General features: G+C 47.0%; 96 protein-coding genes, 1 tRNA gene and 1 pseudogene (1 of these 98 running past the window's edge). 43 read left to right on the plus strand and 55 right to left on the minus strand.

Annotated features, from left to right (window positions below; translation table 11 throughout):
- Window positions 1-183: 183 nt before the first annotated feature.
- Window positions 184-669, minus strand: a complete 486-nt coding sequence (locus tag Q4Q52_RS13610; protein WP_220592855.1) for a DUF2938 domain-containing protein — start codon at window positions 667-669, stop codon at window positions 184-186.
- An 89-nt stretch (window positions 670-758) separates the two neighbouring features.
- On the opposite strand from Q4Q52_RS13610, the gene Q4Q52_RS13615 reads away from it, so the two are divergent.
- Window positions 759-1,139: a helix-turn-helix domain-containing protein gene (locus Q4Q52_RS13615; RefSeq protein ID WP_220592854.1), complete on the plus strand. Its 381-nt coding sequence runs from the start codon at window positions 759-761 to the stop codon at window positions 1,137-1,139.
- 295 nt (window positions 1,140-1,434) lie between these two features.
- Here Q4Q52_RS13615 and Q4Q52_RS13620 read toward each other — a convergent pair.
- The 3 genes from Q4Q52_RS13620 to Q4Q52_RS13630 form a co-directional block, all read right to left on the minus strand.
- Window positions 1,435-1,522, minus strand: a tRNA-Ser gene (locus tag Q4Q52_RS13620).
- Window positions 1,523-1,735: 213 nt separating this feature from the next.
- On the minus strand, window positions 1,736-3,730 hold the full coding sequence (locus Q4Q52_RS13625) for a nitrate- and nitrite sensing domain-containing protein (protein ID WP_311990853.1): 1,995 nt from the start codon (window positions 3,728-3,730) through the stop codon (window positions 1,736-1,738).
- 288 nt (window positions 3,731-4,018) lie between these two features.
- Window positions 4,019-4,651, minus strand: coding sequence for a YchE family NAAT transporter (locus Q4Q52_RS13630; protein ID WP_006081420.1), 633 nt, complete (start codon window positions 4,649-4,651; stop codon window positions 4,019-4,021).
- A gap of 318 nt (window positions 4,652-4,969) precedes the next feature.
- On the opposite strand from Q4Q52_RS13630, the gene adhE reads away from it, so the two are divergent.
- Entirely contained in the window at window positions 4,970-7,573 is a 2,604-nt protein-coding gene (gene adhE / locus Q4Q52_RS13635; RefSeq protein WP_006081419.1) for a bifunctional acetaldehyde-CoA/alcohol dehydrogenase, read from the plus strand.
- A gap of 237 nt (window positions 7,574-7,810) precedes the next feature.
- Here adhE and Q4Q52_RS13640 read toward each other — a convergent pair whose 3' ends face one another.
- From Q4Q52_RS13640 to Q4Q52_RS13655, 4 genes are all read right to left on the minus strand, one after another.
- Entirely contained in the window at window positions 7,811-8,746 is a 936-nt protein-coding gene (locus Q4Q52_RS13640) for a M14 family metallocarboxypeptidase (protein WP_311990854.1), read from the minus strand.
- Window positions 8,747-8,908: 162 nt separating this feature from the next.
- Window positions 8,909-9,367 (minus strand): GNAT family N-acetyltransferase, encoded by a 459-nt coding sequence (locus tag Q4Q52_RS13645; protein WP_311990855.1) that lies wholly within the window; start codon window positions 9,365-9,367, stop codon window positions 8,909-8,911.
- 274 nt (window positions 9,368-9,641) lie between these two features.
- Window positions 9,642-11,693 carry a S9 family peptidase gene (locus Q4Q52_RS13650; RefSeq protein WP_311990856.1) on the minus strand — a complete coding sequence of 684 codons (2,052 nt, stop codon included), beginning with the start codon at window positions 11,691-11,693 and terminating at the stop codon, window positions 9,642-9,644.
- A 322-nt stretch (window positions 11,694-12,015) separates the two neighbouring features.
- Window positions 12,016-13,560: a fumarate hydratase gene (locus tag Q4Q52_RS13655; RefSeq protein WP_311990857.1), complete on the minus strand. Its 1,545-nt coding sequence runs from the start codon at window positions 13,558-13,560 to the stop codon at window positions 12,016-12,018.
- Between the two features lie 119 nt (window positions 13,561-13,679).
- Between Q4Q52_RS13655 and pabB the strand changes: the two genes are divergently transcribed.
- Complete coding sequence (pabB, locus tag Q4Q52_RS13660) at window positions 13,680-15,092, plus strand: aminodeoxychorismate synthase component I (protein WP_311990858.1); 1,413 nt, start codon at window positions 13,680-13,682, stop codon at window positions 15,090-15,092.
- A 31-nt stretch (window positions 15,093-15,123) separates the two neighbouring features.
- On the plus strand, window positions 15,124-15,711 hold the full coding sequence (locus Q4Q52_RS13665; protein WP_311990859.1) for a CoA pyrophosphatase: 588 nt from the start codon (window positions 15,124-15,126) through the stop codon (window positions 15,709-15,711).
- 43 nt (window positions 15,712-15,754) lie between these two features.
- Here the strand turns inward: Q4Q52_RS13665 and Q4Q52_RS13670 are convergent, their stop codons facing one another.
- Window positions 15,755-16,090, minus strand: a complete 336-nt coding sequence (locus Q4Q52_RS13670) for a hypothetical protein (protein ID WP_311990860.1) — start codon at window positions 16,088-16,090, stop codon at window positions 15,755-15,757.
- 150 nt (window positions 16,091-16,240) lie between these two features.
- Between Q4Q52_RS13670 and asnS the strand changes: the two genes are divergently transcribed.
- The gene (asnS, locus tag Q4Q52_RS13675) at window positions 16,241-17,641 is read left to right on the plus strand and encodes an asparagine--tRNA ligase (protein ID WP_006086433.1); all 1,401 of its coding nucleotides are present in this window, start codon (window positions 16,241-16,243) and stop codon (window positions 17,639-17,641) included.
- 195 nt (window positions 17,642-17,836) lie between these two features.
- On the opposite strand, the gene Q4Q52_RS13680 is transcribed toward asnS, so the two are convergent.
- From Q4Q52_RS13680 to Q4Q52_RS13725, 10 genes are all read right to left on the minus strand, one after another.
- Entirely contained in the window at window positions 17,837-18,202 is a 366-nt protein-coding gene (locus Q4Q52_RS13680) for a DUF1801 domain-containing protein (protein WP_311905746.1), read from the minus strand.
- Between the two features lie 391 nt (window positions 18,203-18,593).
- On the minus strand, window positions 18,594-19,181 hold the full coding sequence (locus Q4Q52_RS13685) for a cytochrome c3 family protein (RefSeq protein WP_063882789.1): 588 nt from the start codon (window positions 19,179-19,181) through the stop codon (window positions 18,594-18,596).
- 8 nt (window positions 19,182-19,189) lie between these two features.
- Entirely contained in the window at window positions 19,190-19,675 is a 486-nt protein-coding gene (locus Q4Q52_RS13690) for a nitrate reductase cytochrome c-type subunit (RefSeq protein WP_311990861.1), read from the minus strand.
- Between the two features lie 10 nt (window positions 19,676-19,685).
- Window positions 19,686-22,175, minus strand: coding sequence for a nitrate reductase catalytic subunit NapA (gene napA, locus Q4Q52_RS13695; RefSeq protein ID WP_311990894.1), 2,490 nt, complete (start codon window positions 22,173-22,175; stop codon window positions 19,686-19,688).
- Between the two features lie 2 nt (window positions 22,176-22,177).
- The gene (locus Q4Q52_RS13700) at window positions 22,178-22,435 is read right to left on the minus strand and encodes a chaperone NapD (protein ID WP_006086429.1); all 258 of its coding nucleotides are present in this window, start codon (window positions 22,433-22,435) and stop codon (window positions 22,178-22,180) included.
- 41 nt (window positions 22,436-22,476) lie between these two features.
- Window positions 22,477-22,635 carry a nitrate reductase gene (locus tag Q4Q52_RS13705; protein ID WP_028760147.1) on the minus strand — a complete coding sequence of 53 codons (159 nt, stop codon included), beginning with the start codon at window positions 22,633-22,635 and terminating at the stop codon, window positions 22,477-22,479.
- 532 nt (window positions 22,636-23,167) lie between these two features.
- Window positions 23,168-27,043: an ATP-dependent RNA helicase HrpA gene (hrpA, locus tag Q4Q52_RS13710; protein ID WP_409373430.1), complete on the minus strand. Its 3,876-nt coding sequence runs from the start codon at window positions 27,041-27,043 to the stop codon at window positions 23,168-23,170.
- Between the two features lie 122 nt (window positions 27,044-27,165).
- On the minus strand, window positions 27,166-27,582 hold the full coding sequence (locus tag Q4Q52_RS13715) for a CBS domain-containing protein (protein WP_311905734.1): 417 nt from the start codon (window positions 27,580-27,582) through the stop codon (window positions 27,166-27,168).
- Between the two features lie 173 nt (window positions 27,583-27,755).
- Window positions 27,756-29,045, minus strand: a complete 1,290-nt coding sequence (locus tag Q4Q52_RS13720) for a DUF2254 domain-containing protein (protein WP_311990863.1) — start codon at window positions 29,043-29,045, stop codon at window positions 27,756-27,758.
- Window positions 29,046-29,412: 367 nt separating this feature from the next.
- A complete protein-coding gene (locus Q4Q52_RS13725; RefSeq protein ID WP_311990864.1) occupies window positions 29,413-30,444 on the minus strand; it encodes an isoaspartyl peptidase/L-asparaginase in 1,032 nt (343 codons plus the stop codon).
- A 120-nt stretch (window positions 30,445-30,564) separates the two neighbouring features.
- Here Q4Q52_RS13725 and Q4Q52_RS13730 point away from each other — a divergent pair, with 120 nt between their 5' ends.
- Window positions 30,565-32,418, plus strand: coding sequence for an autotransporter assembly complex family protein (locus Q4Q52_RS13730; RefSeq protein ID WP_311990865.1), 1,854 nt, complete (start codon window positions 30,565-30,567; stop codon window positions 32,416-32,418).
- On the plus strand, window positions 32,415-36,440 hold the full coding sequence (locus tag Q4Q52_RS13735) for a translocation/assembly module TamB domain-containing protein (protein WP_311990866.1): 4,026 nt from the start codon (window positions 32,415-32,417) through the stop codon (window positions 36,438-36,440). Before Q4Q52_RS13730 ends, Q4Q52_RS13735 begins: the two co-directional genes overlap by 4 nt.
- Before the next feature lie 149 nt (window positions 36,441-36,589).
- Here the strand turns inward: Q4Q52_RS13735 and rplY are convergent, their stop codons facing one another.
- Window positions 36,590-36,877, minus strand: coding sequence for a 50S ribosomal protein L25 (rplY, locus tag Q4Q52_RS13740; protein WP_028760163.1), 288 nt, complete (start codon window positions 36,875-36,877; stop codon window positions 36,590-36,592).
- Between the two features lie 303 nt (window positions 36,878-37,180).
- Here rplY and Q4Q52_RS13745 point away from each other — a divergent pair, with 303 nt between their 5' ends.
- The gene (locus tag Q4Q52_RS13745; protein WP_311990867.1) at window positions 37,181-37,615 is read left to right on the plus strand and encodes a hypothetical protein; all 435 of its coding nucleotides are present in this window, start codon (window positions 37,181-37,183) and stop codon (window positions 37,613-37,615) included.
- Here Q4Q52_RS13745 and Q4Q52_RS13750 read toward each other — a convergent pair.
- From Q4Q52_RS13750 to Q4Q52_RS13795, 10 genes are all read right to left on the minus strand, one after another.
- Window positions 37,566-38,114: a DUF882 domain-containing protein gene (locus Q4Q52_RS13750; RefSeq protein WP_311990868.1), complete on the minus strand. Its 549-nt coding sequence runs from the start codon at window positions 38,112-38,114 to the stop codon at window positions 37,566-37,568. The genes Q4Q52_RS13745 and Q4Q52_RS13750 overlap by 50 nt on opposite strands.
- A 153-nt stretch (window positions 38,115-38,267) precedes the next feature.
- The gene (locus tag Q4Q52_RS13755; protein ID WP_311990869.1) at window positions 38,268-39,830 is read right to left on the minus strand and encodes a L,D-transpeptidase family protein; all 1,563 of its coding nucleotides are present in this window, start codon (window positions 39,828-39,830) and stop codon (window positions 38,268-38,270) included.
- 218 nt (window positions 39,831-40,048) lie between these two features.
- A complete protein-coding gene (gene mdoH, locus Q4Q52_RS13760; RefSeq protein ID WP_311990870.1) occupies window positions 40,049-42,232 on the minus strand; it encodes a glucans biosynthesis glucosyltransferase MdoH in 2,184 nt (727 codons plus the stop codon).
- Between the two features lie 23 nt (window positions 42,233-42,255).
- Window positions 42,256-43,884, minus strand: coding sequence for a glucan biosynthesis protein G (locus tag Q4Q52_RS13765; RefSeq protein WP_011846652.1), 1,629 nt, complete (start codon window positions 43,882-43,884; stop codon window positions 42,256-42,258).
- 494 nt (window positions 43,885-44,378) lie between these two features.
- Window positions 44,379-45,773 (minus strand): ATP-binding protein, encoded by a 1,395-nt coding sequence (locus Q4Q52_RS13770; RefSeq protein WP_311906598.1) that lies wholly within the window; start codon window positions 45,771-45,773, stop codon window positions 44,379-44,381.
- Between the two features lie 84 nt (window positions 45,774-45,857).
- A complete protein-coding gene (locus Q4Q52_RS13775; RefSeq protein WP_006081389.1) occupies window positions 45,858-46,517 on the minus strand; it encodes a response regulator transcription factor in 660 nt (219 codons plus the stop codon).
- Window positions 46,518-46,551: 34 nt separating this feature from the next.
- Window positions 46,552-47,460 (minus strand): FAD:protein FMN transferase, encoded by a 909-nt coding sequence (locus Q4Q52_RS13780; protein WP_126492094.1) that lies wholly within the window; start codon window positions 47,458-47,460, stop codon window positions 46,552-46,554.
- Window positions 47,461-47,590: 130 nt separating this feature from the next.
- The gene (locus Q4Q52_RS13785; RefSeq protein ID WP_311990871.1) at window positions 47,591-48,910 is read right to left on the minus strand and encodes a DUF3570 domain-containing protein; all 1,320 of its coding nucleotides are present in this window, start codon (window positions 48,908-48,910) and stop codon (window positions 47,591-47,593) included.
- 111 nt (window positions 48,911-49,021) lie between these two features.
- Window positions 49,022-49,240: a DUF4266 domain-containing protein gene (locus Q4Q52_RS13790; RefSeq protein ID WP_107947232.1), complete on the minus strand. Its 219-nt coding sequence runs from the start codon at window positions 49,238-49,240 to the stop codon at window positions 49,022-49,024.
- Between the two features lie 3 nt (window positions 49,241-49,243).
- Window positions 49,244-49,711, minus strand: coding sequence for a TlpA disulfide reductase family protein (locus Q4Q52_RS13795; RefSeq protein ID WP_107947230.1), 468 nt, complete (start codon window positions 49,709-49,711; stop codon window positions 49,244-49,246).
- 385 nt (window positions 49,712-50,096) lie between these two features.
- Here Q4Q52_RS13795 and hyaA point away from each other — a divergent pair, with 385 nt between their 5' ends.
- The 11 genes from hyaA to hypA all read left to right on the plus strand — a co-directional run bounded on the left by hyaA (window position 50,097) and on the right by hypA (window position 62,399).
- Window positions 50,097-51,233 (plus strand): nickel-dependent hydrogenase small subunit, encoded by a 1,137-nt coding sequence (gene hyaA / locus Q4Q52_RS13800; protein ID WP_006081384.1) that lies wholly within the window; start codon window positions 50,097-50,099, stop codon window positions 51,231-51,233.
- 3 nt (window positions 51,234-51,236) lie between these two features.
- The gene (gene hyaB / locus Q4Q52_RS13805) at window positions 51,237-52,940 is read left to right on the plus strand and encodes a nickel-dependent hydrogenase large subunit (RefSeq protein WP_311990872.1); all 1,704 of its coding nucleotides are present in this window, start codon (window positions 51,237-51,239) and stop codon (window positions 52,938-52,940) included.
- Window positions 52,941-52,959: 19 nt separating this feature from the next.
- Window positions 52,960-53,634 carry a Ni/Fe-hydrogenase, b-type cytochrome subunit gene (gene cybH, locus Q4Q52_RS13810; protein WP_006081382.1) on the plus strand — a complete coding sequence of 225 codons (675 nt, stop codon included), beginning with the start codon at window positions 52,960-52,962 and terminating at the stop codon, window positions 53,632-53,634.
- A 7-nt stretch (window positions 53,635-53,641) separates the two neighbouring features.
- Entirely contained in the window at window positions 53,642-54,199 is a 558-nt protein-coding gene (locus Q4Q52_RS13815) for a HyaD/HybD family hydrogenase maturation endopeptidase (protein WP_311906603.1), read from the plus strand.
- A 3-nt stretch (window positions 54,200-54,202) separates the two neighbouring features.
- Window positions 54,203-56,089, plus strand: a complete 1,887-nt coding sequence (locus Q4Q52_RS13820) for a NiFe hydrogenase (protein WP_311906605.1) — start codon at window positions 54,203-54,205, stop codon at window positions 56,087-56,089.
- Window positions 56,082-58,601: a carbamoyltransferase HypF gene (hypF, locus tag Q4Q52_RS13825; protein ID WP_409373431.1), complete on the plus strand. Its 2,520-nt coding sequence runs from the start codon at window positions 56,082-56,084 to the stop codon at window positions 58,599-58,601. Before Q4Q52_RS13820 ends, hypF begins: the two co-directional genes overlap by 8 nt.
- Window positions 58,602-58,791: 190 nt before the next feature.
- The gene (gene hypB, locus Q4Q52_RS13830; RefSeq protein ID WP_311990873.1) at window positions 58,792-59,589 is read left to right on the plus strand and encodes a hydrogenase nickel incorporation protein HypB; all 798 of its coding nucleotides are present in this window, start codon (window positions 58,792-58,794) and stop codon (window positions 59,587-59,589) included.
- Window positions 59,589-59,834, plus strand: a complete 246-nt coding sequence (locus Q4Q52_RS13835) for a HypC/HybG/HupF family hydrogenase formation chaperone (protein WP_011846641.1) — start codon at window positions 59,589-59,591, stop codon at window positions 59,832-59,834. The genes hypB and Q4Q52_RS13835 overlap by 1 nt, the downstream gene beginning before the upstream one ends.
- 63 nt (window positions 59,835-59,897) lie before the next feature.
- Window positions 59,898-61,037, plus strand: a complete 1,140-nt coding sequence (gene hypD / locus Q4Q52_RS13840) for a hydrogenase formation protein HypD (RefSeq protein ID WP_311990874.1) — start codon at window positions 59,898-59,900, stop codon at window positions 61,035-61,037.
- The gene (gene hypE, locus Q4Q52_RS13845; RefSeq protein WP_311990875.1) at window positions 61,030-62,046 is read left to right on the plus strand and encodes a hydrogenase expression/formation protein HypE; all 1,017 of its coding nucleotides are present in this window, start codon (window positions 61,030-61,032) and stop codon (window positions 62,044-62,046) included. Before hypD ends, hypE begins: the two co-directional genes overlap by 8 nt.
- The gene (hypA, locus tag Q4Q52_RS13850; RefSeq protein WP_220592787.1) at window positions 62,046-62,399 is read left to right on the plus strand and encodes a hydrogenase maturation nickel metallochaperone HypA; all 354 of its coding nucleotides are present in this window, start codon (window positions 62,046-62,048) and stop codon (window positions 62,397-62,399) included. Before hypE ends, hypA begins: the two co-directional genes overlap by 1 nt.
- Before the next feature lie 156 nt (window positions 62,400-62,555).
- Here hypA and lpxM read toward each other — a convergent pair whose 3' ends face one another.
- The 4 genes from lpxM to pheS all read right to left on the minus strand — a co-directional run bounded on the left by lpxM (window position 62,556) and on the right by pheS (window position 67,285).
- Window positions 62,556-63,494, minus strand: coding sequence for a lauroyl-Kdo(2)-lipid IV(A) myristoyltransferase (gene lpxM, locus Q4Q52_RS13855; protein ID WP_311990876.1), 939 nt, complete (start codon window positions 63,492-63,494; stop codon window positions 62,556-62,558).
- A 104-nt stretch (window positions 63,495-63,598) separates the two neighbouring features.
- Entirely contained in the window at window positions 63,599-63,895 is a 297-nt protein-coding gene (gene ihfA / locus Q4Q52_RS13860) for an integration host factor subunit alpha (protein WP_006081370.1), read from the minus strand.
- Between the two features lie 3 nt (window positions 63,896-63,898).
- Window positions 63,899-66,286, minus strand: coding sequence for a phenylalanine--tRNA ligase subunit beta (gene pheT, locus Q4Q52_RS13865; RefSeq protein WP_311906625.1), 2,388 nt, complete (start codon window positions 66,284-66,286; stop codon window positions 63,899-63,901).
- A 15-nt stretch (window positions 66,287-66,301) separates the two neighbouring features.
- Window positions 66,302-67,285 carry a phenylalanine--tRNA ligase subunit alpha gene (pheS, locus tag Q4Q52_RS13870; RefSeq protein ID WP_006081368.1) on the minus strand — a complete coding sequence of 328 codons (984 nt, stop codon included), beginning with the start codon at window positions 67,283-67,285 and terminating at the stop codon, window positions 66,302-66,304.
- 469 nt (window positions 67,286-67,754) lie between these two features.
- Here pheS and Q4Q52_RS13875 point away from each other — a divergent pair, with 469 nt between their 5' ends.
- A complete protein-coding gene (locus Q4Q52_RS13875) occupies window positions 67,755-69,275 on the plus strand; it encodes a methyl-accepting chemotaxis protein (protein ID WP_311906626.1) in 1,521 nt (506 codons plus the stop codon).
- A gap of 233 nt (window positions 69,276-69,508) precedes the next feature.
- Here Q4Q52_RS13875 and Q4Q52_RS13880 read toward each other — a convergent pair whose 3' ends face one another.
- From Q4Q52_RS13880 to Q4Q52_RS13890, 3 genes are read right to left on the minus strand one after another with little or no spacing between them, the layout of a single operon-like run.
- A complete protein-coding gene (locus tag Q4Q52_RS13880) occupies window positions 69,509-69,949 on the minus strand; it encodes a YcgN family cysteine cluster protein (RefSeq protein ID WP_006081366.1) in 441 nt (146 codons plus the stop codon).
- Between the two features lie 52 nt (window positions 69,950-70,001).
- On the minus strand, window positions 70,002-71,114 hold the full coding sequence (locus Q4Q52_RS13885) for a lytic murein transglycosylase (protein WP_311990877.1): 1,113 nt from the start codon (window positions 71,112-71,114) through the stop codon (window positions 70,002-70,004).
- Window positions 71,115-71,144: 30 nt separating this feature from the next.
- Window positions 71,145-71,423, minus strand: a complete 279-nt coding sequence (locus Q4Q52_RS13890; protein ID WP_006081364.1) for a YcgL domain-containing protein — start codon at window positions 71,421-71,423, stop codon at window positions 71,145-71,147.
- A 123-nt stretch (window positions 71,424-71,546) separates the two neighbouring features.
- Here Q4Q52_RS13890 and minC point away from each other — a divergent pair, with 123 nt between their 5' ends.
- From minC to minE, 3 genes are read left to right on the plus strand one after another with little or no spacing between them, the layout of a single operon-like run.
- Window positions 71,547-72,212 (plus strand): septum site-determining protein MinC, encoded by a 666-nt coding sequence (gene minC, locus Q4Q52_RS13895; protein ID WP_106650327.1) that lies wholly within the window; start codon window positions 71,547-71,549, stop codon window positions 72,210-72,212.
- Between the two features lie 27 nt (window positions 72,213-72,239).
- Window positions 72,240-73,049 (plus strand): septum site-determining protein MinD, encoded by an 810-nt coding sequence (gene minD, locus Q4Q52_RS13900; protein WP_006086391.1) that lies wholly within the window; start codon window positions 72,240-72,242, stop codon window positions 73,047-73,049.
- A gap of 2 nt (window positions 73,050-73,051) precedes the next feature.
- Window positions 73,052-73,309 (plus strand): cell division topological specificity factor MinE, encoded by a 258-nt coding sequence (gene minE / locus Q4Q52_RS13905; RefSeq protein ID WP_028760193.1) that lies wholly within the window; start codon window positions 73,052-73,054, stop codon window positions 73,307-73,309.
- 138 nt (window positions 73,310-73,447) lie between these two features.
- Here the strand turns inward: minE and rnd are convergent, their stop codons facing one another.
- The 7 genes from rnd to tsaB form a co-directional block, all read right to left on the minus strand.
- Complete coding sequence (gene rnd, locus Q4Q52_RS13910; protein ID WP_063882836.1) at window positions 73,448-74,557, minus strand: ribonuclease D; 1,110 nt, start codon at window positions 74,555-74,557, stop codon at window positions 73,448-73,450.
- A 70-nt stretch (window positions 74,558-74,627) separates the two neighbouring features.
- Complete coding sequence (gene fadD / locus Q4Q52_RS13915) at window positions 74,628-76,301, minus strand: long-chain-fatty-acid--CoA ligase FadD (protein ID WP_261273369.1); 1,674 nt, start codon at window positions 76,299-76,301, stop codon at window positions 74,628-74,630.
- Between the two features lie 201 nt (window positions 76,302-76,502).
- On the minus strand, window positions 76,503-77,369 hold the full coding sequence (locus tag Q4Q52_RS13920; protein ID WP_006086388.1) for an alpha/beta fold hydrolase: 867 nt from the start codon (window positions 77,367-77,369) through the stop codon (window positions 76,503-76,505).
- Window positions 77,370-77,390: 21 nt separating this feature from the next.
- A complete protein-coding gene (locus tag Q4Q52_RS13925; RefSeq protein WP_311990878.1) occupies window positions 77,391-78,203 on the minus strand; it encodes a methyltransferase in 813 nt (270 codons plus the stop codon).
- A gap of 210 nt (window positions 78,204-78,413) precedes the next feature.
- Window positions 78,414-79,142, minus strand: a complete 729-nt coding sequence (locus tag Q4Q52_RS13930; protein ID WP_006086386.1) for a M50 family metallopeptidase — start codon at window positions 79,140-79,142, stop codon at window positions 78,414-78,416.
- Complete coding sequence (locus tag Q4Q52_RS13935) at window positions 79,135-79,449, minus strand: hypothetical protein (RefSeq protein ID WP_063882846.1); 315 nt, start codon at window positions 79,447-79,449, stop codon at window positions 79,135-79,137. The genes Q4Q52_RS13930 and Q4Q52_RS13935 overlap by 8 nt, the downstream gene beginning before the upstream one ends.
- A gap of 106 nt (window positions 79,450-79,555) precedes the next feature.
- Window positions 79,556-80,269: a tRNA (adenosine(37)-N6)-threonylcarbamoyltransferase complex dimerization subunit type 1 TsaB gene (gene tsaB, locus Q4Q52_RS13940; RefSeq protein WP_311990879.1), complete on the minus strand. Its 714-nt coding sequence runs from the start codon at window positions 80,267-80,269 to the stop codon at window positions 79,556-79,558.
- A 351-nt stretch (window positions 80,270-80,620) separates the two neighbouring features.
- Here tsaB and hemB point away from each other — a divergent pair, with 351 nt between their 5' ends.
- Entirely contained in the window at window positions 80,621-81,604 is a 984-nt protein-coding gene (hemB, locus tag Q4Q52_RS13945; protein WP_259514457.1) for a porphobilinogen synthase, read from the plus strand.
- A 97-nt stretch (window positions 81,605-81,701) separates the two neighbouring features.
- On the opposite strand, the gene Q4Q52_RS13950 is transcribed toward hemB, so the two are convergent.
- Complete coding sequence (locus Q4Q52_RS13950; protein ID WP_311990880.1) at window positions 81,702-82,607, minus strand: bifunctional methionine sulfoxide reductase B/A protein; 906 nt, start codon at window positions 82,605-82,607, stop codon at window positions 81,702-81,704.
- 372 nt (window positions 82,608-82,979) lie between these two features.
- Here Q4Q52_RS13950 and Q4Q52_RS13955 point away from each other — a divergent pair, with 372 nt between their 5' ends.
- Both Q4Q52_RS13955 and ylqF read left to right on the plus strand, forming a co-directional pair.
- Window positions 82,980-83,819, plus strand: a complete 840-nt coding sequence (locus tag Q4Q52_RS13955; RefSeq protein ID WP_006081351.1) for an isopenicillin N synthase family oxygenase — start codon at window positions 82,980-82,982, stop codon at window positions 83,817-83,819.
- A gap of 151 nt (window positions 83,820-83,970) precedes the next feature.
- On the plus strand, window positions 83,971-84,912 hold the full coding sequence (ylqF, locus tag Q4Q52_RS13960) for a ribosome biogenesis GTPase YlqF (RefSeq protein ID WP_311990881.1): 942 nt from the start codon (window positions 83,971-83,973) through the stop codon (window positions 84,910-84,912).
- 230 nt (window positions 84,913-85,142) lie between these two features.
- On the opposite strand, the gene Q4Q52_RS13965 is transcribed toward ylqF, so the two are convergent.
- Both Q4Q52_RS13965 and Q4Q52_RS13970 read right to left on the minus strand, forming a co-directional pair.
- A complete protein-coding gene (locus Q4Q52_RS13965; RefSeq protein WP_311990882.1) occupies window positions 85,143-85,625 on the minus strand; it encodes a low molecular weight protein-tyrosine-phosphatase in 483 nt (160 codons plus the stop codon).
- 145 nt (window positions 85,626-85,770) lie between these two features.
- The gene (locus tag Q4Q52_RS13970) at window positions 85,771-86,700 is read right to left on the minus strand and encodes a DNA ligase (RefSeq protein WP_311990883.1); all 930 of its coding nucleotides are present in this window, start codon (window positions 86,698-86,700) and stop codon (window positions 85,771-85,773) included.
- Between the two features lie 279 nt (window positions 86,701-86,979).
- On the opposite strand from Q4Q52_RS13970, the gene Q4Q52_RS13975 reads away from it, so the two are divergent.
- The gene (locus Q4Q52_RS13975; RefSeq protein WP_300482009.1) at window positions 86,980-87,351 is read left to right on the plus strand and encodes a diacylglycerol kinase; all 372 of its coding nucleotides are present in this window, start codon (window positions 86,980-86,982) and stop codon (window positions 87,349-87,351) included.
- A gap of 10 nt (window positions 87,352-87,361) precedes the next feature.
- Here the strand turns inward: Q4Q52_RS13975 and hdfR are convergent, their stop codons facing one another.
- Entirely contained in the window at window positions 87,362-88,231 is an 870-nt protein-coding gene (gene hdfR, locus Q4Q52_RS13980) for an HTH-type transcriptional regulator HdfR (protein WP_006086379.1), read from the minus strand.
- Between the two features lie 108 nt (window positions 88,232-88,339).
- Here hdfR and Q4Q52_RS13985 point away from each other — a divergent pair, with 108 nt between their 5' ends.
- From Q4Q52_RS13985 to Q4Q52_RS13995, 3 genes are all read left to right on the plus strand, one after another.
- On the plus strand, window positions 88,340-88,789 hold the full coding sequence (locus Q4Q52_RS13985) for a DUF413 domain-containing protein (protein WP_011846617.1): 450 nt from the start codon (window positions 88,340-88,342) through the stop codon (window positions 88,787-88,789).
- Window positions 88,790-88,809: 20 nt separating this feature from the next.
- Window positions 88,810-89,796, plus strand: a complete 987-nt coding sequence (locus tag Q4Q52_RS13990; RefSeq protein WP_311990884.1) for a RimK family alpha-L-glutamate ligase — start codon at window positions 88,810-88,812, stop codon at window positions 89,794-89,796.
- A gap of 386 nt (window positions 89,797-90,182) precedes the next feature.
- Window positions 90,183-91,046, plus strand: coding sequence for a DUF481 domain-containing protein (locus Q4Q52_RS13995; RefSeq protein ID WP_311906584.1), 864 nt, complete (start codon window positions 90,183-90,185; stop codon window positions 91,044-91,046).
- A gap of 138 nt (window positions 91,047-91,184) precedes the next feature.
- Here the strand turns inward: Q4Q52_RS13995 and Q4Q52_RS14000 are convergent, their stop codons facing one another.
- A complete protein-coding gene (locus Q4Q52_RS14000; protein ID WP_311990885.1) occupies window positions 91,185-92,807 on the minus strand; it encodes a M28 family metallopeptidase in 1,623 nt (540 codons plus the stop codon).
- A 209-nt stretch (window positions 92,808-93,016) separates the two neighbouring features.
- Between Q4Q52_RS14000 and Q4Q52_RS14005 the strand changes: the two genes are divergently transcribed.
- A complete protein-coding gene (locus tag Q4Q52_RS14005) occupies window positions 93,017-94,042 on the plus strand; it encodes a GGDEF domain-containing protein (RefSeq protein WP_311990886.1) in 1,026 nt (341 codons plus the stop codon).
- Window positions 94,043-94,264: 222 nt separating this feature from the next.
- Here the strand turns inward: Q4Q52_RS14005 and Q4Q52_RS14010 are convergent, their stop codons facing one another.
- The 3 genes from Q4Q52_RS14010 to pdsO all read right to left on the minus strand — a co-directional run bounded on the left by Q4Q52_RS14010 (window position 94,265) and on the right by pdsO (window position 98,240).
- Window positions 94,265-94,969: a class GN sortase gene (locus Q4Q52_RS14010; RefSeq protein WP_311906582.1), complete on the minus strand. Its 705-nt coding sequence runs from the start codon at window positions 94,967-94,969 to the stop codon at window positions 94,265-94,267.
- 31 nt (window positions 94,970-95,000) lie between these two features.
- Window positions 95,001-97,310: a marine proteobacterial sortase target protein gene (locus Q4Q52_RS14015; RefSeq protein WP_311990887.1), complete on the minus strand. Its 2,310-nt coding sequence runs from the start codon at window positions 97,308-97,310 to the stop codon at window positions 95,001-95,003.
- Between the two features lie 105 nt (window positions 97,311-97,415).
- Window positions 97,416-98,240 (minus strand): sortase-associated OmpA-like protein PdsO, encoded by an 825-nt coding sequence (gene pdsO, locus Q4Q52_RS14020; RefSeq protein WP_311906581.1) that lies wholly within the window; start codon window positions 98,238-98,240, stop codon window positions 97,416-97,418.
- A 258-nt stretch (window positions 98,241-98,498) separates the two neighbouring features.
- On the opposite strand from pdsO, the gene pdsR reads away from it, so the two are divergent.
- From pdsR to Q4Q52_RS14035, 3 genes are all read left to right on the plus strand, one after another.
- Complete coding sequence (pdsR, locus tag Q4Q52_RS14025) at window positions 98,499-99,191, plus strand: proteobacterial dedicated sortase system response regulator (protein ID WP_006081337.1); 693 nt, start codon at window positions 98,499-98,501, stop codon at window positions 99,189-99,191.
- 74 nt (window positions 99,192-99,265) lie between these two features.
- Complete coding sequence (gene pdsS / locus Q4Q52_RS14030; protein ID WP_311906580.1) at window positions 99,266-101,425, plus strand: proteobacterial dedicated sortase system histidine kinase; 2,160 nt, start codon at window positions 99,266-99,268, stop codon at window positions 101,423-101,425.
- Between the two features lie 256 nt (window positions 101,426-101,681).
- On the plus strand, window positions 101,682-102,881 hold the full coding sequence (locus Q4Q52_RS14035) for a cystathionine beta-lyase (RefSeq protein ID WP_311990888.1): 1,200 nt from the start codon (window positions 101,682-101,684) through the stop codon (window positions 102,879-102,881).
- A gap of 186 nt (window positions 102,882-103,067) precedes the next feature.
- Here Q4Q52_RS14035 and Q4Q52_RS14040 read toward each other — a convergent pair whose 3' ends face one another.
- Both Q4Q52_RS14040 and yegD read right to left on the minus strand, forming a co-directional pair.
- Window positions 103,068-103,556 carry a CreA family protein gene (locus tag Q4Q52_RS14040; RefSeq protein WP_063883950.1) on the minus strand — a complete coding sequence of 163 codons (489 nt, stop codon included), beginning with the start codon at window positions 103,554-103,556 and terminating at the stop codon, window positions 103,068-103,070.
- Between the two features lie 71 nt (window positions 103,557-103,627).
- Window positions 103,628-105,100 (minus strand): molecular chaperone, encoded by a 1,473-nt coding sequence (yegD, locus tag Q4Q52_RS14045; RefSeq protein ID WP_311990889.1) that lies wholly within the window; start codon window positions 105,098-105,100, stop codon window positions 103,628-103,630.
- A gap of 375 nt (window positions 105,101-105,475) precedes the next feature.
- Between yegD and ppk1 the strand changes: the two genes are divergently transcribed.
- Together ppk1 and ppx are read left to right on the plus strand one after the other, a co-directional pair.
- Window positions 105,476-107,647, plus strand: coding sequence for a polyphosphate kinase 1 (ppk1, locus tag Q4Q52_RS14050; protein ID WP_006081332.1), 2,172 nt, complete (start codon window positions 105,476-105,478; stop codon window positions 107,645-107,647).
- Window positions 107,648-107,688: 41 nt separating this feature from the next.
- Entirely contained in the window at window positions 107,689-109,251 is a 1,563-nt protein-coding gene (gene ppx / locus Q4Q52_RS14055; protein WP_259559761.1) for an exopolyphosphatase, read from the plus strand.
- Between the two features lie 10 nt (window positions 109,252-109,261).
- On the opposite strand, the gene Q4Q52_RS14060 is transcribed toward ppx, so the two are convergent.
- On the minus strand, window positions 109,262-109,429 hold the full coding sequence (locus Q4Q52_RS14060; RefSeq protein ID WP_311906577.1) for a hypothetical protein: 168 nt from the start codon (window positions 109,427-109,429) through the stop codon (window positions 109,262-109,264).
- Between the two features lie 215 nt (window positions 109,430-109,644).
- On the opposite strand from Q4Q52_RS14060, the gene Q4Q52_RS14065 reads away from it, so the two are divergent.
- From Q4Q52_RS14065 to Q4Q52_RS14095, 7 genes and pseudogenes are all read left to right on the plus strand, one after another.
- Window positions 109,645-109,929 carry a J domain-containing protein gene (locus Q4Q52_RS14065; protein WP_006081330.1) on the plus strand — a complete coding sequence of 95 codons (285 nt, stop codon included), beginning with the start codon at window positions 109,645-109,647 and terminating at the stop codon, window positions 109,927-109,929.
- A gap of 23 nt (window positions 109,930-109,952) precedes the next feature.
- Complete coding sequence (locus Q4Q52_RS14070; protein WP_126492121.1) at window positions 109,953-110,477, plus strand: hypothetical protein; 525 nt, start codon at window positions 109,953-109,955, stop codon at window positions 110,475-110,477.
- Window positions 110,477-111,235, plus strand: a complete 759-nt coding sequence (locus tag Q4Q52_RS14075; protein ID WP_006086363.1) for a hypothetical protein — start codon at window positions 110,477-110,479, stop codon at window positions 111,233-111,235. The genes Q4Q52_RS14070 and Q4Q52_RS14075 overlap by 1 nt, the downstream gene beginning before the upstream one ends.
- Before the next feature lie 11 nt (window positions 111,236-111,246).
- A complete protein-coding gene (locus Q4Q52_RS14080; RefSeq protein ID WP_006081327.1) occupies window positions 111,247-112,143 on the plus strand; it encodes a hypothetical protein in 897 nt (298 codons plus the stop codon).
- Window positions 112,144-112,965: 822 nt separating this feature from the next.
- Window positions 112,966-114,116: pseudogene (locus Q4Q52_RS14085) on the plus strand (IS3 family transposase).
- A 62-nt stretch (window positions 114,117-114,178) separates the two neighbouring features.
- The gene (locus Q4Q52_RS14090) at window positions 114,179-114,445 is read left to right on the plus strand and encodes a hypothetical protein (RefSeq protein WP_311990890.1); all 267 of its coding nucleotides are present in this window, start codon (window positions 114,179-114,181) and stop codon (window positions 114,443-114,445) included.
- A 5-nt stretch (window positions 114,446-114,450) separates the two neighbouring features.
- Window positions 114,451-115,343 carry the 5' portion of a phage/plasmid primase, P4 family gene (locus Q4Q52_RS14095; RefSeq protein ID WP_311990891.1) on the plus strand. The gene runs 271 nt beyond the window's last position, so 893 of the gene's 1,164 nt are visible here — the first part of the coding sequence; its start codon is at window positions 114,451-114,453; its stop codon lies beyond the right edge, outside the window.

The raw sequence follows: 115,343 nt of genomic DNA on the forward strand, positions 1-115,343 counted from the left end.
CCAAAGTTATCACTCACATTGATGCAATAACTCTGTGAACACGCATTATGGTGGTATCAAGCAGCATTAAACTTACTCAACTGACAATGCACTCCGCTTTGAGCACTACAAGATCACTGAAATCAATCGGCACAGGCAAAGTAATAAAGCTTAAGGATTGGCGTTTTGCACAACCTTGAGTAATTAGAGTAAATATTTAAGGCTTAAGGCTGTAGTAAATAAGCCGACACCATAGACGCTATGGGTCAACAAACTTAACCCACGTGCTTTCCATGGAGAAGGCGTTTTACTTGCAGCAACCCCGAATCCAAGACAAGGTTGAATGAGACAAAAAGGGAACACTAGGGTCACAACACCAGTAACTAGCGCAGGAATTAACGTTGGCTCAGATAACCACATATCCCCGAAAATCATTACATGAACCAAAGCGAAAATAATACCGCTCAAATAATGCAGCAACCAACCTATAAAAGCTTCTCCTCTCACTGATGGAGTCACCATAATAGGTCGATGAACCAGCTGGCCTCTGTAAATGAACATAAACCAACGTCCCACAAATGCATAGTTAAGCGTTGGAATACGAAGTACATTTCTTTGCCACCATGACCATACATCCATCACTAATGTGGCACCAGTGCCCACTAACATCGCCTGTAGCCAAATTGCCATTGAGTACTCCACTTTGTATTTGTTCCTGAGATTGATATAGTTCAGGCATGGTACAACTTGAAGTCGACTTTAAGTCAAGAGTGCATTTTATGGATATTGCAGATGTTTCACACGAATCGGGATTAGCTCCTTCAACACTGAGATATTATGAAAAAATTGGACTTATTCAATCCATTGGCAGAAAAGGACTTAGACGCCAATATGCCCCTAAGATCATTAATAAATTGAATATCATCACACTTGGTCGTATTGCAGGCTTATCATTAAACGAAATAACGACGATGTTTAATGAATCCGATGAATTGGCCATTGACCGCACTTTACTGGCGCAAAAAGCCTCTGATATTGATGTAAAAATTAAGCAACTGAAAGCAATACGAGATAGTCTTAACCATGTCGCGAATTGCCCACAGTCTGATCATTTAGCCTGCCTCTCATTTCAAAAACTCATGAAGTCGGCAAAGCCTTAATAGCTTTGATTAAGTAGAGAAATCAATCACTTGCTCTATTTAAAAGCAGTAGTATCTTTAAACTAGATAACACTTAGATGGCTTACAAGACCATTAGGCCATAGCGATATCACAATGATTAAAAAACATTATTGCAAATGGATACCTAAGGACTCACAAAGAATGGCTAATCGAGTGTCAGAAATGCTTGGTTTTACTAAGGACACAGAAGGAGAACAAAACGGCGATTTTGCCCAGCTTTTGCCCAGATGCAACAAAGGGAACCAGTAAGATACTGATTCCCTTTGCTTTAATTTGGCGGTGAGAGAGGGAGTCGAACCCTCGATACGTTACCGTATACACACTTTCCAGGCGTGCTCCTTCGGCCACTCGGACACCTCACCATATGTCGATTTATGTTAGCGTGGTTAATCTTTCACGTTTAATAATCGCTAGCGATTTCATATAGCCTTGCCAAAAGGCTTTCATCGTTAACGGAGCGGTACTGTACGCAAAAGCCTAAAGGGGGTCAAGTAAAAAAGACTCAGTTTCAGGCGGTTGCGCAATTGCTAAACAAACCGCAGTCATTTCCTGAATCTTTTCACCGTTTTATGCCGTTAATTGACGGTAAATTTGTGTACTTCTTTTGACATTAAATTCGCGTCAAACGTCAGGGCTTTGGTCAGTTCCCTAAGCTCATCGGAGATCCTTTGGGTATTGAGGTAAATCTCACTGATCTTCAATGCATTACGGTTTACGTCTTCGGATACGGCCGATTGCTCGTGGGTTGCGGTGGCAATTTGCTCGTTCATGCGGTCAATAATGTCGACTTGCTCCACAATCCGTTTCAGTTCAACGCCCGCTTGCTCGGCTTCATGAACACTGTTATTCGCCTGTGCCAAGCCTCTGTCCATGGCTTTTACCGCAATGCTCGCCCCAGCCTTCAATCTATCTGTCATGTTTTTAATATCAGAGGTCGAGGTTTGTGAGCGCTGTGCCAAACTGCGGACTTCATCGGCAACAACAGCAAAGCCGCGGCCCATTTCCCCTGCTCGCGCGGCTTCAATCGCGGCATTGAGTGCGAGTAGATTGGTTTGCTCTGCAATACTGCTGATCACCTCAAGCACAACCACTATGCCATGAATTTCACGGTCTAAGTCGTTGATGGCTTTAGAGGCTCCACTGATATCATCGGCTAAGGCTTTGATCGCTTTACTGGTTCGGCCGACTTCGAGGTTACCTTCTTTAGCCTCTATATTGGCGGCGGAGGACGCTTCGGATGCCTGCACTGCATTGCTGGCAATCTCGGCCACTGTCGCACTCATTTCAGTCATCGCCGAGGCCACTTGCTCTGCCTCGCTGTGACCCGCCATCACATCTTGCTCCATGGCGTGGGTACAAAGGTCCATTTGGGCAACCGCTTGCTGTAGTTTCGCGCCGCTAGCACGCACATGTAGAATAACCTTTTCAAAATCACTCATCATGTCGTTAAAGGCGATGGCAAGTTCACCAAACTCATCCGAGCTTGTTTGAGTCAAACGCACACTCAAATCATAATGTCTACGGGCTTGTGTAATAGTCGAATACAAATGATGCACACTGTCGTGCAAGTAGCGGATCACAGATAAACTCAGTATCAAGACTATCGCTAATACTGAGATTAAGGTCGTGAGCACTAAGAACATTTTCTCATTTGCTGAGGATAATCTCTCATGGGTGATCTTGAGTAAATCAGCTGAGACCTGCTGCTCATACTCACGTAATAACTCAATCCGCGCGGTTGATTTACTAAACCAATCTTCTGGGCTTTGTTGTTGAATTTTTTGATTATCTTGCTCAAATGCGATTTGACGTAACAGTTCAACGTCATGCATTGCAGCTGAACTCTGTAAACGGTTAAATGCAGCGGATAAATCCATTGAGGCTAAGGCTAAAAACCTTTCTTGGTAAGTATTTTGCTCCGAGACTAAAGTGATAAATTTTGCATAAACCTTAGGCTTAAATCCGGCTTGGCCGAAGGTTGAACTGAGCACAGCCCTTTCAATCCCCGCCCTCTCCTTCAATTGCAAAAAGGCACTAAAGGCTGCGGCTTTGATAGCGATTTCTTGGTTAGCGCCAGTTTTAGCGGTTTCATCGACTATCGCCAATAGTAACTTATTTAATTCTGTGTAATAGGCGACTTCGTCGGCGACGCTGATAGTTAAATTGTCCACCTGCGAGCGAATTGAATTTAATCGCCCTAACTGTGAATTAAGTTCCTTAAGTTTTGGAGCAAATATCGCTGGCAGCTGATTTTGAGTGATAAATTGCTGATAGAGACTAAGCTGCGTATCCGTTAACTGTCTTTGGCTTGGTATTTTACCAGCGAAGGCTTTTCCTGCTGAGCCGATAAATCCTGCACTCATTCCGCGCTCTTTTTGTAATTCGTGCACTAAGTTACTGTTTGTTACAGCCAACTCACTCAGTTGCACCACTAAGGTTAAATCTTGTTTATATTCATACTTTTCAATGAGGTAAAGGGTTCCGCAGAGGAAACAAGCTAATAAGGGAGGTAAGACAACCATTAATAATTTTTGTTTTAGACTGAGATTACCAATCCATTGCCATTTCATAGAAATATCCTTTTAAACTTAGTATTAGACCAAATAACCAAACACTAGGTATAGCATAAGATTAACCATATAACGACTAAGGTTTCTGGGAAAACTCAGGTTAATCCTCTAATAAACGAGGATTTACTTCATGTCTCATCAATAGCGTTAGATTTGGCTTTTCGGGTAAGGTGAACCGCGGGATAAACATCAAAACGAGTCACTGATAAAAACAAAAAACGCATAGGATAAACTCCAATGCGTTTCGTAAAAAGAAGGAAAAACTCAATTCTGCGGGGTAATACGACTCTAGCTAAAGAGCTGCGGGAATAATCCCTTTACACCTGCCGCAATCACTTCAATACCTATAGATAGCATCAACAGCCCCATAAGACGAGTAATGACGTTAATCCCCGTCTTACCCAAAATCTTATAGATGATGGATGCCATTCTAAACAGGCCAAAACTCACTAAACCAAACACAATCACAGTAATAAACATCGCAATGATGTTCGACAATGAATTATGCTCGGCGGCAAAGACAATCACCGAACTGATCGCACCTGGTCCCGCCATCAGTGGCAAAGCCAAAGGCACAACCGCCACCGACTCCATCGCCGAGGATTCGCGGTCTTCCTCTTGGTTACGCTTCACTTCGCCTAACTTACCTTGCAACATCGACATCGCAATAATGGCGATCAAGCTACCACCCGCGATCCTAAAGGCTGATAAAGAAATGCTGAACATATTCAGAATGTGCTGCCCCGCCACAATCGTGACTAAGAGGATCACCACAACCGCAAAGTTAGCCACTTTACCCGTGTGATTCCGCTCAGCTTCAGTTTGATGGCTGGTTAAGCTCACAAACACAGGCAACAACCCGACTGGGTTGATGATGGCAACGAGGCCAAGAAAAAATTTAACGTAAAGAGTTAACTCCAAGTTGCTATCCTTATGTGCGTGTCACGCCGTCTTCATCAAAATTTGCTTGAGGGCAAGTATAGTATCTCAAGCGCTATTGACTGAAAAATGAGATTTTTGAGGTTAAATCACAACTTCGAATAATATTTAGTTATCGAAGTCGATGCATTTTCAACGCAATTTTAAACAAACAAGTTACCCTAAGTGTAGTTTTATTACATAAAAGCCCGATATTGTCGGTGGTGTCACACTTTCAATGCGGCTTTAGGTGTAATTTTCTACCATAAAGAAGATTTAGTGAATGCCTTGATTCACTAAATCTTTTTAGGAGTATTAATCATGACAGTGACCAATGCACAAGAACTGGATCTCATGGTCGAGCGTGTAGCGAAAGCACAAGCCGAATATGCGACATTCAGCCAAGCGCAAGTCGATAAAATTTTCCGCGCAGCGGCCCTTGCCGCTGCCGATGCGCGTATCTCGCTGGCGAAAATGGCCGCCGCAGAAACCCGCATGGGTGTCGTTGAAGACAAAGTGATCAAAAACCACTTTGCCTCTGAGTACATTTATAACAAATATAAAGATGAAAAAACCTGCGGGATTTTATCTGAAGACGTCACCTTCGGCACTATCACCATTGCCGAACCTGTGGGTATCATTTGTGGCATAGTACCGACCACGAACCCCACATCGACCGCGATATTTAAGGCCTTAATCAGCCTTAAAACCCGTAACGCAATTATCTTCTCGCCCCATCCTAGGGCCAAAGTTTCAACCACAACTGCGGCAAAGTTAGTGCTGGATGCTGCCATAGCTGCGGGTGCGCCTAAAGACATTATTGGCTGGATTGATGAGCCCAGCGTTGCACTGTCGAATCAATTAATGACTCACCCTAAAGTCAACTTGATCCTCGCAACCGGTGGCCCAGGCATGGTGAAAGCCGCATACTCTTCCGGTAAACCCGCGATTGGCGTAGGTGCGGGTAACACGCCTATTGTTATCGATGAAACTGCCGACATCAAACGCGCGGTCAGTTCGATATTAATGTCGAAAACCTTCGATAATGGCGTCGTTTGTGCGTCAGAACAAGCTGTGATTGTGGTTGACAGTATTTATGAGCAAGTAAAAGAGCGCTTTATCTCTCACGGTGGCTACATGCTATCGAAGGATGAAACCGCGGCGATGCAGCAGGTCATTTTAAAAAATGGCGGTTTGAATGCCGATATCGTTGGCCAAAGCGCCGCCAGTATCGCGCAAATGGCCGGCTTTGAAGTGCCGCACTGGACTAAGGTTCTGATTGGTGAAGTCACCGACATTTGCGACAGCGAAGCCTTCGCCCATGAAAAATTATCGCCACTGCTTGGCATGTATCGTGCCATCGACTTTAACGATGCCATGGATAAAGCTGAAGCTTTAGTCGCACTTGGCGGCATTGGCCACACTTCAGGGCTTTATACCGACCAAGATACCCAAACTGAACGTGTGCATGCCTTTGGTTTTAGAATGAAAACAGCACGTATTTTGATCAACACCCCAGCTTCACAGGGCGGCATTGGCGATCTGTACAACTTCAAACTAGCGCCTTCACTCACTTTGGGTTGTGGTTCTTGGGGCGGCAACTCGATTTCAGAAAACGTTGGCCCGAGTCATCTGATCAACAAAAAAACCGTCGCTAAGAGGGCCGAAAACATGTTGTGGCACAAGCTTCCTGCATCTATCTATTTCCGCCGCGGCAGTTTACCCATCGCACTTGAAGAACTGAGCGATAAAAAACGCGCGCTGATCATCACCGACAGATTTTTGTTTAACCACGGTTATTGCGACGAAACCATGCGGATTTTAAAGGCCCAAGGCCTTGAAACCGAAATCTTTTACGATGTTGAAGCCGACCCCACTCTAGCCATAGTCCGTCAAGGCGCTAAGGTGGCCCAAAGCTTTAAACCCGATGTGATTATTGCGCTCGGCGGCGGCTCGCCAATGGATGCGGCGAAGATTATTTGGGTGATGTACGAGCATCCCGATGTGGATTTTGCAGATTTGGCGCTGCGTTTTATGGACATTCGTAAACGTATCTACAAATTCCCTAAAATGGGCACCAAAGCCATGATGGTGGCTATTCCAACTACCTCAGGCACGGGCTCAGAAGTCACCCCTTTTGCGGTAGTGACAGACGAAATTACCGGTAAAAAATACCCGATTGCCGATTATCAACTCACGCCCAACATGGCGATTGTTGATCCTAACCTAGTGATGGACATGCCCAAATCTCTCACCGCCTTTGGTGGCATAGATGCGGTGACCCATGCTCTTGAAGCCTATGTCAGCGTGATGGCAAACGAATATAGCGACGGCCAAGCACTGCAAGCCCTCGACTTACTGTGCAAATATTTACCCGATGCGTACAACTTGGGCTCACAGTCACCTGTCGCCCGTGAAAAAGTCCACAATGGCGCCACCATCGCAGGTATCGCCTTTGCTAACGCTTTCCTCGGGATTTGCCACTCAATGGCGCACAAACTGGGCGCCGAGTTCCATCTCGCCCACGGCTTAGCCAATGCGCTACTGATCAATAACGTAATACGCTTTAACGCAACGGATCTGCCCACTAAGCAAGCGGCCTTTAGCCAATACGACAGGCCAAAAGCCCTGTGCCGTTATGCTGCCATCGCAGATCACTTGAAACTAGGCGGAAAAACGGATGAAGAAAAAGTCGAAAAATTGCTTGAGAAAATCACACACCTCAAGAAGACGATTGGCATTCCTGCTTCTATCCAAGAAGCCGGCGTCAACGAAGCCGACTTCCTCGCCAAGTTAGATGAATTAGCCGAAGATGCTTTCGATGATCAATGTACCGGTGCCAATCCACGTTACCCATTGATTAACGAGCTGAAACAACTGTTCCTCGATAGCTATTATGGCCGTGACTATAGCGATAACAACTAGGCAATCGCCTAACTATGCTAAGCGCGTGCTAAATAAACGTAGCGCGACATAAATGAAAAAGCCCTCGAATGAGGGCTTTTTACTGCGTGATGTTCAGTGAATGATCTAATTAAGGAGTCGATGCATTAATCGATCGCACGTAAAATCACTTCACTAGCCGCTAACTCAACTGGGCATCACTCAACTTACGATCACTAAGCTAATCACCACTTAGCTGAGCATTACAACAAACTGCGACTAACGCTGCGCCAGTACATAATCGATGGCGCTGGTTATGGCCGCAACCTGCGCCAGATTACATTCGGCAGGCGTGGCTGTTGGGCTATCTGGGTACACTTCTGTCGTGGTGTTATAGATACAACCCGTGACACTGCTGCAAAGCCCTAATGACTTAAGCGGGTAGTTAATCACTCCGTGCTGCACCACAGTCGAGCCTATGATCTCGCCTTTCTCGTCGGCTGGAGCAATGTGCGTCACTTTGCTCACGCCATCGATAATGGCTTTTTGGAAAGCATCCATTGAATGTTCGGTATCACCCACAGCATAAAAGCCATCTGGGATAGTGCCTTTGTCATATTCAATGCCATCACGGGCGCACAGCGCTGGGCGAAACTCTAATTCATCTGAATCTGTGGTTTCATGTAAATCCACATGCACTTCAAAACCTTGCTCAACTGAAGCAACTAAAGCCATCAAGGCCGCCGATTCTTCTGCAGGGCTATTGGCATAGAACGAACGGTTTGGATCGATAGCCTTTGGATTCCAGCGATTAATCGTCTCATAACCCCAAGGACTCACACATACGGCAACCACTAAATTCACCCGTTGCACGTAATTCGCCACTTCATTCGTTAAAAAGGCCAATGCGCCATGCACACCGCTGGTCTCGTAACCATGCACGCCGCCAGTCACCAGCACGGTTGGCTTTTGTGGATCAAATTGTTGGCTTTTTACCGCAAATAATGGGTAACGCTCGGCGTTAATCGACAAAGCGCCATATTGCACAATGGCAAGCCCAAGCGTAGACAGCTCTTCTTCCATCGCCTTGAGTGGCGTCACGACATCGTCTTGATATGAACGCTTGATTTGGGTGCTCGCAAGCCATGCGGCTTTTTCAGCCTCGCCCCATTTCTCGCCAGCGGTGCCGATGGGATAAAATGTTAAATTTGCCATAATTCCTCTATTTTTAGTTCTATTCGGTAAAATTCTTTTTATTCAAGCTCTTTTTATTCAAGTTCTGTTCGTTCAAGTTCTTTTCGCTCAAGCTTTTTCGTTGAAGTGCTATTCAGTCGAATGATAGTGCTCGTGTTTGGATGATAAATAAGTGCAGTCAACCTAAAGCGTCAGCTGCATGGGAATATCACGGATGCCACCGCGTTCTCGCTCGGGTCCAAGGGGCACAAAGCCAAAGCCTAAGTACACAGCCTGCGCATTCAGCGCGGAGTTCACGGTAAATACGCCCGGATTGCCTTGAGCTACACACTGAGCTTTGGCATGTTCCCACAACATTCGCGCCACGCCTTGCCCCTGCGCATGGGAGGCGACAAAAAGATGGTATAAGTGGCTATTCGCCTTCATTCCCACTACGCCTGCGAGTTGGCCCGGGTCCATTATGGCGACATGGTACTGATAACCCATAGCAAAGTAGCTACCAATCGCTTCTATCGACATGGCATTAACTAAAATTGTAGCGCCCTCTGCTGTGCAAGTTGGGGCAATAAAATCTTGGGTTAATTGAGTGAGCAATACGCTTATTTCAGGGATATCAGTTAAGGTTGCGGCTCGAATATTCATCTCAACTCCTTGATTAAAAATTAAAACCATTACATGGCGCAATAAAAAGCCAGAACAGAGTTCTGGCTTTGTTAAAACGCTGAACAAGAGTGCTTAATTGCAAACGCTTAGCTTCTTTAAAGCGCTCTGCTTAAAACACTTCAATAATCAATCGCATCCAACGACTCGCCGATGATAACCCTATCAGGGCGAGCCTTACGTCTTTTATTACACTGTCATTCACTGTTTGTTATTAAACAGTCTGTCATTCAACAGTCTGTTATTGTGCTGGCAGTTACTGCTTAGTCCAGCGGTCCATCCAACGGAATACATTGGCGTACCATTGCTCTAGGTTTTCAGGTTTTAGGATCCAATGGTTTTCATCTGGGAAAATCAACAACTCAGATGGAATACCTTTACGCTGCATAAAGCTAAATGCCGCTAAACCTTGATCATAAGGAACACGGAAGTCTTTCTCGCCGTGGATCACTAACATGGGCGTTTTCCAGTTTTCAACATAATTCACTGGGTTAAACTTCTCATATAAGGCTTTGTTATCTGAGTAAGTACCGCCAAATTCATACTCAGGGAACCATAACTCTTCGGTCACATGGTACATAGAACGCATATCGAACAGACCTGCGTGATCAACAAGACACTTGAAACCATCGTTCCAGTTACCTTGGATCCAGTTCATCATGTAGCCGCCGTAAGAACCACCGAGCGCACAGGCGTTTTGCGGATCGAGCCATTTTTGTTGTTGGCTTACTGCCGCTAGGCCTTTTTGCAGATCTTCTAATGGCTTACCGCCCCAATCTTGGCTGATAGAATCCGTAAAGGCTTGGCCGTAACCGGTAGAGCCGTGGAAATCCACCATAACAACACCATAGCCTGCACCCGCCCATAACTGCGCGTTCCAACGACCGCTGAAGGCATTACCAAATGAACCCTGCGGTCCGCCATGCACTAAGTAGGCAATCGGGTATTTTTTACCTTCTTGGAAGTTAGCCGGTTTGATCCAGTAACCGTAGACGTCTTCGTTATTCCAACCCTTGAAGCTGAACTGTTCAAACTTACCGAACTTGATCTCGGCCAGCTTGTCTTTGTTCACTTCGGTCAGACGCTTAAGCCCTTGACCATCTGTGGTGATACTGTAGAGATCGCCCGGCTCAACTAAGGTTTTGCTGTCGAAAATCAGTTCATCATTAGTGACCGCAATTAAGCTGTTCGTGCCATCGCTGTAGATAGAACGCACATCGCCAAATTGTGTATTCACTTGGAAAATAGACACTTGGCCTATGTCTTGCGCCGTGACATATAAGGTACGATTGTCAGGGGCAAACATCAGTGAACTTGGGCTACGATCCCACAATGGCGCCACTTCTTTAGTTTGGCCTGTGGTAGTATCGCGCAGCATGATGCCGTAACGATCCGCTTCAAAACCCGGCTTCTTCATCGCTAAATAGGCCATGTAACGACCATCGCTCGAAAACGTTGGCAGTGCATCCCATGCGAGATTGTCTTTGGTTAAGTTGGTTGCAGTGCCGCCCGTGACTGGCACTTGCCACAAATCATAGTTAGTGGTCCAAGCTTGATCTTTGCTCGGCGCTTTAGCGCTATAAACGACGAACTTACCGTCTGGGGTGAAGGTCACTTCTTCCATACCCGAGAATGGTTTTGGCGGCGTTTCAGTGTCTAAACCTTGGGTGACATCAACCACTTTAGTCAGTTTCTCACCGTTGACTGCGCCAACAAATAAGTGGCTACGGGCATGATCTTCCCACGTATCCCAATGGCGAACCATTAACTGCTTGTATTCGCGACCCGTCGATTTACGCTCAGATTCAGCGGTAAATTTATCCTTTGAACAGGCTAAATCCTTACACTCTGGGAATACACGCATGCTGAGTACAACTTGTTTACCGTCGTTTGATAGTTTGTAACCATCTATATCCAAAGGCAAATCAGAAACTTGAACCGCTTCACCGCCCGTTAATGGCAGTTGGAATAGCTGGCTTGAACCGCTACGACCGGCAAGGAAATAAATCGATTTGTCGTCAGTGGCGAAACTCACATCGTGCTCAGTGCCCGCAGCAGAGGTCAGTTGTAACGGTTTCGCTTTCGTGTCAGTCAGATCCAATAGATACAGATCAGAGCTTCCCTCTCCCTTATCGTTTACCGTTTTAAGACCATAAACTAATTTAGTGCCATCGTGAGACACAGTCGCAGAATGCATCTTATTGAGTTTAATGAGTTGTTGCACAGTAAAAGGCGTTGGATCGGCCGCTTGGGCTGATAACGCCAACCCTGCGGCGCCGAGCGCCAATAGGAGAGGAGCTATTTTCATTGTTATGTCCGTCTTTTGTTGAACAGGTTCGAGGCTTGCAAATATTCGATAATCATCATTGCTGCAAACACGAATGTTAAAAACGATCTGAGATCGTATCTTTTGAAGATAAGCTTGCCACACTATCGAAACAAAAACGCTCAGGCAAGCCAAATGGCGAACCTGAGCGTATTTTTTTGTGACAAAATGTCAGTGGCGCAATGATTTGTCTAAGGAACTGATATCAGATTACCGAAGCAATCGATATCAGAGCGTAAATTTAAACGGCTTTGCTTAAAAAGCCATCAAGTTCAATCCGCTAAGACCTTAGCTTCACTCCAACTTAGGCTTTCGCGTTGGCGATATTCACTTTCCAAATTGCTGGGCCAGTTTCATGGGCGTTCACGCCATTTGAATCCACAGCCACAGTCACTGGCATATCTTGCACGTCAAACTCGTAAATCGCTTCCATGCCTAAATCAGCAAAGGCCACGACGCGAGAATGTTTAATCGCTTTAGACACTAGATACGCTGCGCCGCCAACGGCCATCAGATATACCGCTTTGTGCTTTTTGATTGATTCAACTGTCGCAGGGCCGCGCTCAGCTTTACCTATCATGCCCATCAAGCCAGTTTTCTCTAACATTAAGTCAGTGAATTTATCCATACGGGTTGCCGTGGTTGGGCCCGCAGGACCGACAACTTCAGCACCGACTGGATCAACGGGGCCAACGTAGTAAATAAATTTACCCGTAAAGTCCACGCCTTCTGGCAGACCTTCACCACTTTCAATCAGGCTTTGAATGCGCTTATGGGCAGCATCACGACCTGTGAGCATTTTACCGCTCAGCAGAATGGTTTCACCGCTCTGCCACTGCTCGATATCCGCTTGGGTCACAGTATCTAAGTTAACACGGCGCACATCATCACCCACTTCACGGGTGATTTCTGGCCAATCTGACAATGATGGTGGCGTCAATTCAGCAGGACCTGAGCCATCTAAATGGAAATGTACGTGGCGAGTCGCTGCACAATTAGGGATCATCACCACAGGCTTTGAAGCCGCGTGGGTTGGCGCCGATTTGATTTTAACGTCTAACACTGTGGTTAAACCGCCAAGACCTTGGGCACCTATGCCTAAGTTGTTCGCGCGCTCAAAAATGTCTAAACGCAGCTTTTCTTCGGTCGTTTGCGCGCCACGGGCCATCAACTCATGGATATCCACGCTTTCCATCAGCGCTTCTTTGGCTAATACGGCGGCTTTTTCTGCCGTACCGCCAATACCTATACCCAGCATACCCGGTGGACACCAGCCCGCCCCCATAGTCGGTAGCGTTTTTTCTACCCAAGCGGCGATATCATCAGATGGGTTTAACATCACCATCTTAGCTTTGTTTTCACTGCCGCCGCCTTTGGCCGCAATCGCTACTTCGATGTGGTTGCCTGGCACCATGTCGATATGCACCACAGATGGCGTGTTATCTTTGGTATTTTTACGGCTGCCCGCAGGATCTGACACGATTGATGCACGCAGTGGGTTATCGGGATTGGTATAAGCACGACGAACACCTTCGTCGATCATTTCCTGAATTGTCATATCGGTTTTGTCCCATTGGACACCCATACCCACTTTAACGAAGGTGGTGACAATCCCAGTGTCTTGACACAGAGGACGCTTGCCTTCGGCCGACATACGGGAGTTAATTAAGATCTGGGCAATGGCATCCTTCGCCGCCGCACTTTGTTCACGCTCATAAGCTTGGCTCATGGCATCCACAAAATCCTTCGGGTGGTAATAGGAGATGTATTGCAAAGCATCCGCCACACTTTCAATAAAGTCGGCTTGCTTAATCACAGAATTGACAGACATTTCATGGTTAGATGACATAGTAGGAGCGCTCCAGCAGCCTTTGCGGCCTAACTTATTTTTGTTTAATTCTTTCTGGGCCAATATGATACTCTTTCCCATCTTTTTGGGCTACATCACATTTTGAATAGGGTTAATCGATGGCAATTAGGGCGTCAAAACAGCTTGCATCACGCCAACTTGACTGGACATTAAGCACCGCAGCACTCTTCGAACACTTTGCCAATGACCCATGGGCAATCCTGTTAGATTCGGCGAACGCGCCACATCAGGACGCCAGATTCGACGTCATTTGCGCCAATCCCATCGCAACAATAGTGACTCAGGGTGAGCGTAGCGATATAAACCTCATCGATACGAGCTTGAGCTTACCCGAGGCGATGGACCCAAACCGTGATCCCTTCGACCTGCTCAACACTTTATTAAATCATTGGTATTCAAAATCTTTTGATTGCAATCTGCCCTTCAGTGGCGGCGCCATGGGCAGCTTTAGTTACGACTTAGGCCGTCGCATCGAATCCCTGCCAACAAGCGCTCAGCAAGATATTCAACTGCCAGAGATGAACATCGGCTTTTACGACTGGGCGTTAGTTTATGATTACCAAGCCCAGTGTTGGTATTTATTGCATTATTTAGGTGAAGCGGCCCTCGATATCGAATTGAATAAAATTCAAGCTAAAATAGCTAAAAAGCCCAATACAGCTACATTCATGCTCACTATCCCATGGGCGGCACAGATGGACAAAAGCCAATACACCGCCAAATTTGAGGCAGTACAAGCCTATTTGCACAGCGGCGATTGCTATCAAATAAATTTAACCCAAAGATTTGAAGCTGGCTATCAAGGCGATGAATGGTCGGCTTACTGCCAACTGCGCAATGCCAATAAAGCGCCCTTCTCGGCCTTTATGCGGTTACCGCAAAACGCGATTTTATCGATTTCACCTGAGCGCTTTATTCAGCTTCGCGGTGATGATATTCAGACTAAACCCATCAAAGGCACGCTGCCGCGTCACGCAGATCCCGCGCTCGACGCCAAAGCCGCGAGCACCCTTGCCAGCTCGCCAAAGGATCGCGCCGAAAACGTCATGATTGTCGATTTGCTGCGTAATGATATCGGCAAGGTAGCAGCGGCAGGCTCGGTACGTGTACCGCATCTGTTTGAAATTGAAAGCTTTCCCGCCGTGCATCACCTTGTCAGTACAGTGACGGCTAAGCTTGATGCTAAGTACAGCGCCAGCGATTTGCTGCGCGCGGCGTTCCCCGGCGGCTCAATTACTGGCGCACCGAAAATCCGCGCCATGGAAATTATCGAAGAACTCGAACCTTCACGGCGCAGTCTGTACTGTGGCTCTATGGGCTATATCAGCCAAGATGGCCAAATGGATACCAGTATCACCATTCGCACTATTGTGGCTGAGCAGGGGAAACTCTATTGCTGGGCGGGCGGCGGCATAGTGGCGGATTCTGAAGTGAATGCCGAGTACCAAGAAACCTTTGATAAGATCAGTCGAATTTTGCCTTTACTTGGCGCAGAGCCGCAAAAGCCGTAAGCTCTCATACAAAACAGTCACGGAAACCTCGATGGATCAAGCGGAATTTAGACTCAGATTTAATCTGCACCCTTTAGCGCTGCAAGATCCGGCGGCCTTCCCACACCTTGGACTGCGCAAAGCTGCGGTGTTGATCCCACTGCAGGATATCAACGGTGAACTGAATCTGATTTTAACCCAAAGACCCATGCACCTTCGCGCCCATCCGGGGCAGATCAGTTTCCCCGGTGGTAAAATTGAGCCCCATGATGTCGATGCAATTGCGGCGGCGTTAAGGGAAGCAGAAGAGGAAATAGGATTATCGCGGCATAACGTCGATGTGGTGGGCACATTTCCGGCCCACAATACTTTTACCGGATTTGAAATCACCCCCGTGGTCGGCATTATCAAGCAGGCATTTGATTGGAAACTCGATCCTGGTGAAGTTGCAGATTGCTTTACTGTGCCATTAAGCTTTTTTATTGAGCCGAATAATCGCCACCAAAAACGCTTTTTACGCCAAGGACGCTACTACAGCGTGCATTTTATTCCCTATCAACAACGTTTTATTTGGGGCGCGACCGCCGCCATTATCGACCATTTGTGCCGCCAGTTAAGCATTCCTGCCGATATTCTCTGACTTCATTTGCCATAGCGAAACCGCTACGAGCCAACTGGCTTGCTTAAACCACCAAGTGGATATACAAACCGGCGACAATCGAGGTTAACAGCAACATGGGAATGTTAAACCAATAGCCCATGCGACTGTGTTGGGCGACATAAAAATTAAACGCTAAACTGACCAAACTAATGCAGCCACAGGCCCAAATCAAATACTGCAATAACTGGGTTTCATGTGGATCCCAATGAACTCTAAATGTCGCACCGCGGCTTAAATAATCGCCAACTTCGCGATCGGGTCTCGCGTCACCAAACACTAATAGCGCATAGACGGCAATTGCCCAGCCTAAAATGGATAAGGCCGCAAGGATAATTTGAAATATTCTAGTCTTGCTCATACCGCCTCCCGCCGTTTAACTCACTATATCGCCCAATATCGATATTATTAACCTCAGGATACCTTTTTCAGCTTGAGAAAAGCCACCAGCAAGGTAATATAAACCTCCAAAATTTTCATATAAAACGTTTCGTTGGAGAATTAAGCAACAATGAGCATCGCATCTGTCGCATCTGTATTTAAAGGTGAGCACGCCGTCGGTTCTAAAGTCACAGTGCGTGGCTGGGTCAGAACCCGTCGTGACTCTAAAGCCGGCATCTCTTTTTTAGCTGTTTATGACGGCTCTTGCTTTAATCCTATCCAAGGCGTCGTGCCCAATAGCTTAGATAATTACGACAACGAAGTGTTAAAGCTAACTGCGGGTTGTTCTGTTGTGATGACAGGCGACGTGGTGGAATCTCCAGGCGCAGGTCAAGCATTTGAACTGCAAGTGACTGAACTTGAAGTCGCGGGCTGGGTTGATGATCCAGACACTTACCCAATGGCCGCTAAGCGTCACTCAATTGAACATTTACGCGAATTAGCACATTTACGCCCACGCACTAACATTATTGGTGCCGTTGCCCGCGTGCGTAACTGTTTATCCCAAGCGATTCACCGCTTCTACCACGAAGAAGGCTTTATTTGGGTATCTACCCCACTTATCACCGCCTCTGACTGTGAAGGCGCAGGTGAAATGTTCCGCGTATCGACCTTAGATATGGAAAACCTGCCACGTACTGATGCAGGGAAAGTCGATTACGATAAAGATTTCTTCGGTAAAGAAGCTTTCCTAACCGTATCTGGCCAGTTGAACGCTGAAACCTACGCCTGTGCACTGTCAAAAGTGTATACCTTTGGCCCGACTTTCCGTGCTGAAAACTCAAACACCAGCCGCCACTTAGCGGAATTTTGGATGGTTGAGCCTGAAGTCGCCTTCGCTAACTTAAACGACATCGCAGGCCTTGCCGAAGCTATGTTGAAATACGCGTTCAATGCCGTATTGACTGAGCGTATGGACGATTTAACTTTCTTCGCCCAACACGTTGATAAGACAGTGATCGACCGTCTGCAATCTTTCGTTTCAAGCGATTTTGCTCAAGTGGATTACACGGATGCGGTTGAAATTCTGCAAAACTGTGGCAGAACCTTCGAGTTCCCTGTGTCTTGGGGCATCGATTTATCTTCTGAGCATGAGCGTTACTTAGCCGAAGAACACTTCAAAGCCCCTGTGGTAGTGAAGAACTACCCGAAAGATATCAAGGCCTTCTACATGCGCTTAAACGATGACGGTAAAACCGTTGCCGCGATGGACGTGTTAGCCCCAGGTATTGGTGAGATCATCGGTGGCTCTCAACGTGAAGAGCGTTTAGACGTGCTAGATATGCGTCTAGCCGAAATGGATCTGAACCAAGAAGATTACTGGTGGTACCGTGATATGCGCCGTTATGGCACAGTGCCACATGCAGGTTTTGGTCTAGGGTTTGAGCGTTTAGTGTCTTACGTGACGGGCGTTAACAACATTCGTGATGTTATCCCATTCCCACGTGCGCCGCGCACTGCGAACTTCTAATATCCCTTAACTAGGGACTGCATTGCTAAGACATCTCTATTAAACCTTAGCAAAACGAAAGGAGCTGACTATTCAGCTCCTTTTTTGTTTCTGCGTTTTTGCTAACATGCTGGACTCATGCTATGAGCAGTTATCATGACCTTACTAACATCATGCGGCGAAACAGCCACTCATTCGCAGATACTAATCCACTTGTTACTTATCCGCTTGATACAGCGCCTGCGTGATATATTCCGCCACGTGTTTGGCTGCGATTTCATCCATTGAGGTTAACTTGATATGGCGGCGAAATTTGCCACTGCCTTCGAGCACCTTGTGTGGATCGCTAAAGTTTGCGCCCAAACTAAACTCCAATGACACATGCTGCTTATAGGCAAACACCCCACCAAAAGCGCTCTTTGCGCTAAAGAGTATTCCGCCGTACTTCACCGTTTCAGTGATATCGAGCGAGGATGCGTCTGCAGTGGCGTTAACGGTTTGGCGCACGCCCTGCACAATTTCAAGCAAGCTCGGGCTCATAAAACCAATGTCTTCTAAGAGTTTTTCAAGTTGTCCATTCATCATCGCCTCCTGCGTAATAGCATTTTCCATAGCGGCCTTCTATCACGACCTCTTTATCATCCAATAACGATTCTTTGCTGATTGTATCCTGAGCCGTGAAGTGAATAAAACGCCATTAGCTGCTCGGTAACACAATTAATTGATTAAACCTTAATTCAGCATACCAAGTACGGCTTTAGGTCACTATGCCACGGTGCCATTACAATCAATAAAAAGGCCAAGCATCACTATGCTTGGCCTTTGGCTGGAGATGGCTAATAAACATTTAGCCGCACTAAGTCACACTTACTAACACTAACCAACGCTAAGTTAAACGAGACTAAACTACACAAAACTAAGTCACGATTACACAAAACAAAGTCACGCTAAGCAACACGGGGAACGATTCAGCTTAAAATCCCTTCACACCTTCCATATCAGGGAGATGGTGAGCAATCCCCTTGTGGCAGTCGATACAGGTCTTTTCTCCGCTCGCCAGTGACGTTGAGTGCATCTGTGACGCTCTAGGTGACTGGCGGGTAAAATCCATATAAGTGAAGTTATGGCAGTTACGGCACTCGAGCGAGTCATTGGCTTTTAATCTTTCCCATTCATGTTCAGCTAACTCACGTCGTTTACTTTCAAACTTTTCTCGGGTGTTAATCGTGCCGAAAACCTTACCCCACACTTCCTTAGATGCCTGCATCTTACGGGCGATCTTATCTGTCCAGTTATGTGGTACATGGCAATCTGGGCAGGTTGCCCGCACACCACTGCGGTTAGTGAAATGAATCGTTGTCTGTAACTCTTGATAGACGTTATTTTCCATCTCATGGCAACCGATACAGAAGGCTTCCTTGTTGGTAGCTTCAAGGGCAGTGTTAAAGCCGCCCCAGAAAATCACCCCAGCCACAAAGCCACCTAAGGTCAAAAAACCTAAACTGTAATGCACACTCGGACGATTGAGTACCTGCCAGATTTTTTTCAGTTTATCTAACATGCTAACTCCTAGTGTTTTTTCTGCTCAGCGTTGGTTTTGATCAGATGTTCCATGTCTACAAAGTCGTTTTCGACCAGTAATTTGGCATCTAACTGCGGCACATGACACTGAGTACAGAAATATCGACGCGGCGATAATTCGGCTAAGAAGTTATTATCCCTGTCCATATAGTGCGTGATACTGACCATAGGTGCTTGGGAATCCCCGATGCGACTGCGAGCATGACAGGCCATACACTTATTCACTTTAAGATCGAGCTGATAGCCGTCAATTTTGTGCGGGATCACGGGCGGCTGCATGGGATAGTTACGCACTTCCTTCACATCGGTATTACGCACGTTTTGCATCGCTGGCGGCGTCGGCTCGACATTGATAGGCGCTTGGCGCAGGGTATCAATTTTATCTTCGGGAATACTGGCGGCAGATACACTTGTCATCATTAATGCGCCAAAGGCCAGTAAACCGATCGCTGAAACTAATTTTAGGGTTTTCATCGTGTTCTCCTTAAACCTTGACGATCTTCACCGCACATTTTTTAAAGTCAGTTTGTTTTGACAAGGGATCTGTCGCATCTAATGTGACTTTATTAATGAGCTGGCTAGCATCAAACCAAGGCACAAACACTAAGCCCACAGGCGGTTTATTACGGCCACGGGTTTCAACTCGGGTCTTAATTTCACCCCGTCGTGACACCACACGAATTTCGTCACCACGGCGCAAACCGCGTTTCTTGGCATCTTCTGGATGCATAAAACACACAGCATCAGGGAAAGCACGATAAAGCTCAGGCACACGTTGGGTCATAGAACCCGAATGCCAATGTTCCAGTACTCGGCCCGTCGATAACCAAATATCATATTCTTCGTCTGGCGACTCAGCGGCGGGTTCATAGGGCAGCGCAAATATCACCGCACGGCCATCTGGTTTACCGTAAAACTCAAAACCCTTACCTGCTTTAACATAAGGATCGCTACCCTCACGGAAACGCCACTTGGTTTCCTTGCCATCCACCACAGGCCAACGCAGACCATGGGCCTCGTGATAGGCATCAAACGGCGCTAAGTCATGACCATGACCACGGCCAAAGGAGGCGTACTCTTCAAACAGACCTTTTTGCACATAGAAGCCAAAATGTTTCGCTTCATCGTTCAGATACTTAGGATCGGCATCGGCCAACGGAAACTTATCGACCTGGCCATTTTGATACAGGACTTCGAAAAGCGTTTTGCCTTTGAACTCAGGGTTCGCCGCTAATACATCCTTGGGCCACACTTCATCTGTAGTGAAACGTTTCGCAAACTCCATCAGCTGCCACAGATCCGAATGCGACTCGCCCGGCGCTTGCACCATTTGATGCCAGAACTGAGTACGGCGCTCGGCATTACCGTAAGCCCCCTCTTTCTCAACCCACATAGCAGTGGGCAAGATCAAATCGGCAGCTTGAGTAGTGACTGTAGGATAAGCATCTGATACCACGATAAAGTTGGCAGGGTTACGGTAACCCGGTAGCCCTTCTTCGTTAATGTTCGGCCCCGCCTGCATATTGTTGTTCACTTGCACCCAATAGCAGTTCAAGTCACCGTCTTTCAGGCGGCGATTTTGCTCGACAGCATGATAACCGGGTTTAGGTGGAATGATACCGCTTGGAATTTTCCACGTTTCTTCGGCACGTTTTCTGTGTTCGGGATTGGTCACCACCATGTCCGCAGGTAAACGGTGAGAGAAAGTCCCGACTTCACGGGCCGTGCCACAGGCCGATGGCTGACCTGTCAGCGAGAACGGACTGTTGCCAGGGGTAGAAATCTTACCTGTTAATAAATGGATGTTGTAAATCAGGTTGTTACACCACACACCACGGGTATGTTGGTTAAAGCCCATGGTCCAGAATGACGTCACTTTCGTATTAGGATCAGCATACAGCTTCGCCAGTTCGATCAGTTTATCTTCTGGCACGCCAGACAGTTTACTGACTTTCTCGACTGTGTATTCGGCAACAAAGGCTTTGAAGGCTTCAAAATCGATTGGCGTTGAATCACCCGCCGTTTTGACGTTTTTGGCTTTCTGTTCAAGCGGATGAGTCGGACGTAAACCGTAGCCGATATCAGTCGTGCCTTGGCGGAAATTTACGTGTTTCTTCACGAAATCCCAGTTCACTTTATCGTTTTGAATAATATAGTTAGCAATAAAGTTCAACATGGCTAAATCGGTTTGCGGGGTGAACACTATCGGTAAATCTGCCAGATCGAAGGAGCGATGCTGGAAAGTCGATAACACGGCCACTCTGACATGAGGTTCACTCAAGCGTCTGTCGGTCACTCGGCTCCACAGGATCGGGTGCATTTCGGCCATGTTCGAGCCCCAAAGCACAAACGCATCGGCGGCTTCCATATCGTCATAGCAGCCCATTGGCTCATCGATACCGAAAGTGCGCATAAAACCGACCACGGCCGACGCCATACAATGACGCGCATTAGGGTCGATATTGTTAGAGCCAAAGCCCGCCTTCATCAACTTAACGGCGGCGTAACCTTCCCACACTGTCCATTGGCCCGAACCAAACATGCCCACAGCGGTTGGGCCCTTGGCTTTAATGGTCTCTTTCCATTTTTGCGCCATGATGTCGAAGGCGCTGTCCCAGCTTATCGGCGAAAACTCGCCGTGCTTGTCGTATTTGCCATCGGTCATTCGTAGCATGGGCGTGGTTAAGCGATCGCTGCCATACATGATTTTCGACAGGAAATAACCCTTGATACAGTTAAGGCCACGGTTCACTTCACTGTTGGCATCGCCGTGGGTGGCCACCACTTTGCCGTCGCGAGTGGCGACAATCACAGAGCAGCCCGTACCACAGAAACGGCATGGAGCCTTGTTCCACTCTAATTTGGTTTGTTCTGAGCTGGTTATCAGGTTACTTGCGCCAGCGGGCAAAGCTAAACCTGCGGCCCCTGCAGCGGCGATCACCGCGTTGGCCTTAATAAAGTCACGTCTGTTCATATTCATTCTTCACCCTCTTCGAGCGTTTCACTCTGGTGGTAAACCATAGTGGCGGATAACACACCCGGAATGGCATTGATCGCTTCTATGCAGTCCATCAAGGCGCGCTGAGTCTCACCTTCGATAACCACGACCAATTTCACTTCGTTGTTGACGGAAAGTTCGGCATTTTCAATGGTCATGATCTCTTGTCTAACATCTGCCATTTTCTGCGGTAAGACCTGCACCACTAAACTGGTGATATGGAGTTCTTTGCTCATCCGACATTCCACTCTTTGTCTAATATTTGATAATAAAGCGATTAACCCGCTCCCGGCGGTCCAGTCAGGATCTGACTAAACCAAATTGCAAAGCCCAAGCCACTGACCAGCAGCACGGACAATAACGGTGCGAGAAATACGGTTAAAAAGATAAAAATTTTCAGTTCTAAGGATTTTTCTTCTGCGGTGCTAGCACTCATGCATCCTCCAAGAGGTGTGTTCCTGCCATTTTTTCGCGCTGGAACAAGCGTCAGCGGCAGGTTTTATGTATATCCGTTGCATCTTTAACTCACTCAAACATCATACCTTTTAGTTGTTAACAAACTGTATACCTCCAAATTGGTAAAGCTGAGGATGCTTGATCCAGATCATCAATTTGGCGATAGATTTAACTAGCTCATGGTTTGTAAACGATTTACTAGATTGTAATGAGGTGAATTCGGACAAAGAAGTTATTAAGGTGTGGCTAAAACATGGTCAAAGATCAGTTTTTTAGCAAGGTGAATGTTTAAAATTAGCGCTAAATATCTCCAAAGGAGTAAAGCAAACTGATTAGGGCGTGTTGACGTTTCGAGATTAAATGTTGTTTGCTCAGGTAAGTTAGTGACCGCAAAACGAGAACGACTAAAACCACAAAGTAAAAACGCCGCTAAGTAAGCTTAGCGGCGTAATGAGATAACCAAGAATAACAACTATTGAGTCGTAAATAATAAATTCACTGACCTCATATTTTTATACTTGTTGGATATGATTCAAAATGCGTTTTTCAGATATCGGATAAGCCGTGCCTAACACCTGCGCAAAACAGGAAACACGATACTCTTCAATCATCCAGCGCGCTTCAATTAACGCGGGCGGTGTCGGCTGCGATCGTGGCACTTTCGCCAATTGTGCATTCAATGCTTCCTGCACCTTGTTAATACTCTGCATATGCAAACGGTCACGAGTTGGATCGACAGGTAACTTCTCGACACGGATTTCAATCGCTTTTAAGTAACGCGCCACATCGGCTAAACGATTCCAACCGCAGGATTCAACAAACCCTTTAAACACTAATTTGTCTAATTGGCTTTGAATATCACTCATAGCAAAAGCGATATCTAAGCTAATTTTGCCCTTGAGACGCTTTTTAATGCTCTGGTATAAGGTCAAAATCTGCTCAACCTTCAGGGCAATTTGCTCTGCTGTCGGGTTGAGCTCTTGGCGAACCCAATCCTTTGCCTGCTCAAATTGGGCTTGATTACGCACATCGAGGGCTTTTTCATCCAATAATTGCTGCACAGCGGCGGCAATTATGTCATCAATCAAGATCTGCACTTGGCCAAAAGGATTGAAATACATCGCCAATTTCGCTTTATTTGGCAAAGCTTGCTGCAAATGTTTCACCGGTGATGGAATGTTTAACAGCAACAAGCGTCGCAGACCTTGGCGATGAGCATCTAAGGCTTCAAATTCATCATCAAATAATTTGATCGCAACACTGTCTTTTTTATCGATCAGCGCCGGAAACGCCCGTACTTGGTAATTGCCTTTTTGCTGCTGATATTGCTGCGGCAAATCACCAAAAGACCACTCAGTTAACGCTTCTTGCTCTATACCTTTATCCGCCACCTGACGAATGGCCTTCGCCACCACGCCCTGCAACTCGGCTTTTAAGGTATCGAGCACGCGCCCTTCGGCCACTAAGTTGTTTTTATCGTCTTCGATTTTAAAGTTCATCTGCAAATGCGCAGGGATCTGCGTTAAATCAAAATCTTCCGGCGTTATGCGCGTGCCACTCATGCGCAGCAATTGCTTGCACATGGCTTCAAGCAAACTGGCACTAAAAGGCACCATGGCCTGCACACAAGCGCGGGCATAGTCAGGCGCTGGCACAAAGTTACGTCGTAAACTCTTAGGCAAAGATTTGATCAGCGCGATGCACTTTTCTTCCCTCAGCCCCGCCACTAACCAATCAAAATCGCTATCGTCGATTTGATTCAGCAGCGCCACCGGAATGTGCACCGACACGCCGTCATCCGCCGCGGCGGGTTCAAAGTGATAACTCAGCTGCAGGCGCAAATTGCCCTTGTGCCATGTATCGGGGAAATCCAAGGTCGAAATATGGTCAGCATTGCGTTGCATTAACAGCGCTTTGCTGAAATCGAGTAAATCCGGTTGCTCGCGCTTGGCTTTTTTCCACCAGCCAAAAAACAGCTGGGCGTTGTAAATCCCCTCGGGGATCCGCGGCTCGTAAAAATCCACCAACACTTGCTCGTCCACCAAAATATCGCGGCGACGGGATTTATGCTCAAGTGATTCAATGTCTTCGAGCAGCTTTTGGTTAGCGACAAAAAACGCTTCTTGGGTTTGCAACTGCCCTTCTGCCAAAGCGCTGCGGATAAAAATCTCACGCGCTTCAACAGGATCGATGGGGCCGTATTGCACTTTGCGGCGGTGCACGACCGTCAAACCATAAAGCACTTGATTCTCAAGGGCGATAACGCTGCCAGGTTTTGCCTCAAAATGGGGCTCTACATAGCTTTTCTTAATCAAATGCGCCGCTAAGTGCTCTAGCCATTCGGGTTCGATTTTAGCGCAGCAGCGAGCGAATAAGCGCGAAGTTTCGGTAAGCTCAGCGGCCATGATCCACTTAGGGCCTTTTTTGGCCAATGGCGAACCGGGAAACACAAAGAATTTACGATTACGCGCACCTAAATACTCGTTATTGTTATCTTTAAAACCAACATGGCTCAACAAACCCGACAACAGCGCACGATGCAAGGTATCGTAACTTGGCGGCGTATCGTTTAAGCGCCATTTTAAATCGTGTACGGCTTGTTTAAGCTGGGCGTATAAATCCTGCCACTCGCGAACGCGCAAATAAGCTAAATACTCATCGCGGCATTTTTTACGGAACTGACTAGCAGATAACTCTTTTTGCTGATCTTTTAAGTGCTGCCACAGGTTAATCCAACTGACGAAATCGGAACTGGGATCGGCAAAACGACGATGGGCTTCATCACTGGCTTGCTTCTTCTCCATCGGGCGTTCGCGGGGATCTTGAATCGATAAGCCCGCAGCAATCACTAGCACTTCGTTCAAACAACCTAACTGCTGACTCTCGACCACCATACGCGCCAAACGCGGATCCACAGGAATTTGCGCCAAGTTGCGCCCAAGTGGCGTCAATACTAGCTTGCCGTGTTTGCTCTCAACCGCTTGTAATTCTTCGAGCAGCAAGAAACCATCGCGGATATGGCGTGGATCGGGTGGCTCGATAAAGGGGAAACCGGCAATATCACCTAGGCCGATGGCGAGCATCTGCAAAATGACCGAAGCCAAGTTAGTACGCAGAATCTCAGGATCGGTAAACGCCGGACGATTATTAAAATCCGCCTCATCGTACAAACGAATACAGATACCCGGTCCCACACGGCCACAACGGCCTTGGCGCTGATTGGCGCTCGCCTGTGAGATAGGTTCAATCGGTAAGCGTTGCACCTTAGTGCGATAGCTGTAGCGGCTGATACGCGCCGTACCTGGGTCGATAACATAGCGAATGCCCGGCACTGTCAGCGAGGTTTCCGCTACGTTGGTCGCTAGTACAATCCGCCTGCCTCTGTGGCTACTGAAGACTTTAGATTGCTCGCCATAGGATAAACGCGCGTACAACGGCAAAATTTCGGTATCGCGATAATTACGTCGGCTCAATTGCTCGGCCGTATCGCGAATTTCCCGCTCGCCATTCATAAAGATCAGAATGTCTCCCAGCCCTTCGGCCACCAGTTCATCGACGGCGGCAAAAATGCCTTCGATTTGATCTAAATCGGCATCGCTATCTTGCACTAAGGGGCGATAACGGGTTTCGACCGGAAAGGTGCGGCCTGAGACTTCGATAATAGGCGCATTGTTGAAATGCTTAGAAAAACGCTCAACGTCTATGGTCGCCGACGTGATAATGACTTTGAGATCGGGGCGTCTTTTAAGGATCTGTTTAAGGTAGCCCAGAATAAAATCGATATTCAGGCTGCGCTCGTGGGCCTCATCTATGATGATGGTATCGTATTGATCGAGATTGCGATCTGAGGTCAATTCCGCCAGTAAAATACCGTCGGTCATCAACTTAATATACGAGTCACTCTTAAGCGCATCGGCAAACCGCACTTTAAAGCCAACCACTTCACCGAGCGGACTGTGTAATTCTTCAGCGACTCGGCTCGCCACGCTGCGCGCAGCCAATCGTCTTGGCTGGGTGTGGCCAATCATGCCGCGGCAGCCTAAGCCAAGTTCTAAACAAATTTTGGGAAGCTGCGTGGTTTTACCTGAGCCCGTTTCACCGGCAATGATCACCACTTGATTGCCCGCAATCGCACGCGCAATATCATCGCGCATCAAAGAAACGGGAAGGTTTTCAGGATAGTGGATTTTAGGGCGAGCATTACGACGCTGCTCAACCTTCTCAAACGCCGCCTGCGCTTGCTCACTCAGCTGGGCTAAGACTTGGGTCTTTTTATCTGAGTCGGCTTCTTTATTGAGCTTAAATAAACGACGACGGATCCTAGACGCATCAGCCTGATAACAAAGATTAAGAAAGGCGTTCGATAGCGGATGTTTGTCTGAGTTCAAATCCAAATTCCATTGCTAGCATCAAAAACGGCGATCCTAGCAAGGAAAGTGGCGCAATGGTATTGCTAATTTACTCTGCACTCAGGATAAAGGCTGTCAGATTATCTCCACTGCGGCTCAGATTAAACTGGTGACAGATAACATTGTTGCATATAGATATTCATCGCTTTGAGCACATTAGTGCGATTTATCGTGCCAATCACTTTACCGTGTTCAACTACAGGATAAACCTTAGGTTTAGGCCCGAGCATTTGTTCAGCGAGTTGCAAAATACTGTCATCAGGCCCGACAAACAGTACTTCAGTACGCATACAATCCTTCACCACTGAGGTCATATCGCAGTGATAGCTACTTTTGATCATCACAGCCAGACAATCCTGCTGGGATAAAAAGCCCACCAAATCGCCCACCTCATCAACCACAGCGGCGCCCATTTTATTATTATCTAACAGCTTTTCGACCGCGGTCGCCAGCGACATATTCGCGCGCAGTAACACGGGCTGACGATCCATATGGTCACGAATCTTAATTAAGTCCATAGTCTTCCCCTCGAATTAACCCTACGTTTGAAGTCTAGTCAAAATATCGGCAAGGATGTGCGATTTATATCGATTGCGCTTATCGAGTGTGTAAACCGAATGTCAAAAAGTGCTGACAGAATAGAAAGAAACAACAAACGGATACACAGCACGACGAAATAATTAATGTCTCGTTAAGTGCTAGACGAAGCTGCTGATCCGGCGAACTTGGCGGCGTCTTGTACGGCTTGCAAGTCCTCTTCGATATCAAGCACTTTTTGTGAACGCTTCAGCGCCAGCCGCCCGTGGTACTCGGCCGCCGCGCGTATTTCCCCGTCACCACTGGATGCTAACGATTCAAGCGCTTTCTGTAGCCGTACAGCGACTTCCACCACTCCCGCGCCGTCTCTGGCTATGGCGGTAAACGCATCATCAAACATGTCCTGCACACAAACGTGAGGGACTTCAATGCGATCGCACTCTGGCGCGGGTTTGTCATCAACTGCCGCGGGTTCACCCCATAGCGTAAACAGCCATACCAGTGTGCCTATGATGCAAATGGCCGTACCTGGGTCATTGACCGCGGGTGATAAGGCGCGGCCAGCGATTTCCGACAGTACCACCAACCCAAATCTCGGATCGTCGTCAAAAAGACGGGTATCACCAATCTGGAATGACTCGGCAACACAGGTGCAATCAATCTCAGTCTGCTCCGCACCATCGGCGCTAATGTATGCCAATGGTCGATTGGGCGTGGCGAACGTGCCCGGCAAGGCTGCAATCACGACTCGCACCTCGTTTTTCTCTGCCCAGCGCTGTATCGCGGCAATATTAATGTACTGAACATAACCGACGTTAGCCGCGTACACGGCTCGTCCACGCGCTTGGGGACGCACTGAAACGCCGCCAAGATGTGGTTTTTGGTGTCGCCGTCTAAGTGCATCGGCAGTCGCCTTTTCAACTTTCTCGATTGTGGTTGCCATGCGGCCAAGACGAGCGATGCGATCCACCCAACGTACAAAGGTAAAGATCACCATGCCGAAGATAAACGCGGTCAACAGTAAGAGGATAAACAGACCTGCCGTTTGAAAGTAATCATTTTTGACCGCAGTGAGTGCCACAATACTGAAGATAAATGCCCCAACAAAGGTCGATAGCGCATTTTGAGAGGCATCATCGGCGACAACTAAAATAAATGAACGTGGTGTTGCCGTGTTAGCCGCCGAAGCATAGGCCGAGACCATAGAACCCACGGAAAAAGTGGCGATAACCAGCATGCTGGAAGCCATGACGGATAACAGCGCCTCGATGGAGGCCGATGACACCTTAGGTGCAATCTCAACAAGCTCAGTGCCATCAGCCAATTTTGCGACAAAGGCGACTGCAATCGATAATAGGCAAACAAGCAGTGGTTTAACCCAAAGTCGATGACGAAACCGATTGAGGAAAACCCTGACGCGGTCGGTTAACACGGTAGAAATCATGTAAATATCCTTTACGCTGAGTGCAACCTCATGCAGACGCGATGAGTTCGCTGGACACAAACTGCAGCTTTTTGACTGTGAGTTAAGTACGGCTTTGCGTTTGATGATTGTACGTCTAATGAAATCAAACAAAGCTATGATACGCACATGGCATTGATTAATTGTAATAGCTCAAACCTATCAGCTTCTTATTCACTCTTAAAGCAAAAAACCGTTAGCAAAAAGCGAGTGCCACTTTCGCAGCACTCGCTTTTTAAGGTTTCTGAGTCATGTTTCTGTGAGATATTTCTAAGCTATTTTTTACATCAACTTGTAAACAATCTTGTAAGCAATAGCAGTCACGAACCAACGGCTTCTACAATTCAAGTTATTGGTCTTGCCAAATCAGCACTTGGGCGGGTTCGCCATTGCTACGGGTAGCGCGGTACATGCCTTCGGTATTAAATGGCGTAGCGATATTACCGCGCTGATCGACGGCAATCACGCCGCCCGAACCACCAGCAGTAATAAGACGTTGATTGATCACTTCATCGGCGGCTTGAATAATGGATTTCTGCTGGTATTTCACTTTGGCACAAATATCCCCCGCCACTTGATAGCGAATAAAGAACTCACCGTGTCCGGTTGCCGATACGGCGCACACCCCATTTTCAGCATAGGTGCCGGCACCTATCACAGGGGAATCTCCAATGCGGCCGAAGCGTTTTGCCGTCATGCCGCCGGTTGAGGTACCAGCAGCTAAGTTGCCATTTTTGTCTAAGGCGACGGCGCCTACGGTACCAAATTTGTAATCGAGATCTTTCATCTCAACACTCGCGACTTGCTCTGATTTAGCCGCAGCTTGCAGCTTTTGCCGAGCGTCGAGTAATTGCTGATAACGCTCGTCAGTATCAAAATGACTGTTTGGCACTAAGCTAAAGCCTTGAGTCAGGGCAAATTCTTCTGCACCTGCGCCCGATAGCATCACATGTTCAGACTTATTCATCACGGCTAAAGCGAGATCAATGGGATTGGCGATATGGCGCACTCCAGCAATTGCGCCAGCATTCATGGTTTTGCCATCCATAATAGAGGCATCTAATTCATGTCCGCCGTCATAGGTGTAAACCGCGCCGATACCTGCATTGAACAGAGCACTATTTTCGAGAATATTAATGGCGGTTTGCACCGCGACTAAACTATCACCGCCCTCTTCTAACACTTTTGAGCCTTTATCGACCGCTTCCTTTAACTTATCTTTGTAGACTTGGCGTTGTTCAGGGGTGAGATTAGCCTTAGAAATCGTGCCAGCGCCGCCGTGGATCGCAATGGCGAACGGTTTGTCAGTGGCCAAGGTGTTGTGTGACATAAAAAGTAGACCCGAAATAATTAAACTAAAGGTGGCTAATTTTGTTTTCATTCTTTACATCCCCTTAAAAAGTAGCGTCCTTTGTACCCATTTCATCGTGTAATTTCAATCATCTCCTTGCCTGTTGGTTTTATTCTGGCGACAATGATGCCACATCACAGGGACTATAAAGTGCAGCCATTTTTGCAAATCACCTCACATTACTTTCGTTTTTGCTTATTTCTGAGTCTGATTTCAGTCACATCCGTCGCTGCGGCGGCAGATGAATTTATTAAATTATCTGTCACAGGCGTGAATGAAGCTCTGCAACGTAACATAGTTGCGCACTTAGGCACCTTACCCGAGTCCGAGGTGCAGCGCCGTGCCTTTCTGTTTAATGTCGAAGACAATGTCAGCACAGCCTTAGAATCCATGGGTTACTACCATGGTGAAGTGGAAGAAAAACTGACGGAACATGATAAGGGCCCTTGGGAGCTGAAACTGGAGATCACTGCTGGTGAGCCGACCATAGTGCAATGGGTCGATATTAACTTCAGTGGTGAAATGCTTGATGATCGCGCCTTCGATCAATGGCTGGCTAAGGTCAACCTAAAGCCTGGCGATGTGCTAAACCACGGTGTATATAGCGACGTCAAATCGCAGCTGGTCACCTTAGCTTTAGCCCGAGGTTACTTCGATGGTGAATTTACGGAATCACAGATTAAAGTTAACCGCGACATCAACACCGCGCAGGTAAGTTTGCATTTTGACTCTGGCAAACGTTATAAATTTGGCCAAGTCAGCTTCGAAGGCCATACTTTAGAACCTGAAATTTTAGAAAAACTTATTCCCTTTAAAGAAGGCGCTTCCTACTCGACTCGCCGTGTGGGCGCGCTGAATCGCCAGTTATTAGACACGGGCTATTTCGCCAATATTAAAGTGATCCCGCAAATCGACGGTGTCGAAGATAGTCATATTCCGGTGCTGGTCGAATTAACCCCTAAGGCAAGCCACGCCATTGAGCTCGGTTTTGGTGGTGATATTGGTAAGACAGACCAAGCTTTCGACCCAAGGGTGCGCGTCACTTGGCGCACGCCACAAATCAATAAATACGGCCATTCACAGGAAACCAGCCTCGAATGGTCACCGGATAGACCTAAGTTATTAACCACTTATACTATCCCCTTGACACATCCCTTAGATGATCAATTAAAAATCCGCGTCGGTTTACTGCGGGATAAATACGGTGTGACCCAAGTGTATGACGCCGAGAATCGCGATTTTAGTAACACTGGTCAGCTTGAATCGACTAAATACCTTATTGGACTATTGCGCCAACAAAGACTCGAAAATCAGTGGCTAATGAATTATTCACTTGAGGCTATTCGCGAAGAATACACCCAGTCTGATGTCGATTATATGCCGTCGTTTTATCTGGCTGGGATCAACTTTTCGCGAACGACGCGGGGTGATAATTCACTCGATCCTAAGTCTGGTTTCAGACAGATTTACAGCCTAGATTATGCCGATCCCAATTTAGGCTCAGAAACCCGCTTAGCGCGCCTTCAAGCCAAATTTAAATGGATTGATACCTTCTTCGACAATCACAGGATTGTTGCGCGTATCGATTTAGCCGCCAACTTAGCCAACGAGAATGATCTGGCTTCTATCCCGCCTTCGCTGCGCTATTTTGCCGGTGGTGATCAAAGTGTACGGGGTTATGGTTATCAAGAATTGGGGCCCTATTTAGATTATGTCGCAGATGATGGCAAAACCAATCGCGAGGTCATAGGTGGCCGCTATTTAATGGTCGGCAGTTTAGAATATCAATATTATGTAACCCCCACTTGGCGGGTCGGTACCTTTATCGATGCGGGTAACGCCTTCGATAATAATCAATTTGAACCTGTTGTCTCTGTCGGTGGCGGTATCCATTGGATCTCCCCCATCGGCCCAATCAAACTGGATTTAGGGGTTGGATTGAAAGAAACCGATACCATTGAAAGATCATGGCGTATTCACCTGACCATGGGGACCGATCTATGAGCCAGCCCCCAGAGCATAATAAGCCAACAGAGCAAGACGTAATAGACAGCCCTATCACCGAAGTCACTGAAGCTATTGCGAATTCTGTCAACCAATCTGTGTCATTCATCCAAAAACTGTGGCGGCAGTTCAAACTCTGGACTCGAATTATCATCTATGTGCCATTAGGGCTTTTAGTATTAATCGCCCTATTACTCGGCACTGAGTTTGGCTCGCGCATCACAGTAGGCTTAGCCGATCAATTTGTGCCCGATCTTGATCTCACTTACACCTCAGGTTCCATTAATAAAGACTTAGCCCTGTCCCATGCGTCTTGGTCTATGGCGGGCATCAAGGTGCAACTTGAGGATCTGCATTTACTGTGGCAACCCGCCTGTTTACTACAAAAACGTTTATGTGTTAATGGCTTATCTGCGGCCAAAGTCGATGTGACTATTGATACCTTAGCCCTGTCTGCCGACACAAACGAAACCCCGATAGTGCCGCTCGATGAAGCGCCCAGCGAGCTGCAATTACCCTTTGATATCGTATTAGATTCTGCTGAACTCAACGCTGTGAATATCCAAGTGGATGAGATGCAATTTGCGGCGAGTCGCCTTAACGCTGAAGCGCAGTGGTTTGCCGAAGGCTTATCGGTTAAGCAGCTTTCCAGTGAAGGATTGTTTGTGCTGATCCCCACAGCAACCGATACCGCACAAACGAACCAAGCTGCGACAACGACGGCTTCTAACGCCGACACAGCCGCGAGTACGACACCCAACACAGCGGCCAGCACAACAGCCAATGCAACACCTGATCCATCGGCCAACTCGCCGGCAAAAGACAAGCCCGTAAAAGACAATAATGCTGAATGGGCCCTAGCGCATTTGCCACAAGTGTTTATGCCTTTTCCTGTGACGGTCAATGCCCTCACGCTTGATAACACCACGCTGCAAATCGGCGATCGTAAAGATGTCTTTAGCCATGCCGAGCTGCAAGGTCATTTCCGCGAATATCAATTGACCTTAGATCATCTTGCCATCAGCCATACAGATGGCAGCGCGGATATCACAGGCAGTTTAACGCTCGATAACGATTATCCACTCGATTTAGAAGCCAACCTCACCCTTAACCAATTAGCCGAATTACCTGAGCTGACTCACCAAGCGCTAGATATAAAGCTGAGCCAAAGCTTAGGGCAATTGCAGGTAAACGCTGTCGCCAAGGGCGATGCCGACTTCAAGCTAGATGGGCAGATAACGCTTCGCGATCCTAACCTGCCCTACAAGGTAAAACTTGAACAGACACGGCTGCAGTGGCCGCTAAAAAGCCCTCAGTACTCAGTCAGTGATGTGGCACTGGAAAGTCAAGGTGATCTCAATCGTCAAGAGGCAAGCCTTAAAGGCCAGCTGACAACGCCGTTTCACAAAGTACTCACCATAGACACTAGCCTTCAGCATCAAGATGCGAAGTTAACCATTAATAATCTTGATGCAACGGGCGCGATTGGTCAGGTCAAGCTCACGGGCGAACTCGATTGTCAAAAAGCCATTCGCTGGAACGCCAATCTCTGGCTCAATGACGTAAAACTGCAGGAAGTACAACTACCACAAACGGATACGGCGCAAATAGCAACCAGTCTACCGGACAGTTTGATTTCAGGAAAATTACGCACTCAAGGCTCATTTGCTGATCCTCACTGGCAAGTCTCCCTGAACGACACTGAGCTCACGGGCACTCTGCAAGGTTATCCCTTCGATATCACAGGGGATATCAATGTGAATGATTCCCTGTATGTCAGTGCTAAGGGGCTGAACGCCAAAGTACTGGGCTCGACTCTGGCACTCAAAGGCGAAGCCAACGCCAACTGGGATCTACAGGGTGAGCTGCAAGTACCCGACTTCGGTCTGTGGTTGCCTAAGGCCAGCGGCCAATTGCAGGCGCAAATTAATGTCACAGGGGATGAGAAGCACCCTCAAGTTGAACTCACCGCCCAACTCGCTGAACTGTTTTATCAAAACATTAAACTGCGAGAATCCAACTTAAAGGCCTATTACAAGCCGCTAGAACAACATGAATTTGCTATCTCGCTGAAATCAAAAGCCTTACAGATTGCGGATCAGAATGTAGATACAGTGACGCTTGGGGCGAAAGGCACGATTGACGCTCAAAAGCTGACCCTGAATGCCACGGGCGATCTCGGTCTCGATACCACAGTGAGTAGCCAATACGATGTGAAAAAATCGCGACTACGGCTCGATGTCGAACGTCTAAATCTCAATACCCCCGTTGGCCTATGGCAGCTCGATAACGCCATTAATCTCGCTTGGGATCAAAACAAAAATCAGGGCAGCATCACGCCGTTTTGCCTCATGAACCCGAACAGCCGCATCTGCCTAAATAGCGAGACGACAATCGGCAAAAAAGGCAGCGCGCAGGTGAGCTATTCGGGTAATCCGGGGCAATTACTCGTACCGATATTACCAACGAATATGCGCTGGGATGGTCCTGCCTCATTGTTAGCTAATTTTGCTTGGGCTGCGGGTCGTAAACCCACTGCCGATGTGAACTTTGATTTTGCCCCTGGCAGTATCATGCTCAAACGGGATAAGAATCGTGAAGTCACCATTAATTACCAACATCTGTCATTGCTGGCGACCTTAGATGCTAAACGGCTTGCAACAGTATTAAATTTTGAATCTGAAGGCGTGGCCAGTTGGCAGAGTGAGATCAACGTTAATGTCACCCCAGATCGTGCGCTCTCAGGTTTTGCCAATATCAAGCAAATCAACTTACAACCACTGGGAGAATTTTTCCCGCAACTCAATACGGTACAAGGCTTGCTGACCAGTCAGCTTAACTTTGCGGGCAGTCTAGAGGCCCCAGAAGTATCGGGAAGCATGGCCTTAACGGAGGGCGCCTTAGCCCTGACGGCAAACCCGACGCTAATCGACAAAATTGACCTGTCTATGTCGTTCGCGGGTCAACAAGCCCAGCTCAAAGGCCGCTGGATGATGGGTAATGGCTTGGGCAGGGTAAATGGTCAACTGCAATGGCCCCAAGGTCAATTTAGTGGCGAATTAGCCCTCGAAGGCGATAAGCTCGCCGTGATCCAACCGCCACTGGCTATCCTCGATGTTTCACCCGATATCAATTTAAGCTTCAATAGTAAGCAACTGGCAGTAAAAGGAAAAATTGCCGTCCCTTCTGGCAATATTAAAATTGTGCCATTAGCAGAAGGCGGTATCGCCACCTCAGAGGACGTGGTCTTTGACGATTCCATTGCCGCTATGCAACCTAAAACCAGCCCCTATGCCGTCGTGGCCGATCTGAATATCAGTGTAGGCAACGAGCTCAGAATTGATGGCATGGGTCTCAAAGGTAAGCTGCAAGGAACCTTAAAGCTGCAACAACAAGCGTTCCGTCCGCCTTTGCTCTTCGGTAATATCAAGGTCAATCAGGGCAGTTACAAATTTATGGGCCAAACCCTGAAGATCCGTACCGGCGAAGTGCAGTTTGTGGGGCCAACGTCAGTGCCAAACTTAAATATTGAGGCAATACGCGAGATTAAGAGTGAAGACTTAGTCGCAGGTGTGCGCGTTACTGGCACTCCCGCCCGCCCTGTGGTGACCCTGTTCTCTAACCCCGCTAAAGAGCAGGCTGAAATCTTGTCTTACATTATTAAAGGCAGTGGTTTTAACAGTGCCAACAATGAGCAAAATAACTCGTTGATGATGGGCGCGGCCTTAGGTTTAGGCTCGCAGGTGGGCGGCGGCGCAATAAATAATATAGGTAATACTGCGACCGGATTAATAGAAGAGTTTGGTTTCTCTAACGTGCAACTCGACACCAACGATGAAGGCCGTGTGGCGATCAGTGGCTTTATCGGCGAGAACTTGATGGTGAAATACGGGGTAGGCGTGTTTAACCCTGGCTATGAGATGACGGTCAGATATTACCTGCTCTCACAGCTTTATCTCGAAACCGTATCGGGTACTTTAGGGCAATCTCTTGATATCTATTACAACTTTAATATCAAGTAGCAAGATTAAGACTCGGGTGGAGTGTCGATACACTCTGCCTATCTATGATAAGTCTTTGGCAACAATAAAATGAGTCACGCCGATCCATCAGATGAAAATCAGCCACAAAAAAAGCGCCCTTAGGCGCTTTTTTGCTTCAGTTACGACAATTAAGCGTAAACGAAGTCAACATGTTCAATGATTGGCTTGAACACGTGGCGTTGCATAGCTTGTGCGCGTACACCCACTTCTTTACCATCAACAACGATAGTTAGAGTTGAAGTGTAGAAATCAGCGTTAGCTTGAATGTTGATGATATCTTTGTGATCAAAAACAATAGAAACTGGCTCTTTGCCTTGGCCATAAATAACAGCAGGAACTTTACCAGCATGGCGTAGGCGGCGGCTCGAACCTTTCCCTATTTCAGTGCGGGTTTGTGCTTGGATAGTGTAAGACATGTGTTTCTCACTTAAATTTAGAGTAAAAAGTTGCCGACATTTTCGACCAATGACGGCTCATATAAAGCGCGCGAATACTAACATAGATACCCAAGGCACACAAGAATCCTGCACCCCACCAATTTTTAAGCCGCTGCGTTAGTAAAAAAGGTAGCTATTTATCAAATTGAAGAACTTGTATCTTGACTGTTACAGCTGAGAAAAGGCTTTGATCTCAAACAAAAAACACGCGATCTAGATCACACTGGGAAATTAAGAAGCCTGATAAGCTCGGGCAAATTTCGATAACTGCTGTGTCAAAAAATGCGTCATGCACTATACCAGTTACAACAAGAAAACAGACTTTCATGCCAACTGGCCCGTGAACTTATCTCACTTATCGAAACCGTTCCTTACCAGCAAAATACCCTCGAATTAAAATTCTTAGAATTGCTCGCTTGTGCGCAACAGAAAAACCGCAGCTTAATATTACTCATGCAGGTTGTTGAGTCGGTCGATATTGAATTACAAAGACAAAGACAGTATCAATTCTCACAACATTTAAGTTTATTGATTTGTGATTGGCAACAACACAGAGAAATGAACAAACTTAACCAGCAATTTATCCCGCTGCTGAGGCATTACCTGACAGAGTCTCAAACCCTAGAGCAAAGATTCTATCAACGAGTCCAACAACAAATCATTCAAGCTACCAATGTCGTACTGGCCCACAATCGACATGCACAAAGCCAGAGCTAGGATAGTAACCCACGCCTCCCAGTTTTAAGGATAAAGCCGCGTCTCTGAGGGTTTTAAGCTTAACGTTTGGGATCGCAATATCCATAGCCATACCGCGCATGTGATAACTCTTTTTTGCCACGCCGCCACTGTTGCTCGCTAGCATGGCATTGGTTTTGGGTGAACGGTAACCAGAAATCACATGGATTTCATCGTCGACATTCAACGTCGTTTTAAGTGAATAGAGTAAATCGAATAAACGTTTATCCATGGGCGCTGCCACATTCTGACGGTGATCGCGCAATAAATGGCTGAAATCGTCTAATACCTTACTTTGATAATGACCATCAACCCAGTAACTGCCATCGTCGCGTTCACCGGTATGGCGATTAAACAAACTTAACTCACGGCTCCCTTTGGTTGAACGACTGGCTACTGCTTTTGAGGGAATAAAAGAACATAATGCCACACCACTTAGGCCTAACAATAACTGCCTACGGGCAGGACATATCAAAGTCACATGATCACCTTTTGCATGCTTTTTGGTCACTAATCAAGCAAATTATACTGAATAGGCCCTAAGATCAAGTTTTGCCAACCCTATTCTGTCCACGATTTTAAAATGCTCTGCGAGTTCAATTTGTTATCTTACTCTGCTTTATCGTGCAAAATCTTAATTGAGATCTAAAACCGTGGCAGGCACGGCATTCGTCAACTCAGCTTCTAAATGGTAAATGTCATTACGGTATTGCTCTTGCCCACTGTCATCTAGCCACGCAGTCCAATACACCAGATGCACTGGCAGCTTTTGAGAAAGTGAAAACCACTGGGGCTGCGTTACATCTGGGGCTAATTTGTCCCATAAACGCTTATCTTTGACTAAATGTTCCTTAAACCATTGAGCTAATTCAGTGACTTTTTCAATCCGAATACAGCCTGATGATAGTGCCCTATCATCCTTATTAAAGAGACTTGGCTCAGAAGTGCCATGCAAATAAACACTAAAACTGTTATCAAAGTGGAACTTATATTTGCCTAATGCATTCTTCACCCCTGGGCGTTGCACTAGCTGATAGGGAAACGAAGTGCTAGCTAAAGCCTGCCATTCTTCTGGCATGTGTTGCACCAATTGACCGTTATAGTCATACACATCAAATTGGCGTTCATTAAGATAATGACCATTTCGCCGAATTTGCGGCAGGATATCTCGGCGTAAAATGCTGCTTGGCACTCGCCAACTGGGATTGAGGACCACGCTGGAAATCTGGCTATCCAGCAGCGGGGTTTGCCGTGAAGACTTGCCCACTATTACTTTGGAATTAAGCACTGAGGTGCCATTATCGACTAAGGTCATTTCAAAGGCGGGCACGTTAATCAGCAAGTAGCTTGGCTCCAACTTACGTTCAAACACTCGTTGCCGAATGGTATTTTTAGCCAGTAAGACAGCCCTCGCCTTTGGCGATTGATTCAGCCAATACATGGTCTGCTTACCAATCACTCCGTCTTGTTTTAACCCATGCCTGTGTTGAAAACGTTTAACACCAACCACCAATTCTTCGCTATAGACAAGGTTCGTTGTTGCTTCTGTTTCTAAATCACCCAAAAGCCACAAACGTTTAGCTATGATATCAAGGAGTGGATGGCTCATTCCGGCCGTTAACTTTTCATCCAACACTAAGGTTTCCCAAGGCTCAGTCGCATCCAATTGCACTAAATGGGCGACTTGTTTTAACACCCTCTGATATTGAGCATCCGTTGGAATAACGGTTAATACTGTGTCTACAAGTGCGCCGTTATTACATTGCGCAAAGGTCTTGATATAACGCCAGTAGCCCGTCACATCAGCTTTAACCCGCGCCACATCAGCCGCTGATAAGGTATTTGGTGATAGCGTTAATTCACGATAATGCAGACCAAAAACAGGATTAACGCCTGCAAGATCCAGCAACAACACCTGTTGTACGAGTGCCGTAAGTGGCAAGACTGCATCGGGCTCAGCCGCTTTACCCTCTGTACTTGGCTGCACATGCTGCATGCTTGGCTGTACGCTAATACTGAGAGCAGATGAAATGGCTTGAGTCTCATCGGCGGCCATCGCCAATGTCGTTAACATAATAGGAAACCAGGCAATAACACTCAGCACTATCAGCCCAAAACGGCAATTCTTGGGTATTTGCTTAGTGTGCGATGCGCGTACAAAGCGGGGGAAATACTGGATTATCTTGTGCAATACCATAAATACTCCCTTCGCTATTTAAGGTCAGCTGAAAACCAGCGATCATGTCAGTCATGTAATACGACTATTCCATGGGGATCAGTTAATTACTAGGGGAAAACTGCAGATTATGAAAAGAAAAAATGCCACTGAGGTCGTCAGTGGCATTTTCATTACTACCAAACCCATTTACGAGCAAACGCTGCGCTAGTGTTGGTTCGCTGTGCGTTAGATATTCGTTAGCAAAAAGACACCAGATCTTCTTCAACAAATTGCTCGGGTAATTTCTGCAGGCTACGTAACATCAAAGGATTCGCTAATACCATCGCCATTTCTTGGCGATTCAATACAGCTAATGCGCTCTGTTGGCAACGAGCCTCATGCACTTTTACATGCACTATGGCTTCCATCGCTTCAATCGGAGTCCCCGCAGCGCGCAAAGGCTGTTTATCTACCATAGCCAAATGCAATTCCATCAACTCAGGGTCTTTAAGCACCTGTGCTAATGTCCAAGGCTCAGCAATGTGTTCTTGGTAAGCGGCACGGGCTTCCTGTGCTTGCAAGCAAATCTTTGCAGGATTACGCTCTTCAGGTGTCGCAAGAATACCCGCATGCTTGAACACTTCGCCGATTTTAACAGAACCCGTCCAAGCTGAAATAGGCACGGCAATCCAGAGTCCAATCAACGCCGGACTCATCCAAGCTAACAAAGTCAAAGAATCCAAAATCGCCGCATAACCTAACATCACACCCGCCAGCATATGCCAGCGGTGACGATAGATTAGCGTCATCCAAGGCATACTGCCATCATCACGACGTTGCGGCGACCAACCACTGTCACGGCCCATCAGAATAGACATCACGGCACCACAATGGATAAACATCATGATAGGTGCAATCAGCGCTGAGAGTATGACCTCAAAAATAACACTGAATATTGCTTTAATCCGGCCACCCACACTGCGAGCAAATTCGCCGTCTTTAAGCAGTAACAAGACGCCGAATATTTTAGGACCGAACAAGACACCCATAGTAATGTAGAACAATCTCAATGCCCTATCCGAGTCCATGATGGGCCAAGTGGGGAACAGTGAAAATTGATCGGTGAAATATTCAGGTCGAATAAAGTGTGCCTGCAGGGCTAACATTAAACCGGTCAAAATCAACATCAACCAGAAAGGTGATGATAAATAGGCCATGATGCCCGTCAGTAAATGCAAACGGCTCACCCAATGCAAACCTTTGGTCGGCAAAATACGTGAATGCTGCAAGTTACCTTGGCACCAGCGGCGATCACGCACGGCTAAGTCGATAATTGACGGTGGACATTCTTCGTATGAACCGGGTAAGTCATAGGCAATAACCACACTCCAGCCGGCACGGCGAATCAACGCCGCTTCAACAAAGTCATGGCTCATGATATGGCCACCAAAAGGCGGCTTACCCTTAAGGTTGGGTAATCCGGCCGCGGTCATAAAGGCTTCGGTACGGATAATGGCGTTATGGCCCCAGAAGTTACCTTCTTTTTGTACCCACCAGCCTAAACCGGTACCAATTACGGGGCCATAAATGCGCGCCGCAAATTGCTGTAAACGCGCCATTAAAGTGGTGCCGTTGATTAGCGACGGAATCGTTTGGATTAAGCCCGCATCAGGGTCGGCCTGCATACGCTGGGCTAAACCTGTGATGGTTGATGATTCCATCAAGCTGTCGGCATCAAGCACTAACAAGTGATCATAGCGCGAACCCCAACGGCGGCAGAAATCGGCAACGTTACCCGCTTTACGGGCGACGTTTTTACGACGACGACGGTAATACACCCGCGAATGCTTATGGGTTTCTTGACGTAACACCAAAAACGCCTGCTCTTCGAGCAAGGCGATATCGGGATCTGTGGTATCACTTAAGATAAACCAATCAAAAGCATGACCATGACCCGTTTGCGACAAGGTTTCTGCCATCACAGAGACCGCCGAAAATACCCTGTCTGGGGATTCGTTATAGGTCGGCATTAAGATCGCGGTGCGCGTATGCAGCTCAGTCACTTGCAGATCTTTTGCCCGCGGTTTGCGCAGCAAAATTAAAAAACCCGCAATACCACTACAAAACGCTAAGGCGATCCAACAAAAGTTAACCGCAAATAACGCCAACACGAGATATTCCAGTGGCGTAATTCCGCCAATACTAAATACCGCGCCCATTTCATAAATAGCGAATAAAGACAGTAATAAAGCACCGCCAACCACTAAGAAGCGGCGCGAAGCACGCGAACGTACTCCATTCGCCACTGTGCTACGGCGAGGGAATCCCTCTGGCATCTTACTTAAATTTTGGGGTTCCATAGCGCCAGGCCGTTCATTAGGCATAGCACTACCACCCACGAGGACTTCCGTCTCGAGTACCGAGTTTTCGGATACAGTCATATCATGTTGCTCCGTCATGAACCTTACAGCGTCCAGCGATAGAGCCAGGTTTCAACCTGACGAGGAGTTGGGAACTTGAGTTCAGCGCGCAGTTCGATAAGTTCTTTATCTTCTGGCTCTAATTCAAAAGCTAAGCGATAGCCATTTTTGGCTGCATTACGGGCAATCACCACATTTGTGACCACACCACCAGACGCTTCTACTTTAGCAACTGGCATTTCATCTGTCATCGGACCTTCAATTTGATAGTCGACCACAAATAAACGTCTTGGTGTTGCTTTAGCAATATCGGCACGGCCACTGGCAGAGCGAGACACATGTACAGCACCGACTTTAGCCGCGGGTTCATCACCCCAGCTCATGCGATAGGCAAAATGGAATTCACTGCCCGCAGGAATAGGCTGACGAGGTTTCCAGTAGCTAACGATGTTGTCATGAATTTCAGACTCAGTCGGAATTTCAGTCAACACCACTGAACCTTGGCCCCAGTTGCCCACAGGCTCAATCCACAGACTTGGGCGACGTTCATAATGTGCTTCTAAATCTTGGTAAGACGCATAATCACGCTCACGTTGGATCAAACCAAAACCCTGTGGCGAGTTGTCAGAAAACGCACTGACCTGTAATTGACGTGGGTTAGCCAATGGGCGCCATAAATGTTCACCACGGCCGTTTAACATCAATAAACCGTCAGAATCATGCACTTCAGGTCTAAAGTCATCGGTATCATGACGACCATTGAGTGAATGCAGGAACATGCTCGTGCTGGGTGCTAAACCAACTTTGCTCAGCTCAACTCGCGGAAACAGCGTCGCTTCAACGTCAATCAAAGTGTTATCACCAGGACGGACAGAGAAAGTATAAGCACCCGCCACACTTGGGCTATCTAGCAAGGCATGCACAACAATCAAGTTGCTGTCATTGTATGGACGTTCAACCCAAAAAGCGCGAAATATTGGGAATTCTTCCCCTTCGGCATCGGCGGTTTTTAACGCTAAACCACGTGAAGATAAACCATAGGCGTTACCTTTACCTAAAGCGCGGAAATAACTCGCACCTTGGAACACCATAAGTTCGTCAAACACACCGTTAGTATTCAGTTGGTTATGAATGCGAAAACCTGAGTAGCCAATGTCGTCATTGGGTAACGCTTGGGTAATCACTTCACCCGCGGTGAAATACTTAGGCTCGTAGGCCAAATGCGTTGCATTTTGTCCTTCCACAATCGCAATCTCAATCAGATCTTGGAAATAGAAGCCACGGTGGAACATTTGCATTTGAAAAGGCACGCCCTGATCACGCCAAATAGACGCAGTCGGGTTAAAACGAATATCACGGTATTCATCGTATGACAATTTAGCCAGGCCGGCCGGTAACGGGTCTTTAAGGGCCACATACGGTTTCGCTGCCAAACGTTTTGCAATCTTCACCACAGTATCGCTATCGAAAGCGCCTGTTTTAGTGAATCTCACTTGATTTTTTGTAGCGGGCTGAGAAATCACTTTCGGCGGAGTTACCACAGGAACTGTCTCGGCGGGTTTTGTCTCTTCAGCGTACGCGACACCAGACAGGGCGACAACAGCGCCTAGCGTCAGTGAACAAATGAGTGACGAATAAGGTTTGGACGATGGGCAACGCAACAAGCTAACCATAGATAGGTAACCTAAAAAATAAACTAAGAAATCAATGTTTTTTATGTATACAGTGAATTTTTTTCATCCTCGCTTAGGGGCGAAAAAAAACAGTTGCTTACATATCGCGAAAGATATCAGAAGGAGAAAAAAACTCATAAATAAAGATGCAGTTAACCCCTTCTACACAATACTATTTGAGAATAAGTTTATACCTAAAAGGAATATAAAAATAACATTATCATGCATATTTTTGCTTTCACAGTTACAAAAGCAGGTTAAGTGATCCAAATGCTACATTTTTGAAAGTAAAATGAGACTTTTTAAAGTCTCAACTTAGTGTGGATGATCTTAGATGAAAAAACGCAATTAGCGAACCAATCTGTTGGTAAACCTAAGAATTTTTTCTAAGATAGCAGACAAACTCACAATTACACTCACCCAAATGTATCAAAACCACTGAGGTGATGTCACTTAAACTGCGGATCTATTTTAAGATGTTAACTTCTGAACTATTACGGCAAAAAAAGAGTCACAGATAATCCGCCCTGCTCCCTTGGCGCGATCACTAAACGGCCTTGGTGCAATTCAATGATGTGATGGCAGATAGATAAACCTAAACCCGCACCTATGCCTTCATTTTCATTCACACGATAAAAACGCTCTGTGGCATTAGCAATCTGCTCCTCTGTCATGCCTTGGCCACGATCCGCAATACAGATACTAATCTCATCACCCAGTGAATGGGCCGACACTGAGATTTCTGATTCCTGCGGGCTGTATTTGCAGGCATTTTCAATAATATTTTTTAGCACCAGCAGCAGATAAAAACGATCGCAGGTCACGGTCAGCTGGGGCGCGATATTGATATTCCATTCATAATCGGTGATTTGTGGCATCAATTGATTAAGCGCATCTTCAACCATAGGCAAGATAGCGTGGGATGACACATTGAGCTCATTTATCGAATCCACCCTCGCTAACACGAGTAACTGTTCAACGGTATGACTCATGTGCACCACGCCGGCATCAATCGCAGCTAGATGAAATTTCTGCTGTGGATCATCGTCAATCAGGCTCTCTAAACCGTGTTGATGTAATTTAATCACAGATAAAGGTGTTTTCAGTTCATGGGCAGCATCGGCGCTAAAACGGCGCTCACGGGCAATGAATCTAGCTATGCTATTGATATATAGGTTTAATGCGCGTCGAACGGGTACGAGCTCTTTCGGTAGCGACATAGTCAGCGGCGTGAGATCGTTCGGCGCCCGCCCAATCAGCTCCCTTTCAAAGGTTTTTAACGGCCGGAACAATAGATAAAACAATAGGCTAACGATAAGTAGTGTCAAAGGCACCACAATCAAGGGCACGATAACCGCGTTGTGCATGATTTGTGATACGAGCTCTTGGCGCACTTCATCCTGCTGAGCGGTGACAATCCAAACATGATTTTTAACCGAGAAAAAACTGAACACATGCCAGAGTTCACCTTCGAACACTTTCTTGTGATAACCCTGCACGAATCGGGTGATAGGTTGATGGCCAATATTGTCCGACAGCACTAAGGCTTCGCCCGCCTCACTCCAAATTTGAAACGCCAATTTATGCTCATAGGCGAGTTTCAGGGCATCGGCTTTTTCGGCAAAGGAACTGATCTGGCTATCGGGAACGTGGAGCACTTGGGGTCTCGCGGTACTCTGGGGCGTCGCACCGGGCTCAGTGTGATAAAACAGCTCCAGCATTTTCGCGGTTTGCAGCATTTGCGCATCGAAGAGTTCTTCTATTTGATGCTTAGAATCCCGAGTACTCAACCAGCTAGAGACAGCAACGGACACTGAAATACCTGACAAAATCAATAATGTCAGTACCAAACGCAGTGAATACACATCCAGCCCCTTTAATCGAATCACTTCAGTTTCCTAACGTTTAACCCTCAGCTAATCACTGAGGTATCAATAGCCACAAACGTGAGTATTGTCACTTAATTCAGTGAATTAATTTATTTCAATCAAGGTATAGCCAATTCCGCGCACGGTTTTAATCAGCTCATTGGCGAGCTTTTTACGCAGATGATGGATATGCACTTCAATCGAGTTGCTGCCGACTTCATCCCAGCCATAGGTTAACTGTTCCAGTTGGCTGCGCGTCAATACGCGCCCTGCTGATTGTGCGAGTTCAAGCAATAATTGGAATTCACGCCGCGAAAGCAGCACATTTTGATCGCGAAAGGTCACTTCGCGGGTATTTAAATCAATGCACAGCGCACCAATAATCAAACTGTTGTGATCGAGCCCGTACTGGCGTCTGACGATGGCGCGAATGCGCGCGGCCAATTCACGCACATCGAAGGGTTTACCGAGATAATCATCGGCGCCCATGTCTAAGCATTCGAGCTTAGTGTCAAAATCAGTATTGGCGGTCAGGACTATTGTAGGAATTGACACTCCCTGCTGACGCCAAGCTTTAAGTAACTCTTTACCGTTACCGTCGGGTAAACCCAGATCGAGCACTATGGCACTGAAGCTTTCATTTTTAACACCCTGTAATGCTTGCTGATAACTATTAAGGTGATCAACCTGCATGCCCAGCTTTGCCAAACTCAAGCAAATCCCTTGGGCCAATAACTCATTGTCTTCAACCAACATAATACGCATTCAATGTCCTTAACAGAGCCTTTTAAAAGAACCCTTAACGGAAAATACTAAACTTAACATCTTGTTGCTGTAAAAATGCTTCCGCATCTTGGCCCTGTAACATGGCCATAGTCGCCAGCATTCCAGCGGTCACGCAGTTTGGCCCTAACACAGTCACGGAGCGCGGCGCATGGACGACGGGATAGCCAGTACGCGGATCGACAATATGGCCGTAACGCTTTCCATCTACTTCAAAAAAGCGCCGTGTATCGCCGCTGGTCGCTAATGCGCCCTGGCTAATAGCCAGTACACTGGCGGCGCGATCGAGATGGCGAGGATCTTCAATGCCCACCTGCCATGGGTTCACTTTGGGCACAGGACAGGCGATATCGCCACCAAAATTCACTAGCACAGGAATATCTGGATAACATTCAGCCAACTCATAGGCGACTCTATCGACTGCATATTCCTTAGCAATGCCGCCAAAATCCAATTTCATTCCCGATGGCATCTCAATATGGCGCGAATCAAACTCGATACGCTCAAACCCCACTAAGGCTTTCGCGGCAAGTATGCGGGCATGTTCAGGCAATTGGGCTTTGGGATCAAAGCGCCACAGCTCCATTAACGGCCCTGCAGAGATATCAAATAATCCATCACTAAGCTGAAAACATTGTTTGGCAAAAGCCAATAACTGCCAGGTTTCTTCATCAATAAGCTGCTTATGACCATAGGCATGGTTTAATTGCCACAGACAATTCTGCGCAATAAAGCGACTGTACTTATGTTCAATACGCAGCGCCTCAGTGACGGCCATATCCAACATATCGTCGGCAATATCGAGTTGATCGCATGCGATGAGTATTTCACAGGGACTCGCCATGGCTCTAAATTCGCCTACATAACCCCAATCACGGCGTTGCAGCGAATAAAGTGCGGTTTTTAGGGATGATGTTGACATCATAAATCACCTCTTTACATGGCACCCCACTGGGATTCAGCTTAAATAAGCTCAGGGGTAAATTGAGTATGGGTAGCTAAGCTACCCATACAGTTTAACGCCTTGCTATCTGAGTCAGTAGCATTATTTCGTATTAAAAAGAATAACTAAACTGTGCTGTTATCGCCTTCTGCGTCGGGAACAGATCAAAGTTTTGCAGCTCTCCTGGGATAGTAGTGCCGTTATTTTTCGGATCCTGTTGGTAATACTCTAAGCGATACGACATCTCATGACCGCCCGATAATCGATGGCCAAATTTAATCCCTATCGTATAAGCCGACATATCACCGATACGATAATCGGCACTGGCAAACTCGGGCAGTGGCGCATCTGCCATCAAGAAAGGTTGATAGAAGTTAGCCGCCGTTTGTTGGTAATAACGTAGATGCAATTGACCGTAAAAATTGCCCGTAAAGTAATAACGGTAATGGGTTTCTAAGGTGTGCGATGTGAGATCCCAATCATCGGTATTATAACGATAGGAAAAATCCACCACGCCCGCATCTAACGCGCCTTTAGTCATCACGTAAAAGCTATGCTTCAAGCGAGCATCGGGGCGGCTTTCATACAAGAGATCCTGAGTGATGCCATTGTTATCCACCACACTGAGTACTTTATAGGGATCGGTTAAATAGCCATTCACACTCGATAAACCATAATTGGCCTGCAACAACCAGCGCTGGCTCAGTACTTGGGTGATGCCTAGCATCACATCGGCGGTTTGCTTGTTATCGCTGCCACTTTGACGAGTCGCATCAAATGCGCTGCGGTATGCTTCTTCACTGGCGAAGTTATCGCGAACCGCCATTGAGGATAAATCTACCGGACGTCCACCGACAGGATCGACCACATCGAAGCTGTAAGCTGTGCCTAAAAATAACGTCGTGTTGTCTTTATTGAAGCCGCGTTCAATACTGGCATTGAGCCCCATTGACATATAATCAAACTCTTTCGAGCCATATGCGCCAACATTGAGTTTCCAATCTGGTGTTAGCACTTCACTCCAACCGACATTGGCTTGTACGCGAGTATCGTGAAACGTGTCATCGAGCGGTGTATCGCCCGCTGCCACACTGTATTGGCCATTGCCCGAAGGACGAGTAAAGGTTTGGCTGCTACTTTGGGCCACAGCGCCCGAAGCCGAGGCACCGGTTAAGCTATCGACCACCAATTTGAGATCCAGCACGCTATCATCGCCAAAGGCTTTTTGCGCTGTACCTATGGCTTCAACGGCCTGCACTCTATCCTGCTCACCGTAATACATTAGCGCAGCATCGACCTTCCAGTCGTCAGCTTTTTTAGATAATTCAGTCGCGTGGCCACTTGTGGCAAACAATCCACAACTGGCTAAGGCTAACGCACCCGCAATCTGTTTCGATTGTCTTGCATTTATTTGATTCTTTTTTTGGGTCATAGCTGACAACACCTGTAGGTCACTTTCATCTATTCAATACCGCGGGATTTCGCCCCTGAGCTCATCACATCTATTCGTTACATCTAAGGGCAACTAACACCAACGGAGAGTTTAGTTACAGCCACATCCACCACCGGCAAAGGTGCGACCGCCGCTACTGCCTTCTTTACTAAAATAAATATGATCATCGAGCGCCAGATCGAGCTTTTCACTGTCGAGCGCCATATCAGCGCGTGCCAACTGGCCTTTCTCCCACGGCTGCACCCCTAAATTTGAACAACCACTCAAACCTATAATGAGTGTGACTGCGACTAATGCGGGTTTAAGCATAAATTACTCCTTCAGTAAACTAACGAGCTCTTGCTCGTATTCAGCGGCTTTATCGGCATAAAAACCAACATGATGCTGCACTAACTGACCTTGGCGATTGAACATGAAACTGCTCGGCATACCCAGCAAATCGAAGCTGCGCGCGACATCACCTTCTGGATTGAAACGCACTGAAAAATTGGCAGGGACTTGTTTTAAGAATTCTTGGGCTAACTCGTTATCTGTATCTAGGTTGATTGCCACGACGGCCAAACCTTGATCTTGATACTTTTTTTGGATCTCATTCATCCACGGAAAGGATTTACGGCAAGGCCCACACCAAGAGGCCCAAAAATCGACATAAACGACTTTACCTTTAAACTCACTCAGAGAAACAGCTTGGTTTAGCGCATTAAACACTTGGTGATCCAACGACGGCGCGGCTTGTACGCCAGCGGCCATTAAACTAAGTAACAACAATATTTTCTTCATAGAATATTCCGCGTTAACGATTACCTTTGAATCTATTAACTGAATCTTAAGGTTTTCTTAAACAAGCTGATATAAGTCCAATTAAGCCGTATGCGCAGACTCCCCCACTTAAGGTCGGCATTTTCAACAGCGTAACCTTAATTACATGAGCGCCGATTAAGTGACCGATTTCATCCAAAATGGCAAATATGAGACATTTTGTCCCATTAGGAAAAGTGAAATTAGATCTGCGTCATGTTAATTAAATGTCAAATTCAGTTCTATCACATCTCTTGAAAATTCTTGATATACATCAAAAATCTTTACACTCCAACGGCCTAAACTGACCCTGTCAATTATGTAAACCCTTACCAATTTACATTTAAATAACAAAAAAGGTTGACCCATGGACACACATGCAGCCCTATATGAACAGGGAAAGGCGCGCTTAGATGCGTTACGCCAATTCGCTCCCCGTCAACAACAATCGCTGATTGAGAAAATGCAACAGCACGGCATTAGTCGCCGTGATTTTATGAAGTGGAGTGCCATGGTGACGAGCATGCTCGCATTACCGCTCCCCTTTAGTAACTTAGTAGCCGAAGCTGCCGAATTAGCCGACCGTGTACCCTTAATCTGGTTACACATGGCCGAATGTACTGGCTGCTCAGAATCCTTAATTCGTACCGATACCCCCAATCTAGATTCGCTGATTTTCGATCATATCTCCTTGGAATATCACGAAACCTTAATGGCTGCTGCGGGTTGGCAAGCCGAAGAAAACCTCGAAAATGCACTCGAAACCTACAAGGGCCGCTATTTACTGGCCGTTGAAGGGGCAATTCCGACCGCCAATAACGGCAGCTTCCTCACTGTGGGCTGTAAAGGCCACACAGGGTTAGAAATCATCAAACATGCTGCAGAAGGCGCCGCCGCGATTATCTCTGTCGGCACTTGTGCAGCGTTTGGTGGCGTGCAAGCTGCCTATCCAAACCCAACGGGGGCGAAAGGCGTGCACGAAGTGGTCAGTAAACCCGTCATTAACTTAGGCGGTTGCCCACCGAGCGAAAAGAACATAGTCGGCACTTTGATGTACTTCATCATGTTCGGCAAATTACCTGCGCTGGATATGTTTAACAGACCAAAATGGGCTTACGGCGCGCGGGTACACGATAACTGTGAACGTCGCGGGCGCTTTGATGCCGGTGAATTCGTTGAAGAATTTGGCGATCACGGCGCGAAAGAAGGCTACTGCCTGTATAAAGTCGGTTGTAAAGGTCCTTACACCTACAACAACTGCCCTACCGAGCGCTTTAACCATCACACCAGCTGGCCAGTACTTGCTGGACACGGTTGTATGGGCTGCTCAGAACCTAACTTCTGGGATGACATGGCCGACTTTGAAAAACCCCTTGGCCGTCAACTCCTCCATGGATTGGATGCGACCGCAGATACTATTGGTGCGGTGATTTTAGGCGCGACTGTGGTGGGCATTGGAGCCCATGCCGTTGCCAGTATTTTTGCCAAACCGCTGGAGGAATAACCCATGAGCAAGCGCGTTGTTATCGACCCTATCACACGTATCGAGGGTCACTTACGTATCGAAGTTGAAGTTGATGAAAATAACGTCATCAGCAAGGCTTGGTCATCCTCCACACTCTGGCGCGGTATTGAAGTCATTCTCAAGGGCCGTACACCTATGGATGTTGGCCTTATTGTGCAACGTATCTGTGGTGTCTGTACCTATTCCCACTACCGCTGCGGCACTGAAGCGGTTGAGCACGCTCTGGGAATTCAAATTCCGTTGAACGCGAGATACTTACGTTCATTGATGCAAACCTCTTTATACATGCATGACCATATTGTGCATTTCTACCATCTACACGGTCTTGATTGGGTGGATGTGGTGTCTGCACTGAGCGCCGATCCGGCCAAAGCTGCACAAGTTGCGCTGCAATACACAGACAAACCCATAGCCGCGGGTGAAGGTGATTTAAGAGCCGTGCAAGAAAGAGTCAAAGGCTTTGTCGAAACCGGTAAATTAGGCCCCTTTGCCAACGCTTATTGGGGCAATGGCACCTATAAATTTACTCCAGAGCAAAACCTTATCGCGCTGTCTCACTACCTTAAAGCACTTGAAGTACAACGTGTTGCGGCAGAAATGCTGGCCATCTTTGGCGGTAAATCTCCACATCCACAATCCGTTGTTGTTGGTGGTGTGACGTCGGTGCGCGACATGCTAAGCCCTGCTCGCCTGCAGGAATGGAAGCAAAAACATGCGACCGTGACTGACTTTATCCTGCGTGCTTATCAAGCGGATATCGTAATGGCGGCCGAAGCCTTTGGTACTGAGCCAAGCGTGCTGGGCGGCGTGAATGTGAAAAACTTCATGGCGACCGATGACTTTGTGTTAGCCAATGGCGAATACATGTTCAATCAAGGCGTGATCATGAATGGCGACCTTGCCGGTGTCAGCGATGTAAACCCAGATCTGATTGCTGAAGACGTTAGCCATGCTTGGTATAGCGCCGATGCGCCGCAGCATCCCTATGACGGTACAACGATTCCTAATTACACTGGTTTTGTTGAACGCGATACCGTCTACGGCAAATTGCCAACACTGGATGGTGATGGTAAATACTCTTGGGTGAAATCCCCCCGTTATCAAGGTGAACCCGTCGAAGTGGGCCCATTAGCCTGCCTATTAGTGAGTTATGCCCGTGGTAACAAAGTGGTTGTGGATTCAGTCAATGCCCTGCTTGCTCGCACAGGCTTACCCGTTGCCGCCCTATTTACCACTTTAGGCCGCACCGCTGCCCGTATGTTACAGACAGTTATCGTCGCCCAAGAAGGATTAAAAACCTTCGATGCGCTGCTGACAAATATCCAGTCTGATGAATCAACTTATGTAAAACCCAATATCGACCCGAGCAAAGAGTACATAGGTCACGCCATGATTGAGGCGCCACGCGGCATGTTAAGCCACTGGATCCGCATAAAAAATGGAGTGATTGAGAACTATCAAGCCGTAGTACCGACGACCTGGAACGCAGGACCTGTGGATGCCAACGGTAAAATGGGTCCCTATGAAGCCTCTTTAATTGGCTTGAAACTGGAAGATCCAACTAAGCCCCTTGAGGTGATACGTATTATTCACTCATTTGACCCTTGCATGGCGTGTTCTGTACACGTGATGGATTTTAAAGGTCAGGCATTGAGCGAGTTCCGTGTCAGTCCCAATGGTCAATAATCGAGGGAGGGAACGCAAAATGAACCATTCTGCAACCCGCATTCGGACACTGGTTTTTAGTCCGGCAATACGGATTTTCCACTGGCTCAGGGCACTGTCAATTTTAGTGCTAGTGATCACCGGATTCTATATTGCTTGGCCGTTTCTTGTGGCGCCTGAAAGTACGGATGTGCTCGTACAAGGCTGGATCCGCTTCGCTCATTTGATCTGCGGTTTTGTATTGACCGCGATCACCTTAGTCCGCTTCTACCTGTATTTTTTCAGTCGAAGTGACATTGAGCGACGCTCATTTCGCGATGTGATGAGTGTAAAAAGCTGGATCACTCAGCTGAAATCTTACTTATGGATGGGTCACTTACATAAAGCGGGTGTATATGGACCGCTGCAATTTGTGACTTATGTAGCAATCTCACTGGTCGCTCTCGTGATATGTATAACGGGTCTGGTGTTGTACGCCAATGTGTATCACCAAGGTTTAGGTGGGATGCTTTGGGGCAGCGCCGCTTGGATTACGGCACAAATGGGTGGGCTGGCACAAGTTAGGATTTTCCATCACTACTTAACTTGGGCATTTGTTATCTTTGTGGTTATCCACGTCTATATGGCGGTTTGGTCAGGGATACGCTTCAAACATAACTCAGTTGACTCGATTGTCTCTGGCTATGACTACCCAAAGCCAGACTCACACCACTAGGAGTCCAATGAAGATATTGCTACTCGGTATTGGCAATGTCCTGTACGCCGATGAAGGCATCGGCGTACATTTTGTCAATTATATAGCTGATAATTATCAGTTTACCCATGAGTCTCACCAGCTAACGCTGCTCGATGGCGGCACCTTGGCTCAGGGACTCATTCCCATAATTTGCCAATACGATTATTTAATCGTAGTCGATACTGTCAATGCCAATGGCGTAGAAGCGGGCGAAGTCTACTTCTTCGATTTTGATAAGGCACCGAAGGAAATCGACTGGCAAGGCAGCGCCCATGAAGTCGAAATGCTGCAAACCCTCAATATGATGGAGATGGTTGGCGACAGACCTAAGACCTTTGTGCTGGGCGTCACCCCAACCGTGCTCGAACCTATGGTGCTGGGCTTGACTCCTAAAGTCGCCGCCGCAGTGCCGTTAATGGAATCAAGATTGTTATCCCACTTAGCCTCCCTTGGGTTCACTGCGACACGTATTGCAGATCACAGTATCGACTCGCTGATCCCTGACTCTTATAAACGCGGCGTTACTACTGGTGAAAGTATATAGAAGATGAAAAACATCAGATTTGATTTTACCTGCTCACGTCAGGTGCCTTTGTACGCGCATTTATGTAATCAATACCTAAATTACGATGCGCTGAACATCAGCATAGGCTGTGATGGGCAACAGGACTTTGGTCAGCACAGTTACTTTATTGAAGCCCAGGGCGAGCAGACTCAACTCGAGCAACTGGCCGATGCCATTGCCGCGGACTTTTTGATTTCCGCTTGGTTGATTGACTCCGGCATTAAAGCCATCGACGAGCCCCAAGGCGGCAAAACCTTACTGCCCTTTCCACAGTCTGGATCGAGCCCTGCCATAGTGCCTTTTTGCCAGCATTGTTATCCGTTGATTGGCGATAATCAGTCGGCTAAGTTTGGCACACTCGATTTAATTTGCCCTTGCTGCAAGGGCGAAACACAATTAACGTCCGCACAAAAAGCGTTAACCTTGTCAGATATTAAAGCCATGGCACAGGGACTGCTGACACAAGGCCCGCTGATATTAGCGGCCGCCGATAATCTGCAACTTAGTCTCACACCGTTTGCTCAGCTCTTAGGCGAGCGGCCACAACTGTTAATTTGTAATCCCAATACGCTGAATGCCCATTTTTGTCTGAACGATGCGCAGGTACTCGCGCTTTCGAGTATTGAAAAGCCGCTTATCTGTGCGAGACCCACGCAAGAACACGACAAACTCAGTGCACCACTGTACGACATTTGCTTTGCCTACAGCCGAGTGATCTTAGTGCTCGGGGAAGTATTACGACAAAAAGGGGTCGATTGGGTTTACATTAAAGGGCCGCATAATAGGCCAAAGCTAGCTTGGGTCGATGGTGCTTGGGCACAAATCGCCAGTCACGATTTAGGCTCAACGCAGACTCAAACCAAACACTTTATCGCCCCAGAACCCTTAAGGGAAAAAGTCAGTTTTCACGGCTATCAAGCCCAATGGCAAGCGGCGAAACGTTCACGATCGCACCTAGGCGAACTGAGTGTGGCAGTATTAACTCAAGTACCGTCAAGTGAAGACAGTGATATTCATTGCACCAGTATGCTAAGCGATAATAATCAAAATACAGTCAACACAGAAAATCACACCCTTGCAGACGCTGCGCTATTTAGTGCGCTGCTCAACGGTAAGTTTACCAGTCATAAACAGGCAAAAAATGCTGCGGTCATTTACTTAAGCCATACCCACGCCAGTCAAATTGTCACCAGCGATAATAAGGGCGATACTGAACTTTTCTTCGCCCTGCCCGAGCTGCCCGATAACGGTTACGAAATCTTCCATCAACTGGACAGCAGTCCGCAAAAAGCCGTAGCGCAAAAATTTAAGAGCCTATTCCCCGAAGATTACCTAAAACTTTTAAGCCTAAAGCTTCACGGCAGACGGGACAACTTACAAAGCCTGTGGGCGATTGCTGCCATATTAATTGGCCTTAATACACAAGAAGAGACTCAAAGCCAAGCAAGGCTCAGCGATGCACTCATGGCCGCCGCCATGCGCTACCACGGTGCCAATGCACCGCGTATCGATTATCCGCTAACCAAAGGTGAAGCCCACCGCAGCCTAAATTGGTGTAAAACCTTAGGCACTGTCTTAAGTTTTCGTATTGCGGGGAATGACGATCCGAGTCAGCTTGCCTTTGCGATGCAAGACTCGCTGGCAGATTATCTTTCTAACTGGTTAGAACATATCGATTTAAATATCGGCGTACACAATGTTGCCTTAGCGGGTAATGAGTTAACGAATGAAACCCTGTGTAAACGCATCAGTTTACGCTTAGGCAAGAACTTCCCCTTAGTGGTCAATCGCAGCCTAGATTTAGACGGCGATAACTTAGCCGTTGGCGCACTTTACGTTAAGCAGCGCCAACTCAATGCCCATGATTAGGAGGCCAAAAGTTAAGTCACAACGCATGCAGCCACATAGACATAATAGTCGCCACAAAAAGCACAGTGATCTGCAGATAAAGCGCAGGCTGGCATTGGAATACCTTGTCCACAAGGGCGCCGCGCTAAAGCGTTGTCAGCTACACGTCACTGGCATAGTGCAAGGGGTGGGATTTCGCCCCTTTGTCTATCGTTATGCCCTTGAATTTCAACTGACGGGCACTGTGCTCAACAATGCCAAAGGCGTGACCATTGAGCTGCAAGGCACGGAAGAAAACCTCACGCAATTTATCACAACGCTCAATACCACCCCGCCGCCACTGGCCCGTATCGATAATATAACCCAAACACTGCTGCCGATTTTATTAAGCGAAACCACATTTGAAATCATAAAAAGCGACAGCCATGAGGACGATGACCCAAGTTCATCAATGGGTGCGCTGGTGGCAGTATCAGCGGATAAAAGTACCTGCCAAGATTGCTTGAATGACATGCATAATCCTGATGATCGCCACTTTGGCTATGCCTTTACCAACTGCACAAATTGTGGCCCAAGATATACAATTATCAATGCCTTACCCTATGATAGACACAACACTGCTATGGCCGATTTTGACATGTGCCCCGAGTGCGCCAAAGCATATCAAAACCCACTCGACCGCCGCTATCATGCCCAGCCAGTCAGTTGCCCCGTTTGCGGCCCCAGACTCAGTTTAAAAACGCCCCAAGGGGAATGCATCCTTCCCAATGCCTCAAATGTCAGCGCACCTGAATTGGGTATGGACCTTGCGGTACTTCAAGCTGCGGCAGACAGATTACGCCAAGGGCAGATTCTGGCAATTAAAGGATTGGGCGGATTTCACTTAATCTGTGATGCCCGAAGTGACAATGCCGTCAACGCACTCAGGCTGCGAAAACAGCGCCAAGCCAAGCCGCTAGCGGTGATGATGGCGGATATCACCATGGCGCAGCACTATGTCACAGGGACGGATGCCGAGTGGCGAGTATTGAGTTCGCAGGAGCGGCCCATAGTGCTGATGAGTAGCCGAAACGAGCATGATCTCAGCTTAGCTATCGCCCCCAATCTGAATAAACTCGGGGTATTTTTGCCCTACACACCGCTACATCATTTACTGTTAGGGCTCTTCAAAGGGCCATTAGTCGCGACCAGCGCGAATCTGTCAGGTGAGCCTATCATTACAGATTGTGACGAGCTTATTCGCCACTTAAGCCATGTTGTGGATGCAATAGTCGATCATAATCGGCCGATTATTAACGGCTGTGATGACAGTGTGGTACAAGTCATTCAGCCCAACGTGGATTCGCCTGCAGAGGTGCAAGTGCTGCGCCTCGCCCGTGGTTATGCGCCGTTAAGTTTCCCACTTGATACACCGCTAACCCAATCAATTTTGGCCGTGGGCGCGCAGCAAAAAAATGCCATCGCCTTAGGCTTTGGTAATAATGTGTTTTTAAGTCCCCATATTGGTGACCTGTTCAGTGTCAGCGCCGAGCAATATTTTGAGCGCACCTTAGCCACTTTTGCTCGGTTGTATCACTTTACGCCAAATCTCATTATTCGCGATAAACACCCAGATTATGCCCCGTCACGCTGGGCTGAAATGCACTCACACTCGAGTGTAAAACTTAGCGATACCAGCCAAAGCCAATGTTTAACTGTGCAACATCACCATGCCCATGTGCTCAGCGTAATGGCGGTTAATCAATATCGAGATCCCGTATTGGGCTTTAGTTTTGACGGTACCGGGCTTGGCGACGATGGCAGTTTATGGGGCGGTGAAGTGCTATTAACGACGCTCGATAAAGCCAAACGACTGGCGCACTTTGAGCCTATAGCCCTGCTGGGCGGCGAACAAGCCATTAAGCAACCCGTGAGGTTGTTACTGGCATTATTGTTCGAGCAAATGAGCCTCGATTCTGTACTCGCATTGCAATTACCTATATTAAACAACATGCGCCCAAACACTCTGACTAACTTACATAAGATCTGGCAGAACGGTAGCGCACTTAAAAGCTCATCGGTCGGACGCTTGTTCGATGCCCTCGCCTGCGCCTTAGGCTTAATCGAAACCACACAATTTGAAGGTCAAGCAGGCATGGCAATAGAAGCCGCAGCCAATCGCGCCGATGCATTAGCCCTTGAAGCCATGTCGCTTAACTTACCTCTTGACGTCGACCAGTGGCGCAGCAGTGAGATGTTCAAGCAGATTGTTAAATTAATGACTGAAAAACCGCTAACAGACAACAGACGAGATGCCATCGCCCGCGCCTTTTTACACACATTAGGCTATGCTATCTGCGACTATGCCGCCCAGTACAAACACCTTCCAACCGTACTCTGCGGTGGCGTATTCCAAAATAAATACCTATTGGAATATTGCCTGAGCAAGCTAAGCACCCAAGGCAATCAAGTGTTATCCAGTCAACAGATCCCCATCAATGATGGCGGCATAGCTCTAGGCCAACTTTGGTATGGCATTCATCAGAATCAATAACCTTACTTATTTGATAACCCCTGATGTTAGCTCGCCATTTTTATCCCCATAAACCTGACGAACATCAAAGATCTGCAGCGCAATTTGTATCACACTCAACATTAGCGTAACCAAATTAACGATCCGTATATCAGCATTCACAATTCGTCAGGCAAAGTCCTCGTACTCTGCCTATACAAGGAGAGGTAAAATGTGTAAAGACTGCGGCTGCTCCCTTACCCGCCACGATCATGATCATCTAGGCGCGCATGCCCATAGCCATGAGCATAATCATGACCATTCACATACTCATGAGCATAGCCATCAAGAGTTACACACCAATCCTCAGTTAAACGATAAAAAAACCTTGTCTGTGATCCATAAGATTTTAGATAAAAATGATATCGAAGCTGGACATAACCGCGCCCACTTTGAGACACATAACATCACGGCCTTCAACATCATGAGTAGCCCAGGCAGCGGTAAAACGACCCTTTTAGAAAATCTCAAAGAATACACCAAGCTCAACTATGCGGTGATTGAAGGCGACTTAGAAACCTCCCGCGATGCCGACCGCCTCATCGCTAAAGGCATTAAGGCCTATCAAATTCAAACGGGCAGCGCCTGTCACCTCGACGCCTTTATGGTGCACGGTGCCCTACATCATTTACCACTTGAAGGGCTCGATATTTGCTTTGTCGAAAACGTCGGTAATCTTGTCTGCCCCGCCAGTTATGACGTAGGTACACACAAAAATATCGTGCTGCTGTCCGTGCCAGAAGGCGATGATAAGATTGAGAAATATCCTGTGATGTTCCGCCGCGCCGATGTGGTATTTATCACCAAGTGCGATCTACTGCCCTATTTTGATTTCAAGCTGGACGAAGCCAGAGCACAGCTTAAAAAACTCAATCCAGCAACTCAAATCATTGAAGTCTCCATCAAAGATGGCGACTCCATGCAGGCTGTGGCCGCTTGGCTTAAAGACAATATTCGAGGTGCACAATAATGTGCTTGTCCATACCTTCCCAAGTGGTGGCGGTCGATATTGAGCGCCAGAGTGTCACGGTCGATACCTTAGGCGTGCGCCGCGATGTAAGTAGTCATTTGATGAATGAGCCACTGGAGATTGGTGACTATGTGCTGATCCATATTGGCTTTGTGATGAACAAAATCGATAAGGAAGATGCGCAGCAAAGCATTGACCTATACCAAGAAATCGTCACTAAACTCGAAAACGAAGCCATACACTGACCATCAACAGTGCAAGATTGAGTAGCAAGGCGCGCACCCTATCGAGTGTACCGAGGAAAGAGCATGCTTGAACTAAAACACCTCTATCAAGGCTTTCGCGATCCCCAAACGATTGCCAATTTAGCGCGGGATATTCAGTTAACCGCTAAATTAGTTAAGCAACCAATCAATATCATGGAAGTCTGTGGCGGTCATACTCACACTATTATGAAATACGGCTTACTGGATTTACTGCCTGATAATATTGAGTTTATCCACGGTCCAGGTTGTCCTGTGTGCATTATGCCGAAAGAGCGCATTGACCAAGCGGCGGCGCTGGCCTCCCAAGAAAATGTCATCTTAGTGACGCTGGGCGATATGATCCGTGTGCCTGGTTCTCAAGGCTCTTTAGCCAGTTTTAGGGCCAAGGGCTGCGATATTCGCCCAATTTACGATCCCTTAGATACGCTCAAAATTGCCCGCGACAATCCCGATAAAACCGTAGTGCTCTTTGCCATCGGCTTTGAAACCTCAACCCCAATGACAGCGATTTTATTGCAGCTGGCCGAACACGAGAAACTCGAAAATCTGTTATTCCATATTAATCATGTATTAGTGCCACCCGCGATTGATGCCGTGATGCACGACCCGAAAGCCAGAGTGAATGCCTTTATTGGCCCCGCCCATGTGAGCGTGATCAGCGGCGCCAAAATCTATCGCAGCACAGTCGAAAACTATGGCACGCCTGTGGTTGTCGCAGGATTTGAACCCGTTGATGTGATGGAGTCGATTTTACGGATTGTGCGCCAAAAAGCCGCGGGCAAAGCGGAGCTCGATATCCAATACAGCCGTGCGGTATCGGAAGACGGTAACCTCACGGCGCAGGCCAAAGTGAATCAATTCTTTAATATCAGACCACAATTTCGCTGGCGCGGCCTCGGTCCTATCCCCAATTCAGCCCTGCAGCTCAAACCCGAATATGCCCACAGGGACGCCGAACTGCGCTTTAAAGACCGCTTACCCGTGAAGGAAATTGACGATCATAAAGCCTGTCAGTGTGGCGACATTCTTCGCGGGCTTGCTAAACCAAAGGACTGTAAAGTTTTTGGCCGCGGCTGCAATCCCGAAACGCCCTTAGGCAGCTGCATGGTCAGCTCCGAAGGCGCTTGCAACGCCTATTACCGCTATCAAGGTATCGATATCAAGGAGCCACATCATGGCTGATACGCTAAAAGATAAATCCATTCAGCTCAGCCACGGTGGTGGCGGCAAAGAAATGAATAAACTGATCCGAGGTCTGTTTTTTGCCGAATTTGATAATCCAATCCTTCGTAGCGAAGAAGACGCTGCTAAACTCGATTTGCACGGCGCCAACGCCTTTACTACTGACTCTTTCACCGTCTCCCCTTTGTTTTTTGCCGGCGGCGATATCGGCAAACTTGCTATCGCGGGCACAGTCAACGATCTCGCTATGATGGGTGCAGAACCTCAGTATCTGAGCTGTAGCGTGATCATCGAAGAAGGCTTTTCTATCAATGATTTAACGACTATTGTCCGCAGCATGGCAAAAGAGCTCAAACAAAGTGGCGCGCGGATTGTCTGCGGCGACACTAAAGTCGTGCCCAAGGGCTGTGCCGATGGTTTATTTATTAATACCTCAGGCATTGGCCGCATCTTGCGTCCCAACATCTCAGCGGCAAACATTGCAGTGGGCGATGCCATTATCGTCTCCCGTGATATTGGCTGCCACGGCGCGGCGATTTTAATGGCGCGTGAAGGACTCACGCTCGAATCGGCATTGCAAAGTGACTGCGCGACGCTCTGGCCGATAGTCGAGCAATTGATCGCCGCCAATATTCCTATCCATGCGATGCGCGATGCGACTCGCGGTGGCTTATCGGCAGTACTGAACGAATGGGCTATTGCCTCCAATGTTGGTATCACAGTGAATGAGGCCAGTATTCCCGTCAGCGATGAAGTCAAAGGTCTGTGCGAACTATATGGTTTCGAAGCCATGGATCTTGCCAACGAAGGCACTTTCATCCTCGCCGTCCCCAACGACATCGCTTTAGGTGCGCTCGAAATCATGCAACGCTTTGGGCGCTGTGAGCATGCAGCGATAATCGGCACTGTGAGTGAGGATTTAGTGGGGAAAGTCGTGCTAAGAACGCCTTGGAATACCAAGCGTTATCTCGATCTTCCCCAAGGTGAACTGCTGCCAAGGATTTGCTGATGCACGAATATTCAATTGTGAGTGCCTTGATTGAGCAATGCGAGCAGCACGCGCTGGCTAATCATGCCGATAAAATCACCCGAGTGGATATCAAACTAGGCGTCATGAGCGGGGTTGAACCTAGCCTGCTACAAACGGCCTTCGATACGTTTAAGCTCGATGGGATTTGCAAAGAAGCCCTACTCAATATGCAAATTCAGCCGCTAGTGATACTTTGCCAAGACTGCCAGACTGAATCCGTACTGAGTGAGCGCACCATCGTCTGCCCTGCGTGTCAAAGCTATCGCACCCGCGTACTCGATGGTGAAGATATGCTACTGATGCAACTTGAGATGGAACAAGATGAAGATTAAATCCTTCATTTGTAATCTGCATTGTTAACTACAGCAGAGTCGATAAAGATTTCAATCAATAAAGAGTCCTATCAGCAAGAATATTCCTCACAAAATGGCTTTGAGCAATCAGCGCTCAAAGCCATTTTAAACCACACTATTTTCAGTCACGCTACATCAGCAGTAGATAGAAGCTTCACCCTCTGGGCGCGTTTTGAGCACCCGCAGAAACCACATATACTGCTCTGGGTAAGCTAAAATAACTTGCTCGACCACTTTGTTCAGTGCCAACGCCTCGTTTTCTTTGCCTACCATGTCTTCAGGCGCAACGGCCGTCATCACAGTGAGATCAAATTGGCGTGTCACTTGGTTGTAGCCAATCTTTACTGGCAACACTTGGGCATTCCCCGCCTGCGCTAAACGCCCAACGACAGGCAGCGTTGCTTTCACTGTGCCTAAAAAAGGTGCAAACACGCTTTGTTCAGGACCTAAGTCTTCATCGGGGAGATAAAAGAAACTGTTACCGCGCTTAAGCTCAGCCAATAGCGCCCTAATGCCCGCCTCGCGCATATACACATGGCCACCACAGCTGCTGCGCACACGATTACTAAACCAATTGAATAAGCCATTTTTATGGGCTTTGGCCATCGTCACCATAGGCAACTCAAGGTTAAGGCGTAAGCCGGCATAATCGATTGGCCACACATGGGGCATGATAAAAATGATCGGTTGGCCCGCGGCCTGCGCTTTCGTCACATGCTCAAAGCCGATTAAATTGACTCGACGACGTAAATGCGCTTTTGAGCGCACCAGCAATTCGCCCTGAGCTAACAAGACCAAAACGAAGTTTTGTACGTTCTCGCGGATTAACGCTTCAATCTCGGCGGCAGATTGTTCAGGAAAGCACGCCCTTAAGTTGGCTCTGGCAACACTAATGGGCTTTTTGGCAATCGGCATCACTATTTTTGCCAATAATCTTGCTATGGGATCACGTAGCCATGCGGGCATGAGTCCGAAAATCACTAATAGACCAATCGCCAACCAAGTGGCCCAGTATCTAGGGTGTAATAAGGCGAGTTTAAAACGACGGTCAAAATGTTTGGGCTGTCTTGACAAAGAATTCACCTCAGACAGTGGATAGAAATAATGGAGATATTGCACGAAAAAATAAACAGGAAAGCCACTCTCTAAGGAGTGGCTTTCCCATCAAACAAACGAAATTACTTACCCGTGTTTGCTGCTTCTACACGAGTTTTCAGCTTTTGGCCGGGACGGAAAGTCACGACACGACGAGCAGAAATTGGGATATCTTCGCCTGTTTTTGGGTTCCTTCCCGGTCTTTGATTCTTGTCCCTAAGGTCAAAGTTGCCAAAGCCAGATAACTTGACCTGCTCACCACTTTCAAGTGCGCCCCGAATCTCTTCAAAGAACGACTCAACCATCTCTTTGGCGACACGTTTGTTCATTCCGAGTGTTTCAAAAAGATGTTCTGCCATTTCGGCTTTGGTAAGTGCCATACTTTAATCCCTCAACGATGCGTTGAACTCGGACTTAAGGGCAGAAACGACTGAACCAACGGTCTCAGCAATCTCTTTTTCCTCAAGCGTACGAGTAGTGTCTTGTAATGTAAGTGCTATCGCCAGGCTCTTCTTGCCGGGTTCAACACCTTTACCTAAGTATACATCGAACAAGTTTATGCCAACCAACTGATTTTCGCCAACTTTTCTTATCAATTTCATTACATCACCTGCAGATACACTCTCATCTACTACGACTGCGATGTCACGACGATTAGCTGGAAACTTAGATACAGCTTGGGCTAGCGGCAAACTGGTATGCAATAAAGCATCCAATTCCAACTCAAAAACGATGGTTTTACCATTGAGTCCAAAAGGCTTCTCCAAACTAGGATGGATTGCACCTATATGACCGATCACTCGATCATTTCTCAATATTTCAGCACATTGCCCCGGATGGAGAGCAGAATGCGTCGCTCCTCTAAAGCTAAATTCTGATGCGGAAACTGTCAAGCCGATAATTGCTTCTAAATCACCTTTAAGGTCGAAAAAATCAACGGTTTTCGATTCCATAGCCCAATGTTCATCATTTTGGAGCCCAGTAATGACACAAGCGAGCATTGCTTGTTGTCTTACACCGGATTCTGCATTGATATCAGGAACAAAGCGCAGGCCAGTTTCAAAAAGTCTCACGCGACTCTGTTGACGACTTTGGTTATAGCCAACTGCGGCCAATAAACCGGTGAACATTGACAGGCGCATGGCCGACATTTCACTGGAAATTGGGTTTGGTAACACCATAGCGTCTAAACCAGGGTGAACCAGATTTTGCAATTTGGGATCGACAAAGCTGTAGGTTACCGCTTCTTGGAAGCCGCGAGCGACCAATAAGGCACGCACGCGTTTTAGGCTTAAGTTAGATTCTTTATGATCTGACATACGCAGCGCAGCAACAGGCGCGATATTCGGGATATTGTTATAACCGTAAATACGCGCCACTTCTTCAATCAAATCTTCTTCAATCGCCATATCGAAACGATAAGTCGCAGTGGTGACCTGCCAGCTTCCCTCTGCTGCAACGACAGCAAAACCTAAACGCGTGAGGATTTCAGCCACATCGCTATCAGGTACATGGTGACCGAGGATTTTATCTAACTTGCTACGACGTAACACGATTTGTGCTGGTTTGGGTAAATCAGCCTCTGATTTAGCCTCAACTACAGGGCCCGCTTCACCGCCACAAATATCCAGCACTAAGCGGGTCGCACGGTCGATAACCTTGTGTTGCATCTCAGGGTCAACGCCACGCTCAAAGCGGTGTGATGAGTCTGTGTGCAAACCTAAACGACGTGACTTACCCATAATGGCAAGAGGCGCGAAGAACGCACATTCAAGCAGTATGTCTTGGGTCGTGTCGCTCACGCCTGAGTATTCGCCGCCAAACACGCCTGCAAGGGCTAATGGACGCGCATCATCGGCGATCACTAAGGTATCGCTGGGAATAGTGACTTCGCTGCCATCAAGCAGGGTGATTTTCTCTTCGCCAGTGCCTAAACGCACTTGGATATCGCCCGTTAACTTGGCAAGATCGAAAGCGTGCATAGGTTGACCGAATTCAATCAACACAAAGTTAGTGATATCAACGATAGGATCGATAGAGCGAATACCGCTACGGCGCAGTTTTTCCTGCATCCATAATGGCGTAGGCGCTTTCACATTGACGTTTTTAACCACACGGCCTAAGTAACGTGGACAAGCGGCTGGCGCCTTAACGTTAATCGTGACCTGTGCATCTGTCGTTGGCGTGACGGCTTGCCACTGTGGCTCAACCACGGCTTGGCGGTTTAACACGCCCACTTCACGGGCAAGGCCTGCCATGCCTAAGCAATCGGCACGGTTAGCGGTTAAATCCACATCGATAACGGCATCGTTAAGTTGCAGATAATCACGGATGTCAGTGCCAAGCGGCGCGTCCAATGGCAATTCGATAATGCCATCGCTTTCGACGTTGATGCCAAGCTCACTGTACGAGCACAACATGCCTTCTGATGGCATGCCACGCAGCTTAGCTTTCTTGATTTTGAAATCACCAGGTAATACGGCGCCAACCATAGCCACGGCCACTTTAAGACCCTGACGGCAGTTTGGTGCACCGCAGACGATATCGATAAGTTCGCTACCACCTACGTTGATTTTGGTCACGCGCAGTTTATCGGCATCGGGATGCTGACCACACTCCACCACTTCACCAATCACGACACCGCTAAAATCGGCTGCTACGGCTTCAACGTCATCGACTTCGAGACCGGCCATAGTGATCTGGTGGGATAATGCTTCACGGCTGACTGAAGGGTTTACCCATTCACGAAGCCAAGATTCGCTAAATTTCATGCTATTACAGCTCCGTTATTTAAATTGCTTCAGGAAACGTAGGTCGTTTTCGAAAAACGCACGTAAATCGTTTACGCCGTAACGCAACATAGTTAAACGCTCGACACCCATACCAAAAGCAAAACCAGAGTATTTTTCTGGATCTATGCCAACGCTGCGCAGCACATTCGGATGTACCATACCGCAGCCAAGCACTTCTAGCCATTTACCATTTTTGCCCATCACGTCTACTTCTGCTGAAGGTTCAGTGAATGGGAAGTAAGATGGACGGAAACGCACTTGCAGATCTTCTTCGAAGAAGTTACGCAGGAAGTCATGCAAAATGCCTTTCAATTCGGCAAAGTTCACATGCTCATCAACCAAAAGCCCTTCCACTTGGTGGAACATTGGCGTGTGCGTTTGGTCGTAATCGTTACGATAAACACGACCCGGAGAAATAATGCGTAATGGTGGCTTTTCAGTTTCCATAGTACGGATTTGCACGCCCGAAGTTTGGGTACGCAGCATCAGTTTAGGATTGAAATAAAAGGTATCATGATCAGCACGCGCAGGATGGTGCTCAGAGATATTCAGCGCATCGAAATTGTGGAAATCATCTTCAATTTCAGGCCCCTGCTTTACCGAGAACCCTAATTCCCCGAAAAAGGTTTCGATACGTTCAATGGTACGCGTCACTGGATGTAAGCCACCGATCTCTTGGGTGCGGCCTGGCAAAGTCACATCAATCTTTTCAGCGATTAATTTGGCTTCCAGTTCCGAACTCTTCAGACCATCGATGCGCTCAGTTAATTTTTGTTGAATAGCCTGTTTAGCATCATTGACCGCTTGGCCAAAGGCTGGCTTTTCTTCAGGGCTTAAGCTACCCATCATTTTCATCATGTCGGTGATCTTACCTTTCTTACCAAGGTAATCGACACGGATATCATCCAGTGCTTTTAGATCACTGGCCTGGTCAATAATGACTAAGGCTTGTTCTACGATCTCAGTTAACTGCTGCATTTTCTCTTCCACTGCATAGTCGCGCTTGATAAACAAGTGCTATGGGCGCCAAACTTTCAGGCTATTTGGGTGCTCAGGTTATCGGGCGTTAATGCCAGACGCTTTGCTAGCTATAACGAAATAAAAGGATAGAAATTTTACGCGAGCGAGCGGCATATTACTAGGGCTTATTGGGGGTTTTTATCATGCAAATTCATGTGTTACCCCAGTTCAGAGCCTGAGTTTTGCTCAAGGTGAAATCCAAACCTCAATTCTGACCGAAACAAGTTCCCTATTCAGCCACTAGCAGCATTTGTAACTAAACTGTAAACTAATGCCTGTACCCTGCCAAAATTGCAGCAAACAACACAATAACGACTGCAATTAGACTACATTAGCAACATAAATCATTACAAAACAGAAAACTATCAAGTCTATGGCAAACTGACCGATATACATTCGGTTCACAGCCCATTTTATCGAGGCACTCATGAAAGAAGTAAAGTTTCGCTGGATAGATCAATATCTTATCCATATGACCTTAAAAACTAAATTCGCTATTCTCTCTATCGTTCCCATGCTAATGATTGTTGGACTGGCGATTTTTCTTGATAACCAATCCCAGCAAACCTTAGTGCAAGGACAGCTCAACGGTCTTCAAAATGCGTCACAACAAATCAACCAAGTCACAGGCAGCTTATATAACAAACTACCAGAGCAAGAACGCCAAACTATCCTTAGCCAGCTAAGTCGCGAAATCAAAGGCAATGTCAGCATTATTTCGGTGAATGAAGCCGACAGCAAAGCGCAATCCTTAGCTCGCAGCGGTGGCGGTATTGATGATAGCGGTAAGCAACCTCGAGCTGTGAGTCGCGTTAACGATCAAAACCTGATCACGATTATTCCCTTCGACAGCAAAGAAATTGATGCCCTGCTCGCCAAAGATAACCTGCTGGTTTACGGCCTGATGGCGGCGCTTCTGTTCGTGTTGTTTTTATTTAGCTACTACATTTCGACCTTCGTGGGCGGCGCACTTTATACCACAGTGATGGCACTAAAACGCGCCGCATCGGGCGATTTGACGGGGCGTTTAAACTTCTTCGAAGTAAAGGACGAATTCAGTATCTTAGCCATCAGTATTGATGCCTTAGTGGAGCGTCAGCATCTTTTAGTGAAACAAATCGCCGAGTCGACAACGAAAATCCGTGAGGTAGTGTCCTCGTTTCGTAGCACAGCGCAACAAGGTCAATCCTTGGCGGTGAACCAGAGACAACATTTGGACTCCCTAGCGACGGCGATGGAAGAAATGACCGCCGCAGTGAAAGAAGTCGCCCGCAATGCCGAGCAATCTTCTGCCGAAACTCAAGAGGCTAATCAACAAGTTAGCGCGGGCGGTAAAGACATTGAAACCACAGTCAAAGCCATCGATGTGTTATCGGATGAGATCTCCTCAGCCTCGAATGCGGTGGGCGTACTCAATGACAACGCCAGTAAAATTGATGAAGTGGTATCAACTATTAATGCGATTTCCCAGCAAACCAACCTACTCGCCCTCAACGCGGCGATTGAAGCGGCGCGCGCCGGTGAACAAGGTCGTGGTTTTGCCGTGGTCGCCGATGAAGTTCGTACCTTAGCGGGCCGCACTCAAGCCGCGACGGTTGAGATCAAAACCATGATCGAATCGCTGCAATCGGGTACGCGCAATCTAACCCAAGTGATGTCGCGTACTGTGAGTCAAGCGAATGAAGGCAAACAACACGTACTGCAAACGGGTAAAGACTTAGAGTTTATCGCCCTCCACAGTAATAAAGTGTTTGAAATGAGTGTACTTATTGCGACCTCGGCCGAAGAACAATCGGCTGTGGCCAACGAGATTGCGACTAACCTGATGGAAATCCGCAACCAGTCCCACGATGTGGAGCAATCGGCGAACCAGTCGGTTTCAGGTTGTGATGAGCTGCAAGCAACAGCTGGGCAACTTGATCAGTTGATGGTGGGATTAAAAATCTAGTCGAGCATCATTTGATGGAATTTAAATTCACTTAACACCCAAAATGCACAAGGGAGCGATAGTCGCTCCCTTGTTGTTTTTGTCATTCTGACGCTAACTGTCCAATCAACTACTGTTTTTTCAATCAACTAGTCGTTTCAATCAACCAGTAACGTTTCAATCAACCAGTAACATTTCAATCATTAAGTCACTTTTCAATCTACTTCGCTAAGGCAAAAATTAATCCACGTCTGTTAATCCACATCTTTGAGTGGCCATAGCACGATATGATCTTCAATATCCTTCACGCGTCTTTCATCGACTACTTTACCTTGGATCGACATGCCCGCTAAATGCATCGCTTCTTTAGAGCCAGTCAGCAGCGGATGCCAGCTCGGTAGCTCACGTCCTGCCGCTAAGCGGCGATATGCGCAGCTGTCGGGAAGCCAAGTTAACTCATGGATATTATCAATCGTGATCACAGTACATTGTGGTACGTGGGTGAAACGGTCACTGTAATGCTGACAGCCCGCCGTTTGATGATCGAGCAAAAGGCAGGCCGCATTGGTGTAATACAAGTCTTCGGTTTCATCATCTATCAACTTGTTTAAACAACATTTACCACAACCGTCACACAGGGATTCCCACTCGGTTGCGCTCATCTGCGCTAATGTTTTGCTCTGCCAAAATGCCATGATTAACTGTATCTTCTCAATAAAAAGCCCGCTGAATGCGGGCTATTTTACACTAGTTTATCGGCGGATACTTTATTCTCTCGGACAGATGCGCGACAGAAATCCCGAAATAATCGGTATTCTGCCAGTGCATTAAGGCGCGGTAATTGCCATAAACGAGGTATTTTCGACCGGTAACACCATCGGGCATGATTAGCGAGGCTTTGATGTCTTCGCGGGACGGCAAATCGGTATGATCAAACTTGCGAATACCGAGAGTTTGCCACTGGGCTAAGGACTGGGGTTTATCTAATCCAGCGACTGCCAAATCAAGCGTTGCAGGCACTTGTACTTGTCGGCCCCAAGTATCATCGCCGTTCCAACCGAGTTGCTGTAGCAAATACGCCGCGGAGGCAAACGCATCTTGTGTGTTGTGCCAAATGTCTTTCTTACCGTCTCCATCGCCGTCCTGCCCATAGGCAAGATAATCCGTAGGCATCAGCTGCGTTTGCCCCATGGCGCCATTCCAACGACTTTTAAGATCTTGAAAACCGATATGATCTTTATCCATTATGCTGAGCGCTGCCATAAACTCTTTTTTGAAGAAAGCTTCGCGCTCGCCGCCAAAGGCCAGTGACGCCGTCACAGATAGCACAGGATAATCGCCAGAAGCTTCACCAAAGTCGGAGGCAAGCCCCCAGAGTGCGACTAAGAAGCGTGGCTGAACAGAGTATTGGCTGGCGATGGCGTTGAGTTGTTGTTCATGCTCTTTAAACAGCACCCGTGCGGTGTCAACTTTCCACTCGGGCACAGTGTCGGCGAGATAAGTATCGAGGTTGTGAGTTTTTTCAGTCTGGGGGCTGTCTGTTACTCGGGCTTTTTTGAAGAGTTTGATCTGGGGAAAGGCTAAATCTAAGGTCGCTTGGCTGATACCCTGAAGATGGGCTTCTTGCTTTAGCTGAATTAAATAATCACTAAAGCTGATTTTCTCATCCGGCTGCTGCGCCATGGCTGGCAAACTGCACGCACTCAGCCAAATGATGAAACAGACAAATGCCCTGATGGGAGCGAAGATATATGCGGCGAGTCGATAATGCTTATTCTGATAAACCCCAAAGTGACAAACCTTAACTGGGTAAGCATTGATTTGATAAGCTTGGGTTCGATAAGCACGGTATCGATGCATATACCTTCCTGTTATTTTTATGCTATTGGCTTAATCTTTGATCCCAAGACTGAGCTTATGCTCTGCCAATAAATTCACCTGAGGTGGTGGAATTTGTAAATAAAAGCCGTTTTCTTCCATCGCAGCTCTTACCTTTTGAATATCTGCCATGCCTAACGCGTCACGTTTCGCAATAGGAAACACCATCACCAGCTTTGGCACGCCGAACATTTCCATCAAAGGCGCTGGAACATCATCAAAACAATCTCTTTTCTTCACAAATAAATAAGTATCAGCCTTTCGGCTACTTTTATAAACGGCACATAGCATAAGAGTACAAATATCCAATAGTTCAAACTTGCCAGTCAATGGGGCACACTATAACATGGTCGCCTAGTAATTTAATTGTAAAATCAGCGAACCGACTGATGATTTCTGGAGAATAGTGCCGGGATGTCAAAACCTAGCTTAGAGTTAAAAGGCGCTTCTTTTACTCTTTCAGTGCTTCATATTAATAGCAGCGATTTACAAGCTGTCATGACTGAATTAGACAGTAAGTTGGCACAAGCTCCTCAGTTTTTTCTGGGTGCTCCTTTAGTCGTCAATCTGAGTGCGATCCAACACGACAGCTTAAATTTAAGTGCGTTAAAGGATCTGCTGATCTCACGTCAATTAGTGATTGTTGGCATAACGGGCGCGACAACCGTACTCAGTAAACAGGCTAAAGACTTAGGCCTTGCCATAGTCAAAGCCGGAAAACAGAGTAGTACGCCACCGCCAGCACCGCGCCAAACTAAGATAGTGAAGCAAAATATTCGTTCAGGCCAACAAGTCTACGCAAAAAATGGTGATTTAATCATATTTGGTGCGGTAGGCAATGGCGCAGAAGTCATCGCAGATGGTAGCATTCATATCTATGGCGCATTACGAGGGAAAGCCATGGCAGGCGCGGCGGGCGATACCAGTGCCGTCATCATAGCCCACTCTCTGGAAGCCGAACTCGTTTCAATAGCAGGGCAATATTGGCTCGCTGAAAATCTACAACAACATAGCTCAGATAAAAGTGGCTGCATTCGCCTAAACGGTGAGTCACTTATGGTTGAATCATTGCCCCTCTAAATGGCAGAACAAAGGATAGAGAGAAACATGGCACAAATTATTGTTGTCACTTCAGGTAAAGGCGGCGTAGGTAAAACCACATCGAGTGCTGCAATTGCGACTGGTCTTGCCATGCAAGGACACAAGACAGTCGTTATCGATTTCGATATTGGTTTACGGAATTTAGACTTGATCATGGGTTGTGAGCGTCGTGTTGTTTATGACTTCGTTAATGTGATCAATGGTGAAGCCAATTTAAATCAAGCGCTGATCAAAGATAAACGCTGCGACAAGTTATTCGTTTTACCCGCTTCACAGACCCGTGATAAAGATGCGCTGACCAAAGAAGGCGTTGGCCGTGTTCTAGACGATTTAGCCAAAGACTTTGAGTTTATTCTGTGTGATTCACCTGCGGGGATTGAGCAAGGCGCTATGATGGCACTGTATTTTGCCGATATCGCCATTGTGACCACGAACCCAGAAGTCAGTTCAGTACGCGACTCAGACCGTATTTTAGGGATGCTGCAGAGCAAATCACGCCGCGCCGAGCTAAACCTTGAGCCAATCAAAGAATACTTACTGCTGACTCGCTATTCACCGAGCCGTGTAAAATCGGGCGAAATGTTGAGTGTTGATGATGTTCAAGAAATTCTGGCCATTGAATTACTGGGCGTGATCCCTGAATCACAATCGGTACTCAAAGCCTCTAACTCAGGCGTGCCTGTGATTATCGATCAAGAAAGTGATGCAGGTTTAGCCTACAGTGACACAGTTGCACGTTTACTGGGCGAAGATGTCCCAGTACGCTTTATTACGGAAGAAAAGAAAGGTTTCTTACAACGGATATTTGGTAGCTAATTATGTCTTTACTCGACTATTTCAAAAGCAAGAAAAAGCCTAGCACTGCGGTAATGGCTAAAGAGCGCCTACAGATCATTGTGGCTCATCAACGTGGACAAAGGGACACTCCCGATTATTTCCCACAGATGAAACAAGAGATCATTGCCGTTATTCGCAAATATGTGCCGATTTCTGATGATCAAGTTTCTGTGCAGTTAGATCAAAACGACGCGAACCTGTCGGTACTCGAACTTAACGTCACATTGCCTGACAGATAAGTCGATTACGCAAAAAGCGTCATCTTCTGAAGAAGATGACGCTTTTTGTTGGCTGTTTTTCGGCTATCGATAAGTTTCAAATACTGCGCATAAAGTACAAGACTTCACGCGCAAGATTTAAATACTAGATTAAAAGCCTTAGACCTCAAGCTTAGCTAGGGACTCAGCGGCAATCTCGCCTCGCCATCCGCATAACACCGCGGGTAAATCCCCTTGTTGCTTATCCCAACGCCATTGCAAAAACTCATGGATATGACGTTTAGAGCCGAGCATTTCCTGTGGCACATCATGCTGTTCACACAACTCAACTAAGCAGCTTTTTATCGCCTTAAAGGCCGATTTGTAACCCGACTTCAACGCCAGCACATCCACTAACTCGGGTAAATTGACCAAATCAGCGGTTTGTAGCACACGTAATAGATCTTTACCGTGGATACGTTTTTCTTGCTCAGTCAAATCATTGAGCTTAAACAAGTCGGCCGAGGATTTAGGTTGCTTCTTCGCCAATGCGATAAGACCATGATCTTTGACCACAAAACCTAGAGCTAAATCACGCACTAAGGCTTTTTCAAGACGCCACTTGGCTAGCACTTTAAGGTAAGCCAATTGGATTTCAGTCAGTTGGAAAGCATTTTTCACTTTCAAATAGGCCGTGTCGAGATCAGGATCGGCAAGCCTGCCCTGGGTCATCCTTTCCCCTTCCTCGTATAACCAAGCTAAACGCCCTTGGGCGCTGAGTTTCGCTTTAAGTTGAGGATAGAGCTGATACAAGTACAAGACGTCATTAGCGGCGTAACTTAACTGTGCTTCCGTTAACGGGCGGCGGATCCAATCGGTACGCGACTCGCCTTTATCAATCACTTCACCCAGGCAAGTTTCTACTAACTTGGCATAACCCACACCGTGGCCCATACCACACAAAGAGGCGGCAATTTGGCTATCAAACAAAGGCGTAGGCTGACATTTGCCATAGTGGGCAAACACTTCTAAGTCTTCACTGCAGGAATGCACTAGCTTAACGATATTCGGGTCCGATAACAGCGCCCAAAACTGGGCTAAATCAGGTAAAGCCACAGGATCAATCAAAGCTAAGGTTTTACCATCATAGGCTTGGATCAAACCTAACTTGGCATAATAAGTACGAGTACGAACAAACTCGGTATCTAACACGAGTATCTTACTCTGTTTATATTGGGCAACGAGGGCATTAAGGCTTGCTTCATCACTCACATATTGAAACGCTGACAAATTCTTCTCCAGATCCTGTGGGTCAATCACAGTCCATAAAAACAAAAGCCGGCAAATGCCGGCTTCAATCTTACGCTCGCTTAGCTTCGTCTCTAAGCTCTCGTCGCAAGATCTTACCCACGTTGGTTTTAGGTAACTCGTCCCTAAATTCTACCAGCTTCGGTACTTTATATCCCGTTAAATGAATACGGCAGTGCTTAATGATGTCTTCAGCGGTTAAAGATTTATCTTTTGCCACCACAAATACCTTCACTAACTCACCACTGGCGTCGTTTGGCACCCCAACTGCGGCCACTTCAATCACTTTAGGATGCAGTGCAACCACTTCTTCGACTTCGTTAGGGAACACGTTAAAGCCTGAGACTAAGATCATGTCCTTCTTACGATCGACAATATAGAAGAACCCTTTCTCATCCATGTAACCAATATCGCCCGTGGCTAACCAGCCGTCAGTATCGATCACTTTGGCGGTTTCTTCAGGACGTTGCCAATAGCCTTTCATCACTTGCGGGCCTTTACCAAACAGCTCGCCAGTTTCGCCTTGTGCTAATACCTTGCCGTCATCATTACGGATTTGAATGAGTGTCGAAGGTGCAGGGAAACCAATTGAACCGTTGTAACCATCTAAATTATATGGGCAACAGGTTAATAGAGGTGAGGCTTCCGTCAGACCATAACCTTCGAGTAAACGGGTCTTAGTGATGGCTTGCCATTTATCCGCGACGGCTTTTTGTACCGCCATGCCGCCACCGATAGAGAGTTTTAAGCGCGAAAAATCCAACTGGGAAAAATCATCACTGTTCACTAACGCGTTAAATAAGGTGTTTACCCCAGTCAATGCAGTGAAAGGATACTTTTTCAACTCGGCCACAAATCCTGGGATATCACGGGGATTGGTGATGAGTAAGTTCTGGCTGCCTTTGTGCAAAAACAGCAGGCAATTCACAGTCAATGCGAAGATGTGATACAGCGGCAAGGCCGTTACCACAAACTCGCTGCCATCGTTTAAGGCGGGCGAATAAGCGCCATCGGCCTGCAATACGTTGGCGACTATATTGCCATGGGTCAACATCGCCCCTTTAGACACCCCAGTTGTGCCGCCTGTATATTGCAAAAACGCTAAGTCGTCGTTAGTGACTTCAGGCTTGATGTATTGCATGCGGCGACCAGTTGATAAGGTGTCGCGCATAGATAGTGCGTGGGGTAAGTCGTATTTAGGGACGAGCTTCTTAATGTACTTCACCACAAAGTTCACTAAGGTGCGTTTTGGTGCACTTAATTGATCACCTAAACTGGTGATAATGACGCTTTCAACGGGCGTTTGTTCGACCACTTCTTCTAAGGTGCGGGCGAAGTTTGACACGACAACGATGGCTTTGGCGCCCGAGTCAATCAACTGATGTTTAAGTTCGCGCGGGGTATATAGCGGGTTAACGTTAACGACCACCATACCGGCACGTAAAACCCCAAACAGTGCAATCGGGTATTGCAACAGGTTTGGCATCATTAAGGCGACACGATCGCCCTTTTCAAGCTTTAATTCATTTTGTAGATACGCGGCGAATGCACGGCTGCGTTCTTCCAATTTACGATAGGTTAGCGTGGCACCCATGTTGATAAATGCAGGTTGGTCTTCATACTTAGCCACCGCTGTTTCGAACATATCAACAAGCGATGAGTACTGCTCCACATTAATTTCAGCAGGCACATCTTTTGGCAAATGATTAATCCAAGGCTGATCCACTACTCTCTCCTAAATCCCCACAACTGCGGAAACAATATCCATACAAGCGTCAAGACTCGATAAATACCGAGTTAAAATACCGGCTTACATTTTATAGTTATTGATTGACTCGTCATAAATCATACGAGCGTTTTAATTTTGATCATCATCACATAAAAAAAACAAAAAACCTAGCGTCTTTTTTAGGGCAGTAAAAGCACCCTATTTAACGAATTCGCGGATCAAGCGCGCGACACCTTCGGCATTGTCCATGTGCACATGGTGATCGCCCTCTATTATGTGTTCAGACAAGTGTTTGAACCAGGTTCGCGCCTTAGGTATGGCGGTCTGCAACTGGCTAAATCCCTGTTTGCCACACACTAATAAGGTTTCAATATTGATGTCCTGCATTAATGCATCAACTTGAGCGAAGGTTAGCCTTTGGGGTGAATCTAATCTCAATCGAGGATCACTGCGCCAACCTATGCCCTCACCTTCGGGCTGCATATTACGCTCGAGCAATAGCCGACACCAAGGTTCGGCAAGTCCTGTTAAATGCGCCCTCGCCCGCACTGCAGTCTCTATGCTGTCGTAAATTTTTGCCTGCCCATGTTTCTGGGTTAAATACTTCTCGTGTTGATAGAAGCTTTTCCTTAGTCGTGCTTTCGCTTGCGTTGGCGATTCTGATAAGGGACTTAACGCTTCAATCAATACCAGCTTGTTGACCTTTTCAGGGAAGGTAGCCGTATATGCAGAGGCAATAATGCCACCGAGCGAATGCCCCACCATGGCCACAGGCTTTTGCGGTAATGCCGTTAATAGCGCATCCAAATCATACAAGTAATCAATCCAATGCAGCGGGTAATGCCCCGGCCGGTGCGCCGAAAAGCCATGTCCAGGCCAATCAATCGCGAGCACTTGATAATCGAGTAAATGCGCAGCTAAGGGTTCAAAACTGTTGGCATTATCTAACCAGCCATGTAAGGCCAGCAGTAAAGGTTTATCCTTCGCCCCCCATAATCGGCCTGCGACCTTAATATGAGGTAATACAAATTCGATTTGATTTTGGGGGGCGAGAGATTGCCACATAATGCCTCTGATGTCAGGTGATTAAGATGATTTTTTGACAAATTTGAGTGTCATACGATCACTTTCACCGATCGCTTGGTATTTTTCCTTATCCGTGTCACCCAAAGCAAAAGATGGCGGTAGCGTCCAAACACCTTTGGCATAATCCTTAGTATCTTTGGGGTTCGCATTGATTTCGGCGCTTTCAACTAAGGTGAAACCGGCTTTTTTGGCTAAAGCAACCATGGCCGCTTGGTCCATATAGCCAGTGCTAAAATTCATCCCTTCGTTGGCTCTATGCTCCACCACACCAAAGACACCGCCGTCTTTCAATACTTTATATGACGCGGCAAACACATTCTCTAACTGATCACTCGATGCCCAGTTATGAAGATTACGGAATGTTAATACCAGATCGGCACTGCCATCGGCGCCTAAATCCATCTTTTGTGGAGGATCGAAGGTAACAATCTTTGCATTGCCCATGACGTCTTTATTGGTCGTCATCCACGCAGCATACTTAGTACCAGCGTTGGCGCGATAGCGATTTCCGGGTGTATCCGTCGCGGGAGCGGTTTCGAAACTGGCGGCGATATATTGGCCTTCTTTGGCTAAATAAGGCCCTAATATTTCGCTATACCAACCATTACCTGGCCAGAGTTCAATCACAGTTTGTGTTGGGGTAATGCCAAAAAAACTTAAGGTTTCAGCGGGATGACGATAAACGTCACGGCTGGCATTTTTAGCCTGACGAAAATCGCTTTTTAAGACTTTATCTAAACTTTCATCGGCGTAGGTAACACTCGAACATAAACCAGCAAGCAGTAGACTGGCAACTAAGGTGACTTTTTTCATTGTAATTCTCCATGGATACCGAAGGCATAAGCTAGCAGCCAATGGCCAAAAATCCAAGGAATAGAAGTCGTAAAACCTAGGTTTGAGTGACATAAGTGGTTATGGCTCAAAGTGATGAGTCAATTCACCTTTAGCTAAACCAATAAAGCGCAAAGCGGAAAAAAGCCAGAGGAAACACAATACGCCTGAGGTATTAAATGACCTTGATGATTAGCGACTCGCAGCGTTATCCACACGGCGCCACGCAAAATACAAGGCGCAGGCACTGGTTAATAACCAAAGTCCCACCCAAATCCACGCGGGGATCCAAGAACGTTCGGCCAACATCACCGCATCACCTTGGCCATCAAGCCCGAGCAACACAGTTGGACTTGCCAGCGCATTAAGCATGATCATCAAACCGATAATACGCAAAAACTGGGTCAACATTTTGTTTTGACTGAGTTTAAGCGGTAACAACAAAATAATAGTGAGTACGGCTAGAATCGCCAGCGTGAGAATATCTCTGCCCCAAAGCAAGCCGCTTAGCACCACTAAAGCGCCCAGCAAGGCAAAGCTCACGCGGATCCCCTTTGGCCAAGTCGCGAGCAAGTAGATTAAATATCCCCAACAGGCCGCGCCAAAATACCCAGCAAAGCCAATCAACATAGGCGAACCGCCTTGGCTAAAACAAAAGCCTGCGCCGTTCGGAAACAATTGAATATGGCTGACCACGCCCGAGCTTAATATCGTCGCAATGCCGTGGGACAATTCATGGAAATAGCTTTCAAGCCATTTAAACGGCACGCTTAAATAGGGAATGCGAGTGATGAGTAACGCCACCACCAGCTCGATAATAAACAAGCCTCGGCTTGGCACACCGCTGGCGGCTAAACCTGTTAATTTAGAAGAGGAAAATCGCGAGGTAGAACGGGGAGGCTTTTGTTGATGTTCAAGCATACAAGTCCACGCCAACCATTTGCTGAATTTCATCGCGTTTGGCGGCATGTTGGGTTTGTAAATATTGGGCAATCGCCCCCTGATGACCACGCGTATCTTGTTCATACTCGAGGTGGGCGCCGAGCCTTGACTGTAAATTGCCCGCTGCGTTTTTACCTTTAGGCTGTGTTTCTAAACTGAGGGCTTCGACGGCATCTTGCTCAATCACTGGGCGTGACGATTCAGGCGCGGTTAGCCCCTGAGCGATAGCGGGTCTATTACTCGCTACGGCATTCGTCAAACTCATTTGATTCACATTAACTTGCATCAAGAAGCCTTAAGTTTGCACTATCCATCGTTAAGCCATTCATAGTTAAGAATGCTTAGCATTAATTGCCTGAGACTCTATCGCAGATACTCAGGCAAAGAACAGCTTATTCACGGCCGGGTAACTTTTTCCATGTAACTGTATCACGTAAATATACAGGTTCAAGTTCATCGACCGAGGTTGTTAGCCCTGCTTTGATACCTGCTTCAGCCAATATCAGCATAGCCCTTGCATCGGGATATTTCACGGCGTCGAGAGCTAAAATCCCTTTGCCGAGTGTCAGTAAATCTGGATACGCATCAAAACCTGTGCCGCAAGCCACAATGGGCGCTTGAGTATCAAGCTGAAGTTGTACGTTGGCAGGCGCACTGACCACTTCTTCACCGACTAAGGTCGCAATACCATCGACGGCCACAAACTGACCCCAATACACTTCGCCCATACGCGCATCAATGGCACACAGCACTTGCTCGGCTTGATGCTCGCTAATGGCCATTTGTGCCATTGCCGCTAAAGTTGAAATACCAATCACAGGCAAATCTAACCCCAGTGCCAGACCTTGGGTCATGCTAGTGCAGATACGGATCCCCGTAAAACTGCCAGGACCACGACCATAGGCAATCGCCGCCACTTTATCTAAGCTAATGCCCGCTTGCTTGAGCACTGAATCGACCATAGGCAACAGACGCTGGCTGTGTTCACGCGGCGCATCGGCAAGTTCAGCATAAATCTGACCTTGATATTGCAGCGCAGCTGAGCAGGATTCGGTACAAGTGTCTAAGGCAAGAATACAAGCAGAGTGTTCGTGTGTTATTGTCATTTCAAAACCGGATTAGCGGGCAAAATTTCGCATCAAGTTGACCATTTCGGTATTGTGCGAATATGCCATGAGTAAACTGGCGCAAATAATAACATCAAATGCCCGAAAACAAAGGGCTAAGCAAGCAAGTCAGCTAAAATAGCGCCCGCATGATATCCAGTAGCAAATCAGGACTTGATGGATTTATGTGATCTAAGTCAATGATCGATAAACTCATTAAGGAATACCGCCAGCTTGGGGAAACTTTTTTAACTTTGCTTGTCAGAGCAGACAAGTCTGGATTGAATTCATTCCTTGCCACTCCTTTATTATTGTACGATTGCATTAACCCGCCTTCGATAAGGATATTTCATGTTAAACACGCCTCCATTGCGTCGCCTAAGACGCTTACGTAGTTCAGAAGCGATGCGCGATCTGCTGCGCGAAACCCATATTTCGTTAAGCGATCTCATCCATCCCCTGTTCATAGAAGAACACATCACCCACGCAGTGCCTATCTCCACGCTACCTGGTATCAGCCGCTTACCTGAGACTGCACTGGCGGAAGAAGTGCGCGAGCTTTACGCCCTCGGGATCCGTTATGTTATGCCCTTTGGGATTTCCCACACTAAGGATGATAAAGGCAGCGACACCTGGGATGACAATGGTTTACTCGCCCGTATGGTGCGCACCATTAAAGCCGCCGTGCCTGAGATGATGGTGATCCCCGACATTTGTTTTTGTGAATATACAGATCACGGCCATTGCGGCGTGGTGCACAATAATGAAGTCTGCAACGATCTCACCGTCGAAAATTTAGTTAAGCAATCAGTCACTGCCGCTAAAGCGGGCGCCGACATGTTAGCGCCATCGGCCATGATGGACGGTCAAGTAAAAGCCATTCGCCAAGGGCTTGATGCCGCAGGTTTTGAGCATGTGGCGATTCTAGCCCACTCGGCAAAATTCGCCTCTTCCTTCTACGGTCCTTTTAGGGCCGCGGTCGATTGTGAACTCAGTGGAAATCGCAAGGGATATCAACTGGATTATGCTAATGGTCGCCAAGCCCTGTTAGAAGCCTCATTAGATGAAGCCGAAGGCGCCGATATCTTGATGGTTAAACCGGGTACGCCCTACTTAGATGTGTTAAGCCGTTTAAGACAAGAAACCCACTTGCCACTCGCCGCCTATCAAGTCGGCGGCGAATATGCAGGCATCAAGTTTGCCGCCCTTGCAGGTGCGTTGGATGAGCGTGCAGTGGTGACAGAAACCTTCATCGGCTTAAAGCGGGCCGGAGCGGATTTGATTGTCAGCTATTACACCAAACAATATGCCCAGTGGTTAGCCGAGAGTAGATAGTTACTTCGGTAACTACCGTTGCGGACATTAAAAAATCTATAAAAAGCGCCACCTTTATCGGTGGCGTTTTTGTATTTAGCATCCTGCGCTGAATTGCTTAAGCTTTTTGCAATCGTGCAAACAAGGCTTTCACTTTTTCGACTTTAGGGCGCACGACCATCTGACAATAAGGTTGCTCACCGTGTAAAGCAAAGTAATCATTGTGATAATTTTCAGCGGGATAAAACGTCTCAAATGCTGACACTTGGGTCACAATAGGCGCATCAAAAACCTTAGCCGCCGCTAACTGAGTCAACATAGCAGTGGTTTGCTCAATCTGCTCGGCATTATGGGCAAACACCACAGAGCGATATTGTGGCCCCTTATCATTGCCTTGACGATTGAGCGTGGTCGGATCATGACTCTCAAAAAAGACCTGCAATAGCGTCGTAAAATCAATTTCCTCTGGGTTGAACTCAATATGCACCACCTCTGCATGGCCAGTTTGACCCGAGCAAACGGATTTATAATCGGCATCATGGGCATCACCGCCGGCATAGCCAGAAGTGACGTTCACCACGCCTTTGAGGCTTTTAAAAATCGCCTCGACGCACCAAAAACACCCAGCGCCAAAAGTCGCAAAGCTGTTCGATGCTGGTTCAACAGCATCATCTATCCCTTTAAAAACCATAGAAACGGAGTTAACACAGTGACGAATATTGTTGGCAGTTAGCATCTCACCTTCAAAAACATGGCCTAAGTGACCACCACACTGGCTACAGACAATTTCGGTTCTGCGGCCATCGGCGTCGACATGGCGCGTTACAGCGCCGGCAATTTCATCATCGAAGGCAGGCCAGCCACAATGGGCATTAAATTTATGCTCAGAGCGGTACAAGGGCGCATGGCATTTTTTGCATAAATACAAACCCTTGGCATCATGATCATAATACTCACCACTAAATGGGCGTTCAGTGCCTTTTTCTTCGATAACATAGCGTTCAAAATCGGTCAGTTTGTTCATATTAATGCCCTTTCGACTCACGTCGTTGTCTATTTTGATACTCTTCATTCAGTTGATTAAGGAGCTGAGCCATAAAAAGTGAATATAAGACCTACTCCAAGCAAGATTTCTTGCGCTCAGCGGCAAAATACAACTGACATCCACCCAATCACAACACATCCCATACTAACGGATTTGACGGCTAACATCTTGCCACTTATGTCAGTTCCAATCTAAGCGTTTATATCAGTACTCATATAAACAACTGCATAAATGACGGAAAAAACAGCAATAGTTCCTGATCGCAATCGCTGAGTATTTGCACCTGCTCCAGTGCACGGCTACACTTGCAGCGGGTCAAATTACAACTAAATATAACAAGTAGAAACGCACATGAAATTAGAAACCATTGATTACCGCGCTGAAAACAGCGCCCAGCAATTCGTTGAATCACTTCGGGAAACTGGCTTTGGTGTTTTATCTAATCATCCGATTGATAAGCGCTTAGTTGAAGACATCTACACCGAGTGGCAAGCCTTTTTTAATTCAGAAGCCAAAAACGACTATATGTTCAAAAAAGAAACCCACGACGGTTTCTTCCCCGCATCGATTTCTGAAACCGCCAAAGGCAACACAGTCAAAGACATTAAAGAGTATTACCACGTGTACCCTTGGGGCCGGATCCCCGATTCACTACGTGCCAATATTCTCGCCTATTACGACAAAGCCAACGCGTTGGCCGCTGAACTTTTAGAGTGGATTGAAACCTACTCACCCGAAGACGTAAAAGCCAAGTTTTCAATGCCATTGCCAGAAATGATCGCCAACAGCCAAAAAACCTTGCTGCGCATTCTGCATTACCCGCCGATGACGGGCAGTGAAGAAATGGGCGCAATTCGCGCGGCAGCCCATGAAGATATCAACCTTATCACTGTGTTACCTGCCGCCAATGAGCCAGGACTACAAGTGAAAGCCAAAGATGGCACTTGGTTAGATGTGCCCAGTGATTTTGGCAGCATCATTATCAATATCGGTGACATGCTACAGGAAGCGTCTGGCGGCTATTTCCCATCGACCTCACATCGCGTCATCAATCCTGAAGGTACGGATAAAACCAAGCCACGGATCTCTTTGCCGTTATTTTTGCATCCAAACCCTGCTGTCGTGCTGTCTGAGCGTTATACCGCCGACAGTTATCTGATGGAAAGACTGCGCGAGCTTGGCGTTATTTAACCCCCGAATACCGCCCATTAATCCGAGAGATAATCGCAAGAGATAGTCAAGGATTAAGCGATTAAAGCGCCTTAGGGCGCTTTTTTTATGACATTCGCCACCTTCAAGGTAGAATAGCCGTTCTTTAAGTTATTTAGGACAAGGCGTTATCATGGCAATTCAGTGGTATCCAGGGCATATGCACAAGGCACGCAAAGAGATTGAAGAGGCAATGCCTCAGGTCGATCTTGTTATCGAAGTGCTGGACGCGCGTATTCCCTACAGTAGCGAAAACCCCATGGTGGCTCAGCTTCGAGGCGACAAACCTTGTATCAAACTGCTCAATAAATCCGATCTGGCCGATCCAGAGATCACAGCGCAATGGATTGAATACTTAGAGCGTGAACAAGGCGTAAAAGCCACGGCGATCACCACACTGCAAGCGGCAATGGTGAAAAAGATCCCTGATATCTGCCGTAAGTTAGTGCCAAGTCGTGATAAAACCGAAAAAGACATACGCACTATGATCATGGGGATCCCCAACGTCGGGAAATCCACCATCATCAATACCTTAGCTGGCCGTGTTATCGCCAAAACAGGTAACGAACCTGCGGTGACCAAAACCCAACAAAGGATCAATTTACGTAACGGTATCGTACTCTCGGACACCCCAGGGATTTTGTGGCCCAAAGTGGATAACGAAGCGAGCAGCTATCGCCTCGCAGTCACTGGTGCCATTAAAGATACCGCAATGGAATATGAAGATGTGGCTCTGTTCGCCGCTAAGTATTTCTTAACCGCTTATCCAAAAGAGATTTGTGAGCGCTACAACCTCAGTGAATTACCAAAGGATGATGTGGCTTTACTTGAAGCAATTGGCCGTAAACGTGGCGCCCTGCGTCCCGGTGGTCACATCGATATGCACAAGGCATCTGAGTTATTGCTGCATGAATACCGCTCAGGCAAAATCGGTTTACTTTCATTAGAAACGCCTGCGATGGCCGAGCTTGAGAAGATTGAAGTCGCCCGCATCATGGCGGAGAAGGAAGCAATAAAAGAAGCCAAACTCGCAGCAGAAAGATTGAAGCGTTCTGGTAAGCGCCATAACGACTAACTGATTACGCGTAGTCATCACGCTTAGTCATCACGGCAAGTTATCTTACTATCTCTGCAAGCATTGAAAATAACGCTTAGAGTGTATTTAAGATAAGACGCTAATGGCGTTGATATTCAAGCTTAGTAAGCTAATTCATCAAGCTTAATATTTAAGCCAGCATATTGAATATGCTGGCTTTTTATTTTCATAAACGAAGATGTCGTGTTAACAAACACTGTCACGCGCAACTACTTTTGTGGACCAGAGGTCAACCTATCAAGCAAGGCATCCATACTCTGCTCTAATAAATCCAACACCAGTTCAAAGCCCTGTTCGCCACCATAGTAAGGGTCCGGCACTTCTGTGACTTGCGTATCCGTATAGGAGAGCATTAACTGTAACTTGTACTTATACTCGAGCGGACAACGGCTACGCAAATCCGCTAAATTGGCCTTATCCGCCGCCAAAATTAAATCAAAATGTTCAAAGTCGGCATCCACAACCTGCCGTACCCGCATTCCATCGAAACTAAAACCCCGCTTTTTCCCCGCCGCCATAGCGCGGCGGTCAGGCGTATCCCCTTGGTGATAACCAATAGTACCCGCAGAGTCCACCTCAATATTGAGCCTACGCTGCGCAACCTTAAAGCGACACACAGCTTCTGCCGTCGGTGAGCGGCAGATATTGCCCAGACACACCATTAATATACGTTGCACTCTCGCCTCTTTCATTTCATTCAATCCTTCAACAGTCAAAGCTTATCCATCGTCATGATGAAGTGATTAAATGTACTTTGTGCCTTAGCTGTCAAATTAAATTGAAATAAAGTCTACCAAAACAAGTGCTTGCACTAAGTCTCGTTAACCGTACACGCCCCTATTGTTGACTGTCGATCTTATCTACATCGACTCGTACCCGCAGGAAACTGGCAAATCTGGGTAAGCCATTTACGGTAAGACCTAAATATTTATAGGTGATGATTGCACCCACAGCGGGAGGATGTTGGCGCTCTGCGAGATTAAAACCTGTGCCTATGTTGAAAACGCGGCCGTCTGGGGTTTGTACTCTTATTGCACCCATTTGCCCTGCAAATTGATCTTTACCTGGTATATGGCCGATCACTGTCGCTTCAGCATCATAATAGGGTTTTAACTTCATCAAATTAGGATTGCGGCCACTGGTATATGTCGCGGAGCTGCGATGCAGTATTAATCCTTCAGCGCCTTTAGCAACTAAGCTATCAAGTTTTTGATACAGAGCTTCAAGACTGTCCACTTGGAACTGCGCTATAACTTCAAGATAATGCGATTTATCGCTTAATTCGGTCAACGCAAATTGATAGCGATGCTGAAAGTCGCCACCCGCCTTGGGCACATCGAACACCATAAATCGCACTTTGCGCCAGTCATCATCCTTGGCTGAGGTTTGTCGAACTATGCTCGACATAACCTCAAACTGGCCTCGCCCAAGCCATAATTCACCATCGAGGGGATAATTCGGAAAATTCGCGATAAACCAAGTTGGAGCAGCAATAAGATTACCTTGCCGAGTCAATAGTGCCTGACCATTCCAGTAACCTCGCACCCCGTCGAGTTTTTCGCTAATCAAAAAGTCGTGAATATTAATCTCTTGCTGGGCATCAAACTCGGTTGCCAACTGTATCGAAGGTAGTGAGGTTTGTGCATAGGTCACTGGGACTAAACAACCGAATATTAGCAGACTGAGTAAGAGCAGACGTTGTTTGAAAAACCGAAAGCGGATAAAACGATGAAATGTTAAATCTTGTAACGGGCTGATATGAGTCATTCCCTTGCTCACTCTGGCAATATATCCTTCATCAAGCTTAGAACGCATAGCTCAAGTTGCACTAAAAAACCGTCGAAAGTCACTAAGCGCCTAAGTTAACAACGAATGTTGATGACGATTTTACTCAGTTAATTGTTTATGCGCTTTTCATCTCGGGCTATACTGCGGCCAAATTTATTAACTCAGTCAAATGTTAAAATCCACAACAGTTGGTTTTATCAAACCTGTTTGAGTGAGCAACACCTCAGCGCATTGTCGCTAATGTCTATTGGAAACACTATGAAACCAGCCAACAATCACGGTATTAAACGCATTTTCAGAGCGACGGGATTTTCGATGAAGGGCTTAAAGGCCGCTTGGATCCACGAAGCCGCTTTTAGACAAGAATTAATGTTGGCCATCGTCATGTTACCCGTGGCTTTGTGGGTTGATATCAGCACGATTGAACGTTTGTTGCTGATTTTTACACTGTTTATCGTGTTGATTGTTGAGCTTTTAAACTCGGCGATTGAAGCTGTGGTCGATCGTGTTGGCAGTGAAATTCACCCACTAAGCGGCCAAGCCAAGGACATCGCCTCGGCCGCCGTGTTTATGAGTCTTGCGCTGTGTGGATTAACTTGGCTGGTTGTACTCGCGCCACTGGTGTTTTAACACCGACGTTTTAGATAGTCGCATGAGCAAACACTGAGCCATCGTCCCTTAAAAAGTCGATGGCTTGTTTGATCTGGGCTAAACGATCATTTTCTGCCCAATAGGCAACATACACATTTCGTGAAATAGCGCTGGCGCCACTAACGTGATGCAATTCGCCGCTGCGCAAAGCATGCTGCACCAAATGCTCAGGTAAGAAAGCACAACCACCATTATTTAGGATGAAATCCAAGGCGATACGCGCAGAGCTCGTATGTAGCGTTGGCACAGGCAGCGACGCATATTCTTGCGCATGCACAATATTAAACGCCGTCCCCCAATCCACTTTTACATATTGCCCCGGCACCACGGCATTCACAGTTTGACCTTTTAGGCTCGAAACCAACAACAAATTAATTTGCCCCAGCTGCACTAATTCAAATTGATCAAGCTTTGGCGGATCGAATGAAATCGCGATATCGAGGGTGCGGTCCATTAATTGGCGCGTCATCGCATTGGCAGGCAGCACTTCGGTGCGCAGCGCCACGCCGGGCAGCCCCACATGCAGCCCCTGTAAATATCCTTGCAAATAGGCATCCCAAATATTCGGCCCTGCACCAATAGCAAGCTGAGTCGACTGTAACTGGCTAAGGGAAACATCTTGTTTAGCCCGCTCCCACGCCGTTAATACTGCTTCGGCATGGCCAAGCATGCGCTCGCCTGCAGGTGTGGGCTGAATGTTATTCCGCTGCCGCTCAAACAGCGCGACGCCTAAAATGCTCTCAAGCTGCTTGACTCGAAAACTCACAGCACTGCGCGTGAGATACAGATTCTCGGCCGCTTTACCGAAATGGCGAGTACGGGAGACTTCAAGAAAGGTTTTCAGTAAATCGGTATCCATAAAAATTCTTGACCAACATAGGCAAATTTTTTTGATTTATAAATCAATAATACTAGCCAATACTCCAGTTGCAAATCTTTGTATATCAAAAACTAGAGGGTATCTGCCATGTCTGAACAGTCTTTTTCAAACGCTAACAAGGGTTCTGAGACGTTTAACGGCTCAGCTGCTGCCAGTTTTGTCTCGCAAAAACGTTTCTACGACGACGCGAATTTCCCCAAAGGCTTCAAACGGAGCGGCGATTTTACTAATAAGGAAGCTGAACTGCTTGAATTGCATGGTCATGCAATGAAGAATTTGGCTGAAGGTAAAACCTTGCCCTGCACCTCCGATGAAGCCCAATTTGTGGAAGTCGCCAAAGGAAATATCGCGCCCAGTAGCTTGTTAGAGCAGATCTGGGTAAAGTATCGCAGGCTTGCCATGGGGAAACCCTTTTATGCCGTGGTTGGTACAGTGCATTTGCCTGCAACCAAGCCCGAAATAGAAGTAGAGGCCGAGGCTGTATTTGATATTGAAGATGATGTTCAGGATGAACCTGAACCCGAGGATAAAGAATGAAGATTAAGGTTTGCTACTAAATGCGTGGTTGGATTTTATATAAAGAAACCGCGACTCAGCTAAAACCTGAATGGTATGAAATTGAGCGTCTACTGGCGGCAGCAAAAGCCGACAACATACAGTTGGAAGTTTACGCACCTGATGAATTTGATCTCACTGTCACCAGAGAAGATAACAAGAGTATTTTATTGAATGGGCAAGCCGTTGAGCTGCCCGATTTTATTATTCCGCGAATGGGGTCAGGCACAACTTACTTTGCCTTAGCCATTATTCGCCACTTAGAAAGATTAGGGGTGTATTGCCTCAATCCGTCTAAAGCCATTGAAATCGTTAAAGACAAATTATTCTCCCAGCAATTGTTGGCCGAGAAAAATTTGCCTACGCCTAAAACTATGTTGGTTAAATTCCCCGTTGATATCGCCCTCGTAGAGCGCCATCTCGGCTTTCCTGTGGTGATTAAAACGCTTTCTGGCTCACAGGGCAGCGGTGTGTTTTTATCCCACAAGGCACGTGAATTTGACGATCTAATGCAGTTGATTGAAGCGACCAACAAAAACGCTAACATTATTCTGCAAGAGTTTATCGCTAACAGTCACGGGCGCGATCTACGGGTATTTACCATCGGTGGTCGTGTTGCAGGTTGCTACGAAAGGCGTGGTCAAGAAGACAGCTTTAAAGCCAATGTCAGTGCCGGCGGCTCAGCGCGTCCATTTCAGATCACTCCTGAAATTGAATGGCTTGCCACGCAAACAGCCAATATTCTCGATCTCGATGTTGCGGGTATCGATTTATTGTTTGATAACGGCCATTACAAGATTTGCGAAGCAAACTCATCCCCAGGATTTGAAGGCTTAGAATCCTGTTTGAATGTGGATATTGCCGCGCAAATTTTACACTTTATTCGCATCCGTTTAGGCATGTTTAATAAAGATGAGCCAAGTAGCCCCAAAGTGGTTATTACTGACAATGTAGAAACGTCTGTAGCGCCCGTTATCGTGCCTAAATAGCGGACGAGGGACAACTTAATATCTAGCGGTATCACGCCGCTAGCTATTCTTAAATTGATTTACGCCTCCATTTACGTGTTTCACATCCATCGGCATATCGCGACACAAGCAAAGCTGCAATACTGAAGCCATGCCTAAGAAGCGCTTTCCCTTCCCTTGCGTCAGCCCTTCAATCCACAATTGATGTGATGTTTCGTTCAATTTTCATTCAATGCCGCTAAAATAAGTCCTACTTTTGTTTTAAATCACAAATTTTCGCATTTTTTAAAACATTTTATTCACATCGCGAAATTTGCTGTTAAACTCCAAATGTCGATTTTTTATGGCACTAAAGTCTGACCTTATCGCTAAACATAATAAGAATAATGCTGGAGTTACTCCTTAACATGTCGATTCGCCTGTTACCCCTCATCATAGCGTCACTCGTCAGCACTCAAGTGCAAGCCGATGACTTTACTATTCAGTTAGGCGGTTTTTACTCGCAGTCAGACACTAATATGCAAGTCACTAACCCAGTTTCGGGTAATAATTTCACCTTAGATTATGAGTCCGATCTACAACTCGCTGAAAACGAATTTCTGCCTTTTATTGAGTTAAATTATCACTTCAACGAGCGGCATAATATCTACCTCGACTGGAAACAACTCCACCGCAGCGCCGACACCCAAGCCTTAGCCAAACCCTTCCAGCTCGAAATCAACGACACCATTTACGATATCAAAGCCGGCGGTAAGCTCAGTTCAACCTTAAACATCGACGTGCTGCGCTTAGGCTATGGTTATGATGTCTTTCAAGGCAGTAACTATGATGTGGGTCTGTCATTTGGTTTACACACTATGTTTATCAAGACAGGTTTTGAAGGTATGATTGGGGTTTGCGCTTCATCGGAACTACTCAATAATGTCTGTGGTAGCCAAGCGATACCGCGCATTGTTGATGAAAATGTCACTGCACCACTGCCGGACTTTGGCATTTATGGTCAGTATGAATTTGTTCCAGGTTGGCAAGTTACCAGCCATGCACAGTATTTCTACATCACACTCAATGATGTAAAAGGCGAACTCGTTGATATCAAAGTGGGGGTCGATGCACAAATCACTCAAAACTGGCGTATGAGCGTGGCCTATAACTACTACAAAGTGGATGTGGATATCGCCCAAAACTCGCCGAATAAAGACACTCAAATCGCCGATTACAATATCTATTACAGCTTTATCGGCCCTATGCTTTCCATCAGTTATTCTTTTTAATTCAAACACATTCGATTAAGACCCTGATTGTCTTAAATTGCCCACGCTTAGCTAAAACTATCGCTTAATCCCCAGCTAAAATCAGCGTTAAAAAATAAGGGCACCTACTGGGCGCCCTCATGATTCAACTCATTAACATTATTTACGCCCATCTTGCTCGCGCTTGGCTTTAAAGTCAGATGACTCAAGCCAATGGGGCCAATCGGTACTATTGGCTAAGCTGGTAATCATACTGGCGATGAGATCTAGATCTTGGCTTACACCACCTAAATTCCAGCTTGGATCATAATCATCGGCAGGCTTGTGATATTTATGGGCGATATAATCAGGATCGGTATCTCCAAGGCTCATAAATAGCAATCCAGGTACACCTTGTTGTGCCAGCGCAAAGTGGTCCGATCTAAACATCAACCCATTCTGCGGTCTTGGATCACCTTTAACCGAACGCTCTTGGGCCTTCGCGGCGTTATCTAAGTATTGCTCCAACTCAGATACACCTTCGCCATAACGCAAAATGTAATCCACGCCCTTATTCACATTCATGCCATCGATATTTAAAAAGGCGACGATGTTTTTCGTTGGCACACTCGGATGCTGAGCAAAATGCTGCGCTCCAATCAGACCCGTTTCTTCCGCCGTAAAGGCACTGAAGAGCACCGAGCGATCCAGTGGTGCCATCTTGGCTTGCTGTTTGAAGTAACGCGCCAAGGCTAAAACCCCCGCCACACCGCTGGCATTATCGACAGCTCCGTTCAAAATCTCTGACTTACCGTCTTCAATCACAGTGCCAAGATGATCCCAATGGGCATGCATCATCACCACTTCGTCGGGGCGCATTTTGCCGGGCAGTAAAGCCGCGACGTTTTGGGACTCGGCGCGTTCAATTTTATTGTTTAACGTGAACTGCGCGCTCAACTTAAGTGGGATCGCCTTAAAGTTTGGCTTGGCAGCTTGCTGCTTTAAGGTATCAAAATCCAATCCTGCTTTAGTGAAGATTTTTTGCGCGGTTTCGTGCTGAACCCAACCCATGACGCCAACTTGGCCTTGGTTATTATTGGCATCGACCAGAGTGAACTTAGTGCCCGTGTTGGAGTTTTGCACCACACCCCAACCATAGGCGGCAGGCGCGGTTTCGTGAACAATAAACACAGCCTCGGCGCCTTGACGCGCGGCTTCCTCATACTTATAAGTCCAGCGACCGTAATAGGTCATGGCATTGCCTTTAAATACCGCAGGGTCTTGAGTCGCAAAGCCGGGATCATTCACGAGCACGATAACGGTTTTACCTTTTACATCTAACCCTTGATAATCGTTCCAACCATATTCGGGCGCGTTGATCCCGTAGCCGACAAACACCACATCGCTTTTATTCAGGCTCACGGTTTCGGCGATTCTTTGGGTTCTCGCGGTAAATTCACTGCCATTGGCAAATTTAAGTCCGCCAATATCAAGCTGCATGTTTTGATCTGCGCTAATTTGCGCCAAGGGTACGGCCTGCAGATAACTGTCGCCAAATCCGGGTTTGAGACCCATATCTTTAAATGCTTTCACTAAATAGTCTAAAGTTAAGGTCTCACCTTCAGACAAAGGCGCACGTCCACCGAAGGCATCACTGGCTAAGGTTTTAACATCGGTTCGGTATTGCGCGAGATCGAGGCTTTGCACAAATGCGGTTTCAGCTAAAACGGGTAATGAGATAGTGGCCATCAGACTTGTGGCTAAGATGATATTTTTCACAACTTTCTCCCAAGTTATTATCATTATTTGATTTTAAGGATAGACTTTACCATATCATCTTTGGTTTATGATGGAAGTCTTAGCGCAAACGGAGTCGCTGCAGCCCAAGCACAAACGGTGTTCATGCCTTCATCGAGCAGGAACACTTGTGGTTAGTCTTGAACAGATAACAACAGAATAAAATAGCGAAAATCTTAAAATATCCGTTTATTTTCATTAAGTAAGGTAACAATATGTCGCTAGAGTTATTACAAGCCGCTGCACTGAATCTCAAAAAAGCAGTGCCTCTGATGCTCAAACATAAAATTCCGACCACCCCGGTTAACTATGCGCTTTGGTACACTTATGTTGGTGAACAGAATCCCGAATTAAATCAACGACTCGATACCGTTATCGCCCAGTACAATACCTGTCCTCCTGTAAGTAGCGAACTCTTATATCGCCAGTATGTTGCCGATCCCGTTGAACTCGATATCCGCGAAATGCGCCAGAATCTGGATGCTATGGTGACTGAGCTGTCCCAATCGCTCAAAGATACCAATCTAGATGCCAATGAATTCCAGTCGCGCATCGAGAGTAATTTTGAAAAGCTCAACCGCATCGAAGATGAGGGTTTTAGTGTTGAGCAAGTGCTCGATCTGGTGCGCAGTTTAGTGAAAGAGTCAGACAATATTCGCTCGAGCACTGAGTTCTTCACCGGACAATTGCAGAAAGCTCAAACCGAAATCGATGCGCTAAAGAAAAAGCTCGAACAGACTGAAAAAGATGTGCTCTACGATGCACTAACTGGCTGCTTTAATCGCCGCGCCTTCGACAGCGATTTTGCCGGCATGCTGGCCCAAGCGCCCTTAGGCACCTGCGTGATCTTGGCCGATATCGACCATTTTAAAGTATTTAACGACACCTATGGCCACCAGCTTGGCGACCAAGTGTTACGCGCCGTGGCCAAACGGCTACAGGAATCCTGCCGCGATGGTGCGAAACTGTATCGTTTTGGCGGTGAAGAGTTTGCGATTATTGTGCCTAAAAGTCAGTTACGTATTGCAAGGCAACTGGCTGAAGCCATGCGCCGTGGACTCGAAAAGCTCAGTTTGAAAGACAGACGTAAAGACGAGCGCATCAATAATATCAGTGCCTCATTTGGGGTTGCCCAATGGCAAGAAAAACAAACGGGCATGCAGTTGATTGAAGCGGCAGATAAATTACTTTATGACGCTAAACGTTTAGGTCGAAATCGCGTGTTACCGATCAGCAACTAATTGTGATGACTTGATTATGCTAACTGGAACGTAATGAATTAGCCTGAAGCCGATGATTCGGCTTCAGGCTAGGATGATTAAAAGACAATCATTTGGCGGTTACTGATAAGCACTATTTGATCAGCATGATTTAATCAACATTATTAATGTTGACATTGTTAGCTCAAAGCAGCCTTAACGCTTTGGTTGAAGATTGCGCTAAGGCTTAAATTAACGTGCGACCTAATGGGTGAAACTGCGCGTACTAGAAGCGACCTTCCCTTGCATCCCATTCCCAGCTGAAGCTGAAACATCGGCACTAACCGTATCCATTGATTCATCCTCAACCGGTATCGCCTGCACCACAAAGCGCAGTTCGGCGCCGCCTTGAAGCGCATCGAAGGGATAACAAGTGATTAAGGTTAAGCGATTATTATCGGATGGCGCCATAAACTGCGTTTCAGTTTCATGCACCACCTGAGTCGCAACTACTTCATAAATAATGTGATTTCCCTTAAGCGTTTGCAGCGATAATCGACGCCCTACCGTCATGCCATTAAGGATGGCAAAATGCGTGTCCCTGTGTCCGGCAATCACAGTATTGCCCTTTTGCCCCGCTGGCGCACTGGACAACACTAGACTCGGGCCAAAGGCTAAATTTCGCCCTGAAGCCCCCGCCAATACATATAAACTGTCATTAAGCTCGACTTCAATATCGCTATTAGCCGCTTGCTCACGATAAATGGACAGCTTTGCGACGGGGTAAGTATCTGCCCATGACCAAGGCTTATGGGATTGTCCATCGGCTAAGGTTTTAGTCCACGCCTGTTCAATCAAATACTGGGCAAAGTGTGCTTTAGCTTGCATATAGAGTCCCTTTCCTAACAATGTTGCACCAATTAAAAATAATCCCACTACTAAAAATCGCTGTGTTCGGCCTTTGCTCATCGCGCTTTACTCGTCGTTCATGATTCATGGTTCATCGATGACTGGCAAGCGCCATCATGGCCGCCTTCTCTTCGCGTTTTTGTCGCAGAATCGAGCCCATAAGCACCAAGGCCAGTAGCAAGGTCAATGCACCCAATAACATATCCAAACGGCTCGATGTCGCAGTTTGCGGCAAGGCACCAAAGGGTTGCCAACCTAAGGGCAAGTGCTGACGCACCACGGCATCGCGGCTCATTGCAGTTGAATCTATGGGGGTTAAGTCCACCGCAACTAAACTGGTATAGGCGCTGACTAAGTGATAATTCATCGACAAAGCCGTGACTTGCTGCTTTACCTTGTCATCATTCGCACCATTTTTACTCAGCTCCAATGCACCAATCTGTTTACGCGCCCAGAGTAAATCTAAACCCGCACCTTGATTAGTGATAAGTCCCGCTGAGTTGTCCTGAAGAGATAACGACTGTTGCCAGTTTTTATGCCCTTGGCGACCTGAGATCACTAATTCCTGCGGCTCACGGGCGCTGCGTTTTAGACTTACGAGCACAGGCTCGCCGCGGTACAAATCTGCAATCGGTGACGGCCAGTAATCGGGCACACTGCCATCGTCATAACGCACTTGAATATCGGTTAACACGGGATATTGAATTTTGCTCAGTAAGGCGCTGATCTTCTCGTCGACTTCATCCACTTTGCCAATATAAGTAAAAGTGCCGCGACCCAGTTCTGCCGCCCTTTGCATAAAGTGAGAATTAGGCGCTGAGCCTATACCAACAGTAAACAAGCGGCTCTCACCGATTTGGTAGCGGATCAAATCGAACAAGGCTTGCTCATTGCCCACAGAGCCGTCGGTCATAAAGATCACTTGGCGCAAAGGCTGCACTGCATCGGGCGGGGCACTGCCCAAGGATTTTGGCAAGGCAGCATCCAGTGCAAGCGCCATTTCGGTGCCACCATCGGCTTGTAAACGGCTCACAAATTGACGGGCACGGGACAAATTCGATGAGGTCGCCGGTAATGATGTCGCTGAAAACTGAGACAGACTGGAGTTAAATTCGATAATGTTAAAACTGTCCTCGGGCTTGAGTCCTTTTAATGCATAAAGCAGTGCATTTTTGGCTTGAACGATAGAATCCCCCGCCATAGAGCCCGAAGTATCAATCACCAAAATTAATTCACGGGGCAAACTCAGTTGGGTGCTCTTTTCGACCTTAGGAGGCAACACCATGACGAGACTGTAATTATCTTCATTCATGCCGTTGGCTTTGCTGGTTTCAAGCGTGTCCTGAGACAAATTATCGCCATCGGGTTTATGGGTCTTACCCTGTTGATTAAACACCCAAGCCATTGGACTCGTACCCTGCTGTACGCGCCATTGCAATACAAAGTCACGATTGGCAGGCACGCGTTGCGCTAGTGACACATCGACGCCGCTATTGGTTTGCTTAAGTTGGATATCATGGTAAGGGCTCTCAATTGACGCCTTATCAACCCCCTTTGCCAGCAAGACTTGAATGTCAGCCCTGAGCACAGGATCGCGTCCATTGGCGCCGTCCCGCACAGGCGCCACAATCCGGTCGGCATCAAACACCTGCGAGCTGGTCACTCGACTCGATTGACGTGCCATAGGCTCATTTGAGTCGCTAGCACTGGCGTCAGAGGTTAAGCCCGGAATATAACGAGGCGCGACCACCAGCGGAAAACGTAGGCTAAACAAGCCATCTTCATATTTGACACTCTCCTGATAGCTGATTTCGACAATCAGCTCCTCTTGTGGTGCTAGGTTAGCCACTTCGGTCGTGAACATATTTGGCCGCTCTTGGCTCACTAAGCTGGCGCGTTTGCCTTCCGCTTTGGCTTGCTCAAAAATCTGCTTAGCCTCGGCCTTAGGATGAATTTGCCCTTCGATAACCCTTTGGCCGATATGTAATCGCAGCGAATCCACCGCCGCCTCATTGGGCAGCGGGAACAGATATTGCCCATTCAACACAAACTCAGTGTTATTGCGAAAAACCTGCTTCACACTCACGCGATTACTTAAGCCTGAGACTTGCATCGACACTTGTGTATCGAGTGGCAAAGATGGCACCCAAGCGCCACTCGGCTGGCGATAAAGTAATAATCCCTGGGTAATGTCATCGTAATTAATGACCTGTGATTCTGCCGTACTTTGAGCAGTATTTTCGCCGACCAGCGCCGAGGCAATATTCTGCGGCTCAGACAATGTGCCCGTGCTATTGGGTGAGGCTAATGCCACAAAGGGCAAGCCCCAACATACGGCGGCACTGATCATTAATATCGCTAAGCTTTCGCTGATTTCTTTTACCCTTTTCCCTGTGATCATCACAAAGGCTTCCTTCTTTCTATTAACTAATATGGACTGACGTTCGCAGTCGTTAAAATGAATGTTCTAAATTGACGGCTTAGAATGGACGACTAACATCGACCGCTATTGCGTCGTGCGCGTTGCCATCAAGGTTGAATGGGGCTGTAAGGTCAAGGTCACACGGCGATCGAACACATCCGATTCCCTGTCCTGCTCCGCTTGCAGTGGCGATAAAGCGCCAAAGGCTTGTGTTGTCATGCGTTCAGCTGCGACGCCTTGCTTAATCAGGTAGCCACGGACTTCCAGTAAACGTTGCTCAGAAAGGGCTTGGTTGTAACTCACATCACCCCGACGATCGGCATAGCCTTTCAATTCCAAATTAAGCTCAGGCGACAGATTCATCACCTCGGCCACATCATCTAATTGGGGCAAAAAATGCGATTCGACCTCAGAGGAACCAGTGCGAAACTGCACGTTTAGCCCTAGGGCGAGCTCACTGAGTAATTGACGTTGCGCAGATAGCAACTCATCAAGCTCTTGCTGCGCCTTGGCATATTCGCTCGCGCGTTTTTCGGCGGCTTGTTGCTTTACACTCAACTCGGATAATTGCGACTCTTGCAGGCTGATCTGTCTTTGCTGAACGTGCAGCGTGTCTGTGTCGCTAACCGACTTACCAATCAAGGTGCCAGTGAACGCGCCAATAATGGCCCCCACAGGACCACCGACTAACGCGCCCACTAACGCCCCACCACCGAGGCCAATTAAGGCTTCTGGCTGTTCGTCCTCATTTGCGTATTCATCATCCATCGCCATACCGCTAACATCGGCGTCATTATCTAAGCTGTGATCTTGTCCTTGGTTTTGCAGTGAAACCCGCGCCGACACACTGGCGACTGGCGCGCTTAATAAACTCAAAACCAACAAATTAATTAGTGTCTTTTTCATCATCTCATTCCTTTTTGATTATTAGCTGAGCTTGCACTCGAACCTGAACAACAAGTTCAAAACCCCATCAGGTCAAAACGGGTGCAAAACTGAATGAGGCTATTAAACACAAGTGGAATGGCATGAGCAGGGATGGAAAATGGCAATGCAACTATCAATTGTGGCAACAAAATGGCAATTGCATTTGTGGCCTTTTATCTCGGGTAAAATCCTGTATAGTCACGAAAACTTACTCCCCCAAGTCAATAGGAATATGGCTCTATGAAGCGTATCGCCATAGTGGAAGATGAAGCGGCCATTCGCGAGAATTACAAGGACGTGCTGCAACAACACGGTTACAGCGTGCAAACCTATGCCGACAGACCATCGGCCATGTTAGCCTTTAATACTCGTTTACCGGATTTAGCCATTATCGACATCGGCTTAGGTAATGAAATTGATGGTGGCTTTATGCTATGTCAGTCACTGCGTGCTATGTCGAGCACGCTGCCGATCATCTTTTTGACCGCCCGTGACAGTGACTTTGATACTGTATGTGGCCTGCGTTTAGGCGCCGATGATTACTTGAGTAAAGAAGTGAGCTTCCCCCATTTAACTGCGCGCTTAGCGGCCTTGTTTCGCCGATCTGAACTTGCGGCCAGCCAAACGGCGCAGGAAAACCTGCTTGAGCGAGGTCCACTGACGATTGATGCCAATCGCATGCAAGTCTATTGGAACCAGCTGCCGATTGAGCTTACCGTCACTGAATTTTGGATGGTGCACGCGTTAGCTAAACACCCGGGCCATGTGCGCAGCCGCCATGAATTGATGCAAGAGGCGAAGATTTTTGTCGATGACAGCACGATCACTTCCCATGTGAAACGCATTCGCAAGAAATTCATCGCCACCGCGCCTGAGTTTGATTGTATCGATACGGTTTATGGCATGGGTTATCGCTGGGACAGCTTAGCCTGAACTCTCACAATACCTTGATGCACGTAACCTTGAGCCAATACACTTTTGATCCCATTGATGCTGATCCCTAACTTATGACACGTTTCCCCTTTGGTCTACGCACTAAAGTCATCGGCCTTAGCCTGTTTTTGCTCTGCCTACCTTGGCTGGGGTATCAATATGTGTGGGAGATGGAAAAGTATCTTCGCCACGGTCAAGAACGCACCTTAGAAGGCACCACTCAGGCATTGGCCACCGCGCTGCACGAACGGCCGAAATTGTTCGATGGACAAGCGAGCTTTTTAAAGCAAGTGGAAAAGAGTCGCGATCTGTACGCCTATCAACTCAATGGGGCGATTCTGCTCGACGGTAAACTTAACGAATGGGAAGAATATCAGCACAGATTTATCCAGTACGGTGAGGCGCATCAGATCATGCGCGCCGATCCCAACGCGCCGCTGACCTTAAGCTTTACCCACATGGTCGGCCAGTACGACGGCTACCTTTATGCCTTCTTTCAAGTGACTGACCCAACTGTGGTGCTACGTGGTAAAAATGCGTTAAGTGTTGATAGAAACGATCATCTTTCGATTGCGACCCTCGCCCCCGACAATAAATTCAAACGCTATATCGTCGCCACCACCCAACCGGGCTGGATCAGCGCCTTCGAGTTACCTGCCAATCCTAAGCAAACCGTGCCCGTCAAACCTGAAGTGCGCATCCAAGGACAATGGGCGACCACAGATGTGGGTTACAATGTCGAGCTGCGTATTCCCTTAGACATGGTCGGCAGCAAACTCGGTTTTGCCATTTCCGATGTTAACGACAGCAAGAACCGCGATGTGGCAGCCGTTGTCGGCACCTCGGCCTTAGATACGGTCGATAATCTCGGCACTGTGTTGGTGCCATCGCCAGAAATTGAAAACATTATCAAAGGTATGAGCCACTATAGCTCACGCATTTGGGTGGTCGATAAGCACGGCCGCGTACTGGCAAAATCGGGCGATATTCGTGCCAATGACAGCGTGTGGACCCGCACCTTAGAAGATGAAAAGAGCACCACGCTGTGGGAAACCTTCAAGCGCGATTACTTGCATCCGCTGTACTATAAAATTCTCACTAAGCCGCCCAAAGACTTTATTGATTCCTTACAAGACTCCACCGAGCTTGATGGCAGTCATATCCAAAAAGCCCTTGCAGGTCAGCAAAGCTCAACTTGGCGCTTAACCCCAGACAACAAAGCTGTGGTGCTCGCTGCCGCCAGCCCTATTTGGATTGATAACAATGTGATGGGCGCCGTTGTCGCCGAAGAAACCACCCACGGGATCCGTACCCTGCGTAACCGCGCGCTGGAAAAACTCTTTAACGTGATTTTGACCATTATGAGCATGGGCACTTTGGCGCTGTTCTTTTTCGCTTCGAGCATTTCTAACCGTATCCGTAAACTGCGCGATGAGGCCGAAAATGCCATTGATAGCCAAGGCCGCGTTCGTAATCACCTCAAACCGTCTAAAGCTCGGGATGAAATTGGCGATCTGTCCCGCAGTTTCTCCAACATTGTCGGACGGCTTGGTCAATACACACATTATCTGGAAAATATGTCGTCGCGCCTGTCCCATGAGCTGCGCACGCCCGTGGCGGTTGTGCGATCATCCCTTGAGCATTTAAACCTGCAAACCTTAGATAAAGACACGCAGAAATATGTCGACCGCGCCCAAGAAGGTGTCAGCCGCTTAAGCATGATTTTAAATAACATGAGCGAAGCAACGCGCTTAGAGCAGAGTTTAACGCAGGCCGATATCACTAAATTCCCACTCTCCCAAGTGGTTAGCGGTTGTATGCAAGGTTATCAAATGACCTATCCAGAACAAGGCTTTAGCGTAAAAGTGCCCGAGCAACCTCTGATGATGCAAGGTGTGCCGGAATATATCGCCCAGTTGATGGACAAACTTATCGCTAACGCGATTGAATTTTGCGATAAAGGCAGCGCCATCGAAGTCACGCTCACCCAAGTCGGTAAGCAAGCAACTTTGCTTATCAGTAACTTAGGACCAGAACTGCCCGTTGATATGTCGGAGCAGATTTTCGACTCCATGGTGTCGGTGCGGATAAATCAAGCCCAAGACAAACCTCATCTCGGTTTAGGTCTGTATATCGCACGATTGGTCGCCGAGTTCCACCAAGGACAAATCCTCGCCCGCAATCGCAGCGAGCATAATGGCGTCGATATCCTAGTAACCTTGCCATTAAGCTAAGAATCACGCAGCCTTTGAGCTAAAGTTACACTGCCTTTAAATTATGAGTCACGTTGCCTTTGAGCCCTGCTTCATAATCTAAAGACCGAAGGGACAGGCGCCAATAACATGAGTCAAAATCATCATAGCGCCTCCTGTCATTTCTGCGTGCAGATGCTAAGATGGCCGCCATAACAATAGATTAGATATCTCCAATGGTTCTTCTCCAACATTGTTCAACCTATTCGTTCAACCTAAATGCCAAGGTAATGATCCAATGACAGATAAACATCATCAAGCCACCCAAATCGTCAGCTTAGGTCGAGACAAAAAATGGACCAAAGGCGTGATCAATCCGCCCGTTTTTCGTGCTTCGACTATCGTCTTCGAAACGATGGATGAAATGCGCCATGCCGCAAAAAATAAAACCAATGGCGAGATTTTTTATGGCCGCCGTGGCACCCCGACTCATTTTTCGTTTCAAGCGGCAATTGCCGAATTAGAAGGGGGCGTAGGTACGGCGCTGTATCCCTCTGGCGCGGCGGCGATCAGTGCGGCGTTATTGTCATTTTTAAAAGCCGGCGATCATCTGTTGATGGTCGATAGTGTGTATGAGCCAACGCGTGATCTGTGCACCCATATTCTCGGCGGTTTTGGTATCGAAACCACTTATTACAATCCGCTGATTGGCGCGGGCATTCGCGACCTTATTCGCCCCAATACTAAAGTGTTGTTTTTAGAATCTCCAGGCTCCATCACCATGGAAGTGCAAGATGTGCCGACCTTGTGCCGCATCGCCCACGAACATGGGCTGATTGCTATGCTGGACAACACTTGGGCCTCGCCAATCAATAGCAAACCCTTTGAAATGGGTGTGGATATTTCGATTCAAGCGGCGACCAAATACATCGTCGGTCACTCGGATGTGATGATAGGCACGGCTACGGCCAACGAAAAATACTGGCCACAATTACGTGAACACAGTTACTTGATGGGACAAACCACCTCCCCTGATGATGTGTACCTTGCCGCCCGTGGCCTGCGCACCTTAGGCGTGCGTATGGCACAGCATGAAAAAAATGCCCTACAAGTTGCCAACTGGTTGAAAACCCGACCAGAAGTCGATCATCTGCGTCACCCGGCGTTTGATACCTGCCCCGGCCACGAGTTCTTTAAACGCGACTTTAGCGCCTCCAACGGCTTGTTCTCCTTTGTATTGAAACAAGGCGATGCCGATGCGGTCACCGCACTAGTTGAGAATATGAGTCACTTTAAGATGGGCTTTTCTTGGGGCGGCTACGAGAGTTTAATCCTCGGTATTTTTGGCATTGATAAAATCCGCTCGGCGACCAAGTGGGATGCCAGCAAGCCTTTGATCCGTTTACATATTGGTTTAGAAGATCCTACGGATTTAATTGCCGATCTCAGCGCAGGGTTTGAACGCTTTAACGCAGTACTGGCGGCCAAAGCTAAGTAGCGATAATGATCGTGATAGGAATTAAGCGAGGTCGTTAGAGGGCTAAGTGCTAGCAGCCTATAAAAACAAAAAGGGGCGGAATGAACATTTCGCCCCTTTTTGTTATCAACACTGACTGCAAATTCAACTTATTTCAAATATTCATGCTTACAGCAAAGCACTGCAAAGCTATAAACTGTTCGGCGATTAATTCGCTTTCGCTCCGACACTCAATGCTGGGTCAACCCAAGCGGCTGAGCCATAAAGCGGCACTGTCGAAAGGGCATGTTTATGGCTGCCGTTGGTCTCTTTGGTCGAATAGGACAAATACAGCAGAGTCTGGTTCTGCGCATCATAAATCCGGCGCACTTTTAATGACTTAAACAAAATACTCAGGGATTCGGTGAAAATCACTTCACCGTGTTTACCCATGTCGATATTAGCCAAATCGGCCGCGTTAATTGGCCCCGTTTGACGGCAACTTATGCCCATATCTGATGGATCGGCAAAATCTAAATTGGCTTCGATACGACTAATATGGCAAGTCACTCCAGGAATTTTAGGATCGTGCTTAGCATCGATGATCACATCTTTAGTGGTAAAAAGCCCTAAGCTCACCTTACCTACATCGTCACCACAACCCGCGAGCAAAAAGCCCACAGTGGCGGCAAACGCACACTTCAACAGAGTTTTCATTCCTACATCCTTTTACATTAGTGCTTATATAAGTGCTTATATGTTAGTGATTTTATGTTAATGCTTATATGTTAGTGCTTAGCAAATAGCTTTTGTGCCCAGCGGGTTAGCCCTGCTGTCACAGAGCCAAAGTGATCGCCGACCACGACCGGAATATCGGGATAAATACCGGCGATTTTTGCGTAGATCGCAGGGCTTCGCGCCGTACCACCTGTGACGTAAATCACATCGGGTTTGCATTCTGCAGCATTGTCGGTAGATACATTCTCGTTATTCACAGAGTCTTGAGCTAAACCATCAGCCGCTAAGGTTTTTGCCGCTTGCGAGAGCGCTTGGTGCATCAGGGCTTCTACTTTTGTCAGTGAAGGCTCGATAGCATTCTCAAACACATTACGGCTCACACCCGCGTGCAGCGCCGCTTCGATAAAATCGAGATTAATATCAGTATTCTCGGCATCCGACAGGGCAATTTTGGCGCGTTCGGCTTGGCGGACCAACTGATAGCTTAGCTGCTGTTGTTGCACTTTTAACAGTCGGTTGAGCAACTGTGGCTGCTCGGCTTCTTTCACCAATTCATCAATCAGTTTACGGCTGCTTAAGGTACTGAATTCTCGCTGGGCGCTAATATCATTTACCGCTACCGCATTCCAAAAAGCTTTACTGGGCATAGGTTTGCCATTGGTCATTAAAGAGCCTAAACCAAAGTGCGGCATAAAGGCATTCATTGCAAGGGCAATATCAAGATCGTTACCGCCGATACGCTGACCACTATGGCCGAGGGAATCTTCACTGCGATCCGCTTTTTGTTTATGGGCTGGGCCCATTTTTACCACAGAGCAGTCCGTTGTACCGCCGCCCACATCGACAACCAACACGGTTTTGTTATCGGTCAAGCTCGCTTCATAATCCATCCCCGCCGCTAACGGCTCGAACAGAAAATCAACGTCGACGAAACCCGCGCGTTTTGCCGCTAGAGTCAAAATGGCTTCGGCCTGACGGTTACTCTCTTCACCGCCTATGCCTTGAAAGTTCACCGGACGACCAATAATCGCATGGGTGATAGTTGCCACGCCGCCTTCTTTAGCAAGGTTCTTTTCAACTAACACAGATTCGGCGCGCACTTTAATGTGCTGCATCATCAGGGTAACTATGTCTTCAAACAAGGCCACTTGCTCGGGTCTAAGTCCCGTTGCACCTAAAAATGATTTTGGCGAACGGACATAGAATCCCTCCTCCGGCATCTCTAAATACGCGCTCACCGCCTGCTCACCGACAAACACAGCCTGAACGTCAGCGTCGAGATCTAACTCATGGCGCACCATGCGGGCACGGCTCAATTGCGCTGCACGTTTTTGGGCATAATCGGCTTTTAATTCAATAGGAAGACCACGATAAACCGCCTCAGCGATCAGTACCCTGTCCATCGCATATAAGGTCGAAGGTAAATAAGCTGATTGCTCTGATAACGCCAATAACTGCACATCATCACCCTGCATGATCCCTACAGCGCAGTTAGCACTACCATAATCAAATCCAACAAACATACCTTTTACTCCCGCGATAAAAAAGCCGAGCAAGATAACATAGTTTGCGATAATGCCCAAGGAGTTAACACTGCCGGATTGACTCGCAAACTGGCAGCGAGTATAGCGGGCTCAGTGCGTAAAGCGCAGTTGCACGGGCAGAGTTTGAGCTCAATCCAAGATGATCATTTTAAGGTCATATTTCTGTCACACTCGTCATCAAGCTGACATATTTCCCTCGTATCTTTATCCCAGATAAATCCCAGACTGATTTTGGCGTGTACGCAGTATTTATCATTGAAATTCCTTCACTTGTAGGCAGTAAATCTGATTGCACAAAGGCGGATGAATGCTATTGTATATTGCGCCATGACGCTTGCTTAAAGGAGCTGTGCAGTGTCCCCGAATACCGATAAACTTTCGATTGATAAAGAACTCTCTTGGTTGTCTTTTAATGAGCGGGTATTGCAAGAAGCCTGCGATCCCAATGTTCCTTTAGTGGAGCGAGTGCGCTTTTTAGGGATATTTTCCAATAACATGGATGAGTTTTTTAGAGTACGCGTGGCTGCGGTCAGGCGCTCGATTCTGCTGTCATCCCTGCAGGAAGGTCGCAGTAACAGTCGCCATTTAATGGCCAAGATCCAATCGAAAGTGATGGCATTGCAAGAAAGGTTCGACGGCATATACACGGATTTAATGCGCGAGCTAGTGCGTCGTAATATTTTGTTAATCAATGAGAAACAATTAAGCGAGTTCCACAGCGACTGGCTGAAAAAGCATTTTCGTGATCAATTTAAACGCCATATAGCCCCGCTTATCGTCAATAACAATCGCGATTTGATCAAACAAATCAACGACGACGCCACCTATTTATGTGTGTGTTTGTTCACTAAGGCTCGCCGTCAATACGCCTTAGTCGAAGTGCCCACTAAAAACGTACCGCGGTTTATCGAACTCCCCGCTGAAAAGAGTAAAGCGAAAAAATATCTGATTTTATTAGATAACATTATTCGCCACTGCGTCGATGAACTCTTTGGCCCCTTCTTCGAGTACGATGCTATCGAAGTGTATTCGATGAAGTTAACCCGCGATGCCGATTTTGATATCACCGACGAGTTAGAGCAAACTCAGCTCGAAAAAATGACTAAGGGCCTCAAAAAACGTCTGACTGCCGAGCCAGTTCGCTTAGTGTATGACAAAGAAATGCCTGAGCACATGTTGGTGATGCTCAAAGAAAACCTGAACATCAGCTCGACCGAATGCTTGATCCCAGGTGGGCGCTATCACAGCTTTAAAGACTTTATCGCCTTCCCCAACCCGAGCCGCGACTACCTCGAAAACGAAAAACTACCGGCGCTTAATAGTGCAGGTTTTGGCCGCAGCGCCAACAGTTTCGATGCGATTCGAATGGGCGATATCATGCTCAACTATCCGTACCATAAGTTTTCCCATTTTACCGAAATGGTGCGCCAAGCGGCCTACGATCCTGCGGTGCGCTTTATTCGAATTAATTTATATCGAGTGGCGAAAAAATCCCATGTGATGCAATCGCTTATCGATGCAGTGAAAAACGGCAAACAAGTCACCGCTGTAATTGAACTGCGGGCCAGATTCGATGAGCAATCCAACATCGAATGGACCCGCATCTTGGCCGAAGCGGGCGTCAAAGTTCACCACGGTATCACCAGCTTAAAAGTGCATTCCAAGTTGTGCTTGATTGGCCGTGAGGAACAAGGGGAAATCAAACTCTATTGTCACGTCGGCTCAGGCAACTTTAACGAAGGCACGGCGCGGGTCTACACTGACTTGTCGCTGTTCACCGCCAATCAAGAGATTGCCCGTGAAGTGGAGCAAGTATTTGACTTGATTGAACATCCGTATCGCCGCGATAACTTCCAGCATTTAATTGTGTCGCCCTACGATGCCAGACAAAAACTGAGTCACTTAATTGATAATGAAATCGTTAATGCCCAAAGCCATATGAAGGCGGCGATTACCTTAAAACTAAATAACTTACTCGATGAATCCTTGGTCCAAAAGCTCTATGAAGCATCGGCGGCTGGGGTCAAAATTAAGTTACTCATTCGCGGTATGTGCTCGCTTATCCCGCAAATACCCGGGATCAGCGATAACATTGAAGTCTACAGTATCGTTGATCGGTTCCTCGAACACTCACGGGTGATGCTGTTCCACGCTGGCGGCGAGAACAAACTCTTTATCTGCTCCGCCGATTGGATGAGCCGCAACATAGATAATCGCGTCGAAGTGAGTGTGCCGATTTATGATCTGCGCCTAAAACAAATGATAATGGATATTTTATCCTTACAATTCAATGACAATACTAAAGCGCGGGTCATCAACAAAGAACAAAGTAACCCCTATCGAAATCGGGGTAACAAACGAAAAGTGCGTTCTCAAATTGCCATTTATCAATATCTGATTAATTATGAGAAGCGCCAACTGCAAGAATTTAATGCCTTACGTATGTCCGCCCATGAGGGTGATGCTGAGCGAGAGAGCAACGCTGAGCCAGACATAACGCCCGAGTTACAGGCCAAAGCCAGCTAGCGCTGGCTTTATATCGCTTTGATTGCCTAAGGATAATCCGATTGGTAGCCACACATTCGCACACACAGCAACACACATTACTAAAGTCGCAGGCACCACAAACCAATGCGCCCGCAAATGCTAAATCGCGCCACTTTGTTGCCATCGATATGGGATCGAACAGTTTTCATCTGGTCATCGCCCGTGAGCAAGATGGCAGCTTGCAGATTTTACACAAAGAAAAACAACAGGTTCAGCTCGCCACTGGGCTCAATGCGCAGAATATTCTCGACAATGACGCCATAGAACGTGGCCTCAATTGTCTGCGGGATTTTAATCAAAGATTTTCCAATCTCGACCAAGCGCAAGTGCGATTAGTGGCCACCCACACCCTCAGAATCGCCAAAAACCGCGATCAATTTATCGAGGCCGCGCTCGCCATCATGCCCTATCCGGTGGAAGTGATTTCAGGCCATGAAGAAGCGCGTTTGATTTATAACGGCATTGCCCAAAGCCAAGTGCTTGGAAAAAGTAATTTAGTCATCGACATTGGTGGTGGCTCGACCGAAGTCGTGATCGGTAAAAAGAATACCCCAACCCAGTTATCTAGCCTGCGCTGCGGTTGCGTGAGTTTTAACGAGCGTTTCTTTATCGATGGACTCATCACCCCTGCCTCATTTCGTGATGCTCAAAGCGCGGCCGACAAACAGTTCGCCTCGCTCTCCAAGGAATATTTCGCGGGCGGCTGGGAGCTGACGTTAGGCAGCTCAGGCACAGTGAAAGCCATCTGCGAAGCGATTCAAGAAGAACACGGCGATGAAACTATCACGCTGCCACGACTCAAACAGCTCAAAATCAAGTTGATCAAATGTGGCCATATTAGCCAAATTCAATTTGCCAATGTCGATGATAAACGCATTCCTTTAGTGCCCGCCGGACTTGCCATTTTAATCAGCTTTTTTAGGCGCTTACCGATACAAAAGCTCGAGTTTAGCCCAGGAGCACTGCGTGAAGGCGTACTCTATGAACTGGCAAAGATTGGTCAGTATCAGGATATTCGCCACCGCACCGTCGACAGTATTGCCCAGCTTTATCATATCGATATGGCCCACGCCGCTAAGGTACGCGACACCGCCATGGCCTTGTTTGAACAGGTCGCCGATGAATGGCAATTAAGGCCCCATGCACGCTTGCTCGCCTATGGCGCAACCTTACATGAGATTGGGCTACACATTAATTCAAAGTCCCTGCACAAACACGGTGGCTATATCATCAGCAACAGTGACTTACCCGGGTTTAGTGAAGCCTTGCAGCTGGATTTAGCGCGGCTTATCACCAACCACAGAAAAAAGCCCAACGAATTAATGCTCGCCGAACTCGATCCCAACCATAAGCTCACGTTGAATCGCCTGCTCTGCCTGCTGAGACTTGCGGTCTTGCTCAACCTTGGCCGTATCGCCAAGACGCTGACCTTAGATCATATTAAAGTGATCCCCGATGGGCTCATGCTAGTGCTACCTAGCCATAAGCGAAAAATCAGCCTGTTTATGAAGGATTTACAGCGGGAACAGAAGCAAATGCTCACCCTTGGGATGAACCTGCGATTAGTGTCTAGTTTGACTTAGCTGTTCGGCGTTAACTCTGCCGAACGTGGCTGAGGCGAGTGTGAGTTAGCTCTGTGTGAATGATTTTAGCGAAGGATTCGGTGCTAAAATATTGCCCAGAATCGAGGGCAATTATCTCGCCTAAAAACAAGGTGAAGTTAGCTGTCAATCTGGCTTGGTAACGGGATTTCAACAGCATAGCGGTAGACTTAATCCATGCGCCACAACAGATTAAAGTTTAAAGGATTTTTAACCCTTCACTAAAGCACAAATTCCTGCTCGCGCGTTTGCCGCTGAGTGGGGATTTCTGCTATCATCCACGGCTGACTAATCATAATTCCACGAATTTAAAGATAATCAGAGTCAAACCCTTTTTATCTCGCGATATCAGCCCCATCGCCTGCAGGTACAAGTATGATTAACCACTTTAGTGTGCTCGGTATAAAACCCAGTGCCAAAGAAGACGACATTAAAAAAGCCTATCGACGGCTGTCAAACAAATATCATCCCGACAAGTTGTTAGGCGCCTCGGAAGAGGAAAAGCAGCAAGCCGCCGTACAACTTGAACGCGTTAAAAATGCTTATGATGTGTTGTCAGATCCTAAGCGACGTAATGCGTTTATCAAAGATTTCAATAACGTCATAGTGACCGATCCTGCTAGCGCCATGCGCGAGCTGTGGGATCAATTTTATCCTTGAGCGTTTTCTAGAGTAAGTGCCAAATGGTCAAAAAACTGAATATCTCACGCATTAATGAGCTAAAAAATAATGCCTACGACAATATCGAGTCCTACGACGATCCCGATACACCTAAAGCGCTAGAGCAATTTACTAGCCAAATCAAAAAGGTGTTAGAAGCCGATCCTAAGATGCTCGATACTGTGCCTGAGTACCTGCCTGTCGCGCTTTACGGTCGAATTAAGTTTCCCGCCGAAGCCAAACTCAAGTGGGCACATTGGATAAACACGGCAACTCAACCCGAGTGGGATGAGTTTAAAGTCACGATTGGCTTTAACAATGCTGATTTACCTTTAGTGTTAGCCGTGCGTGGTTACTCGGAAACCTTACTGATTGAAAGCTGCGCCGTACTGTATTTACTTGAAAATCAAGGTAAAGCAACGCCAGCAGCAAAACATCACGACGATGAAGATGATGACAACGATTATGTTGGCACCTCAGATAACGACGATGATGAAGGCGAAGAGGAAGATGGCTACTACGATCACTACGATGATGAGGACCGCTAATGAACACTAGTCTCATTGAGATTACCGTCGCCGAAATTAAAGAGTTGGCGGACGTAGAGCCAAAACAAGCGAGCAAACGCTTTGAAATCATTGCAAATACCATGAGCGACGAGCAATTAGTTGAAGTCATCGAACACATGGATATCGTCACGCTGACGCAAATAAATAGTCACCATGATATCTCTTGCCCTTCGATCATGTCTGAACTCATGACCCCAGAACAAATTCGCGACATCGTCTGTCAGCAACCTTTGTACTGGGAAGAAAAAATCAAAAACAATGCCGAAGAACTTATTCAGCATACCTTTGATTTTTTGACCTATTTAATTCGCATCCAAGATAGCGAAGAAAAGCAAACTGCGATTCTAGAATGTATCGCCGAAGATCCAGCGGGCCTCTTCTATCTGTCGATCCCTTTCATCGAAATGATGTTAGGCGAAAAACATGAAGATGAAGACGGCTACACAGATCTCTATGATGACGAAGAAGACACTGAGACAATCGGCTACGACAGCCGCGTCGCCAGTGAAGATGCACACAGCCTCAGCATAGACGACCCACGCAGCCTAATGGCCTTGATCCACGAGCTCGCGCCCGATGTTGAAAAAGCCATTAAGAGTCTGCTGCGTAACGAAAGCTCAGGTTGGGAAATGATCATCAGCAAGTTTGTCAACGAGCTGGTTATTCAAGCCAAAGAGAAAAACCAAGTTACGGATGAATACGCTGAAGTCGATGATATGTTTAGCTTTTTGGATTAAGGAATTATTTGATGCAACTGGTACTGCGTGATGTAGATCAAGGACCATACCTGAGCAAGGTATTGATCCAAGGCCAAGCAGACGAAACGCTGAGCGGTGAACAGCTGTCACAAATCAAATCCAAAGCCATTTTGATGAGCCTCAAACTGGCCGATAAGTTTTACAACAAGTATAAAATGCACCTGCTCGAACAAGCGGCGCACGATGTCATTGGTGTGGTGAGTCTTGGTTTGATGGAATTGTCAAACCAAAACCCGCAGCAGGCGATACGCCTGTTGATCACCGCCGATGGCGTAGTCAAATGCTTTCAAAAAGGCTGGAGCATGCTCAGCACTGTCAGCAAGCATAAACTCGTCAACGGCAAGTCACTGTACGGCGATGTCGACAAATTCTTGCTAGAACAAGTGTCTAGCCCGCCCGATGCAGAAGAATGGTTAGGCTATGAAGCCTATCAAGATGCCCTGCTTGAGCATCAACGCCAACAGTCAATTGCGGCCCTATTGGCACAGTTTTACGCGCAATCGAGCTATGATCCACTGGATTTTCTCAATCTAGAGAGTGTATTAGCCGAAGCTGTACTGTATCGATTGTTGTTTGATGGCGCCAAAGTCAGACAGGATTTGAAAAAGCGTATCGGCAAAATCACCTTAAAAGAGGAATGGTTTACCCGTGAGCATATCGAATTGGAAACCCAGAAAGCGTTAGCAGAATTACCCGCAGAACTCGCTGAAACCATCAGTAAAGATCTCGGTAAAAACTTTGTCCCCGCCCTACTGCGTACCCTGCACTTTGCGAAAAGCTACCGCGAACTCTTACTCAGCGACGCTTCCCCCGAGCGCTTAGAAAGATTCGAACACAAGGAAGGTCTCGTCGGCCTCCTTGGCTGGCCACTCTACATAGTACTTTGATCGGTACTTTGATTGGGACTTTAATCAGTACTGTGTTCAGTACGTTAACGAGTGCTTGAGTCGCTTAAAATGAGTGCTTTATTGAAAAATAAAGCACTTTTTTATTGTCTGTTATCCCCATGCCCAATTCAACCTTCAGCATCTCATTCTCAGTTTTGAGTGGTTTTAGCGTAAAGCTTGATAACGCTTTGGGAACAGATAGGTGTTGGAAAGTAGTTTTTGGGGAGAAGTAATTTCAGTTGTTAGCAGTTTAGCGTTTACGGATATCCACTCGCACAGGCTTGCCATGTCATTCACTCATCGACACTGTGAATAGAAACCTAGGGTTTCTGAGCTTATAAACGAGAGCCATGGACGGCGAACTGGCAGTTAAACAAGGATGTTGTTCAAGTCCTTCCTTTGGATGCTCGACCGCCCCGTCCATGGGATGGACGGTCGTCTCGAAAATCACCATGGCTCAGCTTTCGTACATTCGCCTAATCTGTAGATTTAAAGACATACGCAACATACTGTGGAACAGAATTATTCTAAGTCATGGTAGTGCTTCGCTTCGGTCAACTGTTAATAATTCATGGTGAGACTATTTACTTTAGCAAGATAAAGCGTGTCACTTTTTAACAGTTGGCTTCCTTTAAAGCCAATAAGAATGGTGAACTTATTATCTGAATCCTGATGATTAGTTGATTTACATCACCCTTTCATCAAATATCATATTCAATTTTTTCAATGCACTTTTGTAGTGCGACCACCTGAACTGTTCTGGTCTAATCCCATCGGGCACTTAATTTTGAGACAGTATGGTCAATAAATTAAGAGGTCTATATGAGTCTGAAAAAATCACATAAGAGTTTTCCGCAGGCATTTAAAGATGAAGCCGTCATGATGGTGCTAGAACAAGGTTATAGCGTTGCCGATGCGGCAAAGTCTCTTGGAGTTAGCACGAGCCTGCTTTACAACTGGAAGGAAAAACACCAAGCCCTGAAACAAGGTATCACCTTAGAAGAGTCTGAGCGTGATGAGCTAAAGCGATTGCGTAAAGAAATTCTAAAAATACCCAAGGGGCACGTCGAGGCCAGCGCCTTCTTTGCGAAAGAAATGAAGTAAAATTTCGTTTCATCAAACGGCAATCCAACCTGTTTCCCGTAGCACTGTTATGTCGAGTAATGAGTGTCAGTAAATCAGGTTATTACGATTGGCATAAGCGCCCTGCAAACGTGATAAGCCTTGAAACACTGAAGCTTTATCGCCTTGTTCGACAGCTATTTAAGCAAAGTCGAGGCAGCTTAGGAAATCGTGCAATGGTGAAGAAATTGCGCAAGGAAGGCTACCAGGTTGGTCGCTATCTCGTTCGTAAAATTATGCACCGCCTTCGACTCAAAGCAACCCAGCGACGCGCTTACAAGGTGACTACGCAGCGAAAACACTCAGATGCAGTGGCTGATAATCTGTTAAACATGAACTTTAATCCAGTATCGGCTAATCAGGTTTGGGCGGGTGACGTGACCTATTTAAAGACGGGTGAAGGCTGGATGTATTTGGCAGTGGTGATGGATTTGTATTCACGCCGGATTGTGGGATGGCACATAGATAAACGCATGACCACAGATTTGATATCTAAGGCATTAATAAAAGCCTACAACCTGCGACAACCGGCCAGAGGGTTGGTATTTCACAGTGACCGAGGCTCGCAATATACCAGTAAGCAATTCGGTAGGCTGCTATCGAGCTATGGTATCCGAGCCAGCATGGGTGATGTGGGAGCGTGTTGGGATAATGCCGTTGTTGAGCGTTTCTTTGGTAGCTTGAAACACGATTGGATTTTTAAAGTTAATCAACCAACAAGGGAGTTTATGAAGCAAGATGTGACGGCTTACATGAAATATTACAACTTGGAGCGGCTTCATTCTGCTAATGACGATCTGTCACCTGTAGAGTTTGAAAATTCTCAAGTAAAAGTGTCCAGTTTGGGTTAACCAGTACAGATGAACCTATCCCCGAGATCTGGGCTAACTTCAACGAAGACTCACTGAATGATGTGGGTAATGCTGACCGATTAAAAGCGATCACCAACGACAGCATGATGTACGTACCAGAACTTAACAGCATAGTTAACTTTAATGGCAAACATTGGGCTCCATCAAGCGGAAAGGAGCTTGAATATACCCGATGTGTTGGAGAACGTCTTATCAATCAAGCTGGTAGTATGTTAGAAGAAGCAATACAAACCAAAAATAAGACTAAGTTAGCTGAAGCAGAGCAATTACAAAAATTTGGCCGAATGACGCTTAATCGTAAAAAATGATGGATATGCTAGAAATCTTCAAGTCAGGCAATCAGATATCTTCGAACTGCTTCAATGCTAATCCTATGCTACTTGGGGTAAACAATGGCGTATTAGACTTAGCTAACGGAAAACTATTACCCGCACAGAAAGAAATGTACATCAGCCGCTGTGGGGATGTTCATTTCGATAGCTCAGCTGGTTGCCCTCGTTGGTTACAGTTCATTGATGAAATCACCTGTGGCGACAAAGAATACGCTAAGTTTTTACAACGCATAGTCGGTTACATGCTAACAGGACGAACAGACGAACAAGTACTGTTCTTCCTCCACGGTCATGGTTGTAATGGTAAGAGCACCTTTATGAACGTGATACAGCGATTAATGGGAAGTTACTATCATCAGATCGATAGTAGTGTTTTGCTGCAAACCAATAACGGTAATACAGGCCCTAACCCATCCTTAGTTAAGCTTGCTGGTAGTCGTGTAGTTGTGGCTAATGAATTACCTGAAGGCTCTAGGATGAATGAAAACCTAGTGAAATCTATGACTGGTGATGATGTGATTGTCACTCGTCAACTCTATGCCAAGGTAGAACTAGAATACCGTCCGAAGTTTAAACTCATAATGATAGGTAACCACAAGTCCGTGATTCGTGATACGAGCCTCGGCATGTGGCGAAGAATGATCATGCTTCCATTCAATGCGAGTTTCAGTCAGGAACAGATGGACCCACGATTAATGGATAAGCTATATGCTGAACTCTCAGGTATCCTCAATTGGGCTCTAGAAGGCGTTCAAATGTGGCTAAAGGATGGCATTAAAGCCTCGATTCCCAGTTCGATAAAGTCAGAAATCGCAGAGTATCGTCACGAGTCAGACTTACTCGCGATATTCCTTGAGGAATGTACCTGTAAGGG

This window comes from Shewanella sp. SP1S2-4, assembly GCF_031932075.1.
Lineage (GTDB): Bacteria > Pseudomonadota > Gammaproteobacteria > Enterobacterales > Shewanellaceae > Shewanella > Shewanella baltica.

Excerpts from the sequence above, each read along its gene's own strand:
- Q4Q52_RS14035 (WP_311990888.1), top strand. The coding sequence starts at position 101,682 with ATGACAGATAAACATCATCAAGCCACCCAAATCGTCAGCTTAGGTCGA.
- Q4Q52_RS14010 (WP_311906582.1), bottom strand. The coding sequence starts at position 94,969 with ATGAGCAAAGGCCGAACACAGCGATTTTTAGTAGTGGGATTATTTTTA.
- hypF (WP_409373431.1), top strand. The coding sequence starts at position 56,082 with ATGATTAGGAGGCCAAAAGTTAAGTCACAACGCATGCAGCCACATAGA.
- Q4Q52_RS13640 (WP_311990854.1), bottom strand. The coding sequence starts at position 8,746 with ATGGCAAATTTAACATTTTATCCCATCGGCACCGCTGGCGAGAAATGG.
- Q4Q52_RS13615 (WP_220592854.1), top strand. The coding sequence starts at position 759 with ATGGATATTGCAGATGTTTCACACGAATCGGGATTAGCTCCTTCAACA.
- pdsR (WP_006081337.1), top strand. The coding sequence starts at position 98,499 with ATGAAGCGTATCGCCATAGTGGAAGATGAAGCGGCCATTCGCGAGAAT.
- Q4Q52_RS13720 (WP_311990863.1), bottom strand. The coding sequence starts at position 29,045 with ATGATTTCTACCGTGTTAACCGACCGCGTCAGGGTTTTCCTCAATCGG.
- Q4Q52_RS13610 (WP_220592855.1), bottom strand. The coding sequence starts at position 669 with ATGGCAATTTGGCTACAGGCGATGTTAGTGGGCACTGGTGCCACATTA.
- Q4Q52_RS13965 (WP_311990882.1), bottom strand. The coding sequence starts at position 85,625 with ATGAAAGAGGCGAGAGTGCAACGTATATTAATGGTGTGTCTGGGCAAT.
- Q4Q52_RS14080 (WP_006081327.1), top strand. The coding sequence starts at position 111,247 with ATGCAACTGGTACTGCGTGATGTAGATCAAGGACCATACCTGAGCAAG.
- Q4Q52_RS13820 (WP_311906605.1), top strand. The coding sequence starts at position 54,203 with ATGAAAAACATCAGATTTGATTTTACCTGCTCACGTCAGGTGCCTTTG.
- Q4Q52_RS13625 (WP_311990853.1), bottom strand. The coding sequence starts at position 3,730 with ATGAAATGGCAATGGATTGGTAATCTCAGTCTAAAACAAAAATTATTA.
- Q4Q52_RS13775 (WP_006081389.1), bottom strand. The coding sequence starts at position 46,517 with ATGCGTATTATGTTGGTTGAAGACAATGAGTTATTGGCCCAAGGGATT.
- Q4Q52_RS13790 (WP_107947232.1), bottom strand. The coding sequence starts at position 49,240 with ATGCTTAAACCCGCATTAGTCGCAGTCACACTCATTATAGGTTTGAGT.
- pdsS (WP_311906580.1), top strand. The coding sequence starts at position 99,266 with ATGACACGTTTCCCCTTTGGTCTACGCACTAAAGTCATCGGCCTTAGC.
- Q4Q52_RS14015 (WP_311990887.1), bottom strand. The coding sequence starts at position 97,310 with ATGATCACAGGGAAAAGGGTAAAAGAAATCAGCGAAAGCTTAGCGATA.
- yegD (WP_311990889.1), bottom strand. The coding sequence starts at position 105,100 with ATGTTTGTTGGATTTGATTATGGTAGTGCTAACTGCGCTGTAGGGATC.
- Q4Q52_RS13700 (WP_006086429.1), bottom strand. The coding sequence starts at position 22,435 with ATGAGCAAAGAACTCCATATCACCAGTTTAGTGGTGCAGGTCTTACCG.
- Q4Q52_RS13650 (WP_311990856.1), bottom strand. The coding sequence starts at position 11,693 with ATGAAAATAGCTCCTCTCCTATTGGCGCTCGGCGCCGCAGGGTTGGCG.
- minD (WP_006086391.1), top strand. The coding sequence starts at position 72,240 with ATGGCACAAATTATTGTTGTCACTTCAGGTAAAGGCGGCGTAGGTAAA.
- Q4Q52_RS13645 (WP_311990855.1), bottom strand. The coding sequence starts at position 9,367 with ATGAATATTCGAGCCGCAACCTTAACTGATATCCCTGAAATAAGCGTA.
- hypE (WP_311990875.1), top strand. The coding sequence starts at position 61,030 with ATGGCTGATACGCTAAAAGATAAATCCATTCAGCTCAGCCACGGTGGT.
- rplY (WP_028760163.1), bottom strand. The coding sequence starts at position 36,877 with ATGTCTTACACTATCCAAGCACAAACCCGCACTGAAATAGGGAAAGGT.
- Q4Q52_RS13935 (WP_063882846.1), bottom strand. The coding sequence starts at position 79,449 with ATGCAAGTTAATGTGAATCAAATGAGTTTGACGAATGCCGTAGCGAGT.
- Q4Q52_RS13925 (WP_311990878.1), bottom strand. The coding sequence starts at position 78,203 with ATGAAAAAAGTCACCTTAGTTGCCAGTCTACTGCTTGCTGGTTTATGT.
- Q4Q52_RS13920 (WP_006086388.1), bottom strand. The coding sequence starts at position 77,369 with ATGTGGCAATCTCTCGCCCCCCAAAATCAAATCGAATTTGTATTACCT.
- minC (WP_106650327.1), top strand. The coding sequence starts at position 71,547 with ATGTCAAAACCTAGCTTAGAGTTAAAAGGCGCTTCTTTTACTCTTTCA.
- Q4Q52_RS13995 (WP_311906584.1), top strand. The coding sequence starts at position 90,183 with ATGTCGATTCGCCTGTTACCCCTCATCATAGCGTCACTCGTCAGCACT.
- Q4Q52_RS13835 (WP_011846641.1), top strand. The coding sequence starts at position 59,589 with ATGTGCTTGTCCATACCTTCCCAAGTGGTGGCGGTCGATATTGAGCGC.
- Q4Q52_RS13930 (WP_006086386.1), bottom strand. The coding sequence starts at position 79,142 with ATGCTTGAACATCAACAAAAGCCTCCCCGTTCTACCTCGCGATTTTCC.
- Q4Q52_RS14005 (WP_311990886.1), top strand. The coding sequence starts at position 93,017 with ATGTCGCTAGAGTTATTACAAGCCGCTGCACTGAATCTCAAAAAAGCA.
- ihfA (WP_006081370.1), bottom strand. The coding sequence starts at position 63,895 with ATGGCACTTACCAAAGCCGAAATGGCAGAACATCTTTTTGAAACACTC.
- hemB (WP_259514457.1), top strand. The coding sequence starts at position 80,621 with ATGTTAAACACGCCTCCATTGCGTCGCCTAAGACGCTTACGTAGTTCA.
- Q4Q52_RS13655 (WP_311990857.1), bottom strand. The coding sequence starts at position 13,560 with ATGTCATCTAACCATGAAATGTCTGTCAATTCTGTGATTAAGCAAGCC.
- hypD (WP_311990874.1), top strand. The coding sequence starts at position 59,898 with ATGCTTGAACTAAAACACCTCTATCAAGGCTTTCGCGATCCCCAAACG.
- Q4Q52_RS13745 (WP_311990867.1), top strand. The coding sequence starts at position 37,181 with ATGCGTCATGCACTATACCAGTTACAACAAGAAAACAGACTTTCATGC.
- Q4Q52_RS13880 (WP_006081366.1), bottom strand. The coding sequence starts at position 69,949 with ATGGCATTTTGGCAGAGCAAAACATTAGCGCAGATGAGCGCAACCGAG.
- Q4Q52_RS13725 (WP_311990864.1), bottom strand. The coding sequence starts at position 30,444 with ATGAAAACAAAATTAGCCACCTTTAGTTTAATTATTTCGGGTCTACTT.
- pabB (WP_311990858.1), top strand. The coding sequence starts at position 13,680 with ATGGCAATTAGGGCGTCAAAACAGCTTGCATCACGCCAACTTGACTGG.
- Q4Q52_RS14040 (WP_063883950.1), bottom strand. The coding sequence starts at position 103,556 with ATGAAAACTCTGTTGAAGTGTGCGTTTGCCGCCACTGTGGGCTTTTTG.
- cybH (WP_006081382.1), top strand. The coding sequence starts at position 52,960 with ATGAACCATTCTGCAACCCGCATTCGGACACTGGTTTTTAGTCCGGCA.
- pheT (WP_311906625.1), bottom strand. The coding sequence starts at position 66,286 with ATGAAATTTAGCGAATCTTGGCTTCGTGAATGGGTAAACCCTTCAGTC.
- Q4Q52_RS13815 (WP_311906603.1), top strand. The coding sequence starts at position 53,642 with ATGAAGATATTGCTACTCGGTATTGGCAATGTCCTGTACGCCGATGAA.
- Q4Q52_RS13735 (WP_311990866.1), top strand. The coding sequence starts at position 32,415 with ATGAGCCAGCCCCCAGAGCATAATAAGCCAACAGAGCAAGACGTAATA.
- Q4Q52_RS14060 (WP_311906577.1), bottom strand. The coding sequence starts at position 109,429 with ATGCTGTTGAAATCCCGTTACCAAGCCAGATTGACAGCTAACTTCACC.
- minE (WP_028760193.1), top strand. The coding sequence starts at position 73,052 with ATGTCTTTACTCGACTATTTCAAAAGCAAGAAAAAGCCTAGCACTGCG.
- Q4Q52_RS13680 (WP_311905746.1), bottom strand. The coding sequence starts at position 18,202 with ATGAATGGACAACTTGAAAAACTCTTAGAAGACATTGGTTTTATGAGC.
- napA (WP_311990894.1), bottom strand. The coding sequence starts at position 22,175 with ATGAACAGACGTGACTTTATTAAGGCCAACGCGGTGATCGCCGCTGCA.
- Q4Q52_RS13890 (WP_006081364.1), bottom strand. The coding sequence starts at position 71,423 with ATGCTATGTGCCGTTTATAAAAGTAGCCGAAAGGCTGATACTTATTTA.
- Q4Q52_RS13785 (WP_311990871.1), bottom strand. The coding sequence starts at position 48,910 with ATGACCCAAAAAAAGAATCAAATAAATGCAAGACAATCGAAACAGATT.
- Q4Q52_RS13985 (WP_011846617.1), top strand. The coding sequence starts at position 88,340 with ATGTCTGAACAGTCTTTTTCAAACGCTAACAAGGGTTCTGAGACGTTT.
- Q4Q52_RS13955 (WP_006081351.1), top strand. The coding sequence starts at position 82,980 with ATGAAATTAGAAACCATTGATTACCGCGCTGAAAACAGCGCCCAGCAA.
- Q4Q52_RS13670 (WP_311990860.1), bottom strand. The coding sequence starts at position 16,090 with ATGAGCAAGACTAGAATATTTCAAATTATCCTTGCGGCCTTATCCATT.
- Q4Q52_RS13755 (WP_311990869.1), bottom strand. The coding sequence starts at position 39,830 with ATGGTATTGCACAAGATAATCCAGTATTTCCCCCGCTTTGTACGCGCA.
- ylqF (WP_311990881.1), top strand. The coding sequence starts at position 83,971 with ATGGCAATTCAGTGGTATCCAGGGCATATGCACAAGGCACGCAAAGAG.
- hypB (WP_311990873.1), top strand. The coding sequence starts at position 58,792 with ATGTGTAAAGACTGCGGCTGCTCCCTTACCCGCCACGATCATGATCAT.
- hdfR (WP_006086379.1), bottom strand. The coding sequence starts at position 88,231 with ATGGATACCGATTTACTGAAAACCTTTCTTGAAGTCTCCCGTACTCGC.
- Q4Q52_RS13715 (WP_311905734.1), bottom strand. The coding sequence starts at position 27,582 with ATGGACTTAATTAAGATTCGTGACCATATGGATCGTCAGCCCGTGTTA.
- Q4Q52_RS13685 (WP_063882789.1), bottom strand. The coding sequence starts at position 19,181 with ATGTTAGATAAACTGAAAAAAATCTGGCAGGTACTCAATCGTCCGAGT.
- Q4Q52_RS13690 (WP_311990861.1), bottom strand. The coding sequence starts at position 19,675 with ATGAAAACCCTAAAATTAGTTTCAGCGATCGGTTTACTGGCCTTTGGC.
- Q4Q52_RS13975 (WP_300482009.1), top strand. The coding sequence starts at position 86,980 with ATGAAACCAGCCAACAATCACGGTATTAAACGCATTTTCAGAGCGACG.
- Q4Q52_RS13950 (WP_311990880.1), bottom strand. The coding sequence starts at position 82,607 with ATGAACAAACTGACCGATTTTGAACGCTATGTTATCGAAGAAAAAGGC.
- adhE (WP_006081419.1), top strand. The coding sequence starts at position 4,970 with ATGACAGTGACCAATGCACAAGAACTGGATCTCATGGTCGAGCGTGTA.
- Q4Q52_RS14065 (WP_006081330.1), top strand. The coding sequence starts at position 109,645 with ATGATTAACCACTTTAGTGTGCTCGGTATAAAACCCAGTGCCAAAGAA.
- Q4Q52_RS13765 (WP_011846652.1), bottom strand. The coding sequence starts at position 43,884 with ATGGTTAGCTTGTTGCGTTGCCCATCGTCCAAACCTTATTCGTCACTC.
- Q4Q52_RS13780 (WP_126492094.1), bottom strand. The coding sequence starts at position 47,460 with ATGATGTCAACATCATCCCTAAAAACCGCACTTTATTCGCTGCAACGC.
- Q4Q52_RS13885 (WP_311990877.1), bottom strand. The coding sequence starts at position 71,114 with ATGCATCGATACCGTGCTTATCGAACCCAAGCTTATCAAATCAATGCT.
- pheS (WP_006081368.1), bottom strand. The coding sequence starts at position 67,285 with ATGCAGCAGTTAACTGAGATCGTAGAACAAGCCTTAGTCATTATTGAC.
- Q4Q52_RS14070 (WP_126492121.1), top strand. The coding sequence starts at position 109,953 with ATGGTCAAAAAACTGAATATCTCACGCATTAATGAGCTAAAAAATAAT.
- Q4Q52_RS13970 (WP_311990883.1), bottom strand. The coding sequence starts at position 86,700 with ATGACTCATATCAGCCCGTTACAAGATTTAACATTTCATCGTTTTATC.
- pdsO (WP_311906581.1), bottom strand. The coding sequence starts at position 98,240 with ATGATGAAAAAGACACTAATTAATTTGTTGGTTTTGAGTTTATTAAGC.
- hypA (WP_220592787.1), top strand. The coding sequence starts at position 62,046 with ATGCACGAATATTCAATTGTGAGTGCCTTGATTGAGCAATGCGAGCAG.
- Q4Q52_RS14000 (WP_311990885.1), bottom strand. The coding sequence starts at position 92,807 with ATGATAATAACTTGGGAGAAAGTTGTGAAAAATATCATCTTAGCCACA.
- asnS (WP_006086433.1), top strand. The coding sequence starts at position 16,241 with ATGAGCATCGCATCTGTCGCATCTGTATTTAAAGGTGAGCACGCCGTC.
- mdoH (WP_311990870.1), bottom strand. The coding sequence starts at position 42,232 with ATGACTGTATCCGAAAACTCGGTACTCGAGACGGAAGTCCTCGTGGGT.
- Q4Q52_RS13665 (WP_311990859.1), top strand. The coding sequence starts at position 15,124 with ATGGATCAAGCGGAATTTAGACTCAGATTTAATCTGCACCCTTTAGCG.
- hyaB (WP_311990872.1), top strand. The coding sequence starts at position 51,237 with ATGAGCAAGCGCGTTGTTATCGACCCTATCACACGTATCGAGGGTCAC.
- tsaB (WP_311990879.1), bottom strand. The coding sequence starts at position 80,269 with ATGACAATAACACACGAACACTCTGCTTGTATTCTTGCCTTAGACACT.
- Q4Q52_RS14075 (WP_006086363.1), top strand. The coding sequence starts at position 110,477 with ATGAACACTAGTCTCATTGAGATTACCGTCGCCGAAATTAAAGAGTTG.
- hyaA (WP_006081384.1), top strand. The coding sequence starts at position 50,097 with ATGGACACACATGCAGCCCTATATGAACAGGGAAAGGCGCGCTTAGAT.
- Q4Q52_RS13875 (WP_311906626.1), top strand. The coding sequence starts at position 67,755 with ATGAAAGAAGTAAAGTTTCGCTGGATAGATCAATATCTTATCCATATG.
- Q4Q52_RS13990 (WP_311990884.1), top strand. The coding sequence starts at position 88,810 with ATGCGTGGTTGGATTTTATATAAAGAAACCGCGACTCAGCTAAAACCT.
- Q4Q52_RS13705 (WP_028760147.1), bottom strand. The coding sequence starts at position 22,635 with ATGAGTGCTAGCACCGCAGAAGAAAAATCCTTAGAACTGAAAATTTTT.
- Q4Q52_RS13795 (WP_107947230.1), bottom strand. The coding sequence starts at position 49,711 with ATGAAGAAAATATTGTTGTTACTTAGTTTAATGGCCGCTGGCGTACAA.